General features: G+C 66.4%; 77 protein-coding genes, 1 tRNA gene and 3 pseudogenes (1 of these 81 only partly in view). 58 read left to right on the forward strand and 23 right to left on the reverse strand.

Annotation, left to right across the window (positions count from 1 at the left end):
• A protein-coding gene (locus AC56KW_RS01695) for a LysR family transcriptional regulator (RefSeq protein WP_497168994.1) crosses the window boundary here: on the reverse strand, window positions 1–106 show its start. It extends 827 nt beyond the left edge of the window; the window shows 106 of its 933 coding nt (coding positions 1–106); it begins with the start codon at window positions 104–106; its stop codon lies beyond the left edge, outside the window.
• A 127-nt stretch (window positions 107–233) separates the two neighbouring features.
• Between AC56KW_RS01695 and AC56KW_RS01700 the strand changes: the two genes are divergently transcribed.
• The 3 genes from AC56KW_RS01700 to AC56KW_RS01710 all read left to right on the forward strand — a co-directional run bounded on the left by AC56KW_RS01700 (window position 234) and on the right by AC56KW_RS01710 (window position 2,465).
• Entirely contained in the window at window positions 234–551 is a 318-nt protein-coding gene (locus tag AC56KW_RS01700) for an HAD family hydrolase (RefSeq protein WP_497168995.1), read from the forward strand.
• Window positions 552–648: 97 nt separating this feature from the next.
• Window positions 649–1,416 (forward strand): fumarylacetoacetate hydrolase family protein, encoded by a 768-nt coding sequence (locus AC56KW_RS01705; protein ID WP_497168996.1) that lies wholly within the window; start codon window positions 649–651, stop codon window positions 1,414–1,416.
• 32 nt (window positions 1,417–1,448) lie between these two features.
• Window positions 1,449–2,465: a 2-dehydropantoate 2-reductase gene (locus AC56KW_RS01710; RefSeq protein ID WP_497168997.1), complete on the forward strand. Its 1,017-nt coding sequence runs from the start codon at window positions 1,449–1,451 to the stop codon at window positions 2,463–2,465.
• Window positions 2,466–2,629: 164 nt separating this feature from the next.
• Here AC56KW_RS01710 and AC56KW_RS01715 read toward each other — a convergent pair whose 3' ends face one another.
• Window positions 2,630–3,238, reverse strand: coding sequence for a Crp/Fnr family transcriptional regulator (locus tag AC56KW_RS01715; RefSeq protein WP_497168998.1), 609 nt, complete (start codon window positions 3,236–3,238; stop codon window positions 2,630–2,632).
• Between the two features lie 143 nt (window positions 3,239–3,381).
• Between AC56KW_RS01715 and oxc the strand changes: the two genes are divergently transcribed.
• From oxc to AC56KW_RS01730, 3 genes are all read left to right on the forward strand, one after another.
• Entirely contained in the window at window positions 3,382–5,088 is a 1,707-nt protein-coding gene (gene oxc, locus AC56KW_RS01720) for an oxalyl-CoA decarboxylase (RefSeq protein WP_497168999.1), read from the forward strand.
• Window positions 5,089–5,182: 94 nt separating this feature from the next.
• On the forward strand, window positions 5,183–6,433 hold the full coding sequence (gene frc / locus AC56KW_RS01725; protein WP_497169000.1) for a formyl-CoA transferase: 1,251 nt from the start codon (window positions 5,183–5,185) through the stop codon (window positions 6,431–6,433).
• A gap of 81 nt (window positions 6,434–6,514) precedes the next feature.
• Window positions 6,515–6,949, forward strand: a complete 435-nt coding sequence (locus AC56KW_RS01730; protein ID WP_497169001.1) for a PAS domain-containing protein — start codon at window positions 6,515–6,517, stop codon at window positions 6,947–6,949.
• Between the two features lie 1,038 nt (window positions 6,950–7,987).
• Here AC56KW_RS01730 and AC56KW_RS01735 read toward each other — a convergent pair.
• From AC56KW_RS01735 to AC56KW_RS01755, 5 genes are read right to left on the reverse strand one after another with little or no spacing between them, the layout of a single operon-like run.
• Complete coding sequence (locus AC56KW_RS01735) at window positions 7,988–8,242, reverse strand: formate dehydrogenase subunit delta (protein WP_497169002.1); 255 nt, start codon at window positions 8,240–8,242, stop codon at window positions 7,988–7,990.
• Window positions 8,239–9,111 (reverse strand): formate dehydrogenase accessory sulfurtransferase FdhD, encoded by an 873-nt coding sequence (gene fdhD / locus AC56KW_RS01740; protein WP_497169003.1) that lies wholly within the window; start codon window positions 9,109–9,111, stop codon window positions 8,239–8,241. The genes AC56KW_RS01735 and fdhD overlap by 4 nt, the downstream gene beginning before the upstream one ends.
• Window positions 9,108–11,957, reverse strand: coding sequence for a formate dehydrogenase subunit alpha (fdhF, locus tag AC56KW_RS01745; protein ID WP_497169004.1), 2,850 nt, complete (start codon window positions 11,955–11,957; stop codon window positions 9,108–9,110). Before fdhF ends, fdhD begins: the two co-directional genes overlap by 4 nt.
• Window positions 11,958–11,978: 21 nt before the next feature.
• Window positions 11,979–13,538, reverse strand: coding sequence for a formate dehydrogenase beta subunit (locus tag AC56KW_RS01750; protein WP_497169005.1), 1,560 nt, complete (start codon window positions 13,536–13,538; stop codon window positions 11,979–11,981).
• Complete coding sequence (locus AC56KW_RS01755; RefSeq protein WP_497169006.1) at window positions 13,535–14,041, reverse strand: formate dehydrogenase subunit gamma; 507 nt, start codon at window positions 14,039–14,041, stop codon at window positions 13,535–13,537. Before AC56KW_RS01755 ends, AC56KW_RS01750 begins: the two co-directional genes overlap by 4 nt.
• A gap of 116 nt (window positions 14,042–14,157) precedes the next feature.
• Between AC56KW_RS01755 and AC56KW_RS01760 the strand changes: the two genes are divergently transcribed.
• On the forward strand, window positions 14,158–15,222 hold the full coding sequence (locus AC56KW_RS01760) for a substrate-binding domain-containing protein (protein WP_497169007.1): 1,065 nt from the start codon (window positions 14,158–14,160) through the stop codon (window positions 15,220–15,222).
• 239 nt (window positions 15,223–15,461) lie between these two features.
• Here the strand turns inward: AC56KW_RS01760 and AC56KW_RS01765 are convergent, their stop codons facing one another.
• Window positions 15,462–16,040, reverse strand: a complete 579-nt coding sequence (locus AC56KW_RS01765) for a superoxide dismutase (protein ID WP_497169008.1) — start codon at window positions 16,038–16,040, stop codon at window positions 15,462–15,464.
• Between the two features lie 118 nt (window positions 16,041–16,158).
• On the reverse strand, window positions 16,159–17,520 hold the full coding sequence (xseA, locus tag AC56KW_RS01770) for an exodeoxyribonuclease VII large subunit (protein ID WP_497169009.1): 1,362 nt from the start codon (window positions 17,518–17,520) through the stop codon (window positions 16,159–16,161).
• 1,057 nt (window positions 17,521–18,577) lie between these two features.
• Here xseA and AC56KW_RS01775 point away from each other — a divergent pair.
• The 6 genes from AC56KW_RS01775 (at window position 18,578) to adk (ending at window position 22,437) form a co-directional block, all read left to right on the forward strand.
• Entirely contained in the window at window positions 18,578–19,186 is a 609-nt protein-coding gene (locus AC56KW_RS01775; RefSeq protein WP_497169010.1) for a MotA/TolQ/ExbB proton channel family protein, read from the forward strand.
• The gene (locus AC56KW_RS01780; protein ID WP_497169075.1) at window positions 19,186–19,623 is read left to right on the forward strand and encodes an ExbD/TolR family protein; all 438 of its coding nucleotides are present in this window, start codon (window positions 19,186–19,188) and stop codon (window positions 19,621–19,623) included. Before AC56KW_RS01775 ends, AC56KW_RS01780 begins: the two co-directional genes overlap by 1 nt.
• Before the next feature lie 46 nt (window positions 19,624–19,669).
• Window positions 19,670–20,695, forward strand: a complete 1,026-nt coding sequence (gene lpxK, locus AC56KW_RS01785) for a tetraacyldisaccharide 4'-kinase (protein ID WP_497169011.1) — start codon at window positions 19,670–19,672, stop codon at window positions 20,693–20,695.
• The gene (locus AC56KW_RS01790) at window positions 20,676–20,846 is read left to right on the forward strand and encodes a Trm112 family protein (RefSeq protein ID WP_005669111.1); all 171 of its coding nucleotides are present in this window, start codon (window positions 20,676–20,678) and stop codon (window positions 20,844–20,846) included. The genes lpxK and AC56KW_RS01790 overlap by 20 nt, the downstream gene beginning before the upstream one ends.
• Window positions 20,843–21,595, forward strand: coding sequence for a 3-deoxy-manno-octulosonate cytidylyltransferase (gene kdsB / locus AC56KW_RS01795; RefSeq protein WP_497169012.1), 753 nt, complete (start codon window positions 20,843–20,845; stop codon window positions 21,593–21,595). The genes AC56KW_RS01790 and kdsB overlap by 4 nt, the downstream gene beginning before the upstream one ends.
• 185 nt (window positions 21,596–21,780) lie before the next feature.
• The gene (gene adk / locus AC56KW_RS01800) at window positions 21,781–22,437 is read left to right on the forward strand and encodes an adenylate kinase (protein ID WP_497169013.1); all 657 of its coding nucleotides are present in this window, start codon (window positions 21,781–21,783) and stop codon (window positions 22,435–22,437) included.
• A 73-nt stretch (window positions 22,438–22,510) separates the two neighbouring features.
• Here the strand turns inward: adk and AC56KW_RS01805 are convergent, their stop codons facing one another.
• Window positions 22,511–22,738: a hypothetical protein gene (locus AC56KW_RS01805; protein WP_497169014.1), complete on the reverse strand. Its 228-nt coding sequence runs from the start codon at window positions 22,736–22,738 to the stop codon at window positions 22,511–22,513.
• A gap of 29 nt (window positions 22,739–22,767) precedes the next feature.
• On the opposite strand from AC56KW_RS01805, the gene AC56KW_RS01810 reads away from it, so the two are divergent.
• From AC56KW_RS01810 to AC56KW_RS01865, 12 genes are all read left to right on the forward strand, one after another.
• Window positions 22,768–23,280 (forward strand): hypothetical protein, encoded by a 513-nt coding sequence (locus AC56KW_RS01810; RefSeq protein ID WP_497169015.1) that lies wholly within the window; start codon window positions 22,768–22,770, stop codon window positions 23,278–23,280.
• A gap of 108 nt (window positions 23,281–23,388) precedes the next feature.
• A complete protein-coding gene (locus tag AC56KW_RS01815; RefSeq protein WP_497169016.1) occupies window positions 23,389–24,147 on the forward strand; it encodes a 3-hydroxyacyl-CoA dehydrogenase in 759 nt (252 codons plus the stop codon).
• A gap of 126 nt (window positions 24,148–24,273) precedes the next feature.
• Window positions 24,274–26,049 carry a gamma-glutamyltransferase gene (gene ggt / locus AC56KW_RS01820; RefSeq protein ID WP_497169017.1) on the forward strand — a complete coding sequence of 592 codons (1,776 nt, stop codon included), beginning with the start codon at window positions 24,274–24,276 and terminating at the stop codon, window positions 26,047–26,049.
• A 171-nt stretch (window positions 26,050–26,220) separates the two neighbouring features.
• A complete protein-coding gene (locus AC56KW_RS01825; RefSeq protein WP_497169018.1) occupies window positions 26,221–30,540 on the forward strand; it encodes a hybrid sensor histidine kinase/response regulator in 4,320 nt (1,439 codons plus the stop codon).
• A gap of 57 nt (window positions 30,541–30,597) precedes the next feature.
• Window positions 30,598–31,293 (forward strand): response regulator, encoded by a 696-nt coding sequence (locus tag AC56KW_RS01830; RefSeq protein WP_497169019.1) that lies wholly within the window; start codon window positions 30,598–30,600, stop codon window positions 31,291–31,293.
• 133 nt (window positions 31,294–31,426) lie between these two features.
• Window positions 31,427–33,055 carry an AMP-binding protein gene (locus tag AC56KW_RS01835; RefSeq protein WP_497169020.1) on the forward strand — a complete coding sequence of 543 codons (1,629 nt, stop codon included), beginning with the start codon at window positions 31,427–31,429 and terminating at the stop codon, window positions 33,053–33,055.
• An 8-nt stretch (window positions 33,056–33,063) separates the two neighbouring features.
• Complete coding sequence (locus AC56KW_RS01840) at window positions 33,064–33,582, forward strand: MarR family winged helix-turn-helix transcriptional regulator (protein WP_497169021.1); 519 nt, start codon at window positions 33,064–33,066, stop codon at window positions 33,580–33,582.
• Window positions 33,583–33,661: 79 nt separating this feature from the next.
• Window positions 33,662–33,736 (forward strand) — tRNA-Arg (locus AC56KW_RS01845).
• 139 nt (window positions 33,737–33,875) lie between these two features.
• The gene (locus AC56KW_RS01850; RefSeq protein WP_497169022.1) at window positions 33,876–35,795 is read left to right on the forward strand and encodes an ATP-binding cassette domain-containing protein; all 1,920 of its coding nucleotides are present in this window, start codon (window positions 33,876–33,878) and stop codon (window positions 35,793–35,795) included.
• 37 nt (window positions 35,796–35,832) lie between these two features.
• Window positions 35,833–36,558 (forward strand): CAAX prenyl protease-related protein, encoded by a 726-nt coding sequence (locus AC56KW_RS01855; RefSeq protein ID WP_497169023.1) that lies wholly within the window; start codon window positions 35,833–35,835, stop codon window positions 36,556–36,558.
• Window positions 36,559–36,594: 36 nt separating this feature from the next.
• Window positions 36,595–37,401: an NAD-dependent epimerase/dehydratase family protein gene (locus tag AC56KW_RS01860; RefSeq protein WP_497169024.1), complete on the forward strand. Its 807-nt coding sequence runs from the start codon at window positions 36,595–36,597 to the stop codon at window positions 37,399–37,401.
• Between the two features lie 33 nt (window positions 37,402–37,434).
• Complete coding sequence (locus AC56KW_RS01865; protein WP_497169025.1) at window positions 37,435–38,517, forward strand: EpsD family peptidyl-prolyl cis-trans isomerase; 1,083 nt, start codon at window positions 37,435–37,437, stop codon at window positions 38,515–38,517.
• Window positions 38,518–39,300: 783 nt separating this feature from the next.
• On the opposite strand, the gene AC56KW_RS01870 is transcribed toward AC56KW_RS01865, so the two are convergent.
• A complete protein-coding gene (locus AC56KW_RS01870) occupies window positions 39,301–39,729 on the reverse strand; it encodes a VOC family protein (RefSeq protein ID WP_497169026.1) in 429 nt (142 codons plus the stop codon).
• Window positions 39,730–39,846: 117 nt separating this feature from the next.
• Between AC56KW_RS01870 and AC56KW_RS01875 the strand changes: the two genes are divergently transcribed.
• The 9 genes and pseudogenes from AC56KW_RS01875 to AC56KW_RS01915 all read left to right on the forward strand — a co-directional run bounded on the left by AC56KW_RS01875 (window position 39,847) and on the right by AC56KW_RS01915 (window position 49,444).
• The gene (locus tag AC56KW_RS01875; protein ID WP_497169027.1) at window positions 39,847–40,407 is read left to right on the forward strand and encodes an MgtC/SapB family protein; all 561 of its coding nucleotides are present in this window, start codon (window positions 39,847–39,849) and stop codon (window positions 40,405–40,407) included.
• Window positions 40,408–40,506: 99 nt separating this feature from the next.
• On the forward strand, window positions 40,507–40,896 hold the full coding sequence (locus tag AC56KW_RS01880; RefSeq protein ID WP_497169028.1) for a hypothetical protein: 390 nt from the start codon (window positions 40,507–40,509) through the stop codon (window positions 40,894–40,896).
• A gap of 263 nt (window positions 40,897–41,159) precedes the next feature.
• Entirely contained in the window at window positions 41,160–41,783 is a 624-nt protein-coding gene (locus AC56KW_RS01885; protein WP_497169029.1) for a hypothetical protein, read from the forward strand.
• A gap of 11 nt (window positions 41,784–41,794) precedes the next feature.
• Complete coding sequence (locus AC56KW_RS01890; protein WP_497169030.1) at window positions 41,795–43,789, forward strand: heparinase II/III domain-containing protein; 1,995 nt, start codon at window positions 41,795–41,797, stop codon at window positions 43,787–43,789.
• Between the two features lie 155 nt (window positions 43,790–43,944).
• A pseudogene (locus AC56KW_RS01895) lies at window positions 43,945–44,574 on the forward strand (WecB/TagA/CpsF family glycosyltransferase).
• A 101-nt stretch (window positions 44,575–44,675) separates the two neighbouring features.
• Window positions 44,676–45,674: a UDP-glucose 4-epimerase GalE gene (gene galE / locus AC56KW_RS01900; protein WP_497169031.1), complete on the forward strand. Its 999-nt coding sequence runs from the start codon at window positions 44,676–44,678 to the stop codon at window positions 45,672–45,674.
• A 16-nt stretch (window positions 45,675–45,690) separates the two neighbouring features.
• Entirely contained in the window at window positions 45,691–46,863 is a 1,173-nt protein-coding gene (locus tag AC56KW_RS01905) for a nucleotidyltransferase family protein (RefSeq protein WP_497169032.1), read from the forward strand.
• Complete coding sequence (locus AC56KW_RS01910) at window positions 46,860–48,278, forward strand: mannose-1-phosphate guanylyltransferase/mannose-6-phosphate isomerase (protein WP_497169033.1); 1,419 nt, start codon at window positions 46,860–46,862, stop codon at window positions 48,276–48,278. Before AC56KW_RS01905 ends, AC56KW_RS01910 begins: the two co-directional genes overlap by 4 nt.
• 746 nt (window positions 48,279–49,024) lie before the next feature.
• Entirely contained in the window at window positions 49,025–49,444 is a 420-nt protein-coding gene (locus AC56KW_RS01915; RefSeq protein WP_497169034.1) for a hypothetical protein, read from the forward strand.
• A gap of 79 nt (window positions 49,445–49,523) precedes the next feature.
• Here AC56KW_RS01915 and AC56KW_RS01920 read toward each other — a convergent pair whose 3' ends face one another.
• From AC56KW_RS01920 to AC56KW_RS01930, 3 genes are all read right to left on the reverse strand, one after another.
• Complete coding sequence (locus AC56KW_RS01920; protein ID WP_497169035.1) at window positions 49,524–50,291, reverse strand: hypothetical protein; 768 nt, start codon at window positions 50,289–50,291, stop codon at window positions 49,524–49,526.
• A gap of 273 nt (window positions 50,292–50,564) precedes the next feature.
• Complete coding sequence (locus tag AC56KW_RS01925; protein ID WP_497169036.1) at window positions 50,565–50,678, reverse strand: PEP-CTERM sorting domain-containing protein; 114 nt, start codon at window positions 50,676–50,678, stop codon at window positions 50,565–50,567.
• Entirely contained in the window at window positions 50,636–51,115 is a 480-nt protein-coding gene (locus AC56KW_RS01930; RefSeq protein ID WP_497169076.1) for an NF038120 family PEP-CTERM protein, read from the reverse strand. The genes AC56KW_RS01925 and AC56KW_RS01930 overlap by 43 nt, the downstream gene beginning before the upstream one ends.
• Here AC56KW_RS01930 and AC56KW_RS01935 point away from each other — a divergent pair.
• The 11 genes from AC56KW_RS01935 (at window position 51,078) to AC56KW_RS01985 (ending at window position 60,308) form a co-directional block, all read left to right on the forward strand.
• Window positions 51,078–51,263 carry a hypothetical protein gene (locus tag AC56KW_RS01935; protein WP_497169078.1) on the forward strand — a complete coding sequence of 62 codons (186 nt, stop codon included), beginning with the start codon at window positions 51,078–51,080 and terminating at the stop codon, window positions 51,261–51,263. The genes AC56KW_RS01930 and AC56KW_RS01935 overlap by 38 nt on opposite strands.
• Window positions 51,264–51,588: 325 nt before the next feature.
• Complete coding sequence (gspG, locus tag AC56KW_RS01940; RefSeq protein ID WP_497169037.1) at window positions 51,589–52,038, forward strand: type II secretion system major pseudopilin GspG; 450 nt, start codon at window positions 51,589–51,591, stop codon at window positions 52,036–52,038.
• Between the two features lie 41 nt (window positions 52,039–52,079).
• Entirely contained in the window at window positions 52,080–53,267 is a 1,188-nt protein-coding gene (locus AC56KW_RS01945; RefSeq protein WP_497169038.1) for a type II secretion system F family protein, read from the forward strand.
• Complete coding sequence (locus AC56KW_RS01950; protein WP_497169039.1) at window positions 53,264–54,970, forward strand: GspE/PulE family protein; 1,707 nt, start codon at window positions 53,264–53,266, stop codon at window positions 54,968–54,970. The genes AC56KW_RS01945 and AC56KW_RS01950 overlap by 4 nt, the downstream gene beginning before the upstream one ends.
• Window positions 54,963–55,778, forward strand: coding sequence for a hypothetical protein (locus AC56KW_RS01955; RefSeq protein WP_497169040.1), 816 nt, complete (start codon window positions 54,963–54,965; stop codon window positions 55,776–55,778). Before AC56KW_RS01950 ends, AC56KW_RS01955 begins: the two co-directional genes overlap by 8 nt.
• Window positions 55,775–56,320, forward strand: a complete 546-nt coding sequence (locus AC56KW_RS01960; protein ID WP_497169041.1) for a PilN domain-containing protein — start codon at window positions 55,775–55,777, stop codon at window positions 56,318–56,320. The genes AC56KW_RS01955 and AC56KW_RS01960 overlap by 4 nt, the downstream gene beginning before the upstream one ends.
• The gene (locus tag AC56KW_RS01965) at window positions 56,317–56,877 is read left to right on the forward strand and encodes a hypothetical protein (RefSeq protein ID WP_497169042.1); all 561 of its coding nucleotides are present in this window, start codon (window positions 56,317–56,319) and stop codon (window positions 56,875–56,877) included. Before AC56KW_RS01960 ends, AC56KW_RS01965 begins: the two co-directional genes overlap by 4 nt.
• Window positions 56,874–57,413, forward strand: a complete 540-nt coding sequence (locus tag AC56KW_RS01970; protein ID WP_497169043.1) for a hypothetical protein — start codon at window positions 56,874–56,876, stop codon at window positions 57,411–57,413. The genes AC56KW_RS01965 and AC56KW_RS01970 overlap by 4 nt, the downstream gene beginning before the upstream one ends.
• The gene (locus tag AC56KW_RS01975; protein WP_497169044.1) at window positions 57,413–59,449 is read left to right on the forward strand and encodes a secretin GspD/PilQ domain-containing protein; all 2,037 of its coding nucleotides are present in this window, start codon (window positions 57,413–57,415) and stop codon (window positions 59,447–59,449) included. The genes AC56KW_RS01970 and AC56KW_RS01975 overlap by 1 nt, the downstream gene beginning before the upstream one ends.
• Window positions 59,446–59,928, forward strand: coding sequence for a type II secretion system protein (locus AC56KW_RS01980; RefSeq protein ID WP_497169045.1), 483 nt, complete (start codon window positions 59,446–59,448; stop codon window positions 59,926–59,928). Before AC56KW_RS01975 ends, AC56KW_RS01980 begins: the two co-directional genes overlap by 4 nt.
• A gap of 5 nt (window positions 59,929–59,933) precedes the next feature.
• Window positions 59,934–60,308 (forward strand): type II secretion system protein, encoded by a 375-nt coding sequence (locus AC56KW_RS01985; protein WP_497169046.1) that lies wholly within the window; start codon window positions 59,934–59,936, stop codon window positions 60,306–60,308.
• A gap of 676 nt (window positions 60,309–60,984) precedes the next feature.
• Here the strand turns inward: AC56KW_RS01985 and AC56KW_RS01990 are convergent.
• The 3 genes from AC56KW_RS01990 to AC56KW_RS02000 are packed head-to-tail and all read right to left on the reverse strand — an operon-like array spanning window position 60,985 to window position 63,525.
• Window positions 60,985–61,617: a response regulator gene (locus tag AC56KW_RS01990; protein WP_497169047.1), complete on the reverse strand. Its 633-nt coding sequence runs from the start codon at window positions 61,615–61,617 to the stop codon at window positions 60,985–60,987.
• Window positions 61,614–62,903, reverse strand: coding sequence for a sensor histidine kinase (locus AC56KW_RS01995; RefSeq protein ID WP_497169048.1), 1,290 nt, complete (start codon window positions 62,901–62,903; stop codon window positions 61,614–61,616). The genes AC56KW_RS01990 and AC56KW_RS01995 overlap by 4 nt, the downstream gene beginning before the upstream one ends.
• 46 nt (window positions 62,904–62,949) lie before the next feature.
• Complete coding sequence (locus AC56KW_RS02000; RefSeq protein WP_497169049.1) at window positions 62,950–63,525, reverse strand: outer membrane beta-barrel protein; 576 nt, start codon at window positions 63,523–63,525, stop codon at window positions 62,950–62,952.
• 221 nt (window positions 63,526–63,746) lie between these two features.
• Here AC56KW_RS02000 and AC56KW_RS02005 point away from each other — a divergent pair, with 221 nt between their 5' ends.
• Window positions 63,747–65,852 (forward strand): protein-disulfide reductase DsbD family protein, encoded by a 2,106-nt coding sequence (locus AC56KW_RS02005; protein WP_497169050.1) that lies wholly within the window; start codon window positions 63,747–63,749, stop codon window positions 65,850–65,852.
• 23 nt (window positions 65,853–65,875) lie between these two features.
• On the forward strand, window positions 65,876–66,508 hold the full coding sequence (locus AC56KW_RS02010) for a redoxin domain-containing protein (protein WP_497169051.1): 633 nt from the start codon (window positions 65,876–65,878) through the stop codon (window positions 66,506–66,508).
• A 29-nt stretch (window positions 66,509–66,537) separates the two neighbouring features.
• Here AC56KW_RS02010 and murJ read toward each other — a convergent pair whose 3' ends face one another.
• A complete protein-coding gene (gene murJ, locus AC56KW_RS02015) occupies window positions 66,538–68,094 on the reverse strand; it encodes a murein biosynthesis integral membrane protein MurJ (protein ID WP_497169052.1) in 1,557 nt (518 codons plus the stop codon).
• A 273-nt stretch (window positions 68,095–68,367) separates the two neighbouring features.
• Between murJ and rpsT the strand changes: the two genes are divergently transcribed.
• Together rpsT and AC56KW_RS02025 are read left to right on the forward strand one after the other, a co-directional pair.
• Entirely contained in the window at window positions 68,368–68,634 is a 267-nt protein-coding gene (gene rpsT / locus AC56KW_RS02020; RefSeq protein WP_005669248.1) for a 30S ribosomal protein S20, read from the forward strand.
• Window positions 68,635–69,068: 434 nt separating this feature from the next.
• Complete coding sequence (locus AC56KW_RS02025; protein WP_497169053.1) at window positions 69,069–71,300, forward strand: NADP-dependent isocitrate dehydrogenase; 2,232 nt, start codon at window positions 69,069–69,071, stop codon at window positions 71,298–71,300.
• 103 nt (window positions 71,301–71,403) lie between these two features.
• On the opposite strand, the gene AC56KW_RS02030 is transcribed toward AC56KW_RS02025, so the two are convergent.
• Entirely contained in the window at window positions 71,404–71,955 is a 552-nt protein-coding gene (locus AC56KW_RS02030) for a pseudouridine synthase (RefSeq protein ID WP_497169054.1), read from the reverse strand.
• Window positions 71,956–72,143: 188 nt separating this feature from the next.
• On the opposite strand from AC56KW_RS02030, the gene icd reads away from it, so the two are divergent.
• Both icd and AC56KW_RS02040 read left to right on the forward strand, forming a co-directional pair.
• Complete coding sequence (icd, locus tag AC56KW_RS02035; RefSeq protein ID WP_497169077.1) at window positions 72,144–73,397, forward strand: NADP-dependent isocitrate dehydrogenase; 1,254 nt, start codon at window positions 72,144–72,146, stop codon at window positions 73,395–73,397.
• Window positions 73,398–73,427: 30 nt separating this feature from the next.
• Window positions 73,428–73,733 carry a hypothetical protein gene (locus tag AC56KW_RS02040; RefSeq protein ID WP_497169055.1) on the forward strand — a complete coding sequence of 102 codons (306 nt, stop codon included), beginning with the start codon at window positions 73,428–73,430 and terminating at the stop codon, window positions 73,731–73,733.
• 56 nt (window positions 73,734–73,789) lie between these two features.
• Here the strand turns inward: AC56KW_RS02040 and cspE are convergent, their stop codons facing one another.
• Window positions 73,790–73,993: a transcription antiterminator/RNA stability regulator CspE gene (cspE, locus tag AC56KW_RS02045; protein ID WP_020653506.1), complete on the reverse strand. Its 204-nt coding sequence runs from the start codon at window positions 73,991–73,993 to the stop codon at window positions 73,790–73,792.
• A gap of 319 nt (window positions 73,994–74,312) precedes the next feature.
• Here cspE and clpS point away from each other — a divergent pair, with 319 nt between their 5' ends.
• From clpS to AC56KW_RS02065, 4 genes and pseudogenes are all read left to right on the forward strand, one after another.
• Entirely contained in the window at window positions 74,313–74,615 is a 303-nt protein-coding gene (gene clpS / locus AC56KW_RS02050) for an ATP-dependent Clp protease adapter ClpS (RefSeq protein ID WP_020653505.1), read from the forward strand.
• Window positions 74,612–76,912: an ATP-dependent Clp protease ATP-binding subunit ClpA gene (clpA, locus tag AC56KW_RS02055; protein WP_497169056.1), complete on the forward strand. Its 2,301-nt coding sequence runs from the start codon at window positions 74,612–74,614 to the stop codon at window positions 76,910–76,912. The genes clpS and clpA overlap by 4 nt, the downstream gene beginning before the upstream one ends.
• A 226-nt stretch (window positions 76,913–77,138) precedes the next feature.
• Entirely contained in the window at window positions 77,139–78,734 is a 1,596-nt protein-coding gene (locus AC56KW_RS02060) for a methyl-accepting chemotaxis protein (RefSeq protein ID WP_497169057.1), read from the forward strand.
• Between the two features lie 924 nt (window positions 78,735–79,658).
• A pseudogene (locus AC56KW_RS02065) lies at window positions 79,659–80,634 on the forward strand (erythromycin esterase family protein).
• 9 nt (window positions 80,635–80,643) lie between these two features.
• On the opposite strand, the gene AC56KW_RS02070 reads toward AC56KW_RS02065, so the two are convergent.
• The 3 genes from AC56KW_RS02070 to prpR form a co-directional block, all read right to left on the reverse strand.
• A complete protein-coding gene (locus AC56KW_RS02070; RefSeq protein ID WP_497169058.1) occupies window positions 80,644–81,825 on the reverse strand; it encodes a trans-sulfuration enzyme family protein in 1,182 nt (393 codons plus the stop codon).
• A complete protein-coding gene (locus tag AC56KW_RS02075; RefSeq protein WP_497169059.1) occupies window positions 81,822–83,201 on the reverse strand; it encodes a pyridoxal-phosphate dependent enzyme in 1,380 nt (459 codons plus the stop codon). The genes AC56KW_RS02070 and AC56KW_RS02075 overlap by 4 nt, the downstream gene beginning before the upstream one ends.
• A gap of 152 nt (window positions 83,202–83,353) precedes the next feature.
• A complete protein-coding gene (prpR, locus tag AC56KW_RS02080; RefSeq protein ID WP_497169060.1) occupies window positions 83,354–84,979 on the reverse strand; it encodes a propionate catabolism operon regulatory protein PrpR in 1,626 nt (541 codons plus the stop codon).
• Window positions 84,980–85,142: 163 nt separating this feature from the next.
• Between prpR and AC56KW_RS02085 the strand changes: the two genes are divergently transcribed.
• The 3 genes and pseudogenes from AC56KW_RS02085 to AC56KW_RS02095 all read left to right on the forward strand — a co-directional run.
• Entirely contained in the window at window positions 85,143–85,451 is a 309-nt protein-coding gene (locus AC56KW_RS02085) for a DUF485 domain-containing protein (RefSeq protein WP_497169061.1), read from the forward strand.
• On the forward strand, window positions 85,448–87,118 hold the full coding sequence (locus AC56KW_RS02090; protein ID WP_497169062.1) for a cation acetate symporter: 1,671 nt from the start codon (window positions 85,448–85,450) through the stop codon (window positions 87,116–87,118). Before AC56KW_RS02085 ends, AC56KW_RS02090 begins: the two co-directional genes overlap by 4 nt.
• 143 nt (window positions 87,119–87,261) lie before the next feature.
• A pseudogene (locus AC56KW_RS02095) lies at window positions 87,262–87,477 on the forward strand (IS1595 family transposase); the annotation flags it as partial.

The raw sequence follows: 87,477 nt of genomic DNA on the forward strand, positions 1-87,477 counted from the left end.
ACACGGCCGGTTGGGTCAGGTGCAGTTCCTCGGCGGCGCGCGAAAAGCTGAGGCGGCGCGCGACGGCCTCGAAGACCTTCAGTTGACGCAGTGTCGCGTTCTTCATGGGTTGCGCCTCGCAGATATAAGTAATCGTGAATGATTATCCCTAAAAACTTTCACTGTTACTCATCATTTTGTTGGCATACGATGGTTTTCAACAGCTCGACCGCAACCACCCACTGGAGAGTGCCATGACGACGACCTGCAACAGCAATCCTGACGCCGAGTGCAACGCCTATAACGCGGCCTTCCATGAACTGGGACTGAGCTGGGTCTGGGATACCGGACTCTACGCGAGCGCGGTCGCCGGCGCCGACGACCGCACCGGCCTGCGCAACTACCTGGCGCGACACCAGTCCCATCTGCTGAGCGCGCACGACGCCGACTTCCTGGTCGAGGCGATCCTGAGCGCCAAGGAGCGCTGCCATGCGCAGCTGAGCGCCGCCGGCTGCAATCCCGGCGCCTTCATCGACTGGTCCGCGATCCAGCAGCGCCAGATCGGGGTGTAGGGCGGAGATTTTCGAATCTTAACCGTGGTCAAGGATATACGGAAATGCTTCTTTCACAATCAGACCATCCCCGAACCCACGTACGAGAGACATCCCCATGATCCGACACTGGATACGTTTTCAACACCTCGACACCGTACGATTCGGCACGATCGAGGGCGACAAGATCCGGATCTTCAAAGGCGATATGTTCGACAGCCCGCACCGCACCGACCTGGCCATCAACCTGGACGAGGTCGAGGTGCTTGCCCCGGTCGTGCCCGGCAAGGTCCTGGCGATGTGGAACAATTTCCACGCGCTCGGCCAGAAGCTGGGCCTGGCGCCGCCGGCCGAGCCGCTGTACCTGATGAAGCCGCCGACGTCCTACCTGGCGCCTGGCGGCACGATCCGCAAGCCGCGCTGCGAGGGCAAGGTGGCGTTCGAGGGCGAACTGGCGATCGTGATCGGCCGCCGCTGCAGCGGCGTGGCGGTGGAGGACGCGCTCGAGCACGTATTCGGCTACACCTGCGCCAACGACGTCACCGTGGGCGACATCATCGGGCGCGACCCGACCTTTCCCCAGTGGGTGCGCGCCAAGGGCTTCGATACGTTCTGCCCCTTCGGGCCGGTGATCGCCACCGGGCTCAACCCGGCGATGCTGGTCGTGCGCACGACGCTCAATGGCGAGGTGCGCCAGGATTTCCCGATCAACGACATGGTGTTTTCGGTGGCCGAGCTGGTCAGCAGGATTTCCCAGGACATGACACTGGAGCCGGGCGACCTGTTGCTGTGCGGGACCTCGGTCGGTGTCGGATCGATGCGGCCGGGCAGCACGGTCGAGGTAGAAATCGACGGCATCGGAAAGCTCATCAATCGGTTCGAGTAGACAGTTTCGAGTAAAACGATAGGGAGCTGGTCATGAAGATCGCAGTAATTGGAGCAGGGGCAATCGGCGGCCTGGTCGGCGCCAGGCTGGCGCTGGCGGGGGAGGAGGTGACGTTCATCGTGCGGGGAGCCAATCTGGAGGCAATTCGCGCGAACGGCATCAAGCTCATCGAAATCGACGGCGAGGAGAAGGTGGCGTCGCAGGTGCGCGCCACCGACGACTACGATGCGGCCGGCGAGCAGGACCTGGTCATCCTGGCGCTGAAGGCGCACCAGGTCGACGGCGTGTCCGCCAAGGTCGGCAAGCTGTTCGGTCCACGGACCGTCGTGGTGACGATGCAGAACGGCATACCGTTCTGGTACTTTCACCGCCATGGCGGCGAATTCGACGGGCGCACCGTGCACAGCGTCGACGCCGGTGGGGTCCTTGCGCGCCGGATTCCACCCGAGCGGGTGCTCGGTTGCGTGGTCTATCCGGCCGCCGAACTGGTGGCGCCGGGCGTCATCCGGCACATCGAAGGCGCGCGCTTTCCACTGGGCGAGCTGGACGGCACGTCGAGCGAGCGGGTGGAGGCGGTCGCGGCCTGCTTCCAGCAGGCCGGCTTCAAGTCGCCGGTGCTCGACAATATCCGCGCCGAGATCTGGCTCAAGCTGTGGGGCAACGTCAGCTTCAACCCGATCAGCGCACTGGCGCATTCGACCCTGGTCGACATCTGCCAGTATCCGCTCACGCGCGAGCTGGCCGCGGCCATGATGCGCGAGGCGGAAGCGGTCGCCAGCAAGCTGGGCATCACGTTCAGGGTCACGCTGGACCGGCGCATCGAGGGCGCCGAAAAGATCGGCAAGCACAAGACCTCGATGCTGCAGGACGTGGAGGCGGGCCGGGGACCGGAAATCGACGCCCTGGTCGGTTCGGTGATCGAGCTGGCGCGCATGACCGACACGCCAACGCCGCATATCGATTCGGCCTATGCGCTGGTGAAGCTGCTGGAGCAGACCATGACCGAGGAACGCGGCGGGGTGCGGCTGCAGCGGCTGGCCACGGCCTGAACGGGTGTAGCGACACGCAACCGGTTTCGCATGAAAACCACCGCCGCCCCCGCGCGAGGCGGCGGCCCGGTCTGCCTGCGTTACCGCGACGCTTGCAAGCCTGGGCCCCCGCCTTCGCGGGGCGACGTGCTGGCGCCGGCGAACATGGCTACTTCGTCAGCCCTTCAGATCTTCCCCCGATTCTTCAGGCGGCTCAGCGTCTCTGGCGACAGGTTCAGGTATGCCGCCAGTTCCTTCTTCGGCAGCCGTTCGAACAGGTCGGGGTGCTTGCGCATGAAGCGGTGCACCCGGCCCGGCGCATCGAGCAGATGCAGCGTGATGGTGTGCGCCATGATGCCGCTCATCAGGTTCATGACCTCGTACTCGAACGCCTGCTTCACGGTGCTGTGACTGCGCATGTAGTCGACCCACTGCGGCAGCGGCATGCGCGCCACCCGCACCTTGGTGACGCAGGCGATGCTGAATGGCGTCGGCATCTTCAGGCACCAGGCGGCGTAGCTGGTTTCGATATCGCGTTCCGCCGAGAAGCGCAGGATCATTTCTTTCGCTTCCTGGTTGGAGACCTGGCGCTTGAGGATGCCGTCCAGGATGAAGTACTGCGACATCTCTTGCACGCCCTGGTTCATCAGCAAGTCGCCCTTCTGGTGATTCTCGATCGTCAAATAAGGTTCCAGCGCCGCCATTTCGCTGTCGCGCAGTTCCTTGAGAACCACGTTCTGCTTCAGTTGAAGGCGAATGATGTTTCGTTCCGAGTGATTTGCAATAGTCGTCATGAACGCGGCCGTTTAGCGAGATTCTCGCATCATGCGGCCAAAATTGACCATGGTCAATGAGACAAATCAGGGGCGCTGGCTATGATGGTTTGCGGGCGTTACACACCGCGTTCTGCCCGGATCGACAATAACTGGAGACAGCAATGACTAACCACGTATCGGTAGACGTGACCGACGGCTTCCACCTGGTAATCGATGCGCTGAAACACAACGACATCGATACGATTTTCGGCCTGGTCGGCATTCCGATTACCGACCTGGCGCGCCTGGCGCAGGCCGAGGGGATGCGCTTCATCGGCTTTCGTCATGAACAGAACGCCGGCAATGCCGCGGCGATCGCCGGCTATATGACGCAAAAGCCGGGTATTTGCCTGACCGTCTCGGCGCCGGGCTTCCTCAACGGCCTGACAGCACTGGCCAATGCGACCACCAACTGCTTCCCGATGATCCTGATTTCCGGGTCGAGCGAACGCGAGATCGTCGACCTGCAACAGGGCGACTATGAAGAAATGGATCAGCTGAACGCGGCCAAGCCCTACGCCAAGGCGTCCTACCGCATCAACAAGGCCGAGGACATCGGCGTCGGCGTCGCGCGTGCGATTCGCGCCGCCGTGTCGGGCCGCCCGGGCGGCGTCTATCTCGACCTGCCGGCGCAGCTGCTGGCGCAGACCATCGAGGCCGGCCACGCCAAGCGCTCCCTGATCAAGGTGGTCGACCCGGTGCCGCGCCAGATCCCAAGCCAGGATGCGGTGCAGCGCGCGCTGGCGCTGCTCAAGGGCGCGAAAAAGCCGCTGATCCTGCTCGGCAAGGGCGCCGCCTACGCCCAGGCCGACGACGACATCCGCGCGCTGGTCGAGCGCACCGGCATTCCCTACCTGCCGATGTCGATGGCCAAGGGCCTGCTGCCGGATACCCACGCCCAGTCGGCTTCGGCGGCGCGCTCCTATGTACTGGCCGAGGCCGACGTCGTGGTGCTGATCGGCGCGCGCCTGAACTGGCTGCTGGCCCATGGCAAGGGCAAGACCTGGGGCAAACCCAAGCAGTTCGTCCAGATCGATATCTCGCCGACCGAAATCGACAGCAACGTGGCGATCGCCGCGCCGCTGATCGGCGATATCGGCTCGTGCGTGGCGGCCCTGCTCGACGGCCTCGACGGCGCCGGCATCGCCCGGCCCGACGCGGAATGGCTCGGCCCGATCGCCGAACGCAAGGAGCAGAACACGGCCAAGATGGCGGCGCTGCTCAACCGCGATGCGGCGCCGATGAACTTCCACACCGCGCTGCGGGCCATCCGCGACGTGCTGAAGGACCATCCGGACATCAACCTGGTCAACGAGGGCGCCAATACCCTCGACTATGCGCGCAGCATCGTCGACCAGTACCAGCCGCGCAAGCGTTTCGACTCCGGCACCTGGGGCATCATGGGCATCGGCATGGGCTACGCGATCGGCGCGGCCGTCGTCAGCGGCAAGCCGGTGGTCGCGATCGAGGGCGACAGCGCCTTCGGTTTCAGCGGCATGGAACTCGAGACGATCTGCCGCTACGAGCTGCCGGTCACGACGATCATCTTCAACAACAACGGCGTGTACCGCGGCACCGACGTCAATCCGACCGGCGGCAAGGACGTGGCCCCGACCGTGTTCGTCAAGAACGCCCGCTACGACAAGATGATCGAGGCCTTCGGCGGCATCGGTTACCACGCGACCACCCCGGAAGAACTGGCCAGCGCGCTGGCCGAGGCGATCGCCGCCGGCAAGCCCGCCCTGATCAATGCCGTGATCGACGAGACCGCCGGCACCGAGAGCGGCCGCCTGACCAATCTGAATCCGCAAAGCAACGCAAAAAAGTGACATGACAGGCATGACAGCGACACGCACGACCGCCGGCGCCCACGGGGCCGCCGGCGGGGCCCGCAATATCGACTGAATAAAGGAGACTGACATCATGAGCAAACCACTCGAAGGTATCAAGATCATCGACTTCACCCACGTCCAGGCCGGCCCGGCCTGTACCCAGCTACTTGCATGGTTCGGCGCCGACGTGATCAAGGTCGAGCGTCCCGGCGCCGGCGACGTCACGCGCTCGCAGCTGCGCGACATCCCGGGTGTCGACGCCCTGTATTTCACCATGCTCAACAGCAATAAGCGTTCGCTGACGCTGGATACCAAGAAGCCCGAAGGCAAGGAAATCTTGACCAAGCTGATCAAGGAGTCGGACGTGCTGGTCGAGAACTTCGGACCGGGCGCGCTCGACCGCATGGGCTTTACCTGGGAACACATCAAGGAGCTGAATCCAAGCATGATCGTCGCATCGGTGAAGGGTTTCAGCGACGGCCACCACTACGAAGACCTGAAGGTCTATGAAAACGTGGCGCAGTGCGCCGGCGGCGCGGCCTCGACCACCGGTTTCGACGATGGTCCACCGACCGTCAGCGCTGCCGCCCTGGGCGACAGCAATACCGGCATGCACCTGGCGATCGGCATCCTGACCGCCCTGCGCGCGCGCGACATGACGGGCAAGGGCCAGAAGGTGGCGGTATCGATGCAGGACAGCGTGCTGAACCTGTGCCGTGTGAAATTGCGCGACCAGCAGCGCCTGGACCGGGTCGGCTACCTGGAAGAGTATCCGCAGTACCCGCATGGCAAGTTCTCGGACGTGGTTCCGCGCGGCGGCAATGCCGGCGGCGGCGGCCAGCCGGGCTGGGTACTCAAGTGCAAGGGCTGGGAGAACGACCCCAACGCCTACATCTACTTCACCATCCAGGGCCATGCCTGGGCGCCGATCTGCAAGGCGATCGGCAAGGAAGAGTGGATCGACGACCCGGCCTACATGACCGCCGGCGCGCGCCAGGACAAGATCTTCGACATCTTCGGCACGATCGAAGCATGGCTGAAGGACAAGACCAAGTTCGAGGCGGTCGACATCCTGCGCAAGTTCGACATTCCTTGCTCGCCGGTGTTGTCGATGAAGGAAATCGCCGCCGATCCGTCGCTGCGCGCCAGCGGCACGATCGCCGAGGTCGACCACAAGGAGCGCGGCAAGTACCTGACCGTGGGCAGCCCGATCAAGTTCTCCGACATGAAGGTCGACATCAAGGGTTCGCCGCTGCTGGGCGAACACACCGACGAGGTGCTGGAAAGCCTGGGATACAGCAGCAAGGAGATCGCGGCGCTGCACGAGCAGCAAGTGGTCTGATCCTGGAAGTGCCTGGATAGGAGTCCGGTGCGCGTCGGCTGCCTGCGACGCGCACCTGCTTTTTTGGGGGAAGAAGAAATCATGCAAGCCGAAATCGATTTTCAACAACTGCTGCACGCACTGGGCGACGCCGTCATCGTATGCGATGCTGCAGGCGCCATCACCTTCTGGAATGCGGCCGCAACGCGCATCTTCGGTTTCACCGAAAGCGAGGCCATCGGCCAGTCACTGGACCTGATCGTTCCGCAGCGTCAACGCCAGCGCCATTGGGACGGTTATCACAAGACCATGGCCACGGGCGAGACGCGCTACGGCGCCGACCTGCTGCGCGTGCCGGCCCTGCACAAGGACGACAAGCCCTTGTCGATCGCGTTTACCGTCGCGCTGGTGCATGGCCCTGGTGGCGAGGTGACGTCGATCGTCGCACTGGTGCGCGACGAGACCGAACGCTGGGGCGAGGAGCGCAAGCTGCGTGCACGCCTGGCCCAGCTGGAGACGGCGCCGGCGTCATCGTAAGGCGGGAAGGAATGCAGGCGCGGGGTGGACGGCTTGTCCGTCCACGCGTCCAGATGACGCACGCATGATGGAGATGCTCGCTTCGGTTGAACGCGTAGGCGGACAAGCCGCCCACCCCACGTCATGCAACGGTACGTGGGGAATCAGCCCGCGTCGCCACCCGGCGGCGCTGGCATGTGCTCGCGCCGGCGCTCCACCAGTGCCTCGATCACGATCGGCCGTAGGGTGGACGGCTTGTCCGTCCACGCGTCCAGATGACGCAGGCATGGAGATGCTCGCTTCGGTTGAACGCGTGGGCGGCCAAGCCGCCCACCCCATGTCATGCAACGGTACGTGGGGAATCAGCCCGCGTCGCTATCCGGCGGCGCTGGCATGTGCTCGCGCCGGCGCTCCACCAGTGCCCCGATCACGATCGGCCGTAGGGTGGACGGCTTGTCCGTCCACGCGTCCAGATGACGCACGCATGATGGAGATGCTCGCTTCGGTTGAACGCGTAGGCGGACAAGCCGCCCACGCCACGTCCTGCAAAGGTACGTAAGGAATCAGCCCGCGTCGCTACCCGGCGGCGCTGGCATGTGCTCGCGCCGGCGCTCCACCAGTGCCTCGATCACGATCGGCCGTAGGGTGGACGGCTTGTCCGTCCACGCGTCCAGATGACGCACGCATGATGGAGATGCTCGCTTCGGTTGAACGCGTGGGCGGCCAAGCCGCCCACCCCACGTCCTGATGGAGATGCTTGCTTCGGTTGAACGCGTGGGCGGCCAAGCCGCCCACCCCACGTCCTGATGGAGATGCTTGCTTCGTTTGAACGCGTGGGCGGACAAGCCGCCCACCCCACGTCCTGATGGAGATGCTTGCTTCGGTTGAACGCGTGGGCGGACAAGCCGCCCACCCCACGTCCTGATGGAGATGCTTGCTTCGGTTGAACGCGTGGGCGGCCAAGCCGCCCACCCCACGCCCTGATGGAGATGCTTGCTTCGGTTGAACGCGTGGGCGGACAAGCCGCCCACCCCACGTCCTGCAACGGTACGTGGGGAATCAGCCCGCGTCGCCACCCGGCGGCGGCGGCGGCATGTGCTCGCGCCGGTGCTCCACCAGTGCCTCGATCACGATCGGCCTGAGCCCTTCGCCCTGCGCGTCGTCGATGTGCGAAAACAGCTGGCTGCGCATGCGCGGCGCCCAGAAGCGCTGCAGGTGGTTGGCGATCTCGGTGCGGCCTTCCTCCTGGTTCGGATAGGACTCGAAGAAGGTGCCGATCTGGTTGGCCATGGTGACCAGGTTCTCGATGTTCATGCTGTGTCCATTGCGATGTTGGCGCCATGTGCGTAGGCGACGAAGTCGTCGCCGCGGGCAAAGGCGACCAGGGTCAGGCCGCAGTCCTGCGCGGTGCGGACCGCGAGCGCGGTGGGGGCGGAAATCGCCACCAGGGCGGCGATGCCGACGGTGGCGGCCTTTTGCACCATTTCGACGCTGGCGCGACTGGTGATCAGGGCAAAACCATCGTCCAGGTCGGCGCGACCCATGTGCAGGCCGCCGATCAGCTTGTCGAGCGCGTTGTGGCGGCCGACGTCCTCGAAGGCCGCGCGCGATGCGCCGTCGCGGCCGCACCAGAGCGCCGCGTGGGTGGCGCCGGTGAGGCGGTTGAGCGGCTGCTGCTGCCTCACCTGGGCCACGGCGCGCCGGATCGCCGCGTCGGACAGCGCCCGGGTGGGCGCCAGGGGCGGCAGGGGACGGATCACTTGGGCCAGGCTGTCGGCGCCGCACAGGCCGCAGCCGGTGCGGCCGGCCAGGCTGCGCCGGCGTTCCTTGAGGCGCATGAAGGCGGCAGCCGCGACGTCGATGTGGGCAGTGATGCCGGCCGCGCCGACCGCGATCTCGACCCCGTAGAATTCGGCGGGCGAAGCGACGATGCCTTCGCTCAGCGAAAAGCCGAGCGCGAATTCCTCCAGGTCGCCTGGCGTGGCCAGCATCACGGCGTGCGAGACGCCGTTGTACTCGAGCGCCACCGGCACTTCCTCGGCCAGCTCGTCCTCGGATAGTAGCGCCCGGGCGCTGTCAGGCAGGCCGGCGCGCATGCGCGCCACCGCCATGCGCGCGCTCCGGGCGTGGTGGAAGGCCGGCTCCACCTGGTCTTGCTCCTCGATGTCGATGGCGCACATCATGCGACCGGTTCCGCCAGGCCCAGCTGTTCGCGGTTGAAGCGGGCGTATTCCAGCTGCCAGTCCGATTGCTGCTGCACATGCATCACCTGCACCGCCGTCACCTTGTACTCGGGGCAGTTGGTGGCCCAGTCGGAGTTCTCGGTCGTGATGACGTTGGCGCCGGACTCGGGGAAGTGGAAGGTGGTGTAGACCACGCCCGGCTGCATGCGTTCGGTGACCATCGCCCGCAGCACGGTCTCCCCCGAGCGGCTTTGCACTCCGACCCACTGGCCGTCCTCGATGCCGCGTTCCTGGGCGTCGTGGGGATGGATCTCGAGGCGGTCCTCGGCGTGCCAGCGCACGTTCTCGGTCCGGCGCGTCTGCGCGCCGACGTTGTACTGCGACAGGATGCGGCCGGTGGTGAGGATCAGCGGGTACTTGCGCGTCACTTTTTCATCGGTGGCGACGTACTGGGTGATGATGAAGCGGCCCTTGCCGCGCACGAACTGGTCGACGTGCATGGTCGGCGTGCCTTCCGGGGCCTCGTCGTTGCATGGCCACTGGATGCTGCCCAGTTCATCGAGGCGCCGGTAGCTCACGCCGGCGAAGGTCGGCGTAAGAAGCGCGATCTCGTCCATGATCTCGGACGGATGGCGGTAGTTCATCGGGTAACCCAGGCGGTTCGACAGCGCCATCGTGACTTCCCAGTCGGCGTAGCCGGCCCTGGGCGGCATCACCTTGCGCACGCGCGAGATGCGCCGCTCGGCATTGGTGAACGTGCCGTCCTTTTCCAGGAACGACGACCCCGGCAGCAGCACGTGGGCATACTTCGCCGTCTCGTTCAGGAAGATATCCTGCACCACGATGCACTCCATCGCCTCCAGTGCCGAGGTGACGTGCTGGGTGTTCGGGTCGGACTGGACGATGTCCTCGCCCTGGCAGTACAGGCCCATGAAGCTGCCGTCGAGGGCCGCTTCGAACATATTGGGGATGCGCAGCCCCGGTTCGGCCTGCAGCGGCACGCCCCATGCCTGTTCGAACAGGGTGCGCACGGTGGTGTCCGAGACGTGGCGGTAGCCCGGCAGTTCATGCGGGAAGGAGCCGATGTCGCAGGAACCCTGCACATTGTTCTGTCCGCGCAGCGGATTGACGCCCACGCCCGCGCGGCCGACATTACCCGTCACCATCGCCAGGTTGGCGATGCCCATGACGGCGGTCGACCCCTGGGCGTGTTCGGTCACGCCCAGGCCGTAGAAGATCGCACCGTTGCCCCCGAGCGCATACAGGCGGGCCGCATCGCGCACCTGCTGGGCCGGCACGCCGGTGATCTCCTCGGTCGCTTCCGGTGAATTCTCGGGCCGGGCGACGAAGTCGCGCCACTGGGCGAAGGCGCGCAGGTCGCAGCGCTCGGCGATGAAATCGTTGGCCATCAGGTCTTCGGTGACGATGACGTGGGCCAGCGCGCTGACTATCGCGACATTGGTGCCGGGGCGCAGCTGCAGGTGGTGCTGGGCGCGGATGTGCGGCGACTTGACCAGGTCGATGCGGCGCGGATCGATGACGATCAGCCGCGCACCCTGGCGCAGGCGCTTCTTCATGCGCGACGCGAACACCGGGTGGCCGTCGGTCGGGTTGGCGCCGATCACCAGGATGACGTCGGCCTTCTCCACCGACTTGAAGGTCTGGGTGCCGGCCGATTCGCCGAGCGTGGTCTTGAGGCCGTAGCCAGTCGGCGAGTGGCACACGCGGGCGCAGGTGTCGACGTTGTTGTTGCCAAACGCCGCGCGCACCAGCTTCTGGACCAGGTAGCCTTCTTCGTTGGTGCAACGCGAAGAGACGATGCCGCCGATCGCATCCTGGCCGTGCTTGGCCTGGATGCGCCTGAATTCCGAGGCCGCATAGTCGAGCGCTTCATCCCACGATACTTCCTTCCATGGATCGGTGATCTTCGCACGGATCATGGGTTTCAGGATGCGGTCCTTGTGGGTCGCGTAGCCCCAGGCGAAGCGGCCCTTGACGCAGGCATGGCCCTCGTTGGCCTTGCCGTCCCGGGTCGGCACCATGCGCACCACCTCGTTGCCCTTCATCTCGGCGTTGAGCGAGCAGCCGACGCCGCAATAGGCGCACGTCGTGGTGATGCTGTGCTCGGCCTGGCCGAGCCAGATGACCGATTTCTCGGTGAGGGTGGCGGTGGGGCAGGCCTCGACACAGGCGCCACAGGACACGCATTCGGATTCCATGAACGATTCGCTCTGGCCGGCCGCGACGCGCGCGTCGAAGCCGCGTCCGGAGATGGTCAGGGCGAAGGTGCCTTGCGTCTCTTCACAGGCGCGCACGCAGCGGTTGCAGACGATGCACTTGGACGAATCGAAGGTGAAGTAGGGATTGCTCTCGTCCTTCCCGAGCTTCAGGTGGTTGGCGCCTTCGTAGCCGTAGCGTACCTCGCGCAGCCCGGTGACGCCGGCCATGTCCTGCAGCTCGCAGTTGCCGTTGGCGGGGCAGGTCAGGCAGTCGAGCGGGTGGTCGGAGATGTACAGCTCCATGACTCCCTTGCGGATCTCTTGCAGCTTGTGGCTTTGGGTGCGCACGACCATGCCCGCCTCGGCCGGCGTGGTGCACGAGGCCGGATAACCGCGGCGGCCTTCGATCTCGACCAGGCACAGGCGGCAGGAGCCGAACGGCTCCAGGCTGTCGGTGGCGCACAGCTTGGGAATGTTGATGCTGTTCTCGGCCGCCGCGCGCATCAGCGAGGTCCCGGCCGGGACGGTCACCTCGACGCCGTCGATGGTCAGGGTGATCATCTCGGTGGCCAGGTTGATTTCTTTCGCCGGCGTGCCGAAATCGCGGGTGAGGATGGTTTCGATCATGGGGTTCTCCTGGGCCGCCACTCAGGCGGCCAATGCGTCGCCGGCCACCTGGCCGAAGTCTTGCGGGAAGTGGTTCAGCGCCGACAGCACCGGATAGGGCGTCATGCCGCCCATGGCGCACAGCGAACCATTGAGCATGGTGTCGCACAGGCTGCGCAGCAGGATGACCTGTTTCGGGCGTTCGTCGCCCGTGCGGATCTTGTCGATCACTTCCACGCCGCGGGTGGACCCGATGCGGCAGGGCGTGCATTTGCCGCACGACTCGATGGCGCAGAATTCCATCGCGTAGCGCGCCAGAGCGGCCATGTCGGCGCTGTCGTCGTGGACGACGATGCCGCCGTGGCCCAGCACGGCCCACAGGGCGGCAAAGGCTTCGTAGTCGAGCGGGGTGTCCCACTGCGAGGGCGGCAGGTAGGCGCCCAGCGGGCCACCCACCTGCACCGCCTTGATCGGCCGGCCACTGGCGCTGCCGCCGCCGTAGTCGTACAGGATTTCGCGCAGCGTGGCGCCGAAGGCGAGTTCGATCAGGCCGCCGTGCTTGATATTACCGGCCAGCTGCACCGGCAGCGTGCCGCGCGAGCGACCCATGCCGAAGTCCTGGTAGTACTGCGCGCCCTTGTCGAGGATGATCGGCACCGAGGCCAGCGACAGCACGTTGTTGATCACGGTCGGCTGGCCGAACAGCCCGGCCAGCGCGGGCAGGGGCGGCTTGGCGCGCACCACGCCGCGCTTGCCCTCGATGCTCTCGAGCAGGGCGGTTTCTTCGCCGCAGATATACGCGCCGGCGCCCTTGCGCACCTCGAGCTCGAAGGCGCGGCCGCTGCCGGCGACGTTCGGCCCGAGCAGGCCGGCGCGCGTGGCGGTGCCAATGGCGTGATTCAGCGCGGCGATCGCATGCGGGTACTCGCTGCGCACGTAGATGAAGCCGCGGGTGGCGCCGACCGCCAGGCCGGCGATCGTCATGCCCTCGATCAGGACGAAGGGATCGCTTTCCATGACGATGCGGTCGGCAAAGGTGCCGGAGTCGCCTTCGTCGGCGTTGCAGACGATGTATTTCTGGTAGCCCGGCGCGCGCAGCACCGTGTTCCACTTGATCCCGGTAGGGAAGGCGGCGCCGCCGCGTCCGCGCAGGCCCGACGCGGTCACCGCGGCGACGATGTCGGCGCCCGTCATCGTCACGGCCTGGCGCAGGCCGCGGTAACCGCCGTGGGCTTCGTAGTCGGTGAGCGACAGCGGATCGGTGATGCCGCAGCGGGCGAAGGTCAGGCGCGTCTGCCGCGCCAGGTAGGGAATCTGTTCGACCAGACCGAGCGCCAGGCGGTGCGTGGATTGGCCGCCATGGAAGCCGGCCTCGAACAGGTCGGCGACGTCGCTTTCATCGACGTTGCCGAAGCCGATGCGGCCGGCGGGCGTCTCGACTTCGACCAGCGGCTCGAGGTACAGCAGGCCGCGCGTGCCGTTGCGCACCAGTTCGATGGCGATGCCGCGTCGCACCGCCTCGCGCACGATCGCGCTGGCGACGTCGTCGGCGCCCAGGGCCAGCGCCGCGGAATCGGCCGGGACGTGGATGCGTACGCTCATGCTGCCTCCTTGGCGCTGGTGGACGCCTTGGCGACCAGGGTGTCGAAACGCGCCGGCGTCACGCGGGCGTGCACGGCGTCGTTGATCATGATGGCGGGCGCCGTGGCGCACTGGCCGAGGCAGTACACCGGTTCCAGCGCGAAGCCGCCGTCGGCGCTGTGCTCATGCAGATCGCATCCCAGCGCCTGGCGGGCATGCGACAGCAGGGCGTCGCCGCCCATGCTCTGGCAGGCCTCGGCGCGGCAGACCTGCACCGTGCAGCGCGCCGGCGGGGTGGTCTTGAAGAAGTGGTAGAAGGTGATCACGCCATGCACCTCGGCGCGCGAAAGATTGAACGCTTGCGCGAGCCCCTCGACCGCGTCGGGCGGGATGAAGCCGAGGCGGTCCTGGATCGCGTGCAGGACCGGCAGCAGCGCGTCCTGGCCAAGCACGCCGCGCTGCGCGTGAAGGTCGAGGATGTCGCCGATGACGCCCTGTGCGTCGGTGTTGGCTGGTGAATTCATGGTGTCTCCATCTCTGCCTTGCATATGTTTATCGGAACATATATAACGGCTCTTATTGACTGCTTCGACCAGAGTAGCACCGGATTCACAGGTGTTCAATATGAAGGATTTTGCATATGATTAAGGTGGAGATACGACCGGACTGGATCGTGCGCGATGCCGCCGGGGCGCCGACCGCGCTGCCGGCGCTGCTTGAATTGCTGCTGGCGGTGAGCCAGCTGGGCTCGATCAGCAAGGCGGCCACGGCGCGCGGCATGTCCTACCGCCACGCCTGGGGGCTGTTGCAGCAGTTCTCGGCGCAGTTCGGGGTGGACCTGGTCCACAAGGTGCGCGGGAAAGGGACGGTGCTGTCACCGCTGGCCGAAAAGCTGATGTGGGCCGACCGCCGCATCCACGCCCGCCTGAGCCCCATGCTCGACAGCCTGGCCTCGGAACTGCAGCAGGAACTGGCGCGCGTCCTGGCCGCCGATGCCCAGGTCGTGCGCATGACGGCCTCGCACGGGTTCGCGGTGGCCGCGCTGGTGAAGCAGTTGAACGAGCAGGGCGTCGCGGTCGACATCAATTATCGCGGCAGCACCGACGCGGTGGCGGCGCTGTCGCGCGGCGAGTGCGACCTGGCGGGCTTTCATCTGCCGATGGGAGAATTCCAGCGGGCGGCAGCGGCCAAGTACCGCCCCTGGCTCGATCCCGAGCGCCACGCGCTGCTCCACCTCGCGTACCGCATGCAGGGGATCTTCGTCGCCAGGGGCAATCCGAAAGGCGTGAGCGGGCTGGCCGACCTGGTGCGCCCGGATCTTCGCTTCGTCAACCGCCAGAAGGGGTCGGGCACGCGGGTGCTGCTCGAACTGCTGCTGGCCGACCTCGGCGCCGATCCGGCGCTGATCAACCGCTCCGGCACGGCCGAATTCACGCACGCGGCGGTGGCGGCCTATGTTGCCAGCGACATGGCCGACGTGGGCTTCGGCGTCGAGACGGCAGCGCGCCGCTTCGATCTCGACTTCATTCCCATCATTCGCGAACAGTATTTCCTGGCCTGCCATGCCAGCGCGCTCGATACGCCGCTGCTGATGGCAGCGCAGGCGGCGATGTCGAGCGACGACTTCAAGCAAGTGCTGTCGGGGCTGCCAGGCTACGACGGCGCGCTGTGCGGCGCCCGGCTCGATACGCAGTTCCTGCTTTGAGGCGTCGCCTGGCGGCGGCGCGGGAAATGCGCCGTGCAGTGTCCAGACTGTCCGGCCGGGATGCCCCAAAGACGGGCTGATCCATATCAAGCAGGCGCGCGGGCAGCAGCGTGTCGCGCATGATGCAGCCGATGTCGTAAAGCGCAGGCGGCGCTTGTGGCGGCACCGACGAAAAGGCCCGCGCGTGCGGGCCCTGGTGTCGACGGGTCACGCCGGTACCGGCGCGACCGTCAGCCGATTCAGACGAAGTTCTTGTTCACGAATTCCCAGTTGGCGACATTCCAGAACGCGTCCAGGAACTTGGCGCGCGCGTTGCGGTAGTCGATGTAGTAGGCGTGTTCCCAGACGTCGGCGGTCAGGAGCGCCACGTCGGTGGTGGTCAGCGGGGTGCCGGCGCCCGAGGTGTTGACGATGTCGACGCTGCCGTCGGCCTTTTGCACCAGCCAGGTCCAGCCCGAACCGAAGTTGCCCAGTGCCGACTTGTTGAACTCTTCCTTGAACTTGTCGAACGAACCCCATTTGGCGTTGATCGCGTCCAGTGCCTTGCCGGTCGGCGCGCCGCCGCCGTTCGGGCTCATGCAGTTCCAGAAGAAGGTGTGGTTCCAGACCTGGGCCGAGTTGTTGAATACACCGCCCGACGATTTCTTGATGATCTCTTCCAGCGACATGTTCTCGAACTCGGTGCCCTTGATCATGTTGTTCAGGTTGGTCACATAGGTCTGGTGGTGCTTGCCGTGGTGGTATTCCAGGGTTTCGGCCGAGATGTGCGGTTGCAGGGCGTCCTTGGCGTACGGCAGCGGCGGCAGGGTGTGTTCCATGTGTGCGATTCCTTAGTGGTTGGGAAAGATTGCTGTTCTAATAGCGCCGTTATTCTACGCAATATGGAGCAACGTTGCAGGCTTGCATTGCCAACAGCGAAGGTCAGGCCTTGCGGAGTCACTCGAGGACGCTCTGGACCTGGGCCACGCCGACCTCGGCGCTGCCGCCGGCCAGGCGCACCGTGAGGGTATCGCGCGCATGGATCTGGGCCGGATCGCGCACGATCTGCCCCTTGCCGTCGCGCACGATGGCATAGCCACGCTCCAGCGTGCGCTGCGGGTTCAGCAGTTCGAGCTGGGCCGACAGGCCGGCCAGCGCATCGCGTTTTCCCTGGATCATATTGCACAGGCTGGCGTTCAGGTGGCGGCCGTCGGACCGCAGTTGCGCGCGCAGCGCCCGCATATCTGGACGGTGGCGCGACCAGCGCTGCTGCAGCTGGGCCAGCGCCAGGTTGTGGCGGTTCACCGGCAGCTTGACCGCATGCGTCATGGCGGTGGCCATCGACAGGAGTGTCAGGCGCTGGTGGCCGATCCGGGCCGAGGGGTTCAGCAGGCGGCGGCTCAGGTTGTCCAGGCCCTGGCCGGCGTCGTGCAGGCGGCGCTCCATGGCGCGCCGCAGGTCGAGGGCGTCGCCTTCGAGCGACGCCAGCCAGTCGGCGCGCGGCGTGGCGGCCAGTTCGGCGGCCGCGGTCGGCGTCGCGGCGCGTACGTCGGCGGCGAAGTCGGCGATGGTGACGTCGGTCTCGTGGCCCACACCCGCAATCACGGGAATCGCGCAGGCGTCGATCGCGCGCGCCACGCATTCCTCGTTGAAGCTCCACAGGTCTTCGATCGAGCCACCGCCGCGGCACACCAGCAGCACATCCACTTCGGCACGGCGCGAGGCGGTCATGATGGCCTCGGCGATCTTGTCGGCCGCGAACTGGCCCTGGACCGGGGCAGGATAGAGCACGATCCGCACATGCGGCGCGCGCCGGCGCAGCGCGGTGAGCACGTCGCGCAGGGCGGCCGCCTGCGGGCTGGTGACGATGCCGATGCTGCGCGCGAACAGCGGCAGCGGGCGCTTGCGGTCGGCGTCGAACAGGCCTTGGGAAGCCAGCTTTTCCTTCAGGCGCAGGAACGCTTCGTAGAGCTGTCCCACGCCAGCGCGGCGGATCGCCTCGACATTGATCTGGTAGTCGCCGCGCGCGCCGTACAGGGTCACCAGCGCACGCACCTCGACCTTGTCGCCCTCGCGCGGCACGAAGCCGGCCATCTGGGCGCGGCTGCGAAACATCACGGCGCGTACCTGGGCCGCATCGTCCTTGAGCGTGAAATACCAGTGGCCGGAAGCGGCGCGGGTGAAGTTGGAGATTTCGCCGCCAATCCACACCAGCGGAAATGATCGCTCCAGCAGGCGCGCCACCTGCTGGTTCAGGGCGCTGACGCTCAGGACGGCGGGGGCGGTGAAGGCTGGATCGGCGTCGTTCGGTTGTTGCATGGCGTGTTGGCAAAAATGGGGACAGCGATCATTATCCATCCAGCGGCAAACCACAAGCGATTTCCTTGAAGACGTGCTTGGCGCCAGGCATTAGTGTTGCTGCTTTTCAATGCAATCTATTGAAATCTGCTTATAATCAATAGGTTATGCCTGGCTAGAAGCCATTTGAAGACGATTTATCCACAAAACCTGTGGGGAACTCATCCTTTGAACAGGACGCTGCACAGCGCTTGGGCAGCATAAGCAGAATTGTTACGAATCAATGACTTACGTTCCAGGCGGAAAGCTTGATCACAAAGTTGTCCACAGAATCTGTGCAAACTTTCGTGACACCTCAACAGGGTTCGAACGTACGGATCCGCCGCCCGTCAGCATGAACTCGGCGCGGCAGGCCATGCCAGATTTTAAGGCAGAGCTAGGTATCATCAATCAAATCAACGACTTAAGCAGTAAAGTTTGATCTTCCTCACATTCTTATCCACAAAAAATGTGTACACGACGAATAATGTGTGCACAAGCTCATCTCAAGCCAAACAATCCCTGCAGAAACAGCTTGCAAGACAGCTATTATTGGCAAATAACGCGAGGTGCTAGTATTTTAAGCAATGATGGTTTATTGAGATAAATCAAAGGCTTACTGGCTTAAAAGTGCCCTTGCTCACACTATTGTCCACAAAACCTGTGTGGAACTGAACCCGTCCGGATGCAAGGTACAGCCGAGTTGCGCTGCCTGCTATTTGGGCTCGGCAATTAAAGCGATTAAAATCAGTCACTTAGTCGAGTCCGACTACCCTTGCACACAATTTTGTCCACAGAATTTGTTCGTAACTACACTGTTCTAGTGAGCAACTTGCCAAGCCAAGCCGTGTTGAGCCAAGTCATGAGACTGCCATTTTCTTGCGCAGGCACAGAAAGCCCTTAAAAATCAAGCTTCTTGACCATGCTCCCGACCATTGCGCACAATTTTATCCACAGAAGTTGTGAAGAACTCTACTTGCCGCTTCGCTGCCAACTTGCTACATTGCCGAATTGATCTTTTTCCTCTCAGGAGTATTCCTTGCTCGCCATTTTCCAAGCCGCAGGCTGGCCTATCTGGTTCCTGCTGGTCGCGTCGATCGTCGCCGTTGCCCTCATCGTCGAACGCCTGATCACCCTGCGCCGCGAGAAGATCCTGCCCCGTAACCTGCTCGATGAAGTCATCCGCGTCTACCGCAGCGGCAAGGTCACGCCGGACGTGGTCGACAAGCTGGAACAGAATTCCCCCCTCGGCACCGTGCTGGCCGCCGCACTGCGCAACGTCGACGCCCCGCGCGACGTCATGAAAGAGTCGATCGAGGAGGCCGGCCGCGGCGTGGCCCACGGCCTGGAACGCTTCCTGACCACCCTCGGCACCATCGCGTCGCTGGCGCCGCTGATGGGCCTGTTCGGCACGGTGGTCGGCATGATCGAGATCTTCGGCGCCTCGACCCCGACCGGCGGCAATAACCCGGCGCAGCTGGCGCACGGCATCTCGGTTGCCCTGTACAACACCGGCTTCGGCCTGGCGATCGCCATGCCGGCCCTGGTCTTCTACCGCCACTTCCGTAACCTGGTCGACACGTATATCGTCGAGATGGAACTGCAGGCCGTGAAGCTGGTCGACGTCGTCCACGGTGCCCGCAAATGATGGACTTTCGCCGTGGCCGCAAGCGCGAAGAGCCGGAGATCAACCTGATCCCGTTCATCGACGTGCTGCTGGTGGTCCTGATCTTCCTGATGGTCTCGACCACCTACAGCAAGTTCACCGAGCTGCAGATCACCCTGCCGACCGCCGAGGCCGAGAAGCAGCTTGATAAGCCGTTCGAGATCAACGTCACGGTCGACGCCAAAGGCAACTACACGGTCAACAACACGCCGGTGGCCTTCAACAGCGTGGCGGGCCTGGCCCAGGACATGAAAAGCGCCGCGCGCACGACCGACGGTCAAGTGGTGGCCAGCCCGGTAGTGATCGTCAACGCCGACCAGTTCGCGATGCACCAGATGGTGATCAATGTGCTGGAAGCGGCGCGCGTGGCCGGCTACGACAAGCTGACCTTCGCGGCCCAGACCGGCGCCGCCAAATAATCCCGAAGCGCGCGCCGCGCTTCGGTGGTTGTTCAATTCTCTTCGCATGGCTTCCACTCTCGAATCGACCCTCACCCGCGCCTGGCTCCGGCGCGGGGCCCTGGCATGGGCGCTGCTGCCGGTGGCGCTGCTGTTCCGCCTACTGTCCAGCCTGCGCCTACTGCTGTTTCGTACCGGCCTGAAGCGCTCCGAGCGCCTGCCGGTGCCCGTTATCGTGGTCGGCAATATCTTTATTGGTGGTACTGGCAAGACGCCGCTGACGATCTGGCTGGCCGAGAGCCTGCGCGCGGCCGGGCTGCGTCCCGGCGTGATCTCGCGCGGCCATGGCGGCCAGGAAGGCGCGCCGCGCGCAGTCACCCCGCAATCCGATCCGCGCGAAGTCGGCGACGAACCGCTGCTGATCGCTGCGCGCGGCGGCTGCCCGGTCGTGGTCGGACGCCGCCGGGTTGAAGCGGGCAGGGCGCTGCTGCAGGCCCACCCCGAGGTCGACGTGCTGATCGCCGACGACGGTTTGCAGCACTACGCGCTGGCGCGCGACATCGAGATCGTCCTGTTCGACGGCCGCGGCGTCGGCAATGGCTGGCTGCTGCCGGCCGGCCCCTTGCGCGAGCCGCCTTCGCGGCGGCGCGATTTCACGGTCGTCAACGCGCCCGCGCTCACCCCTGGCCTTGCGCACGCGGTCGGCGGGCAACCGTGGCGCATGCACCTCGCGGGCGAGCATGCCGAGCCGCTGCGCGGCGGCGAGCGCGTGCCGCTGGCCCGGCTGCGTGACAAACGCATCGTGGCCGCGGCCGGCATCGGCAACCCGGGCCGCTTCTTCGCCATGCTGCGCGGCGCCGGTCTGACGGTGGCCGAACTGCCCTTGCCCGACCACCATGACTTCCTGGACGAGCCTTTCGCGGCGGTCGACGCCGATCTCATCCTGATCACCGAGAAGGATGCAGTAAAATGTCGGCAAATTGATCATCTAAAAAACGATCCACGCCTGTGGGTCGTGCCGGTCACGGCGCAGCTCGACTCGCGCCTGGCCGAACAAATCGTGGAGAAATGTCGTGGACGCTCGCTTGCTTGATATCCTGGTCTGCCCGCTGTGCAAGGGACCGCTTGAACTCGACAAAAAGGCGCAGGAACTGACCTGCCGCGCCGACCGCCTGGCCTATCCGATCCGCGACGGCATCCCGATCATGTGGGCCGACCAGGCGCGCAAGATCGAACCAGCATGAGTTTTACCGTCATCATCCCGGCGCGCCTGGCCTCGACCCGCCTGCCGAACAAGCCGCTGGCCGACCTGGGCGGCAAGCCCATGGTGGTGCGCGTGGCCGAACGCGCGCGCGAATCAGGCGCGGCGCGCATCATCGTCGCCACCGACCATGACGACATCGCCGCCGCCTGCGCCGCGCATGGCGTGAGCGCGGTGCTGACCCGCGCCGACCATCCGTCCGGCACCGACCGCATCGCCGAAGTGGCGCAGGTGCTGGGCCTGGGCGACGACGACGTGGTGGTCAACCTGCAGGGCGACGAACCGCTGATCGACCCGGCCCTGCTGGCGGCCTGCGCCGCCCGCATCGACGCCAGTACGCCGATGGCCACCTGCGCGCATCCAGTCCTGGACGCCGCCGACGTGTTCAATCCGAACGTGGTCAAGGTGGTGCTCGACAAGCTTGGCCGTGCGCTCTACTTCTCGCGCGCCACCATTCCCTGGCACCGCGACGCCTTCGCCGCGAGCCAGGATTCGCTGCCGGCGGGCTACGCCCCGCTGCGCCACATCGGCCTCTACGCCTACAGCAACGCCTTCCTGCAGGCCTATCCGAAGCTGGACGTCTCGCCGCTCGAGGGCATCGAAGCGCTCGAACAACTGCGCGTGCTGTGGCATGGCTATCCGATCGCCGTGCATGTCACACAAAAAGCGCCACCGGGCGGCGTCGACACGCCGGACGACCTGGCGCGGGTACGCCTGCATTTCCCGTCTTGATATAGACCACTGGTAAGTGAGGGGGCCGTCTGCGCGGGATCAATATTCCATGCCGCAGGGCCCCCAAAACTGGCTTGAAAGCCAACTTTTGTGGTAACTTCCGTGTCAAGGAAGTCGCGCAGCACCAATCAATATTTATACATTTCCCAAAAACCTTCATTATTTTCTAGAATCTCAGGAAACTCATGCGTCTCATTCTGTTAGGAGCACCCGGTGCCGGCAAGGGCACCCAGGCAAACTTCATCAAGGAAAAGTTCAACATTCCGCAAATCTCGACCGGCGACATGCTGCGCGCCGCGATCAAGGCGGGTACTGAACTGGGCCTGGCTGCCAAGAAGGTCATGGATGCTGGACAGCTGGTGTCCGACGACATCATCATCGGTCTCGTCAAGGAGCGCCTGAAAGATGCAGACTGCGCCAACGGCTACCTGTTCGACGGCTTCCCGCGCACCATCGCGCAGGCCGAGGCAATGAAGGACAGCGGCGTCACCATCGACTACGTGCTGGAGATCGACGTGCCCGACGAGATGATCCTCGAGCGCATGACAGGCCGCCGCTCGCACCCGGCCTCGGGCCGCGTGTACCACGTCAAGTTCAATCCACCCAAGACCGCCGACGTCGACGACGTCACCGGCGAGCCGCTGGTCCAGCGCGACGACGACAAGGCCGAGACCGTGTCGAAGCGCCTGGAGGTGTACCATAACCAGACCGAAGTGCTGCTGGGTTACTACGGCAAGTGGGCCGAATCGGGCCTGCCGGGCGCGCCGAAATACCGCAAGATCTCGGGCGTCGGCCAGGTCGAGCAGGTGCGCGACAACGCGTTCGCGGCGCTGTCGGCATAAGCCAGGCGCATCGGCATCAGTCGCCGGTCCATCAGCGTCACGCGCTACGCGCATCCACATCGCGCCGCGCACATCAGCGCCGCGCCAGGCACATCAGCAGCACCCGTCGTTCCCGCCTGCGCGGGAACGACGTTTTTTGGGGCACCGATTCGTAGCGCGCGCTGCTTTCGGGCGACCGACCGGTGGCGCATGCGCCGCTCTCGGCCAAGGTTTTTTGCCGCATGCGCAGCAGCCTTCGTAAATATGTGAGAAATTGTTTCTCATGTGCCGTGCGCACGTTGACAAGACGATAATAGGTCATCGGTCAAATCACCCAGAGAGAGGTCTGCCATGAACACGTCGAAAGCCATCCTTGCTGTCCTGCTCGCAGCCACCGCCATCGGCGCCGGCGCCCAGACCACCGGTGTCACCCAGGGCCAGCCGACGACCGGCGCGACCTATCGCCCATCGCTCGACGGACAGCAGACCTCGACCCCGGCGCCGACGATCGACATGCGTCCCATGACCCAGGAAGAGAAGGCTACCGGACGCCAGGAACCGTCGCGCCTGAAGGACATCGATCCCGCCACCCATCCGGCGCCGCAGAACGTGCGTCCACAACCCACCGTGATGCCCCGTTCCCAGGACACCCAGGCGGTGCCGCCGAGCGCGCGCATCGTCACGCCGCCGCCAGGCGCCGCGACCGCCCCGGTCGGCCCGACGTCGAGCGCGGTCAGCGCCTGCACCGGCGCCACCTGCACCGACGCCAGCGGGGCCACCACGGCCGGCCAGGTCGGCAATGCCTCGGTCAACAGCGCCGGCCGCCTGTGCAACCGCACCGGCAACACGATGCAGTGCTTCTGAATCCCTGACCTGCGACATGGCGGTTCCTGATAAAAGTTCGCTACAATGCTGATTGACGTTAACGTAAACGTTAATATGCAGCACCTAGAACTTTTATAAGGGACACACATGCAGATTCAAAACAATGTCTTCATCGTCACCGGCGGCGCCTCGGGCCTGGGTGCGGCCACCGCGCGCATGCTGGCCGACGGCGGCGCCAAGGTCGTGATCGCCGACGTCCAGGAAGAGGCCGGCCGCGCGCTGGCGAGCGAGATCCAGGGCCAGTTCGTCAAGTGCGACGTCACCCAGGAAGCCGACGGCAAGGCGGTCGTGGAAGCGGCCGTGGCGCTGGGCACTCTGCGCGGCCTGGTCAACTGCGCGGGCGTGGCGCCGGCGGTGAAAACGGTCGGCAAGGAAGGCCCGCACCCGCTGGACGTGTTCCAGCGCGCCGTCAACATCAACCTGGTCGGCACCTTCAATATGGCGCGCCTGGCGGCCGACGCGATGGCCAGGACGCCTGAAGCCGAGCACGGCGAGCGCGGCATCATCATCAACACCGCCTCGGTCGCGGCCTTCGATGGCCAGATGGGGCAGGCGGCCTACGGTTCGTCGAAAGCGGCCGTGGCCGGCATGACGCTGCCGATGGCGCGCGACCTGGCGCGTAGCGGCATCCGCGTGATGACCATCGCCCCGGGCATCTTCGAGACCCCGATGCTGATGAACATGCCGCAGGAAGTGCGCGATTCGCTGGGCAAGATGGTGCCGTTCCCGCCGCGCCTCGGCCTGCCGAAAGAGTATGCCCACCTGGCCCGGGCCATCATCGAGAACGTCATGCTCAACGGCGAAACGATCCGTCTCGACGGCGCGATCCGCATGCAGCCCAAGTAATGATCGATATAACTGAAGCATTGCTCCGAAAGCAAGCCTGCGCGACATGAGGTAGCATGTCTGCGATGGCGGGCGCGTCGCCGCAGTGCTTGTGGCGGCGCGCCCGTTTGCTTTTGGGAGAAACACTTGAAACAGCTTAGCACTCTTGCACTCGGCCTGGCTCTGGCCGGCATCGTCGGTCAACCCGTCCTGGCCCAGGATTCGCTGCAAGCCGCGCCCGAGGCGGCCAGCGGCTTCCAGGAAAAGACCGGCTGGCCGGCGCAGAAATACATGGTGGCCGCGGCCAACCCGCTGGCGGTCGACGCCGGCTACCAGATCCTGCGCCGTGGCGGCAGCGCGATCGATGCGGCCATCGCCACCCAGCTGGTGCTGACCCTGGTCGAGCCGCAATCGTCGGGCATCGGCGGCGGCGCCTTCATGGTCCACTACGACGGCAAGCAGACCCAGGCCTTCGACGGCCGCGAAACCGCGCCGAGCCGCGCCGACGAACACCTGTTCGAACGGCCGGACGGCACGCCGCTGTCGCGCACCGAAGGCGTGGTCGGCGGCCGCTCGGTCGGCGCGCCCGGCGTGCTGCGCATGCTCGAACTGGCCCACCGCCAGCATGGCAAGCTGCCCTGGAAGACGCTGTTCGAGCCGGCCATCCGCCTGTCGGAGCGGGGTTTCGCGGTCAGCCCGCGCATGCACAAGATGCTGGCGGGCGAGACACACCTGCGCAAGGATCCGGTGGCCGTGGCCTATTTCTACGACAAGGCGGGGCAGCCCTGGCCGGTCGGCCACATCCTCAGGAACCCGGCGCTGGCCAGGACCCTGCGCGAGATCGCCGATGGCGGGGCCGACGTGTTCTATACCGGCCGCATCGCGCGCGACATCGCGGCGAAAGTGGCAGGCCACCCGACCAATCCCGGTCTCTTGAGCGCCAAGGACATCGCCGACTACCGGCCCAAGGTGCGCACGCCGGTATGCAGCGACTACCGCCAGTACACGGTGTGCGGCATGCCGCCGCCATCGTCGGGCGGGATCGCCGTGGCCCAGATGCTGGGCATGTTCGAGACCTTCGACATGAAGGCGCTGGCGCCCAGGAACGGCGTGCCGGACGCCGAAGCCGTGCACGTGTTCTCGGAAGTGGGCCGGCTGGCCTACGCCGACCGCAACCGCTATGCGGCCGACGCCGACTTCGTGCCGCTGCCGGGCCGCGGCATCCCGAGCCTGATCGACAAGGACTACCTGAAGCAGCGCGCCAGCCTGGTCGGCGCGCGCTCGATGGGCGAGGCCCGCGCCGGCACGCCGCCGGGCATGGACGTCGCCTGGGGCACGGACAACGCCATCGAGACGCCGTCCACCTCGCACCTGTCGGTGGTCGACGCCGAGGGCATGGGCCTGGCGATGACGACCACCATCGAGGACGCCTTCGGCTCGCGCCAGATGGTGGACGGCTTCATGCTCAACAACCAGCTGACCGACTTCTCGTTCAGCGCGCGCGACGCCGACGGTCCGGTGGCCAACCGGGTCGAGGCCAATAAACGGCCGCGCAGCGCCATGTCGCCCACCATCGTGTTCGAGAAGGACAGCGGCAAGCTGGTGCTCACCGTCGGTTCGCCCGGCGGCCCGGCCATCATCAACTACGTGGCCAAGGTGCTGGTCGGGACCCTGGACTGGGGCCTGAACGTGCAGCAGGCGATCGCGCTGCCCAATTTCGGCAGCCGCAACGGCCCGACCGAGCTGGAACGCGGGCGCTTTCCGCAGGCCACGCAAGACCTGCTGCGCGCGCGCGGCCATGCGATCCGGGTAAGCGAGCAGACCTCGGGCCTGCACGGCATCGAACGCATCCAGGTGCATGGGGCGCCGATGTGGTTCGGCGGCGCCGACCCGCGACGCGAGGGGATCGCCAGAGGAGACTGAAATGGGCAGGGAGGCGACAAATGACAATATTTTCTTGCAATCCCCGCCCCGGATTTGCCTCAAGTCAAGCAGAGTTTGCTAACCTGTCGCCGTGGACAGCAAACAGAAAACCGGATCGATCCTGACAGGGGCGGGCATGCGCGCGGCCCATGCCTGCGACGACGTCGCCGCATGCGCCTCATGACCATTCCGCGCCGGTTCTCCATCTTCTTTTTCCCGCTATTTGCCCTGCTGCTCTCGCTGCTGGCGTGCGCGCCGCTGCGCGCGGCCGCCCCCGAGCCAACCTTGCGCTTCGAGCACCTGTCGGTGCAGCAGGGACTGGCCCAGGAATCGATCCTGGCCATCGTCCAGGACCGCGACGGTTTCATGTGGTTCGGCACCCAGTCCGGCCTGTCGCGCTACGACGGCTACCGGTTCGTGAACTACCGCAGCGAGCTTGGCAACCCGCGCAGCCTGGCCAGCAACTGGGTGCGGGTGCTGCATCTCGACCGCCATGGCCGCATGTGGATCGGCACCGACGGTGGCCTGAACCGCTACGATCCGGCCACCCGCAGCTTCACCCTGTATGCGCCGCACGAGCCTGCCCGGCGCGGCACCGGCAACCGCCAGATCAAGACCATGGTGAGCGACGGCGCCAACGGCCTGTGGATCGGCACCGCCGACGGCCTCCAGCACTTCGACCTCGATAGCGGCAAGTTCACGGTCTGGCACCATGTCCCGAACGATGAGCGCACCCTGCGCGAGGACGGCATCAACGCGCTGGCGCTGGACGCAGATGGCCGCCTGTGGATCGGCACCTCGGCCGGCCTGGACAGCCTGGCGCCGGACCGCAGGACCATCGCGCACCACGCGTCGAACCTGGACCTGCGCGCGCGGCCGGTGCACGCGCTCTTGGTCGACAGCGACGAGCAGCTCTGGATCGGCCGCTTCGGCGCGCTGGAACGCCAGTCGCTGCGCGGCCCGGATGCCGGCAACCTGCGCCGCTTCGGTCCCGCCGAGGGCATCGACGACTTCTGGGTCACGACGCTGTACCAGGACCCCGACGGCACGGTATGGGTCGGCTCGCACGATGACGGCCTGCTGCGCTGGCGCGCCGACGACGGGCGCTTCGATGCCTTCCGCAACGTCGTGACCGACCGCCACAGCCTGGTCGACAACTACGTCTCGGCCCTGTACCGCGACCGGGTCGGCACCTTCTGGGCCGGCACCTGGTATGGCGGGGTGTCGCGCGTGGACCTGGGCAGCGGTGGCTTCGCGCGCCTGAACGCGCGCCCCGGCGTGGCCGATTCGCTGGCCGACAACAAGGTGCGCGCCTTGCTGCAGGACGGCGACCGGCTGTGGGTCGGCTCGGCCACCGCCTTGCACCGCTTCGATCCACTGACCGGCAAGGCCGAGGTGTTCCACCACCTGAAGGACGACCCCAACAGCCTGATCGACGTGCCGGCGGGGGCCATCGTGCGCGACAACGCCGGCCTGCTGTGGATCGGCAGCCGCTCCGGCATCACCGCGTTCGACCCGAAAACGCGGGTGTTCCGGCGCCAGGTGCTGCCGGGCGGCGCCGACGCCAACAACGTGCGCTCGATGATGGTGGACCGCGCCGGGCTGGTCTGGATCACCACCCGCGGCGGCCTGCACCGGCTCGATCCCGCCACCCGCGCCGTGACCAGCTACCGCCACGACCCCCGCAAATTCACCAGCCTGTCGGACGACGTCGCCCGGCCGATGCTGGAAGACCGGCGTGGCCGTTTCTGGGTCGGCACCTTCGCCGGCCTGGACCTGCTGGACCGGGCCAGCGGCAGGTTCCGCCACTTCAGGCACGATCCGTATGACCCCAACAGCATCAGCCACGACGAGGTGCACCATCTGATGGAAGACAGCCGCGGCGATGTCTGGATCGGCACCGCGGTGGGGCTGAACCGGATGGTGACCGGCCTTGACGGCGCCTTGAGCTTCACCCGCTACACCACGCGCGATGGACTGGTCGACGACTCGGTGGCGGCGATCGTGGAAGACCAGGATGGCCGCATCTGGGCCAGCACCTCGGGCGGCATCTCGAGCTTCGATCCGGCCAGCGGGCGCTGGCGCAGCTACACGGCGGCCGACGGCATCACCGAGGGCGCGTTCTTCGACGCCTCGGTATTGAAAACCAGCGACGGCACCCTGTACTTCGGCGGCTTCAACGGCATCACCGCCTTCGATCCGCGGGCGATCCGCGACAACCGCGTCGCGCCGCGCCCCGTGATCACCGGGCTGCAGGTCTACAACCGGCCGCTGGAGCAGGCGTTTCCCGGCCTGCTGCCGGGACCGATCGAGAACGCCAGCGCGGTGACGCTGCCGGCCGACGCCGCCGTGCTCACCCTCGAATTCGCGGCGCTGCACTTCGCCGCGCCCGAGCGCAACAAGTTCGCCTATCGCCTGGACGGCTTCGACCAGGGCTGGGTGAACGCCGGCGCCGACAAGCGCTCCGCCACTTATACCAACCTCGATCCCGGCACCTATGTGTTCCGGGTGCGCGCCGCCAACAAGGACGACGTATGGAGCGAGGACGTGGCGGCGCTGGCGCTGACCATCGAGCCGCCGCCCTGGGGCACGCCATGGGCCCGGATCGGCATGATCCTGCTGGCGTGCGGCGCGGTCTACGCAGGCCTGCGCATGCGCTTTGCCGGCCTGCGGCGCCACAAGGAGCGGCTCGAGCACCAGGTCAGCGCCCGCACCGAGCAGGTCGAGCAGCAGAACCGCATGCTCGAGCAACAGACCCAGGAACTGCGCGAGCAGGAGCGGCGCGGGCGCCACCAGAGCAACGAGCTGGCGCGCGCCTACCGCGCGCTGCAGGAGAACGAGGACGTGCTGCGCCAGGCCAAGGAGCGCGCCGAGGACGCGACGCGCCAGAAATCCGAGTTCCTGGCCAATATGAGCCACGAGATGCGCACCCCGCTGGCCGGCGTGATCGGCATGCTCGGTTTCGCGCTGCGCGACCTGGGACTCAAGGACAATACGCGCGAGCAGATCCTGCGCGGCCAGGCCAACGCCCAGGCGCTGCTGGCGATCATCAACGACCTGCTCGACTTTTCCAAGATCGAGGCCGGCAAGCTGACCGTCGAGCGGATCGATTTCGACCTGCATGAGAAAATGCGCAGCGTGGCCAGCCTGTTCCAGGAACAGGCGGCCGGCCACAGCCTGGAGTTCCGGGTCGAGGTGGACGACGACGTGCCGCGCTACCTGGTGGGCGACCCGACCCGCGTGCGCCAGGTGCTGGTCAACCTGATCGGCAATGCCTTCAAGTTCACCAGGTCGGGCAGCGTGGTCGTGCACGTCGAATGCCGGCCCGACGACCAGGATCGTCCGCCCGGCATGCACATGATCCGCTTCACGGTGCGCGACACCGGCATCGGCATCCCGGCCGACGCGCTGCCGCGCCTGTTCAAGAAATTCGAGCAGGCCGACACCACCACCACGCGCCGCTACGGCGGCACCGGCCTGGGCCTGGCAATCTGCCGCCAGCTGGTCGAGCTGATGGGAGGCACCATCGGCGTCAACAGCGACGAAGGCAAGGGCAGCATGTTCAGCGTGCTGCTGCCGCTGCCGGATGGCGTCGAGCCGGCGCCGGTGGAACTGGCGCCGCGCGCGCCGCACAGCCATCGCCTGCGGATCCTGTGCGCCGAGGACTTCCCCACCAACCAGATCATCGCGCGCCTGATGGTCGAGGAGATGGGGCACGGGATCGACATCGTCGAAAATGGCGTGGAAGCCGTCGCCGCCTGCGCACGCCGGCGCTACGACCTGGTGCTGATGGACGGCCGCATGCCCGAGATGGACGGCGCCAGCGCCACCCGCCTGATCCGCGCCGGCGGCCCGGCCGAGGCCCCGGTGCTCGACCAGCACGTGATGATCGTGGCGCTGACCGCGAATGCCTCGGACGAGGACCGCTCGCGCTACCTGGCCTGCGGGATGGACGCCTTCCTGACCAAGCCGATCGACGAGGCGGCGCTGCACCTGCAGCTGGCGCGCGCCATCGAGCGCCAGCTGCAGCGCGGCCTGCCGCTCGACCCGATGCCGGCGCCAGGATCGCCCGAAAACCGCGCGCTGGACAGCCGCGCCCAGGCCATGGCGGCGCTGGACGCGATGTTCGAGGTGACGTTCGACGAGCCGGCGGCCCCGCGCGACACGCGCGCCGCGGCGCCGGCGCCTGCCGTGCCGGCGCCATCCCCGCACGGCGAGGCGCTGGCGGTACGCCTGCGCGCGGCCTTCATCGCCGACCTGCCGCGCCGCCGGCGCGAGCTGGCGGCGGCGGTCGCATCGGACGACCTGGATGCGGCCGGCCGCATCCTGCACGGCCTGCGAGGCAGCGCCGGCCACCTGGCCGAACCGGCGCTCGAGACCTTGTGCGCCGAACTGGAAACGGCGGCCGACCGCGGCGAGCACGCGCTCTTGCGCGCCGGCCTGGCGCGACTCCATGCGCTGCTGGACGCGTTCCAGCCGCGCGTGTCCTGAACTAATCCCGTCACGCCTGCCTATAATGCAGATCTTGACCAATCTGGCGGAGAGTCGATGAAGGTGCTGGTAGTGGACGACGATATCGTGGCGCGCATGATGCTGATGCATCTGGTCGACAGCTGTGGCAGCCATGCGATCCTGGAAGCGGAAGACGGGGCCGACGCCTGGCGCCAGCTGGAGGCCGGCCTGCAGGCCGACATCGTGTTTTGCGACCTGCGCATGCCGCACCTGTCCGGGCTCGAGCTGCTGCAACGGGTGCGCGCCGATGCGCGCACCGCGACGCTGCCCTTCGTGCTGGTGTCGGCCGCGTCGGAGGGCGCCATCCAGGGCGAGGCGGCGGCCTTGGGCGCGAGCGGCTACATCGTCAAGCCCTTTCGCCAGGAAGACGTGCGCGGACAGTTCGAGCGCCTGTTCCCGGTCGCCGCCGCGGCGCACGCCATGCCGGACGAAGCCCCGCACGAGGTGGCGCGCCGGCTCGGCATCGACGCGGCGCGCCTGCGCCTCTACCTCGACGGCCTGGCGCGCCAGTTGCAGGTGGCCATGCGCGAACCGCCGGCGAGCGGCGAGGGTGCACAGGCGCGCCTGGACCGCCTGCGCGAAGGCTGCAGGACGCTGGGCCTGTACGCCGCCGCGGCCGCGCTGGCCAAGGCCGCCGGGGCGCGCCCCCCGGCGCCGGGCGAGGTGGCCGCGGCATTGGCGAGCGCCAGCGCGGCGGTCGCGCGCCAGGCCGGACGCGCGGCGGGTGATTGAATTCGCGCGGTGCAAACCGGGCGCCGAATCCGCTTGCCCCTGGTTTGCTTTAGATTTAAAGTATCCCTTGTTGCTTGAGCAATCTTCTTAGTCGTCGCCTCGCTTGGTTGCTTGTTTACTGCCGGGATCATTCATGAACGACGCCACCTTCGCAACGCTGTCCCCGTCCGGCCATACGGACGGCTTCGCCCGCGCCAACCTGCCGCCGCGGCACACCTGGCCCGCATTCCTGTTCGACCTGCCCGAACTGCATTACCCGCAGCGGATGAATTGCGTCGCCGAGCTGCTCGACAGCGCCGTCGAGCGCGGCTGGGGAGGGCGCACGGCGCTGATCGGCGCGCACGAGCGGCTTACCTATGCCGGGCTCCTGGGCCGGGTCGACCGCATCGCCCACGTGCTGCGCCACGACCTGGGCCTGGCCACCGGCAACCGGGTGCTGGTGCGCGGCGCGAACTGTCCGGCCATGGCCGCCTGCATCCTGGGCGTGATCAAGGCCGGCTGCATCGCGGTGCCGACCATGCCGCTGCTGCGCGCGCGCGAACTGGGGGCGATCGCCGACAAGGCGCGCGTGGACGCGGTGCTGTGCGCCGGTTCGCTGGTGGACGAGGTCGACGCGCTCGGCTTGTCGCTGCCGGTGCTGCTGTTCGACGACCCGGCGCCCGCTGCGCTCGAAGAGCGCATGGCGCGCTACGGCGAGCCGTTCGCCGCCGCCGATACGTCTGCCGACGACGTCTGCCTGATCAGCTTCACGTCCGGCACCACGGGCATCCCGAAAGGGACCATGCATTTCCACCGCGACGTGCTGGCGATCTGCGACTGCTTCCCGCGCCACGTCCTGCGTTCGCAGCCCGACGACGTCTTCATCGGTACGCCGCCGCTGGCCTTCACCTTCGGGCTGGGCGGGCTGCTGCTGTTTCCGCTGCGTGTGGGGGCCGCCGGCGTACTGGTCGAGCGCCTGAGCCCCGAGATGCTGCTGGCGGCGATCGCCGAACACCGCGCCACCATCTGTTTCACGGCCCCGACCTTCTATCGCCAGATGGCGGCGCAGGCTGGCCGGTTCGACCTGGCCAGCCTGCGCGCCAGCGTGTCGGCCGGCGAAGCGCTGCCGCTGGCCACGCGCGAAGCCTGGCAGGCGGCGACCGGCCTGGCCATGATCGACGGCATCGGCGCGACCGAGCTGCTGCACATCTTCATCTCGAGCGCGGGCGCCGACATCCGGCCCGGCGCCACCGGCAAGCCGGTGCCGGGCTACCAGGCCTGCATCCTCGACGCGCAGGGGCGGCGGGTAGGGCCGGGCGTGGTCGGCCGGCTGGCCGTGAAGGGCCCGACCGGCTGCCGCTACCTGGCCGACGAGCGCCAGCGCGACTATGTGCAAGATGGCTGGAACCTCACCGGCGACGCCTACGAGATGGATGACGACGGTTATTTCTACTATCGCTCGCGCACCGACGACATGATCATCTCGGCCGGCTACAACATCGCCGGTGCCGAGGTCGAGGAAGCGCTGCTGCACCATCCGGCGGTGGCCGAATGCGCGGTGGTGGGGCGGCGCGATCTCGAACGCGGGCAGGTGGTCGAGGCGCATGTCGTGTTGCACAGCGGTCACGTCGGGACCGACGATCTGGCGCACCAGCTGCAAGAATTCGTGAAAGGCCAGATCGCCCCCTATAAATACCCGCGCGCGATTCTGTTCAAGGAACAGCTGCCGCGGACCGAAACCGGTAAACTGCAACGGTTTAAATTACGCACTGAAGCGGTTTGAGGGATTGCATGGATGACGACAGGCGCACACGGGCTGCCGACGATGGCGTGGCCGACCTGGACATGGAAAGCCGCCTGACGGATGAACACCACCAGTCGCTGCGGCTGTGGCTGCGCATGCTGTCGTGTACGACACGGATCGAGAACGAGATCCGCAGCCGCTTGCGCACTGCCTTCGGCATCACCTTGCCGCGCTTCGACCTGATGGCGCAGCTGGAGCGGCATCCGGAAGGTTTGCGCATGGGGGAGCTGTCGCGGCGCATGATGGTCACGGGGGGCAATATCACCGGGATTGCCGACCAGCTCGAGCGCGAGGAGCTGGTGGTGCGCGTGCAGGATGCGCGCGACCGGCGGGCGTCGGCGGTCAAGCTGACCGAGGCGGGCAGGGCGGCGTTTGCCGAGATGGCGGCCGTGCATGAGCGCTGGATCGAGGAAATGCTGGCCGATGTGCCGGGCGAGGACAAGGCCAGCATGGTGGCCTTGTTGTCGACCATGAAGCGCAGGCTGCGGGTGGGCGACCACGAATGACGGGGCCTGCCGCGGGATGCGGGTATTGCATTGCCGACCTGACAGATCATGCCGGTGGCTGGTACAATTCGCCTCGCGTGTCGCCATCGTACAATGGATAGTACAAGCCCCTCCTAAGGGTTAGATGCAGGTTCGATTCCTGCTGGCGATACCATTCCCCCCACAAAAGTCCCTGGAATATGTGCGAATTGACTTCGCAGGTGGTCCAGTCGGTACAATGTGCGCCTTACTCAATCAACTCACATTTTCGCCCGCACCAGCGACCAGTTCGCACGCCGGGCCGCACATCGATCATGGCAGTCATCTCCCTCTCTTCCGCGCAACTGGCCTTCGGCCACGTCCCGCTGCTCGACCACGCCGACTTTTCGCTGGAAACCGGCGAGCGCGTCGGTCTCATCGGCCGTAACGGCACCGGCAAATCCTCGCTCCTGAAGATCATCTCGGGCCGCTCGAAACTCGACGACGGCCTCCTGGTCATGCAGCAGGGCGTGAGCATCGCCTATGTCGAGCAGGAGCCGGTGTTCGACCCGGAAATGACGGTGTTCGACGTGGTCGCGCTTGGCATGGGGGACCAGCAGGCCATGCTGACCGAATACGAAGAACTCACCGGCAAGTTCGGCCAGGGCGACGACGACGCGTTGATGGAACGCATGCATGTTCTGCAGACCAGGCTCGACGCCACCGATGGCTGGAACCTGGCGAACAAGGTCGAGACCACGCTGGGCCGCCTGAACCTGGCGGGCGACGCCAGGATGGGCACCTTGTCCGGCGGTATGCAAAAGCGCGTGGCGCTGGCCGTCGCGCTGGTGTCGGCGCCCGACGTGCTGCTGCTCGACGAACCGACCAACCACCTGGACTTTACGTCGATCAAGTGGCTCGAGAGCTTGCTGCGTGAATTCCGCGGTTCGATTCTGTTCATCACCCACGACCGCAGCTTCCTGGACAATGTCGCCACCCGCATCATCGAACTCGACCGCGGCATCCTGCTGTCGTTCCCGGGCAATTTCACCACGTACCAGGAGCGCAAGCGCGAACTGCTGGCCAACGAAGAAGTGGAAAACGCCAAGTTCGACAAATTCCTGGCGCAAGAAGAAGTGTGGATACGCAAGGGTGTGCAGGCGCGCCGTACCCGCGACGAAGGCCGCGTGCGCCGCCTCGAAGCGCTGCGCCTGCAGCGCGCCGCGCGGCGCGACCAGCAGGGCCAGATCAAGCTCGACGTCGCCACCGGCGAGCGCTCGGGCAAGATCGTCGCCGACCTGGAAGGCGTGTCGAAGCGTTATGGCGAGAAGGTGATCGTCGAGCATTTCACCGGCACCATCATGCGCGGCGACAAGGTCGGCCTGATCGGCCCGAACGGCGCCGGCAAGACCACCTTGCTCAAGATTATCCTGGGCGAAGAAACGGTCGACAGCGGCACCGTGCGCCTGGGCACCAAGTTGAATGTCGCGTATTTCGACCAGATGCGCACCCAGCTCAACGAAGAGGCGAGCCTGGCCGACACCATCGCTCCGGGCAGCGACTGGGTCGAGATCAATGGCCAGCGCAAGCACGTGATGACCTACCTGAACGATTTCCTGTTCTCGCCCGAACGGGCGCGTTCGCCGGTCAAGTCGCTGTCGGGCGGCGAGCGCAACCGCCTGCTGCTGGCGCGCCTGTTCGCCAAGCCGGCCAACTGCCTGGTGCTGGACGAACCGACCAACGACCTCGACATCGACACCCTCGAACTGCTCGAAGAATTGCTGGAAGAGTACACCGGCACCGTCTTCCTCGTCAGCCACGACCGTACCTTCCTCGACAATGTCGTGACCCAGGTGATCGTGGCCGAAGGCGGCGGCAAGTGGCGCGAATTCGTCGGCGGCTATACTGACTGGGAGCGCGTCAGGGCGGCGGCTCCGGTGGTCCAGGCGCCGGCGCCGGGCGCGGCCAAGGCCGGCGCCGCCAAGGTGGAAGAGGCGGCCCCGGCCCAGGGCACGGCCAAGAAGGTCAAGCTGAGCTACAAGGAACAGCGCGAGCTGGAAGAATTGCCGCAGCTGATCGCCTCGCTCGAGGACGAGCAGTCGGCGATCACGCAGCAGTTGAACGCGCCCGATTTCTACAAGACCAACCCGGCCGACGCCAAGCGCATCAATGCGCGCTTCGCCGAGATCGAAGACTTGCTGCTCGACGCGCTGGACCGCTGGGAGCGCATCGAGGCGCGCGCCCGCGGCGAATAAGCGTTCATTGCGGTATTGACGGGGAAATGGAGGATAGATGAGCGAACACAAGGATTCAAGCACCGTTTCTCCACCGGCCGCGCTGGCGACCGATGAACCCTTCCTCAGCCGCGCCGCCTGGGCGCGGATCCTGCCTTTCGGCACCTATATCCTCTTTATCGTCCTTGGCGACATGCTCGAGCGGCTCGGTATCGGCCGCGCCGAGCTGCGCTGGCTGTATCCGGTCCAGGTCGGCGCGGTGCTGGCGCTGCTCGTCGCGTTCTGGCGCGGCTACGAGGAGCTGCACCGGTTCGCCCTGTCGCTGCGGCAGGCGCTGGTCGCCATCGTTGCCGGCATCGTGGTGCTGGTCTTGTGGGTCAATCTCGACGCGCCCTGGATGACGATCGGCAGCGCCCCCGGCTACGACCCGCGCACGCATGGCCAGATCGACTGGCTCCTGGTCACGATCCGCATCGCCGGCGCCGCCCTGATCGTGCCCGTAATGGAAGAATTGTTTTGGCGCTCTTTCCTGATGCGTTGGGTCGAGCGATTCGACTTCATCGTGGTTGATCCCGCTCGCATCGGCTTCAAGGCTTTCGTGATTCCATGCGTGCTGTTCGGATTCGAACACAATCTTTGGCTGGCCGGCATCGTCGCGGGTGTCGTCTACGGCGTGCTGTACATGCGGCACCGCAAGCTGTGGTCACCGATACTGGCCCACGCTATCACCAATGGATTGCTGGGAGTCTGGGTGGTGCATACCGGAGGCTGGCAGTTCTGGTAATTCCTTCGGCGCAGTACCAGCGGGAATATAACGCACATGCCTCGCGCACCTGCACTACACCGGCATCGCACCCCGGCTACCGTGGTGACGCTGCTGTGTTCTTGCCCGCCACTGGCTGCGCCGCAAGACGCACCGCCGCAAGAAGGCGTGCGGCCGCTTGGCGGCATTGACAGGATCGGCGAAGAGTATCCGATGAACGGCATGCTCGAGCCGACCAGCGGGCCCTGTGCCATGGCCAGGATCGCCGGCATCAAGCTGTGCGAACGCTATGACCGCCGGTACGGCACCGATTGCCGCAGCGTGACGCCCACCAGTCTGTACGGTCCCGGCGACAACGACCACCCCGGGAACAGCCATGTGATCCCGGCCCTGCTGCGGCGCTTCCATGAGGCGCCGACCGAGGCTGCACCCGAGGTCGTGATCCGGGGCAGCGGCATGCCGATGCGCGCATTTCTCTATGTCGACCACATGGCCGCCGCCAGCGTGCATGTGATGGGCCTGGCGCCCAGGGACGATGCGGCCAGTACCGACCGCATGCATTCGCACATCAATGTGGGCACTGGCCAGGACGGCGCCATCGCCGGCCTGGCGCGCCTGGTGGGCCGGGCCGTGGACCACCGAGGCAAGACTGTCGCCGATGCGAGCAGACCCGGCGCTGCGCCACGCAAGCTGCTGGCCGTCTCGAAGCTCGCGGCACTGGGCTGGCGCGCCAGCACGCCGCTGGCCAAAGGCCTGCAGCGCGCCTGTGCCGCCTATCTCGATGCACGATGTGCGATGCCCAACAGAGAGGGCGCCGCAAGCAGTCCAGAATGGCAGGTTTCGACCCGGGCAGCGCATGCCTGACACCAGGCGCTGTCCCCCACGTTGGAGAACCACATGAAGAGCACGCACCAGAATGCCAAAGCTTCCATGCTTTCCTTGTCCCCCCGCCGGGCAGCGTGCGCGGCCATGGTCCTGGCCGGCCTCGCCCTGGCCGGCTGCAGCAAGGACAAGCCGGCGGCCGACGCCAAGCCCGGCCAGGCATTGGCAAGCGTGAATGGCAAAGAGATCACGATCTTGCAGCTCAACGAAGAAATGCAGCGTGTCGGCGTGCCGGCCCGGCCACAACTCAGCCGCAAGCAATTGCTGCAAGCCTTGATTGACCGCGAACTGCTCGAAAACGAAGCGGTCAAGGCAAAGATCGACCGCGATCCCAGGGTGATGCAGGCGATCGAGCGTGCGCGCTCGCTCATCATTGCCCAGGCGTATATGCAAAAGGCGGTGGGCAACCCCGGCCGCCCGACCCAGACCGAGATCGAGGACTACTTCAACAAGCACCCGCAATTCTTTGCCAACCGCCGCCAGTTCGCGATGAGCCAGCTCGTGTTGCCGGCCTCGGCCGTAACGCCCGAACTGCGCGCCGCCGCCGACAAGGCCAGGTCGCTCGACGACGTGGCGGCCTTCCTCGACGCGAGGCAAGTGGCCTACGGCCGCGCCCAGGTCACGCGCAGCAGCGCCGACCTCGAGCCCGGGGTGGCGTCGAAGCTGCTGTCGATGCCCAAGGGCCAGCTGTTGCTGGTGCAGGAAGGGCGGCGCGCATTGCTGATCGCGGTCGACGGGGTGCGCGAGGCGCCCGTATCGCTCGACATCGCCGCGCCGCAGATCGCCCAGTACCTGGCCAAGCGCAAGAGCAAGGAACTGGCCCAGGCCGAGATCCAGCGCCTGCGCGCGACCGCCAGGATCGACTACCTGGACCAGGACCTGGCGCCCGACGCCGCCATGCCGGGCGCGCTGCCGGCCGCGGCGCCGGCGTCACTGACGGGCATGGCTGGTGCGGGCCGTGCGGTTGGCGCGACCACAGGCACGGCTGCAGCGCCGATCGCGGGCGATGGCGGCATCGGCCCGGTGGCCGCCAGCGCTGGCGACGACGGCGCCTTCGCGAAGGCCGCGCCCGAGCGCGGCGTGGCAGGCTTCAAGTAGGATTTTCTGACTAGCTTCCCAACCCGGGGACAGACCATGACGCGCTGGACGACATGGGTGATGGGCACCGTTCTCATGCTGGGAATGGGGGACAGGCATGGGCGCTGCCGGCGCGGCCGAGGTGCCGCCGGGCGCGGGCGACGTGGCCAAGCTGTCGGTGCCTGGCCGAGCCCGACCTGTCGATCGGGATCCGCGTGAGCGAGAGCGGCCACCGAGACCGCGCCGATCGCGGCCGATGGCCGGGCGTGATGCATCGCCACGGTGATTGTCATCGCGACGGCCGCAGCCTTGTCGAACGCCTGGCCTGCGCCGCCGCCAACCGCGTCCTGCGCTTGTCAAGACGCATGCGCTGCCTGCCCGATGGCCCGACGCCTTGCGGCCGCTCGTGCCGGTGGGCCTTGTCGCGCGACTGCCTGCGCGAGCTGTTCACCTGGGCGACATGCATCCGCGCCCGCTGCGTTTTTGCCGCGGCGTGCAGTCTCCGGACGAGCTATTCTTCCAGACCTGCTGATGCACGCGTGCTTCGCCGGCCGTTTGCTGCCGGACAATGTTCGCTACATCCATGGCCGGAGGGCGGCGCCTGCCATCCGAAGGTGCTCGATGCAGGCGACTTCGAACGCATCCGGACGTCCAGCGCCCATTTCTGCCGCAAGCTCGACAGTCACGCCAGCGTGGCCGTGCTGCCGCGTCTGCTCGCGTGGAGGGAGGCCGAGCCGCGAAGGCCGGGCCGCGGAGGCCGAGCCGCGTAGGCCGGGCCGCGTAGGCTGCGTCGGTGACGACACGCTAGAACGTGATCTTGATCTCGCGCGCGCTGAAGGTCGCCTCGCCGTGGTACACGGCTTCGATATTGTTACCGTCGGGATCGATCACGAAGGCGCCGTAATAGCCCGGATGGTAGGGCCGCTCGCCCGGCGCGCCGTTATCCTTGCCGCCGGCGGCCAGCGCCGCGTGATGGAAGGCGTCGACCATGGCGCGGTCGCGCGCCTGGAAGGCCAGGTGATGGCGGCCGGTCAATTGACCGCGGGCCGCTTCGCTGTCCGGCGTCGAGATGAACAATTCGTCGGCCCAGAAATAATCGTCGCCCGAGCCGCCCAGCGCAATACCCAGCACCTCGAACACGGCCGTGTAGAACTTGCGCGCGGCGGGCAGGTCGCGCACCACCAGCTGGATGTGGTCGATCAGGCGTCCGCGATAGATCTCCATCGTTTCCATCAGATGCTCCTCGTCAGGTTGGCTGAGCAGCCGATTATACGAAGGCCTGCGCGGCGATGGCGCGTCAATACGCCACGGAGCTGGCGAGCGTGGCGACACGCATCTTGCATGGATGGCATGATTCCAGGAAGTGGATTCGATCTGAAGGAGGAAAGGCAAGTGTGGTGGGCAGAAAGCTGGCTGACGATACAGCGCGAATTTTCCGACCTGAGCAATGCAGACGACGTGACCACGGTCGTCGTGCGCCTGCTCGTGGCCACGATACTCGGGGGCCTGCTGGGCTACGAGCGCGAAACGGTCGGGGCCTCGGCCGGCCTGCGCACCCATATGCTGGTCTCGGTCGGCTCGGCGCTGTTCGTGCTGATCCCACTGCAGGGCGGGATGAAGATCGAGGACCTGTCGCGCGTGCTGCAGGGCGTCACGGCCGGCATCGGCTTCCTGGGCGCCGGCGCCATCCTCAAGCAGAAGGAAAGCAACGATATCAAGGGCCTGACGACGGCTGCCAGCGTCTGGATGACGGCTGCCATCGGCGTGGCTGCCGGCATGGGGCTCGAAGCCACCGCCATCCTGAGCGCGATGTTCGGTCTCGTGATTCTCTCCATCCTGCGTGCACCCGCAAAGAAGGCGGGCGAATACGGCAGGGACACCAACAAGGTCGACCGCAACACCGGTCGCTAGCGCCGCGCCGCGGCGGCATCGGCGCACTTCTGCGCCGGCTGGAACGTTCTGGCCTCGCGCCGGTCTAGTATCATAGGCCCATCCATCGATACGAGGCGCATGCGCACTCCGTCCTCCATTGCCTCGTCGTGCGCCGGCTGCTGCGTAAGCCGGGCCTGGCCGCCGGTGGCGCCGCGCGTGGCCCTTTCCGTCGGTCGGCGCCATCGCCGCTGGCTCGAGGCGGCCGGCCGCCGTTATGCCGGATCCCGCTGGCGCGGCGTGATGAGCTCGTTCGAACCCTTGCGCCAGGCGTGGGCGCGGCCATCGAAGCGCGGCTTCGGCGTCCCCGTGTTCGACTGGTATGGGCCGGCCGAGCGGGTCGCCGCCCTCGGCACCCGCGAACAGGGCGTCCAAGTCGTGGTGGAACGGGTAGACCATTGCGCGGCGCCAATGGCAAATTCGCGTTCATCAGGCTGGCAGAGTGTATCGTGCGCAAGATACGACGACTAGCCATGTATGATTGTAAATATTGTACCTTTACCAAGTGGTTGACGCCGTGAATATGATTCCGCCACATTCTGTGAACAGGACGCCTGCATGAAACCGGCGTCCCCACGCGCGCTGATGGTGGTAACGGCGTTGGGGGGCAGGGGAGGCATCGCCAGCATGGTCGAGGTGCTGCGCGCTGGCGGCCTGCTCGAGCGCGAACGCATCGCCGCAACCCACGCCGATGGAGGGCGCGTGGCCAAGTCCGGCGCCGCGTTGAAGGTCTATTGCGGACCGGTCTGGCCTGTGGTGGCAGGGAGCGTCCGGCCAACGTCCACGTCCATTCGGGATCGCGCGTCGGTTTCCTGCGCAAGTCGCTGGCGCTGTGGCTGGCGCGTCGGGGTGGTGCGAATACGATCCTCCACCTGCACGGCGGCGGCGTCGCCGCTGCGCAGCTGGAAGCCGGGCCGCTGCCGCGACGCTGGATCCGGCGCGCGCCCGACGCGGGTTCGCGCGTGATCACCTTGTCGCCGGGCTGGACCGCCCTGGAGCATGAATGCGCGCCGCGGGCGCAGGCGCGGGTGGAGGTGCTGCCCAATCCGGTGCGCCGCCCGCCGCAACCGGTTGCCGGGCGGGCCGGGCCAGGGCGCATCCTGTTCCTCGGCCGCATCGATTCCCGCGACGGTCGGCGACGGGTCGAAGGCTTGCTGGTGCCGCCGCGCGACGCCCCATTCTGGCGCTGGCCATCGGGCGCCTGCTGGACGACCGCGGGCTGCGTGCGCGGCTGGCGTGCGCGGCGCGCGCAACAGTTGAACGACACTGGGTGGGCGGCGTGGTGTGCGACCGGCGGGCCGCCTTGTTATACACAAATGCTGGACGAGAGAGCGCAACGGTATCGACGACATACTTAGAAGGATTCTTGATGAACGCAACAGTACGCATGGCGTGGCTCGTCAACCGGCTGCGCTGCATGTCGGTCCCGGAAATGGCTTACCGGCTGCGGCAGGCAGCCGCGATCCACCTGGCGCGGCGCGCGACGGGACGCACGGCCCCGCCGCCGCTGCCACGCGCGCTCACGCTGGGCGTGCGCGGCGCGCCCGTGCTCGAGCAGCCTGAAGTCGATGCGCTGCTGCTCGACGCCGAGCGCATCTGCGCCGGCCATGTCGTCCTGTTCGCCGAACGCCGTTTCGACGTCGGCGTTCCGACCGCCTGGAACCGCGATCCCGAGACCGGCGTCGTCGCGCCGTCGCTGTACCGCGGCGACATCGCGATCAGCGATCGCGAACTGGTGGGTGACATCAAGCATGTGTGGGAACTGAACCGCCACCTGCACCTGGTGACCCTGGCCCAGGCCTGGGCCCTGAGCGGCGAGCCGCGCTGGTTGCAGGCCCTGGACCAGAACCTGCGCAGCTGGTTCGAGGCCTGTCCGCCGCTCACTGGCCCCAACTGGACCAGTTCGATGGAAATGGGCATCCGCCTCATCAACTGGAGCCTGATCTGGCAACTGGTCGGCGGCGAACAGAGCGCGCTGTTCGAGGGCGACGCCGGGCGCCGCCTGCGCGCCGACTGGCTCGACAGCATCCACGCCCATTGCCGCACCATCGCGCGCCACCTGTCGCGCCATTCGTCGGCCAATAACCACCTGATCGGCGAACTGGCCGGCCTGTACGCCGGCGCCGTCACCTGGCCATGCTGGAAGGAATCGAAGGACTGGGAAGCGCAGGCGCGGCGCGAACTGGAACAAGAAGCGCAAGCGCAATTCTCGCGCGACGGCGTCAACCGCGAGCAGGCCTTCGGCTACCACATGTTTTCCTGCGAATTCCTGTTCGTCGCCGGCCTGCTGGGCCAGGCCAGCGGCAAGTCGGGTAGCCAGGCGTTCTCGCGCAGCTACTGGGCCGTACTGCAGCGCGCGCTGCGCTTCCTGCGCTCGGTGCGCGACGTCGACGGCGGCCTGCCGATGGTGGGCGACGCCGACGACGGCTGCGTATTCCGCCTGCACGCCGGCACCGGCCGGCCCGGCCCCGACCGCGCCGCGCAGCTGCTGGCGCTGGGCGACACCGTATTCGGCGGCCAGCCTGACCATCATCCGGGCGTGCGCTGGCTGCTGCATGCGTTGCCGGGCGGCCGGCCGGAGTGCGACCCGCATGAGGTCGACTGCGGCTGGTCGTTCCCGGACGGCGGCTATTTATTGTTCGGCAACCAATTCGGCGAGACGAACGAGATCAAGGGCGTGCTCGACTGCGGCCCGCTGGGTTACCTCGGCATCGCCGCCCACGGCCATGCCGATGCGCTGTCGCTGACCCTGTCGGTGGCGGGCGAGCCGTGCCTAGTCGATCCCGGGACCTATTCATATTGGCAAGAAGAGAAGTGGCGCGAATATTTCCGCGGCACCTCGGCGCACAATACCGTGCGGATCGACGGCCTCGACCAGTCGACGCCGGGCGGGCGCTTCATGTGGCTGCGCAAGGCGCGCGCCAGCATCGAGCGCATGCCGGCGTCGCACCAGGAATTCGATTTCCGCGGTTCGCACGACGGCTATGCGCGCCTGCCCGATCCGGTGCTGCACCTGCGCAGCGTGCGCTTCGACGGCGCCAGCAACACCTTGAGCGTGCGCGATGAAGTGGCGGCCAAGAAGGCGCACAAGGTCGAGACATTCTGGCACTTCGCCCCCGGGCTCGACGTGCGCCTGACCAGCCACGGCCTGTCGGTGCGCGGCAAGCGCTTCGTGCTGCAGATGCAGGCCAGCGGAGAAGACCTGCACCTGGAACTGGTGCGCGGCGCCGAGAATCCTCCGCTGGGCTGGTTTTCCGCCGCCTATGAATCCAGGGAGCCTTGCGAAGTGCTGCGGATCACGACCATATCGTCCGCCGTTCCGATCGACTGCAGGTTTACAATCACCTTTGTCGATGACAAATAATTAACGCTGGGAAACGTCAGGCTTCGGGCCGGAGGCAGCCATGGTGGTGAACCGACGTGTCACGCTATTTGGTTGTAGTATAGATAATGTTTGACTGGAAGCGACCCCGTAGGTGATGGAGGGTTTCTCCGTTCCGGCAGCCGCGCCAGCACGTCGTGGTCAACGTCGACAAGCTGGTCACGGCGAGCCGCGACGACGCGCTGCGTCGCAGCAGCGACGACTATGAGCTGGTGAACGTGGACGGCATGGCGGTGGCGTGGGCTTCGCGCCTGCTGGGCAAGCCGCTCAAGGAGCGGGGCGCCGGCATCGACCCGTTCGCGGCCTTGATGCGGCGCGCTGCCGCACGGGGCTGGCGCGTGTTCCTGCTCGGTGCGCGGCCCGAGGTGGTGCGCGAGGTGGCCGCGCCCTGCGCGCGCAGGTATCCGGGCCGGTGCTGGCCGGCGGGCGTGACGGCTTATGGCCGGGGGAAACAGGAAGAAGCGTCGGTGGCGCGCCTGGTGGCCGACAGCCGCGCCGACCTGCTGTTCGTGGCGATTTCCTCGCCCAGGAAAGAACAATTTCTCGGCCGTTAACAGGCAGAGATGAAGATACCGTTCGCGATGGGGGGCGGCGGCTTCGACGTGGCGACCGGCCGCGTCAAGCGGACGCCGTCCTGGATGCGGTAAGCCGGGCTCGAGTGGTTCCACCGCTTCCTGCAAGAGCCGCGCCGGATGTTCCGGCGTTACTTCATCGAGGATATGGCGTATCTCTGGCTGCTGATCAAGGAAGCGGCCAGGGGCAGGTAGTGCATGCACCGGGCTCGTGGCGGGTGTGAATCCGTCCTACAAGAATAAGGGCCATCACAGGTCCATGGGTCATTAATATCATTCAATAGAGAGCGAAAGACATGAAGATTCTGGTTACTGGCGGTGTGGGCTATATCGGTTCGCATACCGTCGTCGAACTGCAGAATGCCGGGCACGACGTGGTCGTGGTCGACAACCTGTCGAACGCCCAGCAGTCGGTCTGCGAGCGTGTCGAGCGCATCACGGGCAAGCCGTTTGCTTTTGTCCGGGCCGACATCCGCGACCGCGCGGCCATGGAAGCCGCGTTCGCCGAGCACAAGCCCGAGGCGGTCATTCACTTCGCCGGCCTGAAGGCGGTGGGCGAATCGGTGGCGCAGCCGCTGCGCTACTACGACAACAACGTCACGGGCAGCGTGGTGCTGTTCGAGACCATGGCCAAGTTCGGTTGCAAGTCGCTGGTGTTCTCGTCCTCGGCCACCGTCTATGGCGATCCGGCCTCGGTGCCGATCCGCGAGGATTTCCCGCTGTCGGCGACGAATCCCTATGGCCGCAGCAAGCTGATGATCGAAGACATCCTGCGCGACCTGGCCAAGGCCGAGCCCGACTGGCGCATCGCGCTGCTGCGCTATTTCAATCCGGTCGGCGCCCACGAAAGCGGCCTGATCGGCGAAGAGCCGAGCGGCATTCCGAACAACCTCGTGCCCTACATCGCCCAGGTCGCCAACGGCCAGCGCGACAAGCTGTCGGTGTTCGGCGGCGACTACGACACCCCGGACGGCACCGGCCTGCGCGACTACATCCACGTGGTCGACCTGGCCATCGGCCATGTCAAGACCCTGGACCGCCTGAACAAGGGCCCGGGGATCGTCACCTACAACCTCGGCACTGGCCGGGGCAACAGTGTATTGGAAATGGTGCGCGCCTTCGAAGCGGCCAGCGGACGGACCGTCGCCTACCAGATCGTCGATCGCCGTCCGGGCGACGTGGCCAAGTGCTACGCCGATCCGGCCCTGGCGCGCGAAGAGCTGGGCTGGACCGCCGAACGTGATGTCGCTCAAATGTGCGTCGACGTATGGCGCTACCAAACCACAGCCAAATAATGCAAAGGATAGTCTAATGAAAGCCATGATTCTCGCCGCAGGCAAGGGCACACGCGTCCGTCCGCTCACCTATGACCTGCCAAAACCCATGATCCCGCTGCTGGGCAAACCCGTGATGGCCTATCTCGTCGAACACCTCAAGAAGCATGGTGTGTCCGAGATCATGGTCAACGTCAGCTGGCTGCACGACAAGATCGAAGACTATTTCGGCGAGGGCGAGCAATTCGGCGTCCAGATCGGCTACTCCTTCGAGGGGTATACGAAAGACGACGGCGAAGTCGTCCCCGAACCGATCGGTTCGGCCGGCGGCATGAAGAAAATCCAGGAATTCGGCGGCTTCTTCGACGACACCACCGTGGTGCTGTGCGGCGACGCCCTGATCGACCTCGACCTCAAGGCGGCGCTGCTGGAACACCGCCGCAAGGGCGCCATGGCCACCGTCATCACCAAGGAAGTGCCATGGGATAAGGTGTCGTCGTACGGCGTCGTGGTCTCGGACGAAGAGGGCCGCATCGTCGAGTTCCAGGAGAAACCGAGCCAAGAGGAAGCGAAATCCAATTTCATCTCCACCGGCATCTATATCTTCGAGCCCGAGGTCATCGACCTGATCCCGTCCGGCGTGCCGTTCGACATCGGTTCCGAGCTGTTCCCGCTGCTGGCCGAGCGCGGCCTGCCGTTCTATGCCCAGGGCCGTCCCTTCAACTGGCTCGACATCGGCACGATGAGCGATTACTGGGAAGTGCTGCAGTCCGTCATCACCGGCGAAGTCAACCACATGGACGTGCCGGGCATTCAGATCAAGCCGGGCGTCTGGGTGGGCCTGAACACCAGCATCGACTGGGAAGGTACGACTATCGAGGGACCTGTGTATATCGGTTCGGGGGTTAAAGTGGAGGCTGGCGCCCGCATCGTCGGCCCGACCTGGATCGGTCACGGCAGCCATATCTGCGAAGGCGCCGAGATCGTGCGCAGCGTGCTGTTCGAGTACACACGCGTGTTGCATGATGTAACATTGAATGAAATGATTGTCTTTAAGGAATATAGTGTCGACCGAAAAGGCGAAATGAAGCATGCTTCTGAGTATTCTTCAGAAGAATGGCTGAATGCACGCGATCGTCGCCGTTCCCGGCGCAAGGATGTCGCGGATCACGATACCAACGAGTTAGAGAAAGAGAAAGTCAGCGCATGAAGATCTATCCAGTCATCCTCTCCGGCGGCGCCGGCACCCGCCTGTGGCCCTTGTCGCGCAAGGTCCTGCCCAAGCAGCTGCTGCCGCTGGTTGCCGATAAAACCATGCTGCAAGAAACTGCCTTGCGCGTGGCCGGCTGGCCGGAGGTGATGGCACCGCTCGTGGTGTGTGGCAATGACCACCGCTTTATGGTGGCTGAGCAATTGCGTGAAGTTGGCGTCACGCCACTGGGCATCCTGCTCGAACCGGTCGGCCGCAACACGGCGCCGGCCGTGGCCGCCGCCGCCCACCACCTGCAGCAGATCGACCCTGAAGCCGTCATGCTGGTGCTGCCGGCCGACCACGTGATCGAGAATGGCGAAGCCTTCCGTGAAGCGGTCGACCGCGCCACCCGCCTGGTGGCCAAGGGTGCGCTGGCTACCTTCGGCATCGTGCCCAAGACCCCGGAAACCGGCTACGGCTATATTCGCCGTGGCGAGGCCGTGGACGACTGCGGCGAATGCTACAAGGTGGCGCGCTTCGTCGAGAAGCCCGATACCGCCACCGCAGAAGGCTTCCTGGCCGAGGGCAGTTATTACTGGAACAGCGGCATGTTCATGTTCGCCGCCGCGCGCTATCTGCAAGAGCTGGAGCAACACGCGCCGGCCATCGCGAGCGCCGCCAACCAGGCGATGCATGCGGCCTACCGCGACCTCGATTTTTGCCGCCTGGATGAAACCGCGTTCTCGGCCTGCCCGTCCGATTCGATCGACTACGCGGTGATGGAGCACACCCGCGACGCGGCCGTGGTGCCGGCCGATATCGGCTGGAACGATGTCGGTTCGTGGTCGGCCCTGTGGGAAACCCAGGCCAAGGACGTCAACGGCAATGCCCAGCGCGGCGACGTCTACCTCGATGGCGTCAAGAATTCGCTGGTGCGGGCCGAGAGCCGCATCGTGGCCGTCGTCGGCCTAGAAGACGTCGTCGTCGTCGAGACCCAGGATGCGGTGCTGGTCACCTGCAAATCCGCGGTGCAGCGCGTCAAGCAGGTGGTCGAACACCTGGCCTCCAAGGAACGCACCGAGCACCTGCACCACACCCGCGTCTACCGCCCATGGGGCCACTACGAGGGCATCGATGCGGGCGAGCGTTTCCAGGTCAAGCGCATCACGGTCAAACCGGGCGAAAAACTGTCGCTGCAGATGCACCACCACCGCGCCGAACACTGGGTCGTGGTCTCGGGCACCGCGCGCGTGACCTGCGGCGACACGGTCAGCCTGCTGTCCGAGAACGAATCGACGTATATCCCGATCGGCATGAATCACCGCCTCGAGAATCCGGGCAAGCTGCCGCTGCACATCATCGAGGTGCAATCGGGCAGTTACCTGGGCGAGGACGACATCGTCCGCTTCGAGGATATCTACAAACGGGCCTGATGCCGGGATAGCTTGCGTGCCTGGATCTTGTTCATGCAAGGTGCAGTCTGACGTTGCATGAACGAGATCCTGTAAGGGGCGGCGTGGCCGCCATACTCGTTGCCGCCGTGGGCACGCAGTATCACCGGCGGTGGCGCAAACCGATGCACCGCTGCGCGGCCGGCCCCGGGCCAGCTCGGACGCTGACCCGGGGCCGGCCCCTCTCTACCTCGAGAATATCTACACGCAGCAGCCAGTCGACGGTTCGCTCGACTTCCACGCGGCCGCCGACGGGCGTGGCAGCAATATCACCCTGATGCGCGTCGCCGACGACGCCGGCGACAGCTGGCTGATGGGTGGCTACAATCGGGGGCGACAATCCGCGCAGCTGGTCGTCCACCGATGGCTGGCACGTCGCCGAGCGCGACTGGCAGCGCACCGTCTTTCTCTTTAGCTATACCGCCCGGCCGTGCACCGCCAGTGCTGTCCGGCCACGTCCTGCCCAGCCCGGGGCGCGCTAGACCTATAACGGGCCCGACCATGCCTCTACCTTGGGATCTGGTCCGGACCACTTTGGAGCGGGATGGCAGTGGTAGCGTCTCGCCGGCGATAAATAGACATTTCATGAGGAGATTTTAAGACGCGCCAAGGGCGGAGGAGCAAATGACGATCTCTAACGTCCATACGACACCGTGTCGATACATTTGCTAACAGTTGATTAATATTGGCTACTTGACCACCTCTATCTTGCGGTACAAGATGGCTGCATGAAAAATCTTCTCACTATCCTCCTGTTCGGCGCGGCCGCCGCCTGCACGACCAAGGCGCCCGAGTCCGCCACACCGCACGTCACGGACGGAGCGCCGCCAGTTGTCGCGCTCCAGCCCGGCGCTACTGTTTCCGAGATCAAGCGCCTGATCGGCACGCCCGCCTGCAGCGACAATGCACAATGCCGTTCGCTCCCCGTCGGCGCGCTGGCCTGCGGCGGCCCTCAGGAATACCTGCCGTACTCGACCTCCAGGACCGACGAGAAGGGATTGCTTGCCCTGGCCGAACGTTCCAAGACCGAGCGCCAGGCCGAGATCGAGCGTACCGGTGAGATGTCGATCTGTATCCATCGTCCCGATCCGGGCGCGGTGTGCGTCGCCGGAGCCTGCCAGCTGGGCTCAGGTGTGCCGGCTGCTTGACCACGTGATCGCCGCCAACTGGCGGTTACGCATCCAGCCCGTGAACGCGTGGGCGGCCTGGCCGCTCACGCCACATCGTTCAACGTTCGCCGTTCTTGAACTTGTCGCGCTGCTCGCGTTCACCCCGCGGCAGCGGCGCGTTGGTCTCGACCTGCACCACCGTGGTCGCGCCGATCGCCCCCTTGTTGTCCAGCAGGCGCACCGCACCCAGGAAACGCTTGCCGCTGGCCAGGCCCGACCAGCTGACCGGCACCGTGGCCATGCCGCCCGCGTACACCGTGGCCGGTACGGCGGCGCGCAGGTTGCCACCTTTGTCGCTCGTGTTGACGATCACGACATCCAGGCCGTAGGTCGAGGGCTGGCCGCCCGCCGTGCCGTAGGCGATCGTGCACAGGTGATAGGCGCCGGCCGGCGGGGCCGCCAGCGCGATCGCTTCGTCCGAGCCGAACGAGGCGGACGAGGCCACGGCGGCGCCGGCCGCATCGATCAGCACCAGATCGAAGTCGTCGGCGCCCTGGCCCGAGGTATCGCGCTCGAACAGTTCGAACCGGGCCGCCATGGCGCCGGCGCCGAAGGTGACCGTCTGCATGCGCGTACCGACGGCGTTGGCCAGGCAGGCGCCAACCATCAGCGGTATGGTATCCACCGAGCCGGGCTCGGCCGGGGCGAGCGTGTACTGGGTACGGTCGATTGCCTTCAGGCCGCCGATCACCGAACTCATCTTGCCGGCGAAGCCGGTGCCGATGGACATCGGCTTGGCCCCGTTCGGACGGTCGCCGGATAGGAAGACTGGGGCGATCAATGGACGGCCGGAACGCGCCACGATCGGGCTGCACCCGGTGCGCACCGTCGCTCCAGGTCAGCTGGCCATACTGCCAGGCCTCTGCAAGCGCGCCATTGCGGGTCAGCGTGACGGTGAGTGACCCGGTTTCGCCGGGCGCCAGCCCGAGCGACGCCGGCACCGACGGCACCGCATGGATGTCGGCGACCAGGCCGCCGCCGTTGTCCACCCGGATCATGCCGGCGCCGCCGGCTTCGAGCACGGCGCTGCAGAAGGCCAGCAGCACCGCTGCGGAGAGTGGACGAAGTTCATGGCTGATCCTTGTTCGGTTCGCGATGCTCAGGAAGTCGCGCGGGCGTTGGCGCAGGCGTCGAGGCCGGCGTTGCGGCGCCGCCCGGCAAGCAAGTCCATCAGGCCGAGGCCAAGCAGGGCGGCGCTGGCCGGTTCCGGCACCTCGCCCAGTACGATGTTGTCGATCGCAAATTGCCCTCGTTCGAATCGAAGGCGGAGCAGTTGCGCGAGGCGTCGCATACCATGCCGAACATCGCGATTTCCACGAAGTTCATGCCGGCCCATGGTTCCAGCAGGCTGTAGATGCTGAACGCGAAGCCGTCCAGGCCCGGCCCGAACAGCGGCAGGTCGATCAGTTCATGGCTGTGGTCGGCACGGAAGGCCTGCACGCGCAGCAGGCCGGAAACGACGGGGTAGGCGCCCAGGTCGGGGAAGGCGCCAATGAAGCTGGCGTCGATCGACTTGAACTGGAATCCGGCGCCGCTGGTCGCCGAGATCAGCCACACGACACTGTCGTTGAACGCGCCGTAGCAGGTGCCGTCGCCGCCGATGGGGCAGGCCATGGCCACGCATGGCCATGGGTCGGCGCCGTCGATGATCGCGCCGACGGTGGTGTTTTCGTCGGCATCGTCATGGTGGGCATCGAATGCCTGCCGTACCCGTTTCGACCCAGGCCTGGCCGTGAAGTACCGGCATGCTGTAACCGGCATCGAAGCCGATGACGCCCGCCTGGGCCGGCGCCGCTAGCGCCAGGGCGGCCAGGACGATGCCGGCGCATTTGACACGACAACTGCCGGGAAAAGCTGACGCCACCTGCGATTTCCGATTCATGATCAGCCTTCGTAGTTGAGGTTTGACCGCTTGGGTACGGCCAGATACGGCACGGCGTACCGGAGTTTGAGTTGTCAAGAAAAAATTTCAAATAAGACAATAAATTGTAAAAATCCAATAAAGCAATATCTTGACCTTCCATAACTTGCGTGGATTAAATTTGGTTTCTCCTATGGGTGTGGTGGGCGGCGCGCCGGCGGATGTGGGACGGGCGTTCGAGGACGTAACCTGGGAGGTTCTGATGGTGGATCTTGCGACGAAATCAGGCATCATCAGTCGTGCGCGGCGCGGCGTGGGCTTCACGCTGCTGGAGCTGCTGGTGGTGATCGTCATCATCGGCTTGCTGGCCGCCTATGTCGGCCCCAAGTACTTCTCGCAGCTCGGCAAATCCGAAACGACCGCGGCGCGGGCCCAGATCGACGCATTCGACAAGACGCTCGACACCTACCGGCTCGACGTCGGCCGCTATCCGAACACCGAAGAGGGCCTGGCGGCCCTGATGACGGCGCCGTCGAGCGCCGGCGCCAAGTGGAACGGCCCTTACCTCAAGAAGGCGATTCCATCCGACCCCTGGGGCAATACCTACCAGTACCGCGCGCCGGGAACCCGTGGCGACTACGAGGTGCTATCCCTCGGCAAGGATGGACAGCCGGGCGGCGCCGGCGATAACGCCGATATCGCGTCGAACTGAATCTTCACTGTTGGCTTCAGCGCAACCAGGCCGGGCATCCCATGCAGTTTGCCGTACGCACCCTGTCGCCCGATATGTCGATCTCGAACGTCGTCGTGGACGCACTCGATGCGCAGGACGCGCGCCGCCAGGTCGAGGCGCGCGGCCTGTTCGTCAGCGCCGTCGAACCGGCGCGCGGGGCGGCGCTGGCGCGCCCGCGCGGCGCGGCGCTCTCCCTGGTGCTGTTCAGCCAGGAGCTGCTGGCGCTCCTGAGCGCGGGCCTGGGCATCGTCGAAAGCCTCGAAGCGCTGCTCGAGAAGGAAGGCGCGCCACCGGTCCGCGCCGTGCTGGAACGGCTGCTGGGCGGCCTGCGCGAGGGCAAGCGCTTCTCCAGCGTGCTGGCCGGTCAAGCGGCCCTGTTCCCGCCGCTGTACGTCGGCATCGTGCGCGCCGCCGAAGGCACCAGCGACTTGCCGCGCGCGCTGGCGCGCTATATCGACTACCAGCAGCGCACCGACGCCGTGCGCTCGAAGATCGTCAGCGCCGCGATCTATCCGCTGATCCTGCTGATGGTCGGCGGCGGCGTGAGTGCTTTCCTGATCGGCTACGTGGTGCCGAAGTTCGCCGAGGTGTATCACGGCGCCGGCCGCACCTTGCCGTGGATGTCGCAACTGCTGCTGGACTGGGGCCGCTTCGCGGCCGGCCACGGCGTGGCGATCCTGGCCGCTGGCGCGCTGCTGGCCGCGGGCTTGGTTGCCGGCCTGCGGCAGTTGCTGCGCAACGGCGGCATGGCGCGCCTGCTGGCGCGCCTGCCGGGAATCGGCGAACGGGCCCGCGTGCTCGAGCTCTCGCGCCTCTACCTGACCCTGGGCATGCTGGCCGAGGGCGGCATCAGCATCGTGGCTGCGATCGGGACCGTGCAGCCGATGGTGTCCGGCCACCTGGCGCGCAACCTCGCCGCCGCGCGCGCCGCGGTCGAGGCCGGCCAGCCGCTGTCGAACGCCTTCGAGGCCAACCGCTTGACCACGCCGATCTCGCTGCGCATGCTGCGCGTGGGCGAGCGCACCGGCGAGATGGGACCCATGCTGACGCAGTCGGCCGCGTTCTACGACGGCGAGATCGGGCGCTGGATCGACCGCTTCACGCGCACCTTCGAGCCGCTCTTGATGGCCGCCATCGGCCTGGTGGTGGGCGCCGTCGTGGTACTGCTGTATATGCCGATCTTCGACCTGGCGGGGGAGATGCCTTGAATCTCGCCTCCGATACGGCAAACGATCCACCCTTCGACACCGCGCTGCTGGCGCGCGCCCGCGCCGCCGCCGCCGTGTCGGAGCGCGGCCTGGTGGCCGAACTGGAGGCGCTGAGCGGACGCGATCCGCGCGACCTGGTGCGTGCACTGGCCGCGCCGTTCGGGCTCGCGGTGGTGGAGACGGGCGCCATGCTGGCGCTGGCCCCGGCGTTCGAGCTGCTGCCGCTGGCCCAGGCCCTGTCGCGCCACTGCGTGCTGCTGCGCCATCCCGACGGGCGCCTGAACGGGGTGCTGGCCGATCCCTTCGACCTCGACCTGCAGACCTGGCTCGGGGCGCGGGCGCGCGCCAGCGCCAGCCGCCCCCTGGAACTGTGCCTGGCGCTGCAGGCCGACATCCAGGCCTATCTCTCCAGGCAAGAAGAATCGGTGCGCGCCGTCGATATGCTGGTGGGCGGCGCCCAGGATGCGCGGCGCGGCGGCAAGACCGGCACCGTGCTGTCCTTCGCCTCGGTAGCGGAAGCGGGCAGCCCGGCCGTCAGGCTGGTCAACTCGACCCTGTACGATGCGCTGAAGGCCGGGGCTTCGGACATCCACCTGGAAAGCACCGCCGGGGGCCTGGCCGTGAAATACCGGGTCGACGGCGTGCTCGATCATGCGGCGACCGTGGGCGGCATCGAACTGGCAGAGCACATCGTCTCGCGCCTGAAGGTGCTGGCCGAACTCGATATCGCCGAACGCCGCGTTCCGCAGGACGGCCGCTTCCGGGTCGAGGCCGGCGGGCGCGACATCGACCTGCGGGTGTCGATCATGCCGAGCATCCACGGCGAGGATGCGGTGATCCGGATTCTCGACAAGCGCGCCATGATCGAGGCCTATGGTGCGCTCACGCTGGAGGCGCTGGGCTTCGATGCGCCTTCCTTGGCCACGTTGCGCCAGCTGGCCCAGGAAGCCTACGGCATGCTGCTGGTGACCGGCCCCACGGGATCGGGCAAGACCACGACCCTGTACGCGGCGCTGACCGAGATCCACAACGGGCGTGAAAAAATCATCACCATCGAGGATCCGGTGGAATACCAACTGCCCGGCATCCTGCAGATCCCGGTGAACGAAAAGAAGGGCCTCACCTTCGCCAGGGGCCTGCGCTCGATCCTGCGCCACGACCCAGATAAAATCATGGTGGGCGAGATCCGCGACCGCGAGACCGCCGAGATCGCGGTGCAGTCGGCGCTGACCGGTCATCTGGTGCTCACCACGGCCCATGCCAATAACGTGTTCGACGTGTTCGGCCGCTTTACCCACATGGGCATCGATCCGTACGCCTTCGTCTCGGCCCTGAACGGCATCTGGGCCCAGCGCCTGATCCGCATGTGCTGCCCGCGCTGCGCCGAGCGCTACGAACCGTCGCGACACGAGCTGGCCTCGGTGCACCTTCAGCACGGCGAAGTCGAGGGCTACGGCTTCATGCGCGGCAAGGGCTGCGGCGATTGCCGCGGCACCGGCTACAAGGGGCGACGCTCGATCGCCGAGATATTGACCCTGAACGACGAGATCCGCGAGCTGATCGTCGACAAGCAGCCGATCCGCCGCATCAAGGCCGCGGCCCATGCCAACGGCACGCGCAGCCTGCGCCTGGCGGCGCTCGACCTGGTGCGGCGCGGCGCCACCACGATCGACGAGATCAAGCGGGTGACCCAGCATGCCTAGGCCGCATTTTCCCCGCCTTGGACAGGCCCTGCGCCTGGGCGTGGCGGCCGATGGCCTGGCCCTGGTCGAGACCGGCCGCCTGTTCCGCGCCGCGTCCCTGGTCCTGTCCGAGCAGCCGCTCGACTTGCCGGCCCCCGACGCGCTGGTCCAGGGACTGCGCGCACTGTTCGCCGGTGTGCCGGTAAAGGGCAGGCCGGTTTGTGTCGTGCTGGCCGACGAACTGGTGCGCCTGTGGCCGGTCGCGCCGCCGCCGGGCGCAACGCGGCTGGGCGACCTGGAGGCGGCCGCCGCGCTGCGCTTCGAGCACCTGTTCGGCGCGGCATGCGCGGACTGGAAGATCAGCGCCGACTGGAACGCCATCGATCCCTTCCTGGCGGCAGCGGCGCCGGTGGCTTTGCTCGACACGCTCGCGGCCGCGGCGCGTGAATACGGCTTTCACCTGGTCGAGATCAGCCCGCAATTCGTCGCCGCCATGAACGCCTGGCGCCGCGAGCGCAGGGCAGGGGCCTGGTTCGGGCTGGTGCACGGGGGCGTGCTGTCGCTGGCCGCCTACGAGGGCCGCAAGCTGGCCGCAGTCAGGAGCAGCCCGATCTCGGCGGGAGCCGACCGCGACTGGCTCGAATCCCATGTGGCCAGAGAAGCGCTGCGGGTCGGCGTCGCTCGCCCCGAGCGCCTGCAACTGGCCGGCGCCGCGCCCGCGGCCTGGGCCAGCAGCCCGGGGCGGCTGAAGTTTGCCTGCAGCCTGCTCGAGCAGGTCGACGACTGGTCGGAACTGGCGCGCCTGGCGCGCACCGGGGTGCCGGCATGAAGCGCACCGGCATCGATTTCGCGCCCCCGAGCCTGCGCCGTACCCTGTTTCGCGCGCCGCCGCGCCTGGTGTTGATGGCGCCCGCGGTGCTGGCGCTGTGCATCCCTGCCTTGTTCATGGGCCAGCGCTACCTGCAGCAGCAGGAAGAACTGCGTGACCTGCAGGCGGCGCTGGCCGCACGCAGCGCGCCGCCCCCGGTGGTGGCACCGGCGACGCCGAAGATCGCGGTGTCGCCGGCCCAGGCCGGGGCCGTGAATGCCGCCATCCTGCAACTGAACCTGCCGTGGCGCGAGCTGGCGGCGGCGCTGGGCGAAGCCACGCCGAACACGATCGCGCTGCTGGCGCTTGAGCCGGATGCGAAACGCCGCACAGTGCGCATCAACGCCGAGGCGCGCTCGAGCGACGAGATGCTGGCCTATATCACGCGCCTGCAGGCCGAGGAGTGGTTCAGCAGCGTGGTCTTGCTGCGCCACGAAGTGATGGAGCAGGACCCGAACCGCCCGCTGCGGTTCCAGGTCAGCGTGCAGTGGGATGCGTCATGAAGGCGGCCGGCCTGCTGCTGCGCGCGCGGCTGCTGCTGGCGCGGATCGATCCGCTGGTGGCGCTGGTGCTGGCGCTCTTGCTGACTGGCGCTGCGGTGCAACTGGCCCTGGTGCCGGCACGCGCCAGGCTCAACGCCGACCTTGACGCCGCGCGCCAGGCGGCGCGCACGCCGTTGGCGCCACGCGCGGCGTCGGCCGCGGCGCCGCCCGGCAGCGACCAGAACTTGCGGGATTTCTATGCGACGCTGGGCGAGCGCCGCGGCGTGGAGCGCCAGCTGAAGGAAGTGTTCGCGCTGGCCGCGCGCCACGGACTGGCGCTGCGCCAGGGAGAATACCGGGCCACCAGCGAGCGCAATGCGAAGCTGGTCGCCTACCAGGTCAACCTGCCGGTGAAGGGCAGCTACGGCGCGATCTGGCAGTTCGCGATGGATGTGCTGCGCGCGATCCCGCATGCCTCGCTGGACGACGTCGCCTTCCGCCGCGACAGCGTGGGCCAGGACGGGGTCGAGGCGCGCCTGCGCCTGACCTTCTATCTTGCCGAGAAAGGCCAGCCATGAAGCCGCGCCATATCGCCATGGGCACGGCATTGGCCCTGGCCGCCGGCCTGGCGCTGTTTGGCGACAATGCGCCGGACACCGGACTGGCCGAGCCGGTCGAGCGCGCCGCGCCGCCTGCCGCCGCAGCAGCGGGCGCCGCGCCGTCCGCGCGCAAAAGCAGCGACAACATCGCGATCGCGCGCCTCATCCCGCGCGAGGCCTTGATCGGCGCCGAGGGCGAGCGCTTCGGAGACGGCGACAATGGCCTGTTCGCGCGCCATGACTGGACTCCGCCACCGCCGCCGCCATCGAACGCGCCGCCACCACCGCCCCCGCCGCCGAGCGCGCCGCCGCTGCCGTTCACCTATCTCGGCAAGTCGCTGCAGGACGGCGTATGGGAAATCTACCTGGCGCGCGGCGACCACACCTATCTCGTGCGCGATGGCATCACCATCGACGGCACCTACCGCGTCGACGCGATCCGTCCACCGGTGCTGACCCTGACTTACCTGCCGCTGGAACAAGCCCAGCAGCTCAATATTGGAGTATTCGACTGATGGTGCGAACCCGGATTCAAGGCCTGGCGATGCTCGTGCTGCCACTGCTGCTCGCAGGGTGTGCGGCGCAGCGCGCCTACCAGGAGGGCAATGCGCTGGTGGCGCAGGACCAGGTCGGCGCCGGCCTGGCCAAGTACCAGGAAGCGCTGGCGTCCGAACCGGACAACCCGGTCTACAAGGCGGCCTGGCTGCGCGCGCGCGATGCCGCCACCGTGCGGATCGTGGAACAGGCCGACCGGGCGCTGGCGGCCGGCCAGGTGGAGCTGGCGACCCAGGAGTACCGGCGCGTGCTGGCGATCGATCCGGTCAACGACCGCGCTCGCGCCGGCCTGCGCCAGGTCGAGGCCGAGCGCCGCCACGCCGCGGCCATCGGCGAGGCCAGGTCCGCGCTCGACAAGGACGACCCGGACACCGCGCGCCACAAGCTGGGGGCGGTGCTCACCGAGCGCCCTTCGCACGAGGCGGCGCGCCAGCTGATGCAAGAGGTCGAAGAAAAAGCGGCGGCTGCGCCGAAGGCGCAGGCGGCGCTGGCGGCCAGCTACGGCAAGCCGATCAGCCTGGAGTTTCGCGACGCGCCGCTCAAGCAGGTATTCGAAGTCATCGCGCGCCATTCGGGCCTGAACTTCATCTTCGACAAGGACGTCAAGGCCGATACCCGCACCTCGATCTTCCTCAAGGACAGCACGGTCGAGGCGGCGGTATATTACCTGTTGATGACCAACCAGCTCGAGCGCCAGGTCATGGACGGCAACACGATCCTGATCTACCCGAACGTGGCGGCCAAGGTGCGCGAATACCAGGAGATGACGGTCAAGACCTTCTTCCTGGCCAATGCCGAAGCCAAGAGCATCGCCAACACCTTCAAGACCATCCTCAAGGCGCGCGACGTGGTGGTCGACGAGAAGCTGAACCTGGTGATCCTGCGCGACAACCCGGAAGCGATCCGCATCGCGACCCAGCTGGTGGCCTTGCAAGACGTGCCCGAGCCCGAGGTCATGCTCGACGTCGAGGTGCTCGAGATCCGGCGCAGCAGCGTGATGAACCTCGGCGTCAACTGGCCGACCGGGCTCTCGTTCGCGCCGCTGCAGACGCTGGACGGTTCGCCGCTGACGATCGACGACCTGCGTACCTTCAACAGCGGCAATATCGCGGTAAACGGCATCGGCGCTTCGCTCAGCGCCAACAAGACCGACGGCGACACCAATACCCTGGCCAATCCGCGCATCCGCGTGCGCAACAAGGAGAAAGCCAAGGTCGTCATCGGCGACAAGATCCCGAACATCTCGGCCACCGTATCGTCGGGCATCGGCGGTTTCGCTTCCGAGAACATCAACTACATCGACGTCGGCCTGACCCTGAATGTCGAACCGGTCATCCACCTGAACAACGAGGTCGCGATCCGCATCGGGCTCGAGGTCAGCAGCCTGGGCGAGTCGGTCGAGACCCGCAGCGGCACCGTGGCCTACCGCATCGGCACCCGCTCGGCCACCACCCTGCTGCAACTGAAGGACGGCGAGAACCAGGTGCTGGCGGGCCTGATCAACAACGAAGACCGCAGCAGCGGCACCAAGGTGCCGGGCATCGGCGACCTGCCGCTCGTCGGCCGGCTGTTCGGCAGCCAGCGCGACCAGCGCGACCGCACCGAGATCGTGCTGTCGATCACGCCGCACATCGTGCGCGCGGTGCAGCGGCCGCCGGCGTCGGCGTCGGAGTTCGGCGCCGGCACCGAGGCCAGCTTCCGCCGCCGTCCGGACAATGCCGTGCGCGTGCAGGTCACGGGATCGCCGATCCGCGCGCCGGGACCAACGCAGGCGGCGCCGGTCGAGACGACGCCGGTGGCCCCGCCGCCGGACGCGACCCCGAGCTTCTCGGTGCCGCCGTCGGCGCTGCCGGCCACGCCGCAACTGGGTTCGCCGCCGTCGGCGCCGCCGGGCGCCCCGGTGCCCGCGCCGACGCCCGAGCCGGCCGCACCCGAACCCGAGCTCCAGCAGGCCGCCTATCCGCCGGGCGTCAATCCGCCGCTGCCGCAACGATGAACGTCCTGGCCGCGCGCAAGGGTTTCACGCTGATCGAGCTGCTGGTCACGCTGGCCATCCTCGCGCTGCTGGGGACCCTGGTGCTGCCGGTAGCCGAGGTCACGGTGCAGCGCCGCGACGAGCAGGAATTGCGGCGCGCGCTGCGCGAGATCCGCCAGGGCCTGGACGCGTTCAAGAAGGCCGGGGACGAAGGCCGGGTGACGAAAGCGGCCGACGCCAGCGGCTACCCGGAACGCCTGGAGCTGCTGGTCGAGGGCGTGCCCGACCTGCGCAGGCCGAAGCAGGCCAGGATCTATTTTTTGCGGCGCCTGCCGCGCGACCCGTTCAATCGCGATGCCGAGCTGCCTGACGCCGCCACCTGGGGCAAGCGCAGCTATGCCAGCGATGCCGACGAGCCGAAAGAGGGCGACGACGTCTACGATGTGTACTCGACCTCGGAGCGGGTGGGCCTGAACGGCATCCCCTACAATAAATGGTGAACCGGATGAAACCCGCGCGCGGCTTCACGCTGATCGAATTGCTGGTGGTGCTGGGCATCGTGGCCCTGTTGCTGACGCTCGCCATGCCGCGCTTTTTTCCGAGCATCGACGGCGCGAAAGAGACGATCCTGGCGGACAACCTGCGCAATACGCGCACCGTGGTCGACCAGTACCGTTCCGACACCGGGCGCTATCCCGAATCGCTCGAGCAGCTGGTGGAAGAGAGATACCTGCGCGAGATCCCGCTCGACCCGATCACCGAAAGCCGCGAGACCTGGGTGCTCGAGGCGCCGCAAGAAGGCGAGCAGGGGGGATTCTCGAATGTGCGCAGCGGCGCGCCGGGCAACGACCGGCGCGGGCGTCCCTACCTGGAGTGGTGATGCGCGCCAGGCGCGAGTCGGGCTTCACTTACCTGGGCCTGATCATCTTTGTCGCTATCATCGGGCTGGTGGGCGCGGCCACGCTCAAGATCGGTTCGCTCCTGCAGCGCGCCGCGGCCGAGGAAGAACTGCTGGAGATCGGCGCCGCCTTCAGTGCGGCGCTGGACAGCTACGCCGCCGCCACGCCGCGCGGCGCCTCGCCCTATCCGCCGTCGCTGGCCGAATTGCTGAAGGACCCGCGCTCGCCCGCCGTGCGGCGCCACCTGCGCAAGGTCTACGTCGATCCGTTGACCGGCAAGGCCGAGTGGGGCATCGTCTACCTGGGCAGCGGCGGGACCAGCGTGGTCGCCATCCACAGCCTGTCGACGGCGAAGCCGCTCAAGATCGCGAACTTCGACAGCCGCTTCAAGGGCCTGGACAATAAGGAGATGGTGTCGGAGTGGCGCTTCGGCGCGAACGAGCGCAGCCTGGCGCCGGCGGTCACGAGCACGCAGTCGGGCGGCCCCGGCGCGCAGCCGGCGCCGCCCGCGCAGCAACCGGCGCCAGTGGAAGCGCCTCCCGCGCCGGCGCCAGCGCCGGAACCCGAGCCAGCGCCCGATCCCGCGCCCCGCCCGAACCCGAACCGACGCCCGAGCCGGAGCCCGAGCCGGAAGCCACGTTGCCGGCCTGAGGTGAGTCAGACGAGTTCCAGCTCGATGCCGCGCAGGACCGCACGCACGCGGTCGCGCACCCCCAGCTTGGACAGGATGCTCGATACGTGGTTCTTGACCGTGCCCTCGCTCAGGCCGAGGGCGGCGCCGATCTCGGCGTTACTGAGGCCGCCGGCCATCAGGGCGAGGATCTCGATTTCGCGGCGCGTCACTCCGGCCGCACCGGCAGCCGCCGGCGCCGCCTGCATGGGTTGGTAGGAGGCGCGTACCCGTTCGGTCAGGCCGGGCCGGAACAGGGTGGCCCCGCCGGCCACGGCGCGCACGCCCTCCGCCAGCCGTTCGAGTGAAATGTCCTTCAGCAGGAAGCCGCGCGCGCCGGCGCGCATTGCCTCGAACAGCGCGTCGTCGTCGTCGAAGGTCGTCAACATGATCGTCGGCGGCAGCGCCGTGGGTGGATGCCGCAGCAGTTCAAGACCGTCGCAGCCGGGCATGCGCACGTCGAGCAAGAGCACATCGAGGCCGTGCACGGCCAGCATCGCGCGCGCCGCCACGCCGTCGGCTGCTTCCGCCACGACGCGAATGTCATCGGTCAGGTCCAGCAAGCCGCGGATGCCGCTGCGCACCAGGGTCTGGTCGTCGACCAGGCCGACGCGGATCATGCCTGGCTCCGGGCCTGCGGCACGCGCATCTCGAGCGAGACGCCGCTGCCGTCCGCGGGCCGACAGTCCAGCGTGCCGCCCAGTTCGGCCAGGCGTTCGCGCATGCCGCGCAGGCCGTTGCCTTCGGCGGCGCCGGATTTGCCGCATCCGTCGTCGGACACGCGGACAGCCGTCATGCCGTCGCTGATCTCGAGGACGATCTCGAGTCGCCTTGCCTGCGCGTGACGCAGCGTGTTCGTAATGGCTTCCTGGATGCAGCAAAAGAGCGCGTGCGCGGCCGGCGTGGGCTGGCACGCGGCCTCGGCGTCGATGCGCAGGTCGACTGTCAGGGCGGGAAGTCCCGCGCACAGCATGCGCAAGGCTTGCCCGAGGTCGATCGGACGGTCGTCGCGCGTGCTGGTGACCACGCTGCGCACCTGGGCCAGCAGGTCCTGGCCGACGGCGCGGGCAGTGGGGAGGGCTGGCGGAACGGCGCTGCCCGCCTGGCGCAGCGCGAGGTCGAGATGCAGGTTCAGCGCCGTCAGGTGGTGGCCGACCGTGTCGTGCAGGTCGCGTGCGATGCGCAGCCGTTCGCTCCCGCGGACGGTATCGGCCAGCAGGGACTGGGTCGCCACCACTTGGGCGTGGGCCGCGGCCAGCGCCTGGCGAGTACGGCGCTCGTACAGGACCAGGCGGCCGACGGCGGCGAAGCCGGCGACGACGACCGCGCGCTCGGCGCACAGGTAGCCCAGCAGCGGCCATTGCGGCGGCTGCGCCAGGCGCTGCGCGAGATCGAGCACCAGTAGCAGATCGATGCCGGCCCCCAGCAGGTACTGGGTCGCCAGCCATGCCAGCGCCGTGCGCAGCGGCAGCAGCATGCCGAGCTGCACGGCCACGAGTAGGTGAAAGGGCGTGGAGTCCAGCGCCAGCGCGCACGCCATCTGCAGCGCCAGCAGCGCCGCGCGCCGCCGCGTAGAGCGGGTCGCACAGGCGGCCGCCGCTGCCGGCACGGCAACCAGTGCGAACGCCGCCTTCGCGATCGCATAGGATTGGAAGACGGACGGCCGCTGCGTGCCGCCGGTCCAGGCCATCCATTCCTGGGGCCCGGCCACCAGCGCCAGCGCGGCCAGGCCGAGCGGGTTATGCAGGGCAGCCCGGTCCACGCCGGCGCTCAGGACGGCGCCGATCTCGAGGCCTGCGAACAGCAGTGCGGCGGCGAACGCGAACGTCCAGGGCGGGATGTGCGGAATGCGGTTGGCGGCGGGCGCGGGCGTCATGGTGTGCAAGGCGGGCGAAGGGAGCAGCATTTTCGCAGATGCATTGTGGAAAGTCTGCTCGTTCTTGCCGTTCGCCTCAGAAGCCGAACTGGACGCCGGCCTGGGCGCGGTTCTGGACGAAGCGGCGGTTCCCTTCGCGCACGCGTCCGTAGTGTTCCAGCTCCACCGTCAGCGCCACCTGGTCGGTCACGCGCCAGGCGATGCCCACCACCAGCATCGGCTTGACGGCGGTCACGTCGAAGTCCCGTGCGCCGGCGCCGGTGAGCTCGAACCGGTTGCGCGCCACGCCCAGCTTGGCGAATATGTCGACCGAAGCCCCGACGGCGACCTTGCCGCGCAGCGCCACATAGAAGGCGCTCATGTCGGCGCGCGGATCGGTGGCGGCGCCGAATCGCTCGCCCTCGAAGCGCAACTTGCCCGTCGTGCCCGCGTAACCGCCCTCGATGGCGAGGTGCCGGTTCAGTGCGTAGCCGGCATAGCCCTTGAACGCGACGACGTCGTTTTCCTGGCCGATGCGCTGGCCGTCGGCGTTCGTGACGCTGCCCTTCGAGGGGCCGAGGCTCAGGCCGATGTAGCCGCGTTCCTGCGCTTGCGTTGCGCCGGCGCCGGCGAGGATGACGATGAAGGCGGCGGCATGGACGATTTTTTGCATGGTTGTTTTCCCGGTTCTGGTTGAATCGCGGCGCCCCCAAGACGCTGCGAGTGGGCCGATTATCGGAAGCCGCGGCGACGTGCGCATGTGCCGAAAGTCAGGATGTCGTCCGATGTGTTGACAGTTCTGGGACGATTGCCCACGGAGGCAGGAACGTGTTAGTTTTGTCACCGACTATCGGACCCGCTTATCCGCCAACGCCACCAACGCTTGACCAACTGATGCCCGGATCTCTTGCAACCGCCGCCCGGTCTTCCTGGCGCACCCTGACCGCTGCACTGCTTCTTGTATTGACGCCGGCGCTGGCCGTTGCGACAGAGAGCAATGTGCAGCAAAGCCCGCGCGCCACGGTGTCGCTGGTGAGCGAGTACGCCGCCGTCAGCCCGGGCCAGGCGCTGCGCATCGGCCTGCGCCAGCGCCTGGCGCCGCACTGGCACACCTACTGGAAGAATCCGGGCGATGCCGGCTCGCCGCCGACCATCAGCTTCGACGCGCCGGCCGGCGCCACGGTCGGCGAGATCGCCTGGCCGGGTCCCGACCGCTTCATCATCGGCCCGGTCGCCAGCTATGGCTACGAGAACGAGATCGTGTTCCCGATGGCCCTGAAGGTGCCGCAGGATGCGCGGCCCGGCAGCCAGCTGGTACTCGAGGCGAATGCCGACTGGGTGGTGTGCGAGAAGGAGTGCATCCCGGAGGAAGGCAAGTTCCGCCTGGCGCTACCGGTCGAGGCGAGCGCGCGTCCGGCGAGCGCCGATATCCGGGCCGCATTCAGGATCGCCGACGCACGCCAGCCGCAGCCTGCCGACTGGCGCGCCACGGCGAGCGTCGGCGAATCGACCCTGCAACTGACGGTCGAGGGCGAAGGCATCGCGCCGGCCACGGTGCAATCGGCCCTGTACTTCCCGGACAGCTGGGGCATCGTCGACCACGTCGCCGACCAGGCCCTGAAAGTGGAGGAGGGCAGGCTCACGCTGGCGACGACCAAGGGCCAGGGGTATACGCCTGGCCCATCCGCCGGCCTGCTGGCGGTCACGGACGGCGGTGGGCAGAAACGCTGGTTCGCACTCGAGCTGACGCCGGCCGCGGCGGCGCCAGCCATGACCGATGCGCCGGCCACGCTCCCGCTGTGGCAGATGGCGCTGTTCGCCTTCCTGGGTGGCCTGATCCTGAACCTGATGCCCTGCGTGTTCCCGGTGCTGGCGATCAAGGCCACGGCGGTGGCCGGCATGTCCGGCGGCGACCGGCGCGAGGTACGCCTGTCCGGCCTGTTCTACACGCTGGGCGTGCTGGGCGCCTTCATGACCCTTGCCCTGGCGCTTCTGGCGGTGCGCGCGGGCGGCAGCGCCGTCGGCTGGGGTTTCCAGTTCCAGTCGCCGCTGTTCGTGGCGGCGATGTGCTGGCTGATGCTGGCGATCGGCCTGAACCTGTCCGGCGTGTACGAGATCGGCGGCGCGCTCGCCGGCGCGGGCCAGGGCCTCACCGAGCGCAAGGGCCATGCGGGCAGCTTCTTCACCGGTCTGCTGGCGGTGGTGGTGGCCACGCCCTGCACCGCGCCATTCATGGGCGCCGCCATTGGTTCGGCGCTGGTGGCGCCGGCCTATGTCAGCCTGGTGGTGTTTGCGACGATGGGCCTCGGCCTGGCCCTGCCGTTCCTGCTGCTGGGCGTCTTCCCATCCGTCGCCCGGCGCCTGCCGCGGCCCGGCGCGTGGATGGTGACCCTGCGCCAGGCGATGGCTTTCCCGATGTATGCGACCGCGGCCTGGCTGCTGTGGGTATTGGCCCAGCAGGCGGGCGAGGCCGGCCTGCGCATGGCGCTGGCCGGACTGGTGCTGGTCGGCCTGGTCGGCTGGCTGGCCGGCCTGGCCCAGCATGGAACGACAAGACGCTGGTGGCCGCGCGGCGCGGCAGTGGCCGGCGTGGCGGGAATCGCTGGCCTGATGGTCATGCTGCATGGCGCCGGGCCACAGGCCGCAGCAGCCCCTGCGCAATCCGCGCAGGCCGAACCCTATAGCGCCGCGCGCCTGGCCGCGCTGCGCGCCGAGGGCAAGCCGGTGTTCGTCAACCTGACCGCCGCCTGGTGCATCACCTGCCTGGTCAACGAGCGCACGACCTTGTCGAGCGCCGCCGTCCAGCAGGCCATGAAGGATGGCGGCGTGGTCTACATGAAGGGCGACTGGACCAACCGCGATCCCGCCATCACGGCCTTCCTGCAATCGTTCGGGCGCGACGGCCTGCCGTTCTATGCCTTCTATCCGGCCGGGAGGGAAGCGGTGGTCTTGCCGCCGGTGCTGACCCAGGCCATTGTCACCGAGTCGTTCGGGCAGTAATCATTCATTCACAAGGAGATATCATGCAAGCTTCCTCTCGCCGCGCCATGCTGCGCACCACGGTATCGATGGCGGCCCTGCTGCTCGGCGGGGCTTGCGTCCCGGCGCTGGCCGCGCCAGCCATCGGCCAGCCGGCCCCCGCCTTCACGGCGGTCGACACCAAGGGCAAGCAGCACAGCCTGGCCGACTTCAAGGGCAAGACCGTGGTGCTGGAATGGACCAACCACGATTGCCCCTACGTGAAGAAGCATTACCAGGCGAATATGCCGAACCTGCAGAAGCAGGCGAAGGATGCCGGCGTGGTCTGGCTGAGCGTGATCTCGTCGGCGCCGGGCGAGCAGGGCTTCGTGGACGGCAAGAAGGCCGATGAGCTGACGGCCAGCCGCAACGCCGCGCCGACGGCCGTGCTGCTCGACCCGCAAGGCACGGTCGGCAGGGCGTACGACGCGCGCACCACGCCGCATATGTACGTGATCGACGCCAAGGGCGTGCTGCGCTACGCGGGCGGCATCGACAGCATCGCGTCGGCCAAGCTGGAAGACATCGAGAAGGCCAGCCCGCTGTTCAAGACCGCGATGGAGGCGGTCGTGAAGGGCGAGAACGTGGCCCAGGCCACCACCCGCCCTTACGGCTGCAACGTCAAGTACAAGTCCTGACAGGTCGTGGAACCTGCCGGTCCAGGTTCTCAGTTCGCGCGGCGGCGGAAGTCGCGCGGCCTGAAGCCCAGCACCGCCAGCACGGCGAAATAGGCGAAGGCACAGGCAGTGATGATGGCGAGCAGGGCGCCGATGCGCAAGCTCGGGGTCGCCTTCATCGCCGCCCAGTCGAACTGCGCCTGGCCGAACCAGGCCAGAGCCCCCATCACGCCGACGGCGACGGCCAGCTTGACGAAGAAGGTCAACCAGCCCGGCTGCGGCGCATAGATGCCGCGCCGGCGCAGGCCGATGTAGAGGCAGGTGGCGTTGATGCAGGCGCCCAGGCCGATCGACAGGGCCAGGCCGGCCACGCCCAGGTCGAGCACGAACACGAACAGCAGGTTCATCAACTGGGTCGCGAACAGCACCATGATCGCGATGCGCACCGGCGTCTTGACGTCCTGGCGCGCATAGAAGGCCGGGGCCAGGATCTTGACGAGGATGATGCCCAGCAGCCCGGCGCTGTAGGCCATCAGGGGCATGGCCGAGTTGGCCAACGCCGCATCGTCGAATTTACCGTAGTGGAAGAGGGTGGCGATCATCGGCTCGGCCAGCGTCGCCAGGCCCACCGCCGCCGGCAGCGCCAGCAGGAAGGTCAGGCGCAGGCCCCAGTTGAGCAGGGCCGCATATTCCTCGCTATTGCCTTCGCTGTTCGCTTTGGAGAGCGACGGCAGCAGGATGGTGCCGAGGGCCACGCCCAGCATCGCGGTGGGAAATTCCATCAGGCGGTCGGCATACTGCAGGGCCGAGACGGCGCCGGCCGCCAGGCTGGCCGCGATGCCGGTATTGATCAACAGGCTGATCTGGGCCGCCGACACGGCGAACACGGCCGGTCCCATCTTGCGCAGCATGCGCCGCACGCCGGCGTCGCGCAGGCCGTGCATCGGGTTGATGGAGATGCGCGGCAGCATGCCGATCTTGACCAGGGAGGGAATCTGGATCGCCACCTGCAGCAGGCCGCCGACGCAGACCGCGATCGCCATCGCATAGATCGGCTGCTCCAGGTAGTTGACCAGCACCAGCGAGGCGAAAATGAAGGACAAGTTCAGCAATACAGGGGTAAAAGCAGGCACCTTGAACTGGCGCCACGTATTGAGGATGCCGCCGGCCAGGGCCACGAAGGACATGCAGGCGATATACGGGAACATCATCTGCGTCATGATCACCGAGGCGTCGTAGGCGCCGGGCGTCTCGCGCAGGTCGCCCGCCAGCAGCGTGATCAGGAGCGGGGCGCCAATGATGCCGACGATGCTGGTCAGCACCGTGGCCCAGATCAGGGCGGTGGCGACGTGGTCGACCAGGGTCTTGGTGGCCGGCTCGCCGTGCTGGGTTTTATATTCCGACAAGATGGGCACGAAGGCCTGCGAGAACGCGCCTTCGGCAAACAGGCGGCGCAGCAGGTTCGGCAGGCGGAAGGCGATGATGAAGGCATCGGTATAGGCCGAGGCGCCGAAGGCGCGCGCGAACAGGCTTTCGCGCAGCAGGCCGGTGATGCGCGACAGCATGGTCATGCTGGAGATGGCGGCGAGGGTTCTGAGCAGGTTCATGGCGCAAGATTATACTTGGGCAACTCGTCCCGTACGGACGCGTTGCGCGGTAACGGCGGCGGTACCGACCGGCACGCCCGAAGGGACGGTAAACCGACAGTGCGTGAATAATGAATTGCTCCGAATTGAAACCTTCGCTATAATCATGGGCTGTACTGAATTCTGTTAGCAGACACTAATATCGTTGGGCAGGCACCGCATAGCTCACCCCGGCGCCAGTTTGACAGTCGCTAATGTTTGCAAACGCAACTTGACCCCGATTTAGGAAATTCCATGGCAAATACCGCACAAGCGCGCAAACGCGCTCGTCAAGCAGTTAAGCAAAACGCACACAACTCGTCGCAGCGTTCGACCCTGCGCACCGCAATCAAGGCCGTCCGCAAAGCCATCCAGGCTGGCGACAAGGCAGCTGCGACCACCATCTTCCAGCAATCCGTGTCGAAGATCGACAGCATCGCTGACAAAAAGATCATCCACAAGAACAAGGCAGCGCGTCACAAGAGCCGCCTGGCTGCAGCCCTGAAAGCACTGTCGGCTTAATAGCCGTTTGCGACGCGGCCCTTGGGCCGCGACGGCAAAGTTCTGTGCAGTTGGAAAGACCCGCCCGACTTCGGTCCTGGCGGGTTTTTTTGCTTGGCGCGCCGCTTTTGCGGATCCGTCCTCATCCATATTTAACGAGTACATCGCCTTGCCAAACGCTTAAAAACTGGTGTCCCGTGCAAAGCTCGGGCATAATATGGCGCGTCTTATGTCTTATAGAAGACTTGAGCGCGCTTCCGCGACGACGCGAAGGCTCACTCCTGGTGGTCATCCCTTTGCGATCTGCCCATCCCGGGGTCGGGAGGGGTAGAATGTCCGGCATCAGCGCGGTGCGCCAAGGCGGAGCGCCAAGGCGGTGCGCCAGGGTTTTGGCCTGTGGCCAATTGTCAGTTTTATACTCGCGACAGCGTTCGCGACTACCGAGGAAAATGTGCATGAGCAGTGATCAGACCATCATCTACACCCTGACCGACGAGGCGCCGCTGCTGGCGACCCACGCCTTCCTGCCCGTGGTCAGCACCTTCACCAAGCCGGCCGGCATCAACGTCGAAGCCAGCGACATCTCGGTTGCGGCCCGTATCCTGGCCGCCTTCCCGGAGAACCTGACTCCGGAACAGCGCGTACCCGACGCGCTGGCCGACCTGGGCCAGAAGACGCTCACGCCGGAAGCAAACATCATCAAGCTGCCGAACATCAGCGCCTCGGTCACCCAGCTGACCACCGCGATCAAGGAACTGCAAGAAAAGGGCTACAACATCCCCGACTATCCGGCGGATCCGAAGACCGACGAAGAAAAAACGATCAAGGCCAAGTACGGCAAGTGCATCGGCTCGGCCGTGAACCCGGTCCTGCGCGAAGGTAACTCGGACCGCCGCGCGCCGCGCGCCGTCAAGGAGTACGCACGCAAGAACCCGCACTCGATGCAGCCATGGTCGCAGGCGTCGCGCACCCACGTGTCGCACATGACCCACGGCGACTTCTACCACGGCGAGAAGTCGATGACCCTCGACGCGGCGCGCGAAGTCAAGATGGAACTGATCACCAGGAGCGGCCAGACCATCGTCCTGAAGCCGAAGGTCGCCCTGCAGGCCGGCGAGATCATCGATTCGATGTTCATGAGCCGCAAGGCCCTGCTGGACTTCTACGAAGCCCAGATCGAAGATGCGCACCAGACCGGCATGCTATTCTCGCTGCACGTCAAGGCAACCATGATGAAGGTCTCGCACCCGATCGTGTTCGGCCATTGCGTGCGCATGTTCTACAAGGAAGCGTTCGAAAAGCACGGCGCCCTGTTCGACAGCCTGGGCATCAATGTCAACAACGGCATGGCCGACCTGTACAACAAGATCGCCGACCTGCCGTCGTCGCAGCGCGAAGAAATCATCCGCGACCTGCACGCCTGCCAGGAACACCGTCCTGAACTGGCCATGGTCGACTCGGCCAAGGGCATTACCAACTTCCATTCGCCGAACGACGTGATCGTCGACGCGTCGATGCCTGCCATGATCCGCGCCGGCGGCAAGATGTACGGCGCCGACGGCCGCCTGAAGGAAGTCAAGGCCGTCATCCCCGAGAGCACCTTCGCCCGTATCTACCAGGAGATCATCAACTTCTGCAAATGGCATGGCGCCTTCGATCCGAAGACCATGGGCACCGTTCCGAACGTCGGCCTGATGGCCCAGCAAGCCGAAGAATACGGTTCGCACGACAAGACCTTCGAGATCCAGGAGGACGGCGTGGCCAACATCACCGACCTCGCCACCGGCGAAGTCCTGATGAGCCAGAACGTCGAGCAGGGCGACATCTGGCGCATGTGCCAGGTCAAGGACGCGCCGATCCGCGACTGGGTCAAGCTGGCCGTGACCCGCGCGCGCAACTCGGGCATGCCGGCCGTGTTCTGGCTCGACCCGTACCGTCCGCACGAGAATGAACTGATCAAGAAGGTCAAGGTGTACCTGAAGGATCACGACACCAGCGGCCTGGACATCCAGATCATGTCGCAGGTGCGCGCGATGCGCTACACCCTGGAGCGCGTCAAGCGCGGCCTGGACACCATCTCGGTGACCGGCAACATCCTGCGCGACTACCTGACCGACCTGTTCCCGATCATGGAACTGGGCACCAGCGCCAAGATGCTGTCGATCGTGCCGCTGATGGCCGGTGGCGGCATGTACGAAACCGGCGCCGGCGGCTCGGCGCCGAAGCACGTGCAGCAGCTGGTCGAAGAGAACCACCTGCGCTGGGATTCGCTGGGCGAGTTCCTGGCCCTGGCCGTCTCGCTGGAAGACCTGGGCATCAAGACCGGCAACAACAAGGCCAAGGTGCTGGCCAAGACCCTCGATGCGGCCACCGGCAAGCTGCTGGACAACCGCAAGTCGCCATCGCCGAAGACCGGCGAGCTCGACAACCGCGGCAGCCAGTTCTACCTGTCGATGTACTGGGCCCAGGAACTGGCCGCGCAGGCCGAGGACGCCGAACTGGCCGCGAAGTTCGCGCCACTGGCCAAGCAGCTGCTCGATAACGAAGCCAAGATCGTCGCCGAACTGCTGGAAGTGCAGGGCAAGCCGGCCGACATCGGCGGCTACTACAAGCTGGACGAGGCCAAGGTCGGCGCGGTAATGCGTCCGAGCGCGACCTTCAACGCAGCGCTGGAATCGCTGGCGTAACCCGAAGCGTGCATGAAAAACCCGCCGTACCGTGAGGTCGGCGGGTTTTTTCATATGGAGCGCAGCTTGATGGGGCGGCGCCAGGGCCGCCTCGCCGGCCGCGTCAACCCGGCAGATAGACCTCGGTGTGCTCGCCCGGCATCAATGGATGGGTCGACAGCGAAAACGGCCCGATACTACTGCGCACCAGGCGCAGGGTCGGGAAGCCCACCGCCGCCGTCATCCGGCGCACCTGCCGGTTCTTGCCTTCTTCGAGCGTGATCGCGATCCAGCCGGTCGGCTTGTCGTGGCGCGCCCGGATCGGCGGATTGCGCGGCCATAGCCATCCGGGTTCGGCGATGCGCACCGCGCGGCAGGGGCGGGTCACGAAATCGCCCAGGTCGAGCGGCGCCTGCAGGCGCGCCAGCGCGGCGGCGTCGGGCACGCCGTCCACTTGCACCAGGTAGGTCTTGGCCTCCTTGTGGTCGGGGTGGGCGATCTTGTGCTGCAGCTTGCCGTCGTCGGTCAAGAGCATCAGGCCTTCGCTGTCGGCGTCGAGCCGGCCGGCGGGGTAGATGCCTGGAATGTTCAGGTAGTCGGCCAGCGATTCACGGCCTTCCTGGGGCGAAAACTGGCACAGGACCTGGAATGGTTTATTGAAGAGGATCAGGGGCATCGGATAACGTCAAAAGCGGACAAGGGGCGCCTGTCGGTCAATAGCGTGCCGATATGGCAGAATACTGAGGCATAATAAAACGCACGCCATCTTATGTCTTATAGAGGATTGGCGGAGTGCAGGCGAATCGGGGCAGTATTGTAATCGAGTTCGCCATGCCGACCGCCGCCCACCTGGGAGAACACGCGATGTACCAGCATATCACCGTCCCGGCCGACGGCAGCAAGATCACGGTCAACACCGATTCGACCATGAACGTCCCGGACAATCCGGTCATTCCCTACATCGAGGGCGACGGCACCGGCGTGGACATCACGCCCGTCATGATCAAGGTAGTCGATGCGGCGGTGGACAAAGCTTATGGCGGTGCGCGCCGGATCAGCTGGATGGAAATCTTCGCCGGCGAGAAGGCAACCCGGCGCTATGGCGCCGACACCTGGCTGCCGGCCGAGACGCTCGACGTATTGAAGGATTATGTGGTCTCGATCAAGGGTCCGCTGACGACGCCGGTCGGCGGTGGCATCCGCTCGCTCAATGTCGCGCTGCGCCAGGAACTCGACCTGTACGTCTGCCTGCGTCCGGTGCGGTATTTCACCGGCGTGCCGTCGCCGCTCAAGCAGCCGGAAAAGACCGATATGGTCATCTTCCGCGAGAATTCCGAAGACATCTACGCCGGCATCGAGTGGGAAGCCGGCTCGGAAGGCGCGCGCAAGCTGATCGCTTACCTGTCCGAGCACATGGGCGTCAACAAGATCCGCTTCCCGGAAACCTCGGGGCTCGGCATCAAGCCGGTCTCGCGCGAAGGTACCGAGCGCCTGGTGCGCAAGGCGATCCAGTACGCCATCGACAACGACAAGCCGTCGGTGACCCTGGTCCACAAGGGCAATATCATGAAGTACACCGAAGGCGCGTTCCGCGACTGGGGTTATGCGCTGGCGCAAAAGGAATTCGGCGCCGAACTGTTCGACGGCGGCCCGTGGTGCAGGGTGAAAAACCCGAAGACCGGGCGCGACATCATGATCAAGGACTCGATCGCCGACGCCTTCCTGCAGCAAATCCTGCTGCGCCCCATGGAATACAGCGTGATCGCCACGCTGAACCTGAATGGCGACTATATCTCGGATGCGCTGGCGGCCCAGGTCGGCGGCATCGGCATTGCACCGGGCGCGAATATGTCCGATTCGGTGGCGATGTTCGAGGCAACCCATGGCACGGCGCCGAAATACGCCGGAAAGGATTACGTGAATCCGGGTTCGCTGATCCTGTCGGCCGAGATGATGCTGCGCCATATGGGCTGGAGCGAGGCGGCCGATCTGGTCATCTCGTCGATGGGCAGGGCAATCGTGTCGAAGAAGGTCACGTATGACTTCGCGCGCCTGATGGAAGGCGCGACCCAGGTGTCGTGCTCGGGCTTCGGCGATGTCATGATCGAGAATATGTAGGCTTCATTCGATATGCTACCAGGAGAAACCATGAGCGATGAATCGATCACCCAGGCCAGATACGAGCGAATCGGACGGTTCATCTATGCTTTCCAGCGCCACGTCGATCCGGAGCGCCTGCGCGCGGCGGCGGCAACGGGTGCGCTCGCGCCCGACCTGGCCGCGCGGGCGGGCGCGCTGCTGCGTCGCTACGACGGGGCGCTGGACGCTCTCCAGCACAACAGCATCGAAGGGATGCCCGATGCGGTGAGCGGCGACCAGTTGCAGGAAATCCTGGCCGAGGCCCAGGCATTCGTGCACGCGAGCGGCTTCACGCATGGCGAAAAGCCTGCCTGACAGGCAAAAAAAAACCCCGCTAGGCGCGGGGTTCTTCGCTTCCGGGAGGGGAGATATTACATACCCTGGATATTGGAAGCTTGCTTGCCTTTAGGGCCTTGCGTGACTTCGAATTGGACTTTTTGACCTTCTTTGAGGGTCTTAAAACCGTTCATGTTGATCGCGGAGAAGTGAGCGAACAAATCCTCGCCGCCGTCATCAGGAGTGATGAAGCCAAAGCCTTTGGAATCATTGAACCACTTAACAGTACCAGTTGCCATAAAAGAACTTTCAAATTTAACAAATCACACGAGCCATAAAAGCAAGAAGCTTCTTGCCCCCTCCTCAGCCTGCTCACTTCTTATCAACAAGTACATAAGTACAATGTCAATAACTGCATTGTTGGTGGAATAATCACTGAAGTCAAGAGCTTTTACGTGCCTGTAGCCAAATATTTCAGACCCCAACCCATCCACGGTCTTGATTTCGGCAATCGGAACGCCATCTGCGCAAATATCTGAAAACGCGTAAGATGGAAACACCAGAAAACGAGCTGATGTTTACGCTTGGCACCAACCGCGGAAGTATTAGAATAACCCCATGGCAACGAAGCACGATACTGAACAACTGCTTGAGCGGCAGACCGTCAAACCGCCTCCGCTGTACCAGGTGGCGCTATTGAACGATGACTACACGCCGATGGAGTTCGTGGTCGCCGTGATCCAGGAATATTTCAATAAGGATCGCGAGACCGCAACCCAGATCATGCTCTCGGTTCACCGTCATGGTAAAGGCGTGTGCGGGGTGTTTTCCAAAGATATAGCGTGTACCAAAGTGGAGTTTGTCTTAACGCATGCGCGCAAGGCCGGGCATCCCCTGCAGTGCGTGATGGAGGAAGTATGATTGCGCAGGAACTTGAAGTATCCCTACACATGGCCTTTGTCGAGGCACGACAGGCACGCCACGAATTCATCACCGTGGAACACCTGCTGCTCGCGCTCCTCGATAATCCATCGGCCGCCGAAGTCCTGCGTGCGTGCGCGGTCAATATCGAAGACCTGCGCAAGACCTTGACTAATTTTATCGGTGATAACACCCCGACCGTGCCTGGCACGGGCGAGGTCGACACCCAGCCGACGCTTGGTTTCCAGCGCGTGATCCAGCGCGCGATCATGCACGTGCAGTCGGCCTCGAACGGCAAGAAGGAAGTCACCGGCGCCAACGTGCTGGTGGCGATCTTCGGCGAAAAGGATTCGCACGCTGTTTACTACCTGCACCAGCAGGGCGTGACCCGTCTCGACGTGGTCAATTTCATTTCGCACGGCGTGCGCAAGGACCAGCAAATGGACACCCAGAAGGCGTCCGAAGGCGTGGAAGAAGCGCAGGTCGAAGGCCAGGCCAAGGAGTCGCCGCTCGACCAGTTCACCCAGAACCTGAACAAGGCGGCTGCCGACGGCAAGATCGATCCACTGATCGGCCGCGAGGAAGAAGTCGATCGCGTGATCCAGATCCTGTGCCGCCGCCGCAAGAACAATCCGCTGCTGGTGGGCGAGGCCGGCGTGGGCAAGACCGCGATCGCCGAAGGCCTGGCCTGGCGCATCGTGCAAGAGGACGTGCCAGAGATCCTGCAGAACGCCGTCGTGTTCTCGCTCGACATGGGCGCGCTGCTGGCCGGCACCAAGTACCGCGGCGATTTCGAGCAGCGCCTGAAGGCCGTGCTCAAGCAGATCAAGGACACGCCGAACGGCATCCTGTTCATCGACGAGATCCACACGATCATCGGCGCCGGCTCGGCCTCGGGCGGCACGCTCGACGCATCGAACCTGCTGAAACCGGCACTGGCCAACGGCCAGCTCAAGTGCATCGGCGCGACCACGTTCACCGAGTTCCGCGGCGTGTTCGAGAAAGACCATGCGCTGTCGCGCCGGTTCCAGAAAGTCGACGTCAACGAGCCGTCGGTCGAGCAGACGGTGGCGATCCTGCGCGGCCTCAAGTCGCGCTTCGAAGAGCACCATGGCGTGAAGTATTCGGCCTCGGCGCTGTCGACCGCGGCCGAGCTGGCGGCGCGTTTCATCAACGACCGTCACCTGCCCGATAAGGCGATCGACGTCATCGACGAAGCCGGTGCCGCCCAGCGCATCCTGCCGAAGTCGAAGCAAAAGAAAACCATCGGCAAGACCGAGATCGAGGACATCATCGCCAAGATCGCGCGGATTCCCCCGCAAACGGTCAACCAGGACGACCGCAGCAAGCTGCAGACGATCGACCGCGACCTGCGCAACGTCGTGTTCGGGCAAGACCCCGCGATCGACGCGCTGTCGGCCGCGATCAAGATGGCGCGCGCCGGCCTGGGCAAGACCGACAAGCCGATCGGCTCCTTCCTGTTCTCGGGCCCGACCGGTGTCGGCAAGACCGAGGTCGCCAAGCAGCTGGCCTTCATCCTGGGCATCGAACTGGTGCGCTTCGACATGTCCGAGTACATGGAGCGTCATGCCGTCTCGCGCCTGATCGGCGCGCCGCCGGGCTACGTCGGCTTCGACCAGGGTGGCCTGCTGACCGAGGCCATCACCAAGAAGCCGCACACCGTGCTGCTGCTCGACGAGATCGAGAAGGCCCATCCGGACATCTTCAACATCCTGCTGCAGGTGATGGACCACGGCACCCTGACCGACAACAACGGCCGCAAGGCGGACTTCCGCAACGTGATCATCATCATGACCACCAATGCGGGCGCCGAAAGCCTGACCAAGCGCTCGCTGGGCTTCGTGGATTCGCGCGCGACCGGCGACGAGATGGTCGACATCAAGCGCATGTTCACGCCGGAGTTCCGCAACCGGCTGGACGCGATCATCAGCTTCCGCGCGCTGGACGAAGACATCATCCTGCGCGTCGTCGACAAGTTCCTGATGCAGCTGGAAGAACAACTGCATGAGAAGAAAGTCGAAGCGATATTCACCGAGAAGCTGCGCAAGTTCCTCGGCACCAAGGGCTTCGATCCAGCGATGGGTGCACGTCCGATGTCGCGCCTGATCCAGGACATGATCCGCAAGGCGCTGGCCGACGAGCTGCTGTTCGGCCGCCTGGTCAACGGTGGTCGCGTCACGGTCGACCTGAACGAGAAGGACGATGTGGTCCTCGAGTTCCCGGAAGGCGACGCACTGCCGCCGCCGGCCCCGGCCGAGACGGTCGAGATCGAATAAACGCTGTCCGCAAGACTGGCGTTGTCCAAAAGCCCGCGCACGCAAGTGCCGCGGGCTTTTTTTTTACGCCTGTCGCAACGGCGTATCGATCGATCGACAATATTGATATCTCTAGAATCAAATTTCCATGGAAATAATGATATTTCCTGGAATGTGGGTTCATACACGTGTCATATAACATTTTTACACTGTCCGCATCGTTGTCCCACCTCCTCACGGACTCACAATGCGACCCGCACAACTCAATACTTCCGCCAAGCTCACCGGCGCCTTCGGCATCCTGTCCCTCGTGATCGTGGTCATTGCGGCCGTCGCCGTGTGGCGCATGCACGCGGCGGATGTCATCACCGCCAACCTCGTCGACGACAAGCTCGCCAAGCAGCAGCTGGTATCCGACCTGCTGGGCATCGAGCGCCTGAACGGCTCGCGCACCGCCTCGATCGCACGCAGCGACAGCCTGGAACTGGCCGACTACTTCCAGGCCCAGCTGGCCGACGGCCGCAAGCGTACTGCCACCATCGAAGCGACACTGGCCAGGCTGCCGGTGTCGGAGCGCGAACGCACGCTGCTGCAGGACGCTGCCCGCTACAAGGCCGCGCTTCGCCCCGTCCAGGAGGCGCTGTTCAAGGCCAAGGACCTGGGCCAGACCGGCCTGGTCGAAGAAACGCTGACCAGGAAATGGGAGCCGGGCTACCAGGCCAGGATCGGCGCGCTGGAAGCGCTGCTTGCCTACGAGAGCGGCGAAGCGCACCGCCTGGCCGACGCCTCGGCGGCCACATCGAGCTTCAGCAAGATCCTGCTGCTGGCCCTGGGCGCGGCGGCGCTGCTGGTCGGCGTCGGCCTGGCCTGGGCCTTGAGCCGCGACCTGGTGGTGCCGCTGCAGCAGGCCGCGATGCTGGCCGAGCAGGTGGCGCGCGGCGACTTGCGCCCGACCATCGACCACCAGCGCAGCGACGAGATCGGCCGCCTGTTCGACGCCTTGAACGGCATGACCCATGGCGTCTCGAGCACCGTGTCGCAGGTGCTGGTCGGGGCCCAGGCGATCGATTCGGCCTCGAGCGAGATCGCCGAAGGCAACCAGGACCTGTCGACCCGCACCGAACGCCAGGCCGACGCGCTGCGCCAGACCGTGAGCGCGATGGACGAACTAAGCGAGGCCATCGCCAGCAACAACGCCAATGCGCGCCAGGCCAATGTCCTGGCCCAGACCGCGTCCGGCGTGGCGACCGAAGGGGCGAGGGCGGTCGAACAGCTGGTGGCGCGCATGGGAGCGATCAAGGCGTCGGCGGCGCGCATCGTGGACATCACCGGCATGATCGACAGCATCGCCTTCCAGACCAACATCCTGGCGCTGAACGCGGCGGTCGAAGCCGCGCGCGCTGGCAGCGAAGGCCGCGGCTTCGCCGTGGTGGCGTCCGAAGTGCGCAACCTGGCCCAGCATTCGGCGGGCGCGGCCAAGGAAATCAAGAAACTGATCGGTGAGTCGTCGAGCGAAATCGAGGCCGGCACCGGCATGGCCGAGTCGGCCGGTTCGACGATGCGCGCCATGCTGCAGCACGTGCATGAGGTGGCGGGCATCCTGGGCCGGATCCATACCGCCAGCGCCGGCCAGGCCGAGGGCGTCACGCAGGTGAGCCGGGCGATCGCCGAGATCGACATGTCGACCCAGCAGAACGCCGCGATGGTGGAAGAGGCCGCGGCGGCGGCGGCCTCGATGCGCCAGCAGGCGGCCGAACTGTCGGCGCTGGTGGCGACCTTCAAGCTGCGTGGTGCACTAGCCGCGCCGGAGCAGCCACGACAGCGCCTGCTCGAAGCCGCGTGACGCGCGGCAGCGCCGGCGTGACTATGTGCGCTTATTCGATCGCGGTTCTTGGCTATGCTGGCATGCCATGCCACGAAGCGCCGATCGATGAACCGATTCCCTGTCTTGTTGACTGCCTTGCTGCTGGCCGCGTGCGCCTGCGCCGCGCCGGCGGCCGGCCCACCCACGCTCGTCAATCCTGCGTTTGAGCGCAGCGACGCCGCCGGCGCCGGGCCTGCCGGCTGGATGCAGGTCGGCGCCGGCCATGATGTGCGCACCGAGTGCGCTGCCACCTGCGTCCTTCATGTGCAAGGCCGTCCCGACGCCAGGTGGGTTGGCGGGGTGTTCCAGCGGATCGCCCCCGGCAGCGCCGCCGGACACGATGTGATGGTCTCCGCCCGCTTTCGCGCGCAGGGCCTGAAAGAGTTCGCCTTCGTGGCGGTGCGGCTGCAGGGCCCGGACGGCATCATCGCCGACCACGCGAACGGTCCCAGGCTGGCCAACGGCGCCGCCGACTGGCAGCAGGTCGAGGTGCGGGTGCCGGTGCCACCGAATGCGACCGGCATCGAGATCCACCTCGGGATGCGCGGCGAGGGCAGCATCCAGGTCGAGCGGCTCGCACTGGCGGTCGACGCATCGGTCACGGTGCCCGTCCATGGGCCGCCGGTGGTGGCGCCGCGCCCCCGGCCGTCGCAACAGTTGCAGGGTGATGCGGCGCTCGCCATCGCGCCTGGCGCCATGCCGCCCATCAGCGCTACGTGGCGCGCCGATGTGATGGCCCGGCGCCACCCGGTCCGTTCCTTGTTCAGCGACGACTTCAACGACCTGCAATTCCTCAAGCCGCTGCTGCATGGCAAGCGCCTGGTTCAGCTGGGCGAGGCTTCGCACGGCGTGGCCGAATCCAACTGGGCGAAGGTCAGGCTGATCAAGTTCCTGCACCAGGAAATGGGCTTCGATGTGCTCGCCTTCGAAGGATCGTTCGACCAGTGCATCGACGCCGACCGGCAGATCGGGGTATTGCCTGCGCGCGAGGTGATGCGGCGCTGCCTGTTTTCGATCTGGAACACCACCGAGGTGGAACGCCTGTTCGACTACCTGACGGCGCAGCGCAAGGGCGACAGGCCGCTGGCGCTGGCCGGTATCGATGTCCAGTTCAGCGCACCGTTCCTGGACAAGGCGCGGCTGCGAGGCATGCTCGCGATCGCCGACGCGACGCTGGCGCCACGCGTGGCGGAACATGATCAGAAACTCATGGCCAGCAACATGCTCACGGCCCAGCGCAGCGCGGCGGTCCAGGCTTTCTATGCGGAGGTTTCCCGGGCGCTTGCCGAGCGCCGTGCGCAACTGCTGGCGGCGGGATACGCGGCGTTCGATATCGAGGTGGAAATCCAGACTGCGCGCGCTCGGGGCTGGCTGGCGCGCCAGCGCGAGAGCTGGGATGCCTTCGACGACAGGGCGGGCAACGCCGTGCGCCACGCGGGCGTGGCCGAACAGCTCGATGCCTTGCTCGACACGCTCTATCCGGGGCGCAAGGTCATCGTGGGCCCACAACCTGCACGTCACGCATGCGCAGGCGCCGGGCGGATTTACCAGCATGGGCGAGCTGCTCGCGCAGCGGCGGCGGGCCGAGATGTACACGGTCGGCTTCTACATGGGGCGTGGCATGGTCGTCAACGGCCAGAATCCGCCATCCCCGGTGCCGGCCCCGCAGCCGGGCACGCTCGAAGCCGTCCTCGCCAACGGCGGCCTGCAATACGCCTTGGTCGACTTTTCACGGGCCGCGAGCGGGCCGTCGACCACCTGGTTCACCGAGAGAACCACGGTGCGCGAATTCGGGACGGTTTCCAGGCAAATCGTCCCGGCGCAAGCGTACGACGCGGTGTTCTACACGGACACGGTCACGCCGGCCGAGAAGTTCTGACGCCCGGCCTCAGATGGCCGCCAGCGCCCGCCGCAGATCCTCGCGCTGGTCGTCGACATGCTCGATCCCGACCGACAGGCGAATGAGCCCGTCGCCGATGCCCAGCTCGGCGCGCCGTTCGGGCGGAATGCTGGCATGGGTCATCAGCGCAGGGTGCTCGATCAGGCTTTCCACGCCGCCCAGGCTCTCGGCCAGCGTGAACACCTCGCAGGCTTCCAGGAAGCGGCGCGCGCCGTCGACGTCGGTCTCGAGGTCGATCGAGACGATGCCGCCATAGCCGTGCATCTGGCGCCGCGCCAGCGCGTGCTGCGGATGCGATTCCAGGCCGGGGTAGTAGACCTTGGCCACCTGCGGCTGCTGCTCGAGCCAGCTGGCCAGCAGCAGGGCGTTGGCGTTGCTGCGCTCCACGCGCAGGGCCAGGGTCTTGATCCCGCGCAGCACCAGGAAACTGTCGAACGGTCCCTGGATCGCGCCCACGGCGTTCTGGATGAAGCCGAGCTTCTCGGCCAGCCCGGTCTGGGCGTCGCCGCTGCCCACCACCGCCACGCCGCCGATCACGTCCGAGTGGCCGTTCATGTACTTGGTGGTCGAGTGCACCACGATGTCGAAGCCGTGGTCCAGCGGGCGCTGGTTGATCGGGCTGGCGAAGGTGTTGTCGCACACGCTGATGAGGCCGCGCGCGTGGCACAGGCTGGCGATCGCGGTCAGGTCGGCCAGCTTGAGCATCGGGTTGGTGGGGGTCTCGACCCACACCATGCGCGTCCCGGGCGTGATGGCGGCGGCCAGCGCGTCGGGATCGGACAGGTCGACATAGCTGAAGGTGAGGCCGGCGCTGTCACGGCGCACCCGTTCGAACAGGCGGTAGGTGCCGCCATACATGTCGTCGCCGGCCACGATGTGCGACCCTGCGGGCAGCAGCTCGAGCACCGCCGCGATCGCCGCCAGCCCGGAGGCGAAGGCGAAGGCCGCGCGGCCGCCCTCGATGTCGGCCACGCAGCGCTCGAGCGCCCAGCGCGTCGGGTTGTGCGAGCGGCCGTAGTCGAGGCCCTTGTGCACGCCGGGGCTCTCTTGCCGGAAGGTCGAGGTGGCGAAGATGGGCGGCATCACGGCGCCGGTCGCCGGTTCGGGCGCCTGGCCGCCGTGGATGACGCGGGTGGCCAGATGGCGCTTGAAGTCGATTGGATTGGTCAAGACAGGGTCCTTCGCAGATGGTTGAGCAGGTCGTAGCGCGTGATCAGGCCATAGAAGGCCGGCCCGTCGGCGATGACGGCGGTCAGGCCGTGGTCGAGGATCTCGCGCAGCTGGCCCATGCTGGCCGTCGGATGCAGGGTCTGCAGCTTGGCCGTCATGGTGCCGGACACCGGCGCATTGAAGCGCGCGGTATCTTGCGTCACCTGGTGCAGCAGGTCGGATTCGTCGATCAGGCCCTGAAGCCGGCCGTCGCCGTCGACCACCGGCAATTGCTGCAGGTCGCTCGCGCGCATGCGGTTGAAGGCGGTGAGCAGGGTGTCGTCGGGCGACAGGGTGATCACTTCGCCGGCGTCGTGGCGGCGGCCGATCAGGTCGCGCAGGTCGTTCGTTTGCGGGCGCGTGATCAGGCCCTGGTCGACCATCCAGCCGTCGCTGTACACCTTGGAGAGGTAGCGGGTGCCGGTGTCGCAGACGAACGTGACCACCCGTTTCGGGCGCGTCTGCGCACGGCAGTAGCGCAGCGCCGCCGCCAGCAGGGTGCCGGTGGAGGAGCCGGCCAGGATGCCCTCTTGCTGCAGCAGCAGGCGGGCGGTGGAAAAGCTTTCTTCGTCGCTGATGGTATAGGCGGTCTTGACGCGCGACAGGTCGGCGATGCCAGGAATAAAGTCTTCGCCGATGCCTTCGACCGCCCAGGATCCCGCATGGCGCGACACGTGGCCGGTGTTGACGTATTCGGCCAGGATCGAGCCTTGCGGGTCGGCCAGGATGAATTCGAGCAGCGGCTGGGTCTTTTTAAAGTAGCGCGACAGGCCGGTGAGGGTGCCTGACGAGCCGACGCCGACCACGATGGCGTCGAGCTTGTGGTTGGTCTGGTCCCAGAGTTCGGGACCGGTGCCGGTCTCGTGCGCGCGCGGGTTGGCCGGATTGTTGAACTGGTCGGCGAACCAGGCGCCGGGAATCTGTTTCGCCAGGCGCGCGGCGTAGTCCTGGTAGTACTCGGGATGGCCCTTGCCGACGTCGGAGCGGGTCAGGTGGACTTCGGCGCCGAGCGCCTTCAGGTGCAGGATTTTCTCGGCCGCCATTTTATCGGGTACCACCAGCACGACCCGGTAGCCCTTGATGCGCGCCACCAGCGCCAGGCCCAGGCCGGTATTGCCGGCGGTGGCCTCGACCACGGTGCCGCCCGGCTGCAGCAGGCCGTCGTGTTCGGCCTGTTCGATCATGGTCTTGCCGATGCGGTCCTTGATGGAGCCGCCCGGGTTCTGGGATTCGAGCTTGAGGAACAGCTGGCAGGGACCGGTATCGATCCGGGTGACCTCGACCAGCGGGGTATCGCCGATCAGCGAAAACAGTGCAGCTTGCGACGCATGTTGCATATTGCCTCCGTGTGGCCGGATCCCGCTGGCGCAGGTGGCGCAGGGGCGCGGACCGGTTCGTTACGATGAGCTGGCGCGGATCGGCGCCGGATCATGCAAAGAAAACATGATACGAGCTTTTGTCGAGCGCTGCTTTGGAGCTGCTTAAAGTGTTATTCAGTGTTGGGCGACGCTTCCGACTTCAGACGGCGCCACAGGGTCGTACGGCTGATGCCCAAGTGCTGGGCGGCAAGATCGCGTTGCCCGCCGAAGCGGGCCAGCACGGCGGCGACCGACTCGCGTGGCGGGATCGGGGAGGGCGACGCGTCGGTTGCGGACCCGCTGAGCGCCGGGCGGCGCGCCAGTTCCGGCGCTACCGTCAGCAGGAATGCGGGCGTCAAGGCCTGCAACGGCTCGGCCGCCAGGAACAGCGCGACCCGTTCCATCAGGTTGCGCAGCTCGCGCGCATTGCCCGGCCAGGCGTACGACGAGAGCAGCGGCGCGCAGGCCGCGATCTCGGCCGCCAGGTTCGGATGCGGACGCGCGTCCAGCGCGGCCAGTGCCTGCTTGAGCGACCATTCGGCCAGCGGCGCGATGTCCGGCGCCCGCGCGCGCAGTGGCGGCAAGGCCAGGCGCAGCACCGCCAGCCGATAGAACAGGTCGGCCCGGAAGCGACCGTCGCGCACCCGCGCCTCGAGGTCGCAGTGGGTGGCGCTGATCACCCGCACGTCGATCGGCACCGGGCGCGTGCCGCCGACCCGCATCACTTCGCGCTCTTCGAGCACGCGCAGCAGGCGGGTCTGCAGGGCCAGCGGCATTTCGCCGATCTCGTCGAGGAACAGGGTGCCGCCATTGGCCGCCTCGAACAGGCCGGCATGGCCGCCACGGCGCGCGCCGGTGAACGCCCCTTCCTCGTGGCCGAACAGTTCCGACTCCAGCAGCGATTCGGCGATCGCGCCGCAGTTCACCGCCACGAAAGGGCGACTGGCGCCGCGGCGCGGGCTCTCGCGGTGGATCGCCTGCGCCACCAGTTCCTTGCCGCTGCCGGTCTCGCCCTCGATCAGCACCGTGCTCGGCGAGCGCGCGTACAGCACCACGCCCTGGCGCAGGCGCTCCATCGCGGGCGAATCGCCGCGCAGGTCGTTGAGGCCGCGCCGCGCGCGCTGGTCGTGTTGCTTGCGCCGTCCGCGTCCGGCCTCGAGCCGGGTCAGGCGCGCCAGCTCCAGCGCATCGTCGAAGGCCTGGCGGATCGAGGCGGCAGAGTACAGGAACACGCCGGTCAGGCCGGCTTCCTCGGCCAGGTCGGTGATCAGGCCGGCGCCGACGATGACGCCGATGCCCTCGGCCTTGAGCTCGTGCACCGCCGCGCGCGCATCCTCGCGCGTGACGTAGGTGCGCTGGGCCAGGTCGAGGCCGAAGGTGGCCGCGAAATCGGATAGCTCGGGCAGCGGCGCCTGGTAGCTGATCACGCCGATCCGGGTCGATACGCGCCTGGCCCGCGCCAGCGCCTTCAATACGTCGAAGCCGCTGGCCTTGGCGGCCACGACCGGCACCGACACGCGTCCCTTGAGCCAGGCGGCATTCGAGCCGGCCGCGATCACCACGTCGCAGTGCTCGCTGGCCAGGCGTTCGCGGATGTGCTTGGCGGCTTCGTCGAAGCCGAGGTGCAGCGGCTCGATCGACGCCAGGTGGTCGTATTCGACGGTGATGTCGCGGAACAGGTCGGACAGGCGCGAGACCGAGACCGTCCAGATAACGGGCTTGTCGTCGGCGCCCGCAGCGGAGCGGGGAGCATTCATGTTGCAAGTCTAGTGCATTTTCAATGCGAATGTTTCAAACTGAAACATCCACGTTACCGAACGACAGGTCAATTAGATCGATGCCGTAAGAATACGGTAAGGGGACGCCCGTAGGATGGGTCTCAGCCGCAAAGGCATTACCTAAGAAAATCAGGAGACAAAATTGGATCAAGACGTTGTACAAAGGGTCAAGAGCGACCCGAATTACCTCAAGCTCAAGAAGACCCGCTCCAGGTTCGGCTGGACGCTGACCTGGGCCATGATGATCGTGTACTACGGCTTCACGCTGCTGGTCGCTTTCAACAAGGAGTTCATGGGTTCCCGCATCGGTGACGGCGTCATGACCTGGGGCATTCCCCTCGGCCTGTTCGTCATTGTCTTCACGGTCGTCATCACTGGCATCTATGTCCGTCGCGCCAACCGCGAATACGACGAACTGAGCGACGCAATCAAGGCGAAGGTGGGTGCATGATGAACCGCTCGCTGACTTCTTGCACCGTCGCCGCGCTGGCACTGCTGGCAGCCGCCGGCGTCGCCCACGCCGCTCCCGACCTCGGCCAGGCGACCCGCCAGGCCACCAACTGGACCGCGATCACCATGTTCGCGGTATTCGTCGTGGGCACGCTGTTCATCACCAAGTGGGCCGCCGCCAAGACCCGCTCGGCGTCCGACTTCTACACCGCTGGCGGCGGCATCACCGGCTTCCAGAACGGCCTGGCGATCGCGGGCGACTTCATGTCGGCCGCATCGTTCCTGGGTATCTCGGCCGCCGTGTTCCTGGACGGCTTCGATGGCCTGATCTACGCGATCGGCTTCCTGGTCGGCTGGCCGGTCATCACCTTCCTGATGGCCGAGCGCCTGCGCAACCTGGGCCGCTTCACCTTCGCCGACGTGGCCTCGTACCGCTTCGCCCAGAAGCCGATCCGCGTGTTCGCGGCGTCCGGCACCCTGGTCGTGGTGGCCTTTTACCTGATCGCGCAGATGGTCGGCGCCGGCCAGCTGATCAAGCTGCTGTTCGGCCTGGACTACTGGATCGCGGTGGTGCTGGTCGGCATCCTGATGATGGTCTACGTGCTGTTCGGCGGCATGACCGCCACCACCTGGGTGCAGATCATCAAGGCCGTGCTGCTGCTGTCGGGCGCATCGTTCATGGCGTTCTCGGTACTGGCCCAGTACAACTTCAGCCCGTCGCAACTGTTCCAGTCCGCCACCGAACTGCACGCCAAGGGCGACGCCATCATGGGCCCGGGCAGCTTCATCAAGGATCCGATCTCGGCCATCTCGTTCGGCATGGCGCTGATGTTCGGTACCGCCGGCCTGCCGCACATCCTGATGCGCTTCTTCACCGTCCCGAGCGCCAAGGAGGCGCGCAAGTCGGTGCTGTGGGCCACCACCTGGATTGGTTACTTCTACATCCTGACCTTCATCATCGGCTTCGGCGCGATCGTGCTGGTCGGCACCAACCCGGCCTTCAAGGACGCTGCCGGCGCCCTGCTGGGCGGTAACAATATGGCGGCGGTCCACCTGGCGCAAGCCGTCGGCGGCGACGTCTTCCTGGGCTTCATCTCGGCGGTGGCCTTCGCGACCATCCTGGCGGTGGTGGCCGGCCTGACCCTGTCGGGCGCCTCGGCGGTCTCGCACGACCTGTACGCCACCGTATTCAAGAAGGGCCAGGCAACCAGCGCCAACGAGCTGAAAGTATCGAAGATCACCACCATCTGCCTCGGCATCATCGCCGTGCTGCTGGGTATCGCCTTCGAGAAGCAGAACGTCGCCTTCATGGTGTCGCTGGCCTTCGCGATCGCCGCCTCGGCCAACTTCCCGGTGCTGTTCATGTCGGTGCTGTGGAAAGACTGCACCACCCGCGGCGCCACCGTGGGCGGCTTCCTGGGCCTGGCCACCGCCGTCATCCTGACCGTCCTGTCGAAATCGGTCTGGGTCGACGTGCTGGGCAATGGCGCAGCGATCTTCCCGTATGCCTCGCCGGCGATCTTCTCGATGGCGGTCGGTTTCTTCGGCATCTGGATCTTCTCGATCACCGACAAGGGCCCCCGCGCGCGCATCGACCGCGCCGGCTTCGAGGCGCAGGAAGTGCGCGCCGAGACCGGTATCGGTGCAGCCGGAGCGTCGGGGCACTGAACTGTTCGTGAGCATGCAAGCTGAAAGGGCGGCCTGCGAAGGCCGCCCTTTTTATTGGCGATGTACACGTTAAATATGGATGAGCGTTGAACTGTTGAGCTGCCCGGCGGTCCAACCCCTATCGTCGTCCATAGGAGTGAATCGTGAAGGCGCCCCGGTTCAAAAAGCTGGTTGCACAACTGCCATTGTTGAACCAGCCTCAGCGGCTGCAACTACTCGACGCTCTCCACCCTGCAGCCGGACTCGACCGGATAATCGCGCTCATTGCCGAGATTCGCGCTCCACTGCGCCGCTGTCCAGATTGCTCCTGCGAACGGTGCCACCGCCATGGCCAGGCCAATCATCTGCAACGGTTCCGG

This window comes from Telluria sp. RT2P19 (genome assembly GCF_059685725.1).

What these genes read in the sequence shown, in the direction of transcription:
- AC56KW_RS02025 (WP_497169053.1), top strand. Translation starts at nt 69,069, where the DNA reads ATGAGCAGTGATCAGACCATCATCTACACCCTGACCGACGAGGCGCCG.
- AC56KW_RS01945 (WP_497169038.1), top strand. Translation starts at nt 52,080, where the DNA reads ATGCAGTTTGCCGTACGCACCCTGTCGCCCGATATGTCGATCTCGAAC.
- AC56KW_RS01860 (WP_497169024.1), top strand. Translation starts at nt 36,595, where the DNA reads ATGCCTCGCGCACCTGCACTACACCGGCATCGCACCCCGGCTACCGTG.
- AC56KW_RS02000 (WP_497169049.1), bottom strand. Translation starts at nt 63,525, where the DNA reads ATGCAAAAAATCGTCCATGCCGCCGCCTTCATCGTCATCCTCGCCGGC.
- AC56KW_RS01835 (WP_497169020.1), top strand. Translation starts at nt 31,427, where the DNA reads ATGAACGACGCCACCTTCGCAACGCTGTCCCCGTCCGGCCATACGGAC.
- AC56KW_RS01830 (WP_497169019.1), top strand. Translation starts at nt 30,598, where the DNA reads ATGAAGGTGCTGGTAGTGGACGACGATATCGTGGCGCGCATGATGCTG.
- AC56KW_RS01760 (WP_497169007.1), top strand. Translation starts at nt 14,158, where the DNA reads ATGATTAAGGTGGAGATACGACCGGACTGGATCGTGCGCGATGCCGCC.
- AC56KW_RS01905 (WP_497169032.1), top strand. Translation starts at nt 45,691, where the DNA reads ATGAAAGCCATGATTCTCGCCGCAGGCAAGGGCACACGCGTCCGTCCG.
- AC56KW_RS01755 (WP_497169006.1), bottom strand. Translation starts at nt 14,041, where the DNA reads ATGAATTCACCAGCCAACACCGACGCACAGGGCGTCATCGGCGACATC.
- AC56KW_RS01915 (WP_497169034.1), top strand. Translation starts at nt 49,025, where the DNA reads ATGAAAAATCTTCTCACTATCCTCCTGTTCGGCGCGGCCGCCGCCTGC.
- lpxK (WP_497169011.1), top strand. Translation starts at nt 19,670, where the DNA reads ATGGCTTCCACTCTCGAATCGACCCTCACCCGCGCCTGGCTCCGGCGC.
- AC56KW_RS01710 (WP_497168997.1), top strand. Translation starts at nt 1,449, where the DNA reads ATGAAGATCGCAGTAATTGGAGCAGGGGCAATCGGCGGCCTGGTCGGC.
- murJ (WP_497169052.1), bottom strand. Translation starts at nt 68,094, where the DNA reads ATGAACCTGCTCAGAACCCTCGCCGCCATCTCCAGCATGACCATGCTG.
- frc (WP_497169000.1), top strand. Translation starts at nt 5,183, where the DNA reads ATGAGCAAACCACTCGAAGGTATCAAGATCATCGACTTCACCCACGTC.
- AC56KW_RS02005 (WP_497169050.1), top strand. Translation starts at nt 63,747, where the DNA reads ATGCCCGGATCTCTTGCAACCGCCGCCCGGTCTTCCTGGCGCACCCTG.
- AC56KW_RS01805 (WP_497169014.1), bottom strand. Translation starts at nt 22,738, where the DNA reads ATGACCTATTATCGTCTTGTCAACGTGCGCACGGCACATGAGAAACAA.
- galE (WP_497169031.1), top strand. Translation starts at nt 44,676, where the DNA reads ATGAAGATTCTGGTTACTGGCGGTGTGGGCTATATCGGTTCGCATACC.
- icd (WP_497169077.1), top strand. Translation starts at nt 72,144, where the DNA reads ATGTACCAGCATATCACCGTCCCGGCCGACGGCAGCAAGATCACGGTC.
- oxc (WP_497168999.1), top strand. Translation starts at nt 3,382, where the DNA reads ATGACTAACCACGTATCGGTAGACGTGACCGACGGCTTCCACCTGGTA.
- AC56KW_RS01815 (WP_497169016.1), top strand. Translation starts at nt 23,389, where the DNA reads ATGCAGATTCAAAACAATGTCTTCATCGTCACCGGCGGCGCCTCGGGC.
- AC56KW_RS01970 (WP_497169043.1), top strand. Translation starts at nt 56,874, where the DNA reads ATGAAGCCGCGCCATATCGCCATGGGCACGGCATTGGCCCTGGCCGCC.
- AC56KW_RS01840 (WP_497169021.1), top strand. Translation starts at nt 33,064, where the DNA reads ATGGATGACGACAGGCGCACACGGGCTGCCGACGATGGCGTGGCCGAC.
- AC56KW_RS01715 (WP_497168998.1), bottom strand. Translation starts at nt 3,238, where the DNA reads ATGACGACTATTGCAAATCACTCGGAACGAAACATCATTCGCCTTCAA.
- AC56KW_RS01850 (WP_497169022.1), top strand. Translation starts at nt 33,876, where the DNA reads ATGGCAGTCATCTCCCTCTCTTCCGCGCAACTGGCCTTCGGCCACGTC.
- AC56KW_RS02090 (WP_497169062.1), top strand. Translation starts at nt 85,448, where the DNA reads ATGATGAACCGCTCGCTGACTTCTTGCACCGTCGCCGCGCTGGCACTG.
- AC56KW_RS01995 (WP_497169048.1), bottom strand. Translation starts at nt 62,903, where the DNA reads ATGCTGCTCCCTTCGCCCGCCTTGCACACCATGACGCCCGCGCCCGCC.
- AC56KW_RS01810 (WP_497169015.1), top strand. Translation starts at nt 22,768, where the DNA reads ATGAACACGTCGAAAGCCATCCTTGCTGTCCTGCTCGCAGCCACCGCC.
- AC56KW_RS01855 (WP_497169023.1), top strand. Translation starts at nt 35,833, where the DNA reads ATGAGCGAACACAAGGATTCAAGCACCGTTTCTCCACCGGCCGCGCTG.
- cspE (WP_020653506.1), bottom strand. Translation starts at nt 73,993, where the DNA reads ATGGCAACTGGTACTGTTAAGTGGTTCAATGATTCCAAAGGCTTTGGC.
- xseA (WP_497169009.1), bottom strand. Translation starts at nt 17,520, where the DNA reads ATGCAACAACCGAACGACGCCGATCCAGCCTTCACCGCCCCCGCCGTC.
- AC56KW_RS01735 (WP_497169002.1), bottom strand. Translation starts at nt 8,242, where the DNA reads ATGAACATCGAGAACCTGGTCACCATGGCCAACCAGATCGGCACCTTC.
- AC56KW_RS01960 (WP_497169041.1), top strand. Translation starts at nt 55,775, where the DNA reads ATGAAGCGCACCGGCATCGATTTCGCGCCCCCGAGCCTGCGCCGTACC.
- AC56KW_RS01765 (WP_497169008.1), bottom strand. Translation starts at nt 16,040, where the DNA reads ATGGAACACACCCTGCCGCCGCTGCCGTACGCCAAGGACGCCCTGCAA.
- AC56KW_RS01975 (WP_497169044.1), top strand. Translation starts at nt 57,413, where the DNA reads ATGGTGCGAACCCGGATTCAAGGCCTGGCGATGCTCGTGCTGCCACTG.
- AC56KW_RS01865 (WP_497169025.1), top strand. Translation starts at nt 37,435, where the DNA reads ATGAAGAGCACGCACCAGAATGCCAAAGCTTCCATGCTTTCCTTGTCC.
- kdsB (WP_497169012.1), top strand. Translation starts at nt 20,843, where the DNA reads ATGAGTTTTACCGTCATCATCCCGGCGCGCCTGGCCTCGACCCGCCTG.
- AC56KW_RS02075 (WP_497169059.1), bottom strand. Translation starts at nt 83,201, where the DNA reads ATGCAACATGCGTCGCAAGCTGCACTGTTTTCGCTGATCGGCGATACC.
- AC56KW_RS01890 (WP_497169030.1), top strand. Translation starts at nt 41,795, where the DNA reads ATGAACGCAACAGTACGCATGGCGTGGCTCGTCAACCGGCTGCGCTGC.
- AC56KW_RS01955 (WP_497169040.1), top strand. Translation starts at nt 54,963, where the DNA reads ATGCCTAGGCCGCATTTTCCCCGCCTTGGACAGGCCCTGCGCCTGGGC.
- AC56KW_RS02060 (WP_497169057.1), top strand. Translation starts at nt 77,139, where the DNA reads ATGCGACCCGCACAACTCAATACTTCCGCCAAGCTCACCGGCGCCTTC.
- clpS (WP_020653505.1), top strand. Translation starts at nt 74,313, where the DNA reads ATGGCAACGAAGCACGATACTGAACAACTGCTTGAGCGGCAGACCGTC.
- AC56KW_RS01730 (WP_497169001.1), top strand. Translation starts at nt 6,515, where the DNA reads ATGCAAGCCGAAATCGATTTTCAACAACTGCTGCACGCACTGGGCGAC.
- AC56KW_RS01750 (WP_497169005.1), bottom strand. Translation starts at nt 13,538, where the DNA reads ATGAGCGTACGCATCCACGTCCCGGCCGATTCCGCGGCGCTGGCCCTG.
- AC56KW_RS01980 (WP_497169045.1), top strand. Translation starts at nt 59,446, where the DNA reads ATGAACGTCCTGGCCGCGCGCAAGGGTTTCACGCTGATCGAGCTGCTG.
- fdhD (WP_497169003.1), bottom strand. Translation starts at nt 9,111, where the DNA reads ATGATGTGCGCCATCGACATCGAGGAGCAAGACCAGGTGGAGCCGGCC.
- AC56KW_RS01825 (WP_497169018.1), top strand. Translation starts at nt 26,221, where the DNA reads ATGCGCCTCATGACCATTCCGCGCCGGTTCTCCATCTTCTTTTTCCCG.
- AC56KW_RS01875 (WP_497169027.1), top strand. Translation starts at nt 39,847, where the DNA reads ATGATTCCAGGAAGTGGATTCGATCTGAAGGAGGAAAGGCAAGTGTGG.
- AC56KW_RS01990 (WP_497169047.1), bottom strand. Translation starts at nt 61,617, where the DNA reads ATGATCCGCGTCGGCCTGGTCGACGACCAGACCCTGGTGCGCAGCGGC.
- AC56KW_RS02030 (WP_497169054.1), bottom strand. Translation starts at nt 71,955, where the DNA reads ATGCCCCTGATCCTCTTCAATAAACCATTCCAGGTCCTGTGCCAGTTT.
- AC56KW_RS01700 (WP_497168995.1), top strand. Translation starts at nt 234, where the DNA reads ATGACGACGACCTGCAACAGCAATCCTGACGCCGAGTGCAACGCCTAT.
- rpsT (WP_005669248.1), top strand. Translation starts at nt 68,368, where the DNA reads ATGGCAAATACCGCACAAGCGCGCAAACGCGCTCGTCAAGCAGTTAAG.
- AC56KW_RS01985 (WP_497169046.1), top strand. Translation starts at nt 59,934, where the DNA reads ATGAAACCCGCGCGCGGCTTCACGCTGATCGAATTGCTGGTGGTGCTG.
- AC56KW_RS01780 (WP_497169075.1), top strand. Translation starts at nt 19,186, where the DNA reads ATGGACTTTCGCCGTGGCCGCAAGCGCGAAGAGCCGGAGATCAACCTG.
- AC56KW_RS01705 (WP_497168996.1), top strand. Translation starts at nt 649, where the DNA reads ATGATCCGACACTGGATACGTTTTCAACACCTCGACACCGTACGATTC.
- AC56KW_RS02010 (WP_497169051.1), top strand. Translation starts at nt 65,876, where the DNA reads ATGCAAGCTTCCTCTCGCCGCGCCATGCTGCGCACCACGGTATCGATG.
- prpR (WP_497169060.1), bottom strand. Translation starts at nt 84,979, where the DNA reads ATGAATGCTCCCCGCTCCGCTGCGGGCGCCGACGACAAGCCCGTTATC.
- AC56KW_RS01965 (WP_497169042.1), top strand. Translation starts at nt 56,317, where the DNA reads ATGAAGGCGGCCGGCCTGCTGCTGCGCGCGCGGCTGCTGCTGGCGCGG.
- clpA (WP_497169056.1), top strand. Translation starts at nt 74,612, where the DNA reads ATGATTGCGCAGGAACTTGAAGTATCCCTACACATGGCCTTTGTCGAG.
- AC56KW_RS01880 (WP_497169028.1), top strand. Translation starts at nt 40,507, where the DNA reads ATGCGCACTCCGTCCTCCATTGCCTCGTCGTGCGCCGGCTGCTGCGTA.
- AC56KW_RS01870 (WP_497169026.1), bottom strand. Translation starts at nt 39,729, where the DNA reads ATGGAAACGATGGAGATCTATCGCGGACGCCTGATCGACCACATCCAG.
- fdhF (WP_497169004.1), bottom strand. Translation starts at nt 11,957, where the DNA reads ATGATCGAAACCATCCTCACCCGCGATTTCGGCACGCCGGCGAAAGAA.
- adk (WP_497169013.1), top strand. Translation starts at nt 21,781, where the DNA reads ATGCGTCTCATTCTGTTAGGAGCACCCGGTGCCGGCAAGGGCACCCAG.
- AC56KW_RS01910 (WP_497169033.1), top strand. Translation starts at nt 46,860, where the DNA reads ATGAAGATCTATCCAGTCATCCTCTCCGGCGGCGCCGGCACCCGCCTG.
- gspG (WP_497169037.1), top strand. Translation starts at nt 51,589, where the DNA reads ATGGTGGATCTTGCGACGAAATCAGGCATCATCAGTCGTGCGCGGCGC.
- AC56KW_RS01935 (WP_497169078.1), top strand. Translation starts at nt 51,078, where the DNA reads ATGGCCACGCATGGCCATGGGTCGGCGCCGTCGATGATCGCGCCGACG.
- AC56KW_RS02040 (WP_497169055.1), top strand. Translation starts at nt 73,428, where the DNA reads ATGAGCGATGAATCGATCACCCAGGCCAGATACGAGCGAATCGGACGG.